This window comes from Aeromonas sobria (assembly GCF_000820145.1).
In the GTDB taxonomy this organism is placed as follows: domain Bacteria; phylum Pseudomonadota; class Gammaproteobacteria; order Enterobacterales; family Aeromonadaceae; genus Aeromonas; species Aeromonas sobria.
On the sequence record NZ_CDBW01000006.1, the window covers coordinates 230,687 to 346,029 of the forward strand.

Here is a 115,343-nt window from a genome sequence, read left to right on the forward strand (position 1 = left end):
GTTCCCTCCTGCAGCCGCAAGATAAGATCCTGCACATCCTTGGTGGCGGTCTGGGTGCGTACCGCCAGCTGACGCACCTCGTCGGCGACGACCGCAAAGCCGCGTCCCATCTCCCCCGCCCGGGCCGCCTCTATGGCCGCATTGAGGGCCAGCAGGTTGGTCTGGTTCGAGACATCGCGGATGAGATTCATGATCTGGGTGATGTTGTTGCTGTCCTTGACCACCTCTTCGAGCAGAGTAGAGGAGCTGCCGATGCTGCTGCGCAAGGAGTCGAGCTGAACGGCACTCTGGGTCACATCCTGTTCGATGCTGAGCATATGGTCGGCGATGCGCCGGGTCACCTCGTTGACCCCTTCAGAACGGCTGGCGATCTGCTCTGCATTGCTGCCGATGGTGGTGACCACATTGGTCAGCTCCTGAATGCTCTGGGCCTGCTGGCACGCTTCCCCCGCCAGTGCCTGCGCCTGATGGAGGGATTGCGAGGATTGGGCCGAGAGGGCGCTACCCGACTGCTGAAAGCGGGAGAAGCTCTGGTTCAGGCTCTGGATCAGCCGGTTGAAGCTCTGGGCCATCAGCCCCAGTTCCGACTCGTCGGAGAAGTCGAGGCGGGTCGCCAGATCCCGATCGGCGGTGATGTGGTGCATGCCATCCGCGGCTTGCCGGATGGGGCGACTGATGGAGTGGGCCAGCCAGGCAGACGCCAGCATCGCCAGTCCACCAATAGCCAGCGATACCATGATAATGAGCTTGCGGGAGGCGAGCAGCCCCTCTTCCAGCTCGGCGCCATTTATCTCGCCGATCAGCAGCCGGTTGAGGGTGGGGATGTAACGCACCGCGATGAGGTAGGTTTGCCCCTCCAGCGTCAGTGCTTGCACGGCCACTTGATCCCGGGCGTTGGGGGTGAGCCGTTTGACGGTATCGAGGAAGGATTGCTGGTGGTGGGCGGCCCCTTCCTGCTCTTGCTCGGGGTGGATTTCGATCTTGCCGTCCATATCCGCCAGATAGACTTGCCCGCTCTTGCCAATCCGGTAGCTGCTGATGAGCTTGCTCAGGGCGCTCATGTCGATGGAGGTGCCCGCCACCGCCAGGGTCTTGCCCTCGTGGGTGACGGCGGTGTTGATATAGAGGGAGGCACGCTTGTCAAAATCGGAGATGTCGAGGTTCAGCTCATAGGGTTTGCTGCGTTTGAGAAAGCCGTAAAACCACTCATCTTTCGGGTCTGATCCGTTCAGCGCTTTCTGGGCGGTGGGGCCGCCGCTGAAGTTGAGCAGGGTATTGGTCTGGCGAGGAGCGATAAAGACGTTGCCGCCGATCCGCCGCTGCAGATCCTGAAAGTAGCGCTCCATCTCGGGCCACTGCGCTTCGGGCATCCCTTGGGCCAGCCAGTCGATGACGAAGCTGTTGCTGGCCAGCGCCTGCGCCTCGGTCAGGTGCTGGATCAGCTGGGCGGTCAGCTGGTTGGCAATCCGATCCACACTGCTTGGCAGCTCATAACGCTCCACCCGCTGCTGGGCTTGCGTGTGGGAGATCTGCTCGAGGATCAAGGTGATGCAGCTGATGGCGATGACCATCAGAATGGCTACGCCGGAGAGGATCCGTGTGCGGATCCCGAGCCCCGACCAGAGTGAGTGCAGTGTAAAACGGTGTATCGCCCTCTCCATATCCCTCTCCTGTCATAAATTAGGTCGCATATGCGACCCAGAAGATGATTATAGATAGATAAGTCAATTGTGTTGCGCTGGGGGTTGGTAACTGGTCGCAGCCGCAACATGTGGCGGTATCAACACGAGGGAAGGGGAGTGACAACATCCAGGGCGCAGGCAAAAAGAGAGGCCGACATTGCGGTCGGCCTCATTAGTTATGTATGTCAAAGGGGAGTCGGTTGCCCGATTAATCCTCTTCAGCCCAGCGGCGTGAACGCTCAACCGCTTTTTGCCAGCCACGGTAGCGCTTGGCGCGATCTTCTTTGTCCATCTGCGGGATGAACTCGCGATCCACGCTGAACTTGTCTTCCAGCTCGTCGGAGCTCTTCCAGAAGCCGACAGCCAGACCCGCCAGGAAGGCGGCGCCCATGGCAGTGGTCTCGATGCGGGTCGGACGTACCACTGGGGTGTGCATCATGTCAGCCTGGAACTGCATCAGGAAGTCGTTGGCCACGGCGCCGCCGTCTACCTTCAATGCTGCCAGCTTGATGCCGGAGTCCTGCTGCATCGCATCCAGCACATCGCGGCTCTGATAGGCGATGGATTCCAGCGCGGCACGGATGATGTGGTTGCGGTTGGCGCCACGGGTCAGACCGACCATGGTGCCGCGAGCGTACGGATCCCAGTAGGGGGCACCCAGACCGACGAAGGCCGGTACCAGATAGACGCCGTTGGTGTCACCCACCTTGGAGGCGAAGTAGTCGGTATCGCGAGCATCGTGAATGATCTTCAGCTCGTCACGCAGCCACTGGATGGTGGCGCCGCCCATAAACACGGCACCTTCCAGCGCGTAGTTCACTTCCCCTTTCGGGCCGATGGCGACTGTGGTGAGCAGACCGTGGTTGGAGCGAACCGGGGCTGTGCCGGTGTTCATCAACAGGAAGCAGCCGGTGCCGTAGGTATTCTTGGCCATCCCTTTTTCGAAGCAGAGCTGGCCGAACAGGGCAGACTGCTGGTCACCGGCAATACCGGCGATGGGGATGCGGGAGCCGCCGCCACGGGTGGTGTAGCCGTACACTTCGGAAGAAGGTTTGACCTCTGGCAGCATGGACATGGGGATGCCCAGCTCGTCCAGCATCTTCTCGTCCCACTTCAGGTCGCGGATGTTGTAGAGCATGGTACGGGAGGCGTTGGTCGGATCGGTGACGTGCACCTCGCCGTTGGTCATCTTCCACACCAGCCAGGTGTCTATGGTGCCGAACAGCAGCTCGCCGTTCATCGCCTTCTCGCGGGCACCTTCGACGTTGTCGAGGATCCACTTCACCTTGGTACCGGAGAAGTAGGCGTCCAGCACCAGACCGGTATTGTCGCGCACGTACTCTTCCAGACCGCGGGCCTTGAGCTCTTCGCAGATGGCCGCGGTGCGGCGGCACTGCCAGACGATGGCATTGTAGATGGGCTTGCCGGTGGCTTTTTCCCATACCACTGTGGTTTCACGCTGGTTGGTGATACCGATGGCGGCGATCTCTTCGCTGCGCAGGCCGGTCTTGGCCAGCACTTCGGTAAAGACGGAAGATTGGGTCGCCCAGATCTCCATCGGGTCGTGCTCTACCCAGCCCGCTTTCGGGTAGTGCTGGGTGAATTCGCGCTGGGAGGTGCCGACTATGTTGGCATCCTGATCAAACACGATGGCGCGGGAAGAGGTGGTTCCCTGGTCCAGAGCGACGATATATTTTTTTTCAGCAGACATGATGTTCTCCACGTTTCTATTTTCCACGTTGTTACACGTTGGAGGGGCCGCTCTTATGCGGCAGCCTCTTCTTTGGCGGTTTGGGTAGCAGCTTGCTCGGCGGCGGCAACACGGTTGCCCGGCACGCAGGGAGCCAGCACTTTGACATACAGAGCGGTACCAAGCTGGGCGCCAACAATGGGGCCAAGGATCGGAACCCAGAAGTAGGGGTTGTCACGGCCACCGGTCAGGGCAACATCACCCCAGCCAGCAAAGAACGCGAACAGTTTCGGACCAAAGTCACGGGCCGGGTTCATGGCGAAACCGGTTAACGGGCCGAGGGAGGCACCGATCACCGCGATCAGGATCCCGATCAGCAGGGCGGCAGCGAAACCTTTGGGTGCGCCGTTGTTGTTGTCACCCAGCGCCATGATGCCCAGCATCAGGACGGCAGTGATCACCAGCTCAACCGCGAAGGCTTGCATGTTGTTCAGTAGAGGATTGGGGTAGGTGGAGAAGATCCCGGCGGTGCCAAGGCTCTCGACGCTGCCGCGCACCACGTTGTGGGTCACTTCCCACTGGGTGAAAAGGTTACCATACAAGAAGTAGACAAGGGCCGCGAAGCAGAAGGCACCGGCAATCTGGGCGATGATGTAGGGCACTACCTTGCGCTTGTCAAAGCCGGCGAAGGTCATCAGCGCCAGGGTCACGGCCGGGTTCAGGTGGGCACCTGAAATACCGCCGGTCACATAGATGGCGATGGCGACACCCAGACCCCAGGTAATGGAGATTTCCCACTGCCCGAAGTTGGCGCCTGCCAGCACCAGTGCGGCCACACACCCGACGCCGAAGAATATCAGCAGGCCGGTTCCGATAAACTCGGCGATGCATTCGCCAAGCAGGGTATTGGGTCTTTGTATGCTCATATCTTTATTCCTTATATCCACCCGTAGAGGCCATAGAGGTTTAATGTTCCGTTTTTCATTTTTGTGTCTATCCGTTGCGGCCGAAAACGTTTCCTTGTTGTTTTTGCGTCTTGCGCAAACGTTATGCTCGTTTGCGCTCGTTATCGGACGAGAGAGAAAATAAACCTTCCCGCGAAATTCACCATCCCCCTGCCATGGGAAATGTGGACAAGATCCCACTCATTGCTAAGAAAATGTGACGTGTAGCAACTTGATGGCGGCGAGGTACCACTAAGGGGGTGCTCTCTATCCCTTGTCCAGCAAGGGTTTGAGGCAGATGAGTAACTGCTCATTTGGAACTTTTATTTGTAATAAAAATGAAATATTTGAGCATGCATCACAGATTAAATGAGCGCATATGAGCACAATGGGCTCGCTTACGAATCAGTGGACTCACATGGTTCGTCGGAATGGTCAGGGCATCCTCAACCGCCCATAACAACAATAAGGAAGCAGAACATGCTTAGTCTCTTCAGGCCTGCGGCGCACATCGACAGGCTCCCGGCTGACAAGGTCGATCCCTTCTACAAGCGCATGCGTTGGCAGGTGTTTTTCGGGATCTTCTTCGGTTATGCCGGTTACTACCTGGTACGGAAAAACTTCAGTCTGGCGATGCCTTACCTGATCGAGCAGGGATTCTCTCGCGGTGATTTGGGCCTGGCCCTCTCCGGGGTGTCCATTGCTTACGGCTTGTCCAAGTTTCTGATGGGGAACGTCTCTGACCGTTCCAACGCCCGTTACTTCCTCTCTGCCGGTCTGCTGTTGTCGGCCGGTATCATGTTCATGATGGGTACCATGCACTGGGCAACCTCCAGCATCGCCATCATGTTTGTGCTGTTGTTCCTCAACGGTTGGGCACAGGGCATGGGCTGGCCGCCTTGCGGTCGCACCATGGTGCACTGGTGGTCACAGAAAGAGCGTGGCGAAGTGGTTGCGGTCTGGAACGTGGCGCACAACGTGGGTGGCGGCATGATTGGTCCGCTGTTTATCCTCGGGATGGGCTGGTTCAATGATTGGCGCAGTGCCTTCTATGTGCCGGCTGCTGCTGCGGCTGCCATCGCAGTGATCGCCTTCTTCGTGATGCGTGATACCCCGCAATCTGTCGGTCTGCCGCCTATTGAAGAGTACAAGGACGACTATCCGAAGGATTACAACGCGAGCCACGAACAGGAGTTTTCCGCCAAGGAGATCTTCGTCAAGTACGTGCTGCACAACAAACTGCTGTGGTACATCGCCATTGCCAACGCCTTCGTTTACCTCATTCGTTACGGTGTGCTGGACTGGGCGCCGACCTACCTGAAAGAGGCCAAGCACTTCACTGTTGATAACTCCTCCTGGGCTTACTTCCTCTACGAGTGGGCCGGTATTCCGGGCACCCTGCTGTGTGGCTGGATCTCTGACAAGATGTTCCAGGGCCGCCGTGCCCCGGCCGGTATCCTGTTTATGGTACTGGTGACTGTGGCCGTGCTGGTCTACTGGCTCAACCCGGCCGGCAACCCCACTGTGGATATGTTGGCGCTGGTTGCCATCGGCTTCCTGATCTATGGCCCGGTCATGCTGATTGGTCTGTATGCCCTTGAGCTGGCACCGAAGAAAGCAGCCGGTACTGCGGCAGGTTTCACCGGTCTGTTCGGTTATCTGGGGGGCGCTGTGGCAGCCAACGCCATGCTGGGCTATACCGTTGACCATTTCGGCTGGGACGGTGGCTTCATGGTATTGACCGCCTCTTGCGTGGTTTCCATCATCCTGCTCGCGATGACCCTCAAGCACGAGAATATTGCCGTTGCGGCCAAGAAAGCGGCTGCCGGTAAGGCATAAAACGTGATCCTCAGCTTATTGATCCCAAAGGGGATCAGGTAAACTGCCAAAAGGCCCCGCACCTGCCGGGGCCTTTTTTCGTTTCATCATCGGAGTGCAAGCGTGAAGCAAACCCAACGACATCTGGAGATCCTGGACGTCCTGACGCGGCAGGGATTTGTCTCGACCGACGATCTGGTGACCCACTTTGACGTCAGCCCCCAGACCATTCGCCGGGATCTGAACGATCTCGCCGAACAGAACAAGATCCGGCGCCATCATGGCGGTGCCTCCCTGCATTCGAGTACCGTCAATACCGCCTACAGCGCCCGCAAAGTGATGCAACTCAAGGAGAAAGAGCGCATTGCCCGTGAGGTGGCGGCCAATATTCCCGACGGTTCATCGCTCTTTATCGACATTGGCACTACCACAGAAGCCATTGCCCGGGCTCTGCTCGATCACCGGGAATTGCGGGTGGTGACCAACAACCTCAACGTGGCCAGCATTCTGACGGCCAAGGATGACTTCACCGTGATCATCGCCGGTGGCGAGATCCGCAACCGCGATGGCGGCATCGTGGGGGAGGCGACCCGTGACTTTATCGGTCAGTTTCGCATGGACTATGGCGTCATCGGGATTTCGGGCATCGACAACGACGGCTCCCTGCTCGATTTCGATTACCACGAGGTGAAGATCGCCCAGGCCATCATTGCCCACTCCCGTCAGGTGTTTCTGGCTGCCGACCACACCAAGTTTGGTCGTAACGCCATGGTCAATCTGGGTAATCTCAACCAGATCCACGCCCTCTTTACCGATCAGGAGCCACCGGAAAGCCTGACGCGATTGATGGAGCAACACCAGATCGCCTGTCACATCTGCTGAGCGCGGTGTGAACCAGTGCTGTGCCGGTCGCCCGTTCGGGCGGCCTCCTTTTTTTATTGTTTATCTCATTACATCCCTTTCTGGGTATTGCTAAAACCCGTATTCAATCTGGTTTTTTTGGCTATTAACTCACCGATTTCAGCCCGCCACCTGTTGTTCACCTGATGAGCCCTCCTTGTTCCCTCCTTGTTCCCTCCTGCGGGCTGTGGCGATCACACTTTCGTTAAAAAATGTTCGTTTGTTGTATTTTCATGTTCTAAAATGAGCGAAATCAAACATTGCTGTTATAGCAATCATAAAAATGAAAGTAGGTGAACATGAGCGAACATTATGATCTGGTTGTCGTCGGTGGCGGCATCAATGGGGTCGGCATCGCAGCCGATGCGGCAGGACGGGGCCTGAAGGTTGCCCTGTTTGAGGCGCAAGATCTCGCCTCTGCCACCTCGTCCAACTCCAGCAAGCTGATCCACGGTGGTTTGCGCTATCTCGAACATTACGAATTCCGGCTGGTGAAAGAGGCGCTGGCGGAGCGTGAGGTGCTGCTCGGCATGGCCCCCCATATTGCCCGCCCCATGCGTTTTCGGCTGCCGCACCGCCCGCATCTGCGTCCAGCCTGGATGATCCGCGCCGGCCTGTTCCTGTATGACAATCTGGCCAAGCGCGACAAGCTCAAGGGGAGCTGTGGTGTGCGCTTGCTGCCGCAAGATGGCTTGATTGCGGGGATCAACAAGGGGTTTGAATACTCCGACGCCTGGGTCGACGACGCCCGGCTGGTGGTGCTCAATGCCATGATGGCCCGTGACAAGGGTGCCGATGTGCAGACCCGCACCCGCTGTATCAAGGCGGTGCGCGGTTCCAAACACTGGACCCTGACTCTGGAGCGGGAAGGGGGCGAGCAGTTCACCGTCACCTGCCGTGGTCTGGTCAATGCGGCCGGCCCCTGGGTCAAGACCTTCTACGACGAGAGTCTGCAAGAGAAATCCCCCCGTGGCATTCGCCTGATCAAGGGCAGCCACATCATAGTGCCGCGCATCCATGAGCGCGAAGAGGCCTATATCCTGCAAAACGAGGACAACCGCATCGTCTTCGTCATCCCCTATCAGCAGGACTATTCCCTCATCGGCACCACCGATGTGGAGCATCACGGCAGCCCACGGGAAGCGAAGATCAGCGAGGCCGAGATCACCTACCTGTGCAAGGTGGTCAACGCCCACTTCACTCGCCAGATCGCCCCGAAAGATGTGATCTGGACCTATGCCGGGGTGCGTCCACTGTGCGATGACGAGTCAGATTCACCGCAGGCGGTGACTCGCGACTACACCCTTGAACTGTCGGGTGAATCGGACGGCGCACCGCTGCTCTCGGTGTTTGGCGGCAAGCTCACCACCTATCGCAAGCTGGCTCAGGCCGCCTGCAACAAGCTCAAACCCTGGTTTAGCCAGATGGGGGATGACTGGACCGCTGCCAGCCGTCTGCCCGGCGGCGAGTTTGACTGCTCGGTGCGCGAGCTGGCCCGCGCCTTCGCGCTGGAGTTTGACTGGCTCGACGATCGCAGCGCCCTGCGCATTGCCGAAGCCTATGGCGCCCATGCCCGTCTCTGGCTGAAAGAAGATCGCGGTATTCACTTTGGTGGCGGTCTCTACGAGTCGGAAGTGCGTTATCTCATCGAGCGGGAGTGGGCCTGTTCACTGGACGATATCCTGTGGCGCCGCAGCAAGCTGGGGCTGCGCCTGAACGAGTCAGAGCAGCAGATGCTGAACATCTGGCTTGACCAATATCATCACGCCCTGCGCAAGGCGAGCTGATGAGTGACGGTGGGCAGCGCGCTGCTGCCCACCGCTATCCACCGAAAATATGCAATAAACCTCTGATAGAACAATTCCCTACACACAATAATAACGAGCATCACCTATGAAAAAACTCGCCGTTTCCCTCATCGCCTTGAGCCTTGGGGCATCCCTCTCATTACCCGTATTTGCTGCCGATGAAGGCAAGGTGGTGATCGCCCACCGTGGTGCTTCCGGCTACCTGCCCGAGCATACCCTGGAGTCCAAGGCGCTGGCCTATGGCATGGGGGCCGACTATCTGGAGCAGGATCTGGTGATGACCAAGGATGACCAGTTGGTGGTAATGCACGATCACTTCCTCGATGGCATCACCGATGTGGCCGAACGTTTCCCCGGTCGTGCCCGTCCGGACGGCCGTTACTATGTGGTGGATTTCACCCTGGCCGAGGTGCGCTCCCTGCGTATGACCGAGCCGTTCCAACTGGTGGATGGCAAGCAGGTGCCGGTCTATCCGGCCCGCTTCCCGCTCTGGAAGTCGGACTTCAAGATCCACACCTTCCAGCAGGAGATCGAGATGATCCAGGGGCTCAACAAAAGCACCGGCAAGAACATCGGCATCTATCCCGAAATCAAGGCCCCCTGGTTGTTCCGTCACGAGGGCAAGGATATTTCCAAGGCGGTGCTGAAGGTGCTCAAGGAGTACGGCTACACAGGGAAGGATGACAAGGTCTATCTGCAGTGCTTCGATGCCGATGAACTCAAGCGCATCAACAGTGAGCTGATGCCTGCCATGGGCATGGATCTGAAACTGGTGCAGCTAATGGCCGAGACCGACTGGAACGAGACTATGGTCTATGACGCCAAGGGCAAGGCGACCCCCTACAACTACGACTGGATGTTCAAGCCGGGTGCCATGAAAACCATCGCCAGCTATGCCGAAGGGATAGGCCCCTGGAAGCCAATGATCGTTACCGAACCGGGCACTTTGGGCAAACCGGTCTTCACCGGCATGGTAAAAGAGGCCCACGCGGCGGGTCTGAAAGTTCACCCCTATACCTTCCGTCAGGATGAGGGGCAGATCCCGGCCTATGCCAGGGACTTCACCGACCTGCTCAATATTTTCCTTTATCAGGCCGATGTGGACGGGGTGTTCAGTGACTTCCCCGACAAGGCGGTGGCCGTCATCAAGGCCCATGAAGGGGCGGCTAAATAACCGCCAGGCGCCATTTGAATGCAAAGCGAGGCCCATGGGTCTCGCTTTTGTCTTTCATACCGGTTATTGAAGTGTGCGCCTTGTCAGAAAATAGCCAGATCACGTCATGGTGTGCCGGATCTGCATCATTTTACGCACTTTTTACGTAGCAGACCGCTGGCATGAAATCGGCAGAGCGGTTAGTCTAGCGGCGTTGAAGCAACCCCAAGAGGTACAGATGAAAACCGTATTGCGTTTTAGCCTGCTGGGCGCCTTGTTGTTGGGTGGCCATGCCTTCGCCGCCGAGCCGAAAAAATTTGATATCAGCATGTTCCCAGCCGCTGACGTGAATCAGGAACGTGTGGTGATCCGCCTGCCTGAAGTCGAGAAAGAAGCCGACATGATGGTCGAGCTGCAGGTTGGCAAAAAGATGATGGTTGATTGCAACGTCCCCCGTTTTGCGGGCAACCTTGAACAGCACAGCGTGAAAGGCTGGGGCTACAACTACCTGAAACTGGGTAAGATCTCTGATCCCATCAGCACCCTGATGATGTGCCCGGAAAATCAGCAGAAAGAGACCTTCGTCCAGATTTATGGTCAGGGTTTCTTTGTGAACTACAACTCCAAACTGCCGTTCGTGATCTATGTGCCGCAGGAGTATGACGTGCGTTACCGTTTGTGGCGTGCCGACAACCTGGCACAACCGGCCATGATTGAATAAGTGCAGGTGAACCTGAAATGACATTGGCATCGTTGATGTGATAAATAAAGCGCCGTATGGCGCTTTATTTATACCTGAAAATCCAGAAAGTGGCCGTGTCGGATGGCGATGAACTTACATAAGCCTGTTATTTATCAACGATTTTTGTGTGTTCTGCCACAAAATCGGCGCAAGCTATGGGGCAAATGGACTTCGATAAAAGATATTTATTAATATAGTGAGAAAATTGATTTTGCACTCGGCGATGGCCTGATGATACTTGCCCGCAAAGGTCAAACTAACCAGAAAAAGAGCACTATGAGCTTCGAATCAGACAAGCGTTTCAATGACTTCAAACATTTTCCCCGTGGCCTGCGTCGCAGTGGTGAATTCACTGTGGCCGAAGCGGACAGTCTGGAAAAATATGGTTCAGCCATGCTGGCACTCTATCAGGGCACGCAGATCGCCCGTGACGATGTCGAGACGGCTTTCGTCGAGCAGGTCAAATCCGGCGCAGCAGGCACTAATCCCCACGCCAAGGTATGGTTCAAATACCTCAAGGTGATCGGTCCCAAGCGGGTGCATCGCCTCTGTACCGTGGTCGGCGGTGCCAACGAAGAGAGCAGTGGCGGCGCCAGTTTTGATGTCGGTGGCGGCAGTGGCAGTGGCAGTGGCCGCAGCAGTGACGAGTCCATGGATTAATGGATACCGAGCTGCTTCGGACTTTTATCGAGGTCAGCAAGACCCGGCACTTTGGCAGGGCGGCAGAAAATCTCTACCTGACCCAGTCGGCGGTCAGTTTCAGGATCCGCCAGCTCGAGCAGCAATTGGGTGTCAGTCTGTTTGCCCGTCATCGCAACAACATTCGCCTGACCGCTTCCGGCGAGCGTTTGTTGCCTTATGCGGATGCCATCTTGCACACCCTTGGCCGTGCCAAGCAGGATGTGGCGCTCTCGCCAGGGTTCAGCCAGCAGTTGGCCATCGGTGCTCCCGCGGTGTTCTGGGAGCTCGATTTCAACGACTGGCTCAATCACATCTATGCGCTGGCGCCCGGGTTGGCGGTGCGGCTAGAGACAGCCTCTCGCGAACACCTCTGCCGCCAGTTGCTGGAGCGCTCCCTCGATCTGGCCCTGCTCTCCGAGCCCACCAAAATTGACGAGATTGCCCTGCATCCTATTGGTGAGCTGGTGTTCGAGCTGGTGAGCCGTGATCCGGCCGCCACTGCCGATAACCTGATGCAGATGCCTCATATCCACCTCGATTGGGGCACCAGCTTCGAGCCACAGCCGAGTCGCCTGCAGAGTCTGCAAAAGACCCCAGTGCTGCACTCCAGCTCCGCCAGCATGGCATTGCAGTTCGTGCTGGCCAACGGTGGCGCCGCCTATCTGCCCCGGCGGATGGTCAGTCCCTTCCTCGAACAGGGGGCGCTTCATCTGGTTGAGGGTGGCCACGCCTTGAGTCGTCCGCTCTATCTCGCCTATCTGGAAAAATCCGATCGGCGGGAGCTGATTGATCAGTTGCTGACTCTGCCACTGGGTTGGCACGATGCCGAGCTGCGGCTCAATATCGAGTAAGCGTCGCACCGTTATCAAACAAGAGCCCACCACCATGGTGGGCTCTTCTGTTAGGAAACAATTGCAGGGAGCAAGGTCACGTAATTGGCGCGGAAGGCTTGGCGTCATCAGCGGGTAACGGTACCTTTTCAGGCTGTTTATCCGATTGGCTGTTTACAGGGATGGATTGCAATTGATCGACTTTAGTCACCCCGAATGGCGGGCGTTGGCGCAGCAGTTGCTGGAACACGCGCCAGCAGTGATCCGCGGCCGTCAGTGGCAGCCGCTGGTGGGCTTGCTCAGGGACAACCAGCTGCTGCTGGCGGTGGGCCAGCATCGCTATGAGCTGACCCCGGCCGGTCGGCGCTATCTCACCCGCGAGCTGATGCTGGCCGAGATAGCCATCGCCCCCCCTGAGCCCGAGGAGTGGCTGCATGCTCAGGGCTGGCAGCTAGGGGAGCAGGTTAACGAGCGGGTGCTGGCTGCGCTCTATCGCAAGTCAGAGGTGAACTTCTCCCCCAATGAGCAGATCGACTTTGAGGATAAAGGTATTCGGCTCTGTGCCGATCAGCTGTTGCGCTTGCGCGCCGCCCAGCCGTTCAGCCTCTTTTTCAGCGGCGGCACCCTGATCGATGCTGCCCCCTGGCTGCAGGCGCTTGGGGAGGTGGCCCTGCCGGAACGCACTCTGGCGGGCCTTGGCAAGATCCTGTGGGGGGAGGGGAATATCGAGCGGGTGATCACCACCGACAGCGTCGGCGCCTTTGCCGAGCTGCCCGTTGATGCCGGCACCTTGCTGGTGTGGGCCCCGCCATCGGCCCCCCTTGCCCTGCAACAGGTGGTGGCGGCTTTGCCGCCCAATGTGCTGTGGAGTCATCTCACCGCCCTCGACCCTGCCGGGGTGGATCGACTGCAGGCGCTGGCCCAGCGGCTCGGCCGCCCGGCCAGCTGGTGGTTGCCCCGTGATCTGGCACCTATCCTCAGCGCGTATGCCCAACCCTTGACGGATCCTCGGCCTTGGGAACCGAGCCGGATCCCCAAGTCATTGTTAGCAGTTTGTAGCGGTTTGGTTGAGTCCAATGGTGGCTTGTCGGCCGAGGTGTGCGCATTGGCGCCAGCCTGGCATGCAGTTGGTTGAAATTGGCCTGTAAGCGAGCCAAAAAGCGGTTTTCCCCCATTGAACGCGATGATATAAAGAGTTGACGAAGCGCTTGCCATTGGCCGAATCGTGCTTCGCTTGCCAACATGTTCAGTCATCCAACGCACTCAACGGAATACAGGGAATACCATGTTTGAAAAGGTTGTTGCCGCCCCAGCGGATCCGATCCTGGGCCTGACCGAAGCCTTCCGCGCTGACTCTCGCAGCCACAAGATCAATCTGGGGGTCGGGATCTACAAGGATGAGACCGGTGCCACCCCAATCCTTCACTGTGTCAAGAAAGCCGAGCAGAAGCTGCTGACTGACGAGAAGACCAAGAATTACCTCGGTATTGAAGGCAATATCGAATATGGCCGCATCGTGCAGCAACTGCTGTTCGGCCGTGACGCGGCACTGGTTGCCAGCGGTCGTGCCAAAACAGCTCAAGCGCCGGGCGGCACCGGCGCCCTGCGTATCGCCGCCGAATTCGTGGTACGCAATGGTCTGGCCAAGACCATCTGGATCTCCGATCCCACTTGGGCCAACCACGTCAGCGTATTCCAGGCCGCAGGTCTGACCGTCAAGTGGTACAAGTACTACGATGCGGCCACCAAGGCGCTCGACTTCGCCGCCATGCAGGCCTCGCTGGCTGAAGTGCAGCCGGGTGAGCTGGTGCTGCTGCACGGCTGCTGCCACAACCCGACCGGTATTGACCCCACCAGCGATCAGTGGCGCGCACTGGCCAAGCAGAGTGCTGCCGCTGGCTGGCTGCCGCTGTTTGACTTTGCCTATCAGGGTTTTGCCCGTGGTATCGAAGAGGATGCCGAAGGTCTGCGGATCTTCGCCGAGTGCCATGACGAGCTGCTGGTGGCGAGCTCTTTCTCCAAGAACTTCGGCCTCTACAACGAACGGGTCGGTGCCTTCACTCTGGTGAGCGCGACCAAAGAGATCGCCGACGTGGCCTTCACTCAGGTCAAGACCGTTATCCGTGCCAACTACTCCAACCCGCCGTCACACGGTGCCGCTGTGGTCACCGCCGTGGTGAGCGATCCGGCTCTCTATGCCGAATGGGTAGAAGAGGTGGCCGCGATGCGGGTGCGTATTCGCGAGATGCGTGAGCTACTGGTAGAGAAGCTGGCAGCCCTCGGTGTGAGCCAGGATTTCAGCTTTATCCGCGAGCAGAACGGTATGTTCTCCTTCTCTGGTCTCTCCAAGGATCAGGTTGCGCGCCTCAACAGCGAGTTTGCCATCTACATCGTCGGTTCCGGCCGGATCAGCGTGGCCGGTATTACTCGCGCCAATATCGATCCCCTGTGCGAGGCGATCGCCAAGGTGCTGTAACCGCATTGCCTTGTGCTTTGGCACTATGCGGCTCTTTGCGGCACTATGCCATGAACAAGCCCGTCACCTTGGTGACGGGCTTTTTTGATCGCCAAGAGCTGATCGCCAAACAATGGGAAGGATGACTCAGTGGTGGCGGGCGCCTTGCCACAGTTTGCGCAACTGCAGTAGCAGAGCGGTCAGGGCGCCGCCGCTCAGGGCGGTCAACACCGCCAGCAGCAGGCTGCCGAGCAGGAATGGAGGCACCAGGGTCACCGCCTCCTGCTCCAGCCAGTGGAGGGTCCAGCTAAGGTGGAAAGGCTCCGGCGTCTGGTGCAGCACCAGACAACCGGTGCGATAGGCATAGAGATACATAAACGGCAAAGTCAGCGGATTGTTGAACCAGACCGCCAGCAGGGCCAGCGGCAGGTTGAGGCTGAATGCCAGCGCCAGTCCGACGGCGATGAGCGAATGCATCGGGATGGGGATCCAGCAGGCGAAAATCCCGGCCGCTACCGCGCCACTGAGCGCTCGGGAGCCCCCTTGCCACAGCGCGGGTGCCAGCAACCGCTCACCAAACAACGCAAACCATTTTTGCTGGCGCAGGGTGTCGGGGTCTATTTTGAAGCGGGCAAACCAACGACTCAGCATGCGCGGGCCATCTTGCGCTTTTGCCACTGGCGCACCGTGCTGATCCGCCAGAAGGTGCGGATCAGGGTGTAGCCGATGAGGGAACTCAGCAGGGCCAGGATCAGCGATCCCATCAACAGCGGCGGTGCTATCGTCCCCAGCACCGAGACCAGCCAATCCCAGGTGAACTCAATCTCGATCTGCTGCGCTGAATGTCCCAGCAGCTGGCAACCGACCAGATAGGCGCCGTAGAGCAGGGGCGGCATGGTGAAGGGGTTGGAGAGCCAGACCAGCGCCACTGACAGTGGTAAGTTGACCCGAAACAGGATGGCACCCCCGGCGGCCAGCAACATCTGGCAGGGCAGTGGCACCCAGGCCATGAAAAGGCCCACGGCAAATGCCCCTGCGGCAGAGCGTCGATTGAGATGCCAGAGATTGGCGTCGAGCAGCAGTTTACCGAACAGTCGCAAGTGCTTGTGTTCTTTCAGGGTTTGTTGATCGGGCATCCAGCGTTTTATGAGTCGTTTGGGCATATTGAAACCTTGCTAAATACTTATCCCATGGATCTGCGTCTATTGTCGTTTGCCCTGGGGGCAAGCTCCTCACTGCTCTGGCCATGGTTACCTTCACTCGCATGGGGGGGCCTGTTGCTGTCCCTGCTGGTTCCCCTTGCATATTACCGCGCCTGGCGGCTGCTGTTTCTCCTGCTTGGTATCCTCTGGATGCAAGCCAACCTTGCCTATCGGCTGACGTGGTTGAACCAGCTTGGAGAGCAAACAAGCCACATCATAACCGCGCAGCTGCAAAGTGCAGAGCCCGAGGGGGATAAATTTGTCCGGCTGCTGCTGCAGGTGAGCACCCTCGACGAACAACCGCTGACACCTGAGCCCCTGATCCGGGTCAATGCTTATCAGGCACTGCCAGCCATGACAGTGGGCAGCCGGATCACCCTGGTCACCTCGCTGAAACCGGCCCACGGTCTTGCCAACGAGGCGGGGCTGGATGGGCGGCGTCTGCTGCTGGGCAAGGGGATCACAGCGACCGGCAATCTGCGCCGGATGATCGCCATTGAGCCAGTGGCCGCGGGCTGGCGTGAACGCTGGTTGGGATCGGCGACCGAGAGTTGGCGCTCGCTTAACCATGCGCCCTTGCTGGCGGCCCTCACCTTTGGCGAACAGAGTGGTATCACGGATGCCCAGTGGGAGCTGTTTCGTGGCAGCGGTCTGACTCATATCATCGCTATTTCAGGGCAACACATTGCGATGGTGGCGGTGCTCGGGTGGTGGCTGGGGCGCTTGTTTGGCCTGCGTGGCGCCATTGTCACGTCTCTGCTGTTTGCCGCCGTCTATAGCGCACTGGCAGGATTTGCGGTGGCCACTGAGCGGGCCTTGATCATGGTGCTGGTGTGGAGTGTGCTGCGCTGGAGCCGGCGGGAGTGGCCTACCTATCGCATCTGGTTGTGGGCCTTTGTGGTGCTGACCCTCTGGGATCCCTTCGCCCTCTATTCGGCCGGGTTCTGGCTCTCGTTTCTGGCGGTGGCTATTTTGCTGCTGGTGGGATATTTCCACCACAAGCCCGGGCTGTGGCAGATCCAGCTCTGGTTGCTGCTCGGCCTGTTGCCACTGCAGTTGGCGCTATTTGAGGGGATAGCGCCGTTGGCCATGGTGATCAACCTGCTGGCGGTGCCGCTCTTTTGTATTGCCATCATACCGCTGGCGTTGATTGGGGTGCTGCTGGCACCGCTCTCGACCTCACTTGCTTATGGCCTGTTCTGGTTGGCGGATCTGGGGCTGGGGTGGGTGCTGGCCACCTTGAGCTGGCTGGCCGGGCAGTTGCAACTGTGGTGGCCACTGCCCGGCTGGTGGCTGCCGCTCTGTGCCCTGCTGTTGCTGCTCTGGTTCGGTTGGCAGTGGCGCCCCGCACGCTGGCTGTGGTTGCCGGGCGCCCTTGCGCTGGTGTTGGCGTGCTGGCCTGCACCGACCCGCTGGCAACTGCGGGTGCTGGATGTAGGGCAGGGGCTGGCGGTGCTGATCAGCAAGGGCGATCGCGCCATCCTCTATGACACCGGTGATCGCTATCCCGGGGGCTACAACATGGCGGATGCGGTGATCTTGCCCCAGTTGAGCCGTCTGGGCATCAGAGTGATCGATCGTCTCATCATCAGCCACAAAGATCGGGATCATGCCGGTAATCGCAGGCGGCTGCTCAGCGCCATGCCGGTGCGCCATGAGACCTCATCTTATCCCTTCAGCGAGGGAACCACCCTCTGCCAGCGGGGTCAGCAGTGGCACTGGCAGGGGCTCGCGTTTGCGGTGCTCTGGCCCGAACACCCCGGCGGTGGGCGTAACAACGATGGCTGCGTGGTACGGATCAGCGATGGCGAGCGCAGCATATTGCTGAGCGCCGATATCGAACGGCAGGCCGAGCAGCGACTGGTGGCGCTGGAGGGGGAGGGTTTGGCCAGCACCTTGCTGGTGAGCCCCCATCATGGCAGCCGCAGCTCTTCCACCCCACCGTTTGTGGCGGCGGTGGGGGCGCAGGATGTTATCCATAGCGCCGGTTTCAGGAACCAGTGGAACTTTCCCCGTCCTGAGGTGGTGGCTCGTTATCAGGATGCTCGCCAGTGGATCACCGGTCAGCAGGGGGCGATATTGGTTGAACCAATAGCCGAAGGCTTGCGTGTCACGGCCGAGCGTGATGGTGGCCCCTGGTATCGGCGCAGTGGCGACTGGTGGCGACCGAAGCGGTGGTTTGACCAATAAATAGTCACTTTCGGTGTGGATGGCGGTCATATCCAAGGCGGCACTTGGTGGAAACCCAAGCTTTGGCTAGAATGGCGCGTCATTTCCATTACTAACGGCTATTCATGCAACAAGAAACCTCACAAGAGAGCTGGCCAGTATTCAAACGCCTGCTCGGCTATGTCCGGGACCGCAAGCTGGGCCTGGTTGGTGGCATCATCGGGATGCTGGGCTACGCCGCCGTGGATACCACCTTCGTCTACTCCATCAAACCGTTGATCGATCAGGGCCTCAATGGCAATGACAGCAGCGTCTTGAAATGGATGCCTTTCTTCGTTCTCGGCATTGTGGCCCTGCGCGGTTGTGCCGCTTTCCTCTCCAACTATTGCATGGCCTGGGTCGGCAACCATGTGGTGATGCGGCTGCAGCAGCAGGTTTTTAGCCACCTGATGGCGATGCCCATGAGCTTCTTTGACCGCCAGAATACCGGCAACTTGCTCTCCAAAGTGACCTATGACGCGGGCCAGGTATCCTCTGCTGCCAGCTCAACTCTGGTGTCGCTGGTGCGAGAGGGTGCCACAGTGGTGGGTCTGCTGGGGCTGATGTTCTGGCACTCTTGGCAGTTGTCCGTGATCTTCCTGGTGGTGGGCCCTGTGGTGGGGATCCTGATTGGCCTGATCAGCCGACGCTTTCGCCAGATCAGCCGCCATATTCAGCAAGCGGTGGGAGACATCACTACCTCCACCGAGCAGATGCTGAAAGGTCATAAAGAGGTGCTGATGTTTGGTGGCCAGCAGGTGGAAGACAAGCGCTTCTTCACGGTCAGCAACCGGATGCGTCAGCAGACCATGAAGATGGTCGCGGCCGATGCTATCGGCAGTCCTATCGTCCAGATGGTGGCCTCGGTCGCGCTGGCGACATTCCTCTATGTGGCGACCATCGACAGCGTCAAGGCGACCCTGACCGCCGGTACCTTTACCGTCATGGTCACCTCCATGATGATGCTGCTCAAGCCGCTGAAAAGTCTGACTGACGTCAATAACCAGTTCCAGCGCGGTATCACCGCCTGTCAGAGCCTGTTCGGCCTGCTCGATTCCACTCCGGAAGAAGATTCAGGGACCCGTACTCTGGCGCGCGCCCGTGGCGAAATCGAGTTTCGCAACGTCACCTTTAGCTACCCGACCAAAGAGACACCGGCGCTGCACAATGTCAGCTTCAAGGTCGAGGCGGGTAAATCGGTGGCGCTGGTGGGCCGCTCCGGCTCCGGCAAGAGCACCATCGCCAGCCTGTTGACCCGTTTCTACGATATCGAGCAGGGCGAGATCTTGCTCGATGGCATCAACATCCGCGAATACAAGTTGAGCGAGCTGCGCAAGCAGTACGCGCTGGTCTCCCAGCATGTGCACCTGTTCAACGACTCGGTGGCCAATAACATTGCCTATGCCGCCGAAGAGCGCTACAGCCTGGACGAGATCCAGCAGGCTGCCCGCATTGCACATGCCGATGAGTTTGTCCGCAAGATGCCGGAAGGTTACGACACCGTGGTGGGCGAGAACGGGGCATCGCTGTCTGGTGGCCAGCGCCAGCGTATCGCCATCGCCCGCGCCCTGCTGCGCGATGCACCTGTGCTGCTGCTTGATGAGGCGACCTCTGCCCTCGATACCGAGTCAGAGCGCCACATTCAGGCTGCCATCGACGAGCTGTGCAAGGCGCGCACCTCGCTGATGATCGCCCACCGTCTCTCTACCATCGAGAAGGCGGACGAGATCCTGGTGATCGACGAGGGTCATATTGTTGAGCGCGGCAACCATGAAACCTTGATGGCCATGCAGGGCACCTATGCCCAGCTGCGGGCCATCCAGTTTGGGAGCGCTTCACTGGGAACCAAGGCCTAATGCTGCAACAGCTCTGGTACGGCAAAAGTGGCTGGCGCTGGTTGCTGGTCCCCTTTGCCCTGCTGTTCGCCATCATCAGCGGCACCCGCCGCTACGCCTATCGCCACGGCTGGCGCAAGGGGTATCGTTCCTCCTTGCCGGTGATAGTGGTGGGCAATATTTCGGTGGGTGGCAACGGCAAGACCCCGGTAGTGGTCTGGCTGGTGGAGCAACTGCAAGTACGCGGTTTTCGTCCCGGGGTGGTGAGTCGGGGTTATGGTGGCAAGGCGCCCCATTACCCTTATCGGCTGGATGAGACCAGCACCACGGCGCAGGCGGGAGATGAGCCCGTGTTGATCGCCCGACGTTGCGGTTGCCCGGTGGTGGTCGCACCGAAACGGGCCGATGCGGTACGGCTGCTGGAGCAGAGTGGTGAGGTGGATATCATCATCACCGACGACGGCCTGCAGCACTATGCGCTGGCCCGGGACATCGAGCTGGTGGTGGTGGATGGCGCCCGGCGCTTTGGCAATGCCTGCCTGCTGCCGATGGGGCCACTGCGTGAGCCGGTCACCCGTTTAAAGCGGGTTGACGCCATCATCTGCAACGGTGGCGAGCCGGGCAAGGGTGAGTACCCCATGCAACTGGTGGCCGATGCTCCGCGCCGGGTGCGCGACGATGCACCGCTGGCGGTGCCACTGTCAGGCACGGTCGATGCACTGGCAGGTATTGGTCATCCCCCCCGTTTCTTTGCCACGCTGGAGGGATTGGGCTACGCACTGGATCAGCAGGTCGCTTATGGGGATCACCACCCCTTCGATCGCACCGAGCTGGTGGGTCGCTTTGCCGCCAAGCCGCTGCTGATGACCGAAAAGGATGCGGTCAAATGTCGCTCGTTTGCCCTCGATAACTGGTGGTATCTGCCGGTCAGCGCCCAATTGCCGGCCCCCCTGCTCGATACCCTGTTGCAGAAATTGAAATTGGTGAAAGCACCCAATGCGGGTGCCGGGATATAACATATCGGATTGCTCGACATCATAGCTGGCCGGGTTGTGTGGCTGGCTCGACATCGTTGAAGGAGTATCGTTTTGGCATTAGATATCAAGTTGCTCGACATCATCGCCTGCCCGGTCTGCAAGGGTAAGTTGCACTACAACAAAGCCGTTCATGAGCTGGTTTGCCGCTTCGACAAGCTGGCCTATCCGCTGGAAGAGGGGATCCCGGTGCTGTTGGAAAACCGCGCCCGCCTGCTCAATAGCGATGAGCTGCCATCATGAGTTTCGTGGTCGTCATTCCAGCCCGCTATGCGTCAACCCGTTTGCCGGGCAAGCCGCTGGCGGATATCCATGGCAAGCCTATGGTGCAGCATGTAGTTGAAAAAGCGCTGCAATCTGGTGCCGACCGGGTGATTGTCGCCACCGATGATCAGCGGGTCGCGCAGGCGTTGGCGGCGACCGGTGTCGAGGTGTGCATGACCTCACCGGATCACCAGTCCGGCACCGAGCGTCTGGCCGAAGTATGCCGTCACTACGGCTTTGCTGCCGATACCATCATCGTCAACGTGCAGGGGGATGAACCGCTTATTCCGCCCGCCATCATTCGTCAGGTGGCCGACAATCTGGCTGCTGCCACGGCGCCGATGGCCACCTTGTCTGTGCCGATCAAGGATGCCGAAGAGGCGTTCAATCCCAATGCGGTCAAGGTAGTGACTGACAAGGATGGCTACGCCCTCTATTTCAGCCGCGCCAGCATTCCCTGGGATCGGGACCGATTTGCCAAGAGTCACGAGCAGATTGGCGGCCACTATCAGCGCCACATCGGCATCTACGCCTATCGCGCCGGATTCATCCAGCGTTATGTGGACTGGACACCGAGTGTGTTGGAGCAGGTCGAGGCGCTGGAGCAGCTGCGGGTGCTCTGGTATGGCGAGAAGATCCACGTCGCCCAGGCCCTTGAAGCCCCGCCGGTCGGGGTAGATACCCAGGCCGATCTGGAGAAGGTACGCGCATTGTTGGCCAAGTGATGGCAACGACGTGCAGATAAGGAACAACGGTGTCGCCAGACACCGTTTTTTGTTTTTAATATTTATATAATTATTTGATTTTAAACATCAATAACGGGTTTTCTCAAACTTTTGGCGGACATGGTTTGCCAATGCGACGAGTTTGGTTATGATGCAAGACGCCCTGTTAACCCTAACCGGGCGGCAAAAACGAGATAAAAACGGGGTGTTTGGGTGATAAATGTATTCCTGGTCGATGATCATGAGCTGGTGCGTACAGGGATAAGACGCATTCTTGAAGACGTGCGCGGGATCAAGGTGGTGGGCGAGGCACAGAGCGGGGAAACCGCCGTTGCATTTTGTCGCCAACACCATCCGGATGTGATCCTGATGGACATGAACATGCCGGGCATTGGTGGTCTGGAGGCGACCCGCAAAATTCTGCGGATCCGCCCCGATGTACGCATCATTGTGCTGACCATTCACTGCGAAAATCCGTTCCCTACCAAGGTGATGCAGGCGGGTGCTGCGGGTTACCTGACCAAGGGCGCGGCTCCTGACGAGATGATCCAGGCGATCCGGCTGGTGCACTCCGGTCAGCGTTACATCTCCCCGGAGATCGCCCAGCAGATGGCCCTGAGCCAGTTTGCCTCGGCGGATGAGAATCCCTTCAAGTCCCTCTCCGAGCGCGAGCTGCAGATCATGATGATGATCACCAAGGGACAGAAGGTGACCGATATCTCCGAGCAGCTCAACCTGAGCCCGAAGACGGTCAACAGCTACCGCTATCGCCTGTTCAGCAAGCTGGACATCAGCGGTGACGTGGAGCTGACTCATCTGGCCATTCGCTATGGCATGCTGGATGCCGACACCCTCTAACCGGGTGGAGTGAGGTCTCAAAGGCGGCGGGTGCCGCCTTTTTGCTTTTCTGCCCCTTTGCTTTTCAGGCTGCAGGGGCAGTATGCTCTGCCCGTCTTTTTGCCTTTGTGTGAGCCGAGTAGCTGATGACCCTCTCTCCCGATCCCCTCTTCGACAGCAAAGCGTTTCTGAGCGCCGTGACCCATCAGAGTGGCGTCTACCGCATGTATGACAGCGGTGGCACCGTTATCTATGTGGGCAAGGCCAAGGATCTGAAAAAGCGGCTTGCCTCCTACTTTCGTACCAACGTCGACAGCATCAAGACCCGTACCCTGGTGCGCCAGATCGCCGATATCCAGGTCACCGTCACCCATACCGAGACCGAGGCGCTGATCCTCGAGCACAACCTGATCAAGCAGTACCAGCCCCGCTACAACGTGCTGCTGCGGGATGATAAATCCTACCCCTGGATCATCATCACCGCGCATCTGCATCCGCGCATCGGCGTCCATCGTGGGGCCCGCAAGGTGAAGGGGGAGTATTTCGGCCCGTATCCTTCCGGCGGCGCGGTGCGCGAGAGCCTGCACCTGATGCAGAAGATCTTTCCGGTGCGCCAGTGCGAGGATGCGGTCTACGCCAACCGCAGCCGTCCCTGCCTGCTCTATCAGCTCAAGCGCTGCGCCGGCCCCTGCGTGGCAGGGCTGGTGAGTGAAGCTGAATATGCCCAGCAGGTGGAGTTGGCCAAGCTGTTTCTGGCGGGCAAGAACCAGCAGGTGATTGGCGAGTTGGTGGGCAAGATGGAGTCCGCCAGCGGCGATCTGCGCTTTGAAGAGGCGGCCCGCTATCGGGATCAGATCCAGGCGCTACGCCGCGTCACCGAGCAGCAGTCGGTGAGCGGCAACGTGCTGGACGAGCTGGATGTGGTGGGTGTCGCCTTCGAGCAAGGGGCCGCCTGCATCCACGTACTGTTTATCCGGCAGGGCAAGGTGCTCGGTTCGCGCAGCTACTTCCCGAAAGTGCCGGCCGATACTCCGCAGGACGAGGTGGTGCAATCCTTCTTGCTGCAGTTCTATTTGTCGGGGCAGGGGGGTCGGCAGATCCCCAGTGAAGTGCTGCTCGATGTAGCCCTCGAGGATGAGAGCGTCATCGCCGAGACCCTGAGCCAGACCGCTGGCTACAAGGTGCGGGTGGTCAGCCGCACCCGCGCTGAGCGGGCTCGTTTTATCAAGCTCGCCTCCATCAACGCCGAGACCGCGCTGCGCTCCCGTCTGGCCCACAAGAGCACCCTCATCGCCCGCTACGACCAGCTGGAGGAGCTGTTGGAGCTGGAGCGTCCCATCGCCCGCATGGAGTGTTTCGATATCTCCCACACCATGGGGGAGCGCACGGTGGCCTCTTGCGTGGTGTTCAACCGCGAGGGGCCGCTCAGCTCCGAGTATCGTCGTTTCAATATCGACGGCATCACCGGTGGCGATGACTACGCGGCCATGGAGCAGGTGCTGGAGCGCCGTTTTGGCAAGCTGCAGGAGCCGGATAAGGTGCCGGACGTGCTGTTTATCGATGGCGGCCTTGGCCAATTGCGCCGCGCCGAAGAGATCCTGGCGCGCCAGCTGGAATTCCTGGGTGGCAAATACCCGCTGTTGGTAGGGATCGCCAAGGGGGTGACCCGCAAGGCGGGACTGGAGACGCTGATCATGGGGGAGAGCCACGAAGAGCTGCACTTGCCGGCAGATATGCCCGCTTTGCACCTTATTCAGCATATTCGCGATGAATCCCACCGTTTTGCCATTACCGGTCACCGGGCGCGGCGTGCCAAGGCCCGCACCAGCAGCAGTCTGGAGGATATCCCCGGGGTAGGCCCGAAGCGGCGTCAGGCGCTGCTCAAATACCTTGGCGGCCTGCAGGAGGTGAAAAAGGCGAGCGTGGACGAGTTGGCCAAGGTGCCCGGTATCAGTCAGGAGCTGGCTCAGACCATCCACGATGGCTTGCACAGTGCCTGACCCTCTGTTGGCCCCTCGTTGGCGCCAGAGGAGATCGCTAACTCCTTGATGCACAAGAGCCGTGACGCGGGGGGGCCGTAAATGCCATAATGGCCCCGCATCTTGAGAAGATTGATGGATTAACAAGACCGAGACGAGCGCCAGTGCGATTGCATCGCAAATCGGCTTTGGCGCACTGTGTAGCGACGTACAAGAAGTGGCTGAAAATAATGACAAACATACCTAACCTGTTGACGTTTTTCCGGATTTTGCTCATTCCCGTCTTCGTCATCCTGTTTTATCTGCCTTATCAGTGGTCCTATCTGGCGGCCGCCCTCGTCTTTATCTTGGCCGCTGCCACCGACTGGTTTGATGGCTACCTTGCACGCAAGCTGAACCAGTCCACCGCCTTTGGTGCCTTCCTTGACCCGGTTGCTGACAAGATCATGGTCGCCGCCGCGCTGGTGGTCATCGTCGAACACTACAACACCATCTGGGTCACCATCCCCGCCATGACCATGATTGGCCGCGAGATCATCATCTCTGCCCTGCGCGAATGGATGGCCGAGCTGGGCAAACGCTCCTCGGTGGCGGTCAGCTGGATTGGCAAGTGGAAGACCATGATCCAGATGGTGTCGCTCACCGGCCTTATCTGGCAATACAATGTCTGGATGGTGTGGCTCGCCTATGTGATGCTCTATGTCGCCACCGTGCTCACTTTCTGGTCGATGTTCCAGTACATGAAGGCCGCCTGGGGCGATTTGACCCACCACGCCAAGCTGTGAGTCACCGGTGCCACAAGGTGAGGTTTCCGCTGATTTGAAGCAGGAAACGGCCAAAGGCGCTAAAACTGTTCAAAAAGGGCAAAAAATGCCCGAACGATCAGGTAATTAAATATTTCTGGTTGACTGGGCGAGGAACATCGCTAGAATGCGTCCTCGTAGTCAGGCAGTCAGCCAGACCAATGCGGGAATAGCTCAGTTGGTAGAGCACGACCTTGCCAAGGTCGGGGTCGCGAGTTCGAGTCTCGTTTCCCGCTCCAAATTCAGACAATAGAGAGCCAACTCTCTTTTGCATGGCGCGTTAGCAAAGCGGTTATGCAGCGGATTGCAAATCCGTTTAGTCCGGTTCGACTCCGGAACGTGCCTCCATATTGACAAGCCCGCCACGCGGACTTGATACCGATTGCGGTGCCCGAGTGGTGAAATCGGTAGACACAAGGGATTTAAAATCCCTCGACGTTCGCGTCGTGCCGGTTCGATTCCGGCCTCGGGCACCAGTTATTAAGTAAAGCAATCAAAGAGTTACAAAGGCCACTAGAGATAGTGGCCTTTTTCTTTTTCCTCAGAGTCCACATTTGATCCACACAGGTTTAGTCCGGTAGAGCCTCCGGCTTTTACTTGCCAGCTCAGTATCAGGCTTGCCCAGCCCATGACTCAGTGAAATACAGGTCAAGTACCAGGGATACCGCGGTCAGTTTGAATTCTTCCTTGTCACGTTGCAGCTTGCTCATAATACCCCCTGAATGACCTCAGTTTTAGGCTCTTGAGGTGTCTGGGAAAGTGGGGCGATTCACGTCGATATCTTGGGCGTTTTTATCCCAATAGTGACAGATGGATTCGGTCTGTTAGAAAGGGCGAGATCGTTCAGATCTCGCCCTTGTTTATCAATAGACCCGTCATCTCTGTCTTATCGGGTCAGGATCCCTGCTCCGGGCGGGCGTCCGGGATCAGCGGATCGACTTTGCGGCGGCGCAGCAGGCGTACCAGCGGGGGCAGGATGATCACTGCAATGGCCAGTACTAGCAGGGTCTGGCTGATGCCGCTGCTCCACAGGATGGCGGTGTCACCATTGCTGATAGAGAGGGCGCGGCGCAGGTTCTGCTCCAGCATTTCACCTAGCACAAAGCCCAGAATGAGCGGTGACATGGGGAAGTGCATCTTGCGCAGCAGGTAGCCAAAGACCCCGAGGCCCACCATCAGCAGCAGGTCGAAGGTGGTGCTGTGCACTGCATAGACCCCCACTGCCGAGACACTGGCGATGGCGGGCACCAAAAACCAGAGTGGGATGGAGAGCATGCGGGTGAAAATGCCCACCATGGGGATGTTCATCACCAGCAGCATGACGTTGGCCACCAGGAGGGCGGCGATCAGTCCCCACACCACATCGGGCTGTTCGGTGAACATGGTGGGGCCCGGGGTGATGTTGTAGAGGGTCAGCGCCCCCATCATCACCGCCGTGGTGCCCGAACCCGGCACCCCCAGGGTCAGCATGGGGATAAAGGAGCCGCAGGCCGACGCGTTGTTGGCCGCCTCCGGTGCGGCCACGCCGCGAATGTCCCCCTCGCCGAATTTGGCATTGGGCCCCGCCAGGCGCTTCTCGGTCATATAGGTGATGGCACTGGCGATGGTGGCACCGGCGCCGGGCAGAATGCCGACGAAGAAGCCGATGGTGGAGGAGCGCAACATGGTGCCGGTGCAATGGACCAGCTCCTTGAAGTTGAACAGCATCCGCCCGGTGGTGCGCACCAGCTTGCCGCCGCCACTGGTGTGCTCCAGCATCAGCAGGATTTCGCTCACCGAGAAGAGGCCGATCACCACCACGATAAACTGCACCCCGTCCGAGAGGTGAACGCTGTCGAAGGTGAAGCGATAGACGCCGGTGTTGGCATCCACCCCGACGGTGGCGAGCCCCAGCCCAATCAGTGCCGCCATAAAGGACTTGAGCGGATTCTGGCTCATCATGCTGCCGAGGCAGGCGATGGCGAACACCATCAGGGCGAAATACTCCGCTGGGCCGAAGGCGAGGGACCAGCGCGCCAGCGCCGGGGCGAACAGGATGATCCCCCCGATGGCGAGCATGGAGCCGACAAAGGAGCTGACCGCCGAGATGGAGAGGGCCACCCCCGCCTTGCCCTGCTGGGCCATGGGGTAGCCATCCAGCGCGGTCATGATGGCGGCGGCATCCCCCGGCACGTTGAGCAGGATCGAGGAGATCCGCCCGCCATACTCGCAACCGATATAGACGGTAGCGAGCAGAATGAGCGCCGATTCGGGGGGGAGCTTGAGGGCAAAGGCCAGCGGCAACAGGATAGCGACCCCGTTGATGGGGCCAAGGCCCGGCAGCAGGCCGACCACGGTGCCGACAAAGCAGCCGATCAGGGCGATCACCAGATTCTCCGGGGTGAGTGCCACCGCAAAGCCCTGGGATAGGTACATCCAGGTATCCATATTGACTCCTTAAGAGAACCAGACGCCGAGGGGCAGGGTGACATCCAGCAGCCGGTCGAAGGCGAGATAGAGCACCAGCCCGCCGACGACGCCGGAGAGCAGGGCGGCTTTGGCAGAGGCGCCAAACAGGCGCCCCAGCACAAAGGTGAGCAGGGTGGTGGCCAGGGGAAAGCCCAGCCACTCGAAGCTGGCACCGTACCCGGCCAGCGCCACCACCATAATGGCGAGGTGGCGCAGGGTACGCAGCGGCGGCCAGGTGACGGTGTCCGGCTGGCGGCGCAGCAGCAACAGGGCGCACAGCGCCATCAGGCCGATGATGCTGAGCGGGAAGGGGCGCGGCCCCAGCGGCTCATAGCTGTATTCGCTCTGGATCTGCCAGGCGATGGCGGCGCCTGCCAGACAGAGCAGCAGCCAGATGGCGGCAAAGATGCGATCGCTCATGGCTGCGGCTCCTATTTGGCCAGACCGAAGGCTTTGGCCTGCTCGCGATATTGCGCTACCTGCTCCTTGACGTAGCTGTCGAGCGCATCCCCAGTGAGGTCAAACTCGAACAGGCCGCGCAGGTCTCGCTGCGCCTTGAAGGTGTCGGTTTTCACCAGCTGGTCGAAGGTCTGCTTCCACCACTGGTATTCGCTGTCGCTCACCTTGGGGCCGACATAGAAGCCACGGATCACCGGCCACACCAGGTCATAACCCTGCTCCTTGGCGGTGGGGATGGTGGCCAGCTTGCCGGGTAGCCGCTCGGCAGAGAACACCGCCAGCACCCGCAGCTTGTCGCCGCCGATATAGGGCACCATCTCGCTCAGATCGCCGGAGACCGCCTGCACATGGTTGCCGAGCAGCGCAGTAACCGGCTCGCCACCCCCTTCAAAGGCGACGTAGCGCATCTTATGGGGGTCAACCCCGGCCTGCTTGGCCAGCAGCGCCGTCTTCATCCAGTCCTGACTGCCGATGGAGGCGCCCGCCCCGATCACCACGCTGTTGGGATCGCGCTCCATGGCGCTCACCAGCTCCTTGAGGTTCTGATAGGGGGAATCGTGGCGCACCGCGATCATGCCGTAATCGGTGCCCACCGCCGCCAGCCAGCGCACATCGTCCACCCCGTAACGGCCAAATTTGCCCTGGGAGAGGTTGAGCAGGGAGCCGCCGGAGAAGGCGACCACGGTACCCGCCTCGGCAGGACGCTGGGCCACGATGGCGTTGTAGGCAACGGCGCCGACCCCGCCCGGCATATAGGTGACCCGCATCGGTTTGTCGATGGTGCCGGTCTCCTGCAGGCTCACCTGCAGCAGCTTGCAGGTGAGATCGAAACCACCGCCCGGTTTGGCCGGGGCGATGCATTCGGTACGGTTCGGGGTCGCGGCACTCTCGGCCGCCTGCAGCGGCAGGGTGCCGAGCAGGGTCAGCAGGGCGAGGGCATGACGTGTGCGTTGCTTCATGGTTGTGTGCTCCATCTTGTCGTTGTTTTTTCTTGGTGTGACTCCGTCGATAGACGAAGTGATGCGCAATTGTTAAAACAACAACCTTTCATTCACCTTTCAATCGCTGACCAAGAGGCGGGAGTGTGACCCTGATCGCACCTTGTCCCGCTCAGTCGGTGGTGAAGGGATGCAGTTGAAGCACTGCGGTTGAATGCTGTGGTTAAGAACAAGGGGAAAGGGATGCGCTTGCTGTTGGCAGAAGACAATCACGAACTGGCCCACTGGCTATCGCGGGCACTCACCACCGCCGGTTTCGCGGTGGATTGGGTGGCTGACGGCGCTCAGGCTGACCACCTGCTGCGTCACGAACAATACGCGCTGGCGGTGCTCGATATCGAGATGCCCAAGCTCGACGGGCTGGCGGTACTCGGCCGGTTGCGCAGCCGGGGGCAGGGGCTGCCGGTGCTGCTGCTCACCGCCCGCGGCGCGGTGGAGGAGCTGATCTGCGGCCTCAATGCCGGGGCCGATGACTATCTCGCCAAGCCGTTCGATCTGGGGGAGCTGGATGCCCGGCTGCGGGCCTTGCTGCGGCGCAGCGAAAGCGGCGGTGCCGAGCTGCGGCTGGGGCACCTGACCCTGCACCCCGACGGCTATTTTCTGCTGGCCGATGCCCGACTGGCCTTGACCCCGCGGGAGCAGGCGTTGCTGACGGCGCTGATGTACCGCCACGGGCGGCCGGTCGCCAAGGGGCAGCTGTTCGAGCAGGTGTTCAACCTCGATGACGAGGCGGGGCTCGACAGCATCGATCTCTATATCCACCGGCTGCGCAAAAAGCTGGTGGGCAGCGGGGTGGTAATCACCACCCTGCGCGGGCTGGGCTATTTGCTGGAAGCGGCGCCGGAGGCCTCCCATTAGTCGCTCCCTGCTCCATCAACTGCTGCTGTTTCTGGGGGGCCCCTTGCTGATCCTCTGGGCCGCCTCGGCCTGGTACAGCTACTACGGCGCGCTGGCGGCGGCTACCTCGGCCTATGATCGCACCCTGCTCGCCTCGGCCCGCACCGTCGCCGAGCGGCTGACGGCAGCCGAGGGCAGCCTCAGGGTGGATGTGCCCTACGTGGTGCTCGACAGCTTCGAGCGCAACATGCGTGATCGCCTCTTCTATCAGGTGCGCGGCATCGACGATAGGGTCATCTCCGGCTTTGACGATTTGCCCCCTGTGCCGGTCGACACGCCGCTGACCGACCGCTATCCGGCGCTCGCCTACTTCTACGATGGGCTTTATCAGGAGGCGCCGATCCGCGCCGTGATGCTGCTGCAACCGGTGGGCGAGGGGGGCGTCAACGGCATGGCCCGCATCACGGTGGCGGAAACCCTGCTCGGCCGCCAGCAACTGGCGGAGCAACTGCTCTGGTCGGCCCTGCTGACTGAGGGGGCGCTGGTGGTGCTCACCCTGCTGCTCGCTTATCTGTTGCTCAAGGGGCTGCTCACCCCGATGCGCCGCCTGTCGCGGGAGATCTTGCGCCGCGATGCCGCCAATCTCGCCCCCTTGCCCGACCTGCTTCCGTGGCAGGAGACCCGACCGCTGGTGCAGGCGTTCAATCGCCAGCTGGCCCGATTGCGTCAACTGGTGGCCCGGCAGGAGCGCTTCAGTGCCGATGCCGCCCATCAGCTGCGCACTCCGCTCACCATCCTGAAAACCCAAGTTGAGGTGGCCCGCAGCAGCGGCGATCCGGCGCTGATGAGCGAGAGCCTTGATGCCATGGCAGTGCGGCTCGATCACACCATTGCCCTGACCGAGCGGCTCCTGCTGCTGGCGCGACTCAAATCGGACGAGTGCTCGGGGCTGCGTCAGCGTGAGCTGACCCCGCTGGTGGCGCTGGTGCAGCAGGCCTGTCTGTCACGGCTGGCGCAGGCCCGCAGCAAGGGGATCGATCTCGGTTACGAGGGGGAGGAATCGGTAGTCATGGTGGCAGGGGAGCCGCTGCTGCTGGGGGAGCTGTGCGCCAACCTGCTCGACAACGCCATCAAATATACCCCGCCCCACGGCACTGTGACGGCGCGGGTGGTGCGCGGTCACAAGCAGATCTGGCTGGAAGTGGAGGATAGCGGCCCCGGCATCGCCCCCGAACTGGCGGAGCGGGTCTGGCAGCCGTTCCAGCGCCTCGAGCAGGGTAGCGAACAGCCGGGGGCCGGGCTTGGTCTGGCGCTGGTGCGCGACATCGCGAATTACCACCACGGCGAGGTGGTGCTGCTGCCAGCCACCCAGCTGGGGGGCTTGCTGGTCAGGCTGATCTTGCCGCAGGTAAAATCGTGAGGGTGATGAAAAAACCGAGGGCACCTCGCGGTGCCCTGTTTATCTACACATAGCTGGCGTTGGGGGTCAACTGCAGATCTTGTTGAAGACAAACAGGACGATAAGGGCACCCACGGTAGCCAGCGCGATGCTCGGGATATTGAAGCCGGTCACCGAGCCCAGCCCCAGCAATGTACCCACATAGCCGCCAACCATGGCACCGACAATCCCCAGCAGGGCAGTCATAAAGAAGCCACCACCGTCGCGACCCGGCATGATCCACTTCGCCAGAATACCCACTAACAGTCCCAATACGATCCAGCTGATAAAGCCCATGGATTAATCCTCTCTTTGTGTTTGAGCCCGCATTATAGGCAGGGATGCCCGGATGCGAAGGGCTGGACGGCGCTGGCTGGTCACAAGCTGTCGGACGGCGGCCACCGCGAGCCTTGCTTATCCGGGCTCTGCTGCCGGTTGTGAGTGGTTTAAAGGCGGCATGTGTGCGGCCAAACTGGAGTCGGTGGCAGGCCAGCGCAAAGCCAAAAAACAAAAGCCCCGCGAGCGGGGCCTGGTCAGTGGCGGGGTGATGCTGTTACTTCTTGAGGTGTTTTCTGATGGCCTTGCCAGTGGTGCCGACCGCTTTCACTGCCCGTTTCAACTGGACCTCGGTGCACTCGAAGGTCTTGATCCACAGCTTCATCTCATAGGGGTCGTTGATGTTGAGCTTCTTGGCATCAAGGGGATGAGCGATGGCGTTAGTGTCAGGCATGCAAACCTCAACTTATTGAAATAGTTGGCGAGAAAGAAGTTTCTGCCTGGGCGCATCATCCTCTATATCGGCAAGGCGCAGGGTGACGGGGGTCACACAACCCTTGCCCGGCTGCGGATAAGGGGCCGCTACTTGCGGTTATGTGAGCGGCTACGGCTAATTGCAGCCAGGGTTCGCGCCTGATATGGCGCGAACCGTGGGTTGTGAACACTACCTTGTGAACCGCGAGGTGTGAACGGCAGGGCGCAGCCGTGAGTTGCTCGCCCGTGTGATCGGGCAAGGCGGGGCAGAGGCGGTATCAGCCCTCTGGCAGCGCCCGCACTTCGAGGTGCTGCTCACCGGGGTGGCAGACCAGTACCGAGCCTTGTTCAAACCAGTCCCCCAGCACGATGCGGCGGGCAGGTTGACCGTCGAGGGTGAAGTCGTGGATGGCGGGTCTGTGGGTATGGCCGTGGATCATCACCCGGCAGTGGTGGGCGCGCAGCATCTCGTCGACGGCGGCCGGGGTGACATCCATGATGGTCTGGCGTTTGACGGTTTTCTCCATCCGGCTTTGGCCACGGATCTTGTGGGCGATGGCCTGACGGCGGGTCAGTGGCAACCGCAAGAACAGCCAGCGCAGCCACTTGAGCTGAGTGATACGGCGATACTTTTGATATCCCTCATCCCGGGTGCAGAGCAGATCGCCGTGACTGAGCAGTACCCGTTCGCCATAGAGGTCGATGATGCAAGGGTCCCCCAGCAGTGTCATGCCCGCCTGCTTGGCAAACTGCTGGCCCAGCATAAAGTCGCGATTACCGTGGATAAAATAGATGGGCACATTCTGCTGGCTCAGTGCCAACAAGGCTGCCGCTACCTGGTGATGCAGCGCATTGGGATCATCATCGCCAATCCAGAATTCGAACAGATCCCCCAGCACATAGAGGGCATCGGCGCCAACGGCGTCGTGCTCAAGAAAGCGCACCAGTGCGGCGGTCATATCGGGCCGCTGGGCACACAGATGAATGTCACTGATAAAAAGAGTGCTCATGATAGGGGATTAGGGTTCTCTGTAGTGGTCGGTTGAGGGCAACCGGTGGCGAAGTAGGGTGCGGTGCGTGGGCGGGCCGCCGGGTCGAGTTGAGCCACCGGTGGGCTCACAGGCGCGCTAGCCTGCCGGGCCACGGGCAGTGAACACACGGGGGTAGTTTGCCAGATCACGGTCGCCAGGTCTTTTCCTTCAAGGGTCAGCAACGCCTGATAGGGGTCGCCAGCAAGACCGAGCAAGGTGCACATCGCCGCTTCCCCTTTTAATCCGTCATCAAGACGAAGGCGCCGCACCTCCTGATAGAAAGGCTCGCCAAAGCGTTGCAGCAGGGCAGCCATCAGGGTGAGGTGGCGCCAGCCGTTCAGCGTCTCGATGGGGGCGGGGGTGACGTACAGCTCCACCGGCCAGCTGGCGCTGTTCTTGCCAGTAGCGCGCTTGTCGCAACCGGGAAAGGTGCGCTCCAGCAGCCAGACATTGTCGCCCTTGGCGCTCGCTTGCCAGCGCTCCTTATTCAGGAGTGCGGCGTTTAGATGCAGGGAGTTCGGAAGCGCGGCAAGGCTTGCCGCAAAGGCTGCCGGATCAGGATGCTGGCAGAGAATATCGAGATCGCTGCCCGGCCGATCCAGCCCGATGGCCAGGGTGCTCACCAGCGCCATATCGGTGCAGTGCGCCGCAAGCTCATCCCACAAACCCGCTGTCAGCAGGGCATGGGCTGCCCGTTGGCGCGGGTTGCCGTGGGCCAGATAGTCGAGGCGGCGCCAGTTCGGGCTGGCAGTTGGGGACGCAGATGGAAAAACTGCGGCCGGGGCCGCAGTTTCATCCGTGCCGAGTTGGCAAAGATCAGTCAGCAAGGGTCACCTTGGTGATCACTACATCTTCACTCGGGACGTCTTGATGCATACGGCCGTAGTTGCCGGTCTTGACGCCCTTGATCTTGTTGACCACGTCCATACCAGCGGTCACTTCACCGAATACGCAGTAGCCGAAGCCCTGAGTGGTGGCAGATTTGAAATCGAGGAAGTCGTTGTTGTTCACGTTGATGAAGAACTGGGCGCTGGCAGAGTGCGGCTCGCTGGTGCGGGCCATGGCGATGGTGCCAACCTTGTTGGAGAGGCCATTGGCCGCTTCGTTCTTGATCGATGGGCGGGTATCTTTCTCATCAAAGCCAGGAGCATAGCCGCCGCCCTGGATCATGAAGCCGTCGATGACGCGGTGGAAGATGGTGTTGTCGTAGTGACCGTCACGGCAGTATTGCAGGAAGTTGGCCACGGTTTCCGGGGCTTTTTCAGCATTCAGGGTCAGAGTGATGTCGCCGTGATTGGTGTGCAGAGTAACCATGAGTTGTCCTTTGATTCTTTTGCGCAAAAAATGCGCGAGCAGGGGGTATGGCATAAAGTGGTGGCAATTCTAGCCCATCAGCGGCGGCGGGCATAGCCCTTCACAGTCCTTCACTTACTCCTTCCCATCGCCATGCAGATACCCCGGCGAGGAGCCCTGTAAAGAGCATGTTTGGCGCCAGCACAGTGATAGCAGGCGGGATCTGGCTCGTTTTCTGCCATTGAACGGGGTATTATGACCAACCATTTTACTCACAGGCAGTGGCTAGAAGATGCTGAAGATATACAACACACTCACTCGTCAAAAAGAACAATTCAAACCTATCCACCCGGGCAAGGTGGGCATGTATGTGTGTGGCGTCACCATCTACGATCACTGTCATATCGGCCATGGCCGCACCTTCGTCTCCTTTGATGTGGTCGCGCGTTACCTGCGTTATAGCGGCTACCAGCTCAACTACGTGCGCAACATCACCGACGTGGATGACAAGATCATCAAGCGCGCAGCTGAAACCCGCGTCACCTGTGACGACCTGACCGAGCGTTTGATCGGCGACATGCACGCCGACTTCGACGCCCTCGGCATGGTGCGCCCGGATATCGAACCGCGCGCCACCCAGCACATCGAAGAGATCATCGAACTGGTGGAGAGCCTGCTCGCCAAGGATCACGCCTACGTGGCCGATAACGGCGACGTGATGTTTATCGTCGAATCCTACGCCGACTACGGCAAGCTCTCCGGGCAGGATCTGGAGCAGCTGCAAGCCGGTGCCCGCGTTGACGTGGTGGATGCCAAGCGCAACCCGCTGGACTTCGTGCTGTGGAAGATGTCCAAGCCCGGCGAGCCGACCTGGGAAAGCCCCTGGGGCCCGGGCCGTCCTGGCTGGCACATCGAGTGCTCCGCCATGAACTCCAAGCACCTTGGCAACCACTTCGACATCCACGGCGGCGGCTCCGATCTGCAGTTCCCGCACCACGAGAACGAGATCGCCCAGTCCTGCTGCGCCCACGGTGGCGACTACGTCAACACCTGGATGCACAGCGGCATGGTGATGGTGGATAAAGAGAAGATGTCCAAATCCCTTGGCAACTTCTTCACCATCCGTGACGTGCTGGCCCACTATGACGCCGAAACCGTCCGTTACTTCCTGATGTCTGGCCACTACCGCAGCCAGCTCAACTACTCGGAAGATAACCTCAAGCAAGCCCGCGCCGCGCTGGAGCGGATGTACACTGCCCTGCGCGACCTGCCGCTGGCCGCTGCTGCCGGTGGTGACGAGCAGGTGGCTCGCTTTAAAGAGGCGATGGACGACGACTTCAACACTCCGGAAGCCTACTCCGCCCTGTTCGATCTGGTGCGCGAGATCAACCGCCAGAAAGCGGAAGACATGGCCGTTGCCGCTGGCCTCGGTGCCCGTCTGCGCGAACTGGGCGCCGTGCTCGGCATCCTGCAACAGGATCCGGACGCCTTCCTCAAGGGTGACGAAGCGGACGACGAAGTGGCCGAGATCGAGCAACTGATCGCCCAGCGCAATCAGGCCCGTGCCGACAAGAACTGGGCCGCCGCCGACGCCGCCCGCAACCGTCTCACCGAGATGGGTATCGTGCTGGAAGACAGCGCCGGCAAAACCAGCTGGCGCCGCGCCTAAGGCCGGTTGTCCTGTTGCTGCCAACAGGTTGACCCAATAAAAAAACCGCAGCCCTTGGGCTGCGGTTTTTGTTTGTGCCTTTTCCTTCGACACCTCTTAAGCCTCGGTGGTCTGCGCTCTGATCCCCTCTCCCCTTGCGGGAGAGGGCCAGGGTGAGGGGTGCTAACGTCATTCTCCGGCTGAATGCCGTCCAACGCCTGGAATAACCTGCTGGGCTCGGAGCGCTTGTCGTGCGCCATCCTGGCAGCCTGCGCGCCGCCCTCTATGAGACGCTCACCGCCTATTCCGCCGCAGGGGGCGAGCAGTGCAAGGGGTTGGGGAAATAGCGTTTGGGTTTGATCAAAGCGTGTTTGGGGAATAGAAATAAAAACCGCAGCTCAAGGCTGCGGTTTTTTATTGGAAGAATTTTTTTATTTCTTTAACCCATCCAGGAGTAACATCAACATCATCGTAATCCTCTTCATAGTTTGCAGATGCTTCAATATATTTTTCTGCAAAGAGAATTTTATTTTCCCCATCATTTTCATTGAAAAAATCTTCAAGTTGAAGATTTCTAAAGTTCTTTATAAAGTCTGTGTTGCCATTGATGTTAGATGCTGTTATATCTTTTAAATGCTCTGAACTCTGTATTGTCTTTAAAGTAATCGTAAAAATAGTAGGATTAAGAGCTTGCTCTATATCCGTCTTATGCGTATCTGAATTTGTTAAGGTTAACAAATGAGTTTTATCTGCTTCCCCCTTGTTGCTTAGGCGTCGAATTTGCAAACTCTTAATGCCGACATTTATTTCTTCACATCTAGTATGGTCTGTATCAATTAAACAATAAACTTTTCCATTTGTACTTTCCTCTCCCATTGGGGTTTCTAAGTATTTATACAGGCGAATTACTTTTGACTGCCCACCCATTGGTAATATTCGGAGGTTTTTATTTTCAATTTCCTCTTTGAAAAAATATTCAAAGTAAATCTTTTCACTCACACCTTCACAGACAATCCAGTTGTATGGTGACGACATTTTCAATGAGTAAAATATGGATTGAACTAAATCATATGTACTTTTAAGCGTGCAATGTTTGGGAAGCGCATTTTTAGAAGCTTCAATTTCTTTTTTTAATTGAGACCTGTAGTCATATAAGTCAAAACTTTCAAAAACAATCTTTCTTTCTACCTGAGTAAGAAAATGACTATGTCCTTTACTTATAATTGGTAGAAAACCGTACCAATGAGTCGTCACTAAAATTTGATTGCTGGAAGATATTTCTTTTAATTTTTCGAACTGCTCATAGCATAATGATGTATGCAGTGAGTTTTCGGGTTCATCTATACCTATTATTACCATTTTATCTCTTTCAGAATTTCTTTTGAGAAAAGCATAAACTAAATTGATCAGTGCTTGTCTTTTTTCACCAGCACTTAGTTCATTAACTTTTGTTAATGAGTCTCCATTTCTTCTATGCAGTACTCTTTTCTGAAAGTAGACTTCTAAAATTTTATTTACTAGATCCGCTTTGGTTACTGAATTATTTCTATCTTGCCCTGTATGATAACAGTATTCTTTCTCTAGTATTACTTCAATTTCAGATACAAAATTACCTAACGTCTTGTTAATTCCACCTTGATTGTTGAAATTAACTGTGTTTAATGATTTTTCTATTTCAGTCTTTAACTGCTTGTCAAAAACTTTCTGCATTTCTGTGGTTTCGATTTTTGTAAAACTTTCAACCTCTATTTCTACAGGGAAATATATAAAGGAGTAAAGGCCTTTTAGTTCAGCATGGAATTTTTTCCAATCAGAGTTAGAAAGTAACTTGGATAGTCTTTCTTTTCTGTTGCTTGTCGTTTCACGTTTATCCTGAGGATCACCATTAACTTTTTCTTCATCCAACATATATGAAAGAAAACTTTCCTCACCATGAAAGCTAGCAAAGTATAGTCGTGGTACGTTTGACTGTATCTCTGATTCTCCAGCTACTATTAGATAATGAGAGTCAATCGATATTCCTTTCTGGCTTGATAACTGGCTCCTAATTTCAAAGAAGTCATTCATTGATCCTCTAACACCGCTATGCAATGTATTCTTTTGTACCTCCCAAAAATACTTGCTTATTTTCTCAAATTCCTTTTTTGCCTAGGAACTTTAGATTTCTTAATTAAGAAGATAGGTGATATGAATGGTTCATTTCCTATTGTGGTTAATCCATCTCGTTTCCCATCTTTATTTATAGGATATGGTTTGTCGTTGAAAAATGAGTTTAGTGCTTCTAATATGGAGCTTTTACCAACACCATTCTCACCAACATATGAAACAAAACCATATTTTGAACCTACCGGAATGAATGAAATTCCTTTGTAGGCCTTAATATGTTTTAGAAAAACACCAATAATCATTTATTAAATCTCTTAACTGAAAACAATTTATAAGTAGCTTAGAGTCGATTAGCGAAGCGTAATCAGACGTTCGAGTCATAAGGAATTATTACAGCCTAATGGTTTTACTGTCTGATCTTCTATATAAAACCAGTCTCCGATAGGGATATGTGCCGCTTGCTGTTGTACTCACAATGATTTTTTTCACCTATGCAACTATCTAGATGATATATGTTTTATTGGTGCAACAATCAGCTCTCACCATGGGGGTGGGAGAGTGGATGGTTACTGCAACGACTTGTTAGATTTATTCTGCTTAATCATTGCTGATCACCAGTCATTAAACCCCCCGTGACTACTAAACGAATCATCGAAACTACTACCAAAACTATCATTGATACCGCTGCTGAAGCTGTCATGGCTAACGTTAGAGCCGAATGCATTGCCTGCAATATCAACCCCACATTCACCGTCAACCATAGGTAGACCACTAGCAGGGTTAATTGCACTATCATCAACACCGCTACTGACAGAGTGGTTATCAATGCCGGTAATATTTTCATGTCTAGCCGAAGTATCAGAAAGCAATCCTGTAAACCAATTAAAAATACTCATGAATTTTCCTTGCAAAATCTAACGCCCGGTTAAGGGGCTGACAGGGCCGTAGGTTCGATTAGCGAAGCGTAATCGGACGTTCGAGAAATAAGGGCATTATTACTTCAAAGCATTCACTATCGGGCCTTAAATATAAAACCATTCCCCGATAGGGATATGTGCCGCTTGTTGTACGCTCAATGATTTTCTCCTCTATGCACTATGTCTATGAGACCTGTTGAATAGGTGCGACAGTCTCGTCTCAGATGGGGGCGAGGGGGGGGCTCTGAGATAACAACCCGCCCGATCTTTGCACCGAAAAGGTTGGGGACTGTTACCGCGGTGCAATGCGCTTCGCTTATTGGCACCCTACCTTTCTCCCGCCAGGGGAGAGGGGATCGTTGCCCGGTGCATATTGCCCCCAAGGTCTCTCCCGAATGGAGGGGGCGACCCCTCCCGTTGCTTGGTGCCCATCCCCCTGGATGCTAGGATGCCCAACCGATTTCTTATCCAACCCTTATCCGCTATGGCAAACCGGCTCATCGACAGTAAAAACAGCATCACTCGGGCAGGGCGCTGGCTCGCGACTCGCGGGGCCGCGCTCTTTGCCGAACTCTCGGAGTTTCAGCAGCGCATCTGGGTGGTCAGCATAGTGAACGACACCTACACGGATACCTTTATCGTCAATGAGGGCAGCTTCGAGGAGCCCATGCAGTGGATGCGGCGCAAGCAGTACGACCCCGATATGCTGCAGCGGGTAGATGCCATGCAGCGATCTCAGGTGATCCAGTTCGAGCTGGGTGACATCCGCCATCGCCTGATGCGGGTCAAATAACCCTGAGCATGCCCAGTGGCGACGGGCGTTGAGCCAAACGGCATCGACATCCGGCCAGCCAGTGACGAGTAACGTAGGGTGCAATGAACGAAGTGAATTGCACCGCTATTCGACGTGGGTTTGATTGCGGCGCAACAGGCTGTGCGGATTTCGTCATGCGCCTCTCCCGCAAGGGGAGAGGGGATGGTTACCGCGGTGCAATGCGCTGCGCTTATTGCACCCTACCCGCTTGCCGCAGGGGCGGGAGTTCGGCTGGACGCCGTTAAAGTTGCTACCGCCCCTGACTGTCGCTGCCACATTGCGCCGTTGACCATTAATCACGAGAAGGGGGCCAACAGGCGCCGCGGGATATCTTACGGATTCATTGAGCGCTTAACTATGGCGGCCATCACGCAACTATCAGAAACCAGAAGTTTTTTTGCGCTGACACAAGCTTTGGTTAATTACCTGGTGATTCATTGCGGTGCAAACCTTGAGCGGCTTGCGGTGCCGGGCAATTCGTCCCTATCACCTTGATTTAAAACGAGGCTCACAGATTTTTCGCCGCCGCTGGGTAGACTGGGGCCACTGCGGCGCTGCGCCGCCTCTGGATCAGCAGACAGGGTATAACTGAGCTGGCTCACCCTTATGTCGCACTGAATGTTGCACTGATGGAGGCGCCGGCCATGTCCGCTACCCGTATCTGGATCAAAAACCCCCTTGCCACCTTTACCCCCGAGGCCGTCGATGGTCGCGGCGGGCTGGTGATTGAAAACGGCCTGATAAGCGAGGTGCTGGCGGCAGGCCAGCAGCCTGCCCGGCCATGCGATCAGCTGTTTGATGCCCGCGACCATGTGGTGCTGCCGGGCCTTATCAATACCCACCACCACTTCTACCAGACCCTGACCCGCGCCTGGGGGCCTGTGGTCAATCAGCCGCTCTTCCCCTGGCTCAAGACCCTTTATCCGGTGTGGGCCAGATTGACACCGAACGCATTGGCGCTGGCAAGCAAGGTGGCGATGGCGGAGCTGCTGCTGTCGGGCTGCACCCTGGCTGCGGATCATCACTACCTCTTCCCGCGCGGGATGGAGGAGTCCATCGATATTCAGGTCGAGGCGGTGCGTGAGTTAGGGATGCGCGCCATGCTGACCCGTGGCTCCATGAGCCTTGGCGAAGATGAGGGTGGCCTGCCGCCGCGCCACACGGTGCAGGGGCAGCAGCAGATCCTCGATGACAGCTTGCGGCTGGTGCGCCAGTACCACCAGCGGGGTGCCGGGGCGCAGATCCAGATTGCGCTGGCTCCTTGCTCCCCTTTCTCGGTGACTGAGGAGATCATGGTGGAGAGCGCCAAACTCGCCGCCGAGCTCGATGTGCGGCTGCACACCCATCTGGCGGAGACGCTGGATGAGGAGGCGTTCTGCCTCGAGCGATTTGGTCTGCGCACCGTCGATTATCTCGAAAAAGTAGGCTGGCTCGGCGATCGCACCTGGCTGGCCCATGGCATCCACTTCAATCCGGACGAGATTGCGCGGCTGGGGGCGGCGGGCACCGGGGTGTGCCACTGCCCGGTCTCCAATATGCGGCTCGCCTCCGGCATCTGCCCGACCCTGGATCTGGAAGCGGCCGGTGCGCCGGTGGGGCTGGGGGTGGATGGGTCGGCCTCCAACGATGCCTCGAACCTGATACAAGAAGCCCGTCAGGCGCTCTATCTGCAGCGGCTGCGTTATGGCGCCGAGCGCATTACCCCGCGCAAGGTGCTGGAGTGGGCGACCCGTGGTTCGGCCAAGCTGCTGGGGCGCGGCGATCTCGGCGAGCTGCTGCCCGGCAAGCAGGCGGATCTGGCGCTGTTCAAGCTCGACGATCTGCGCTTTAGCGGCAGTCACGATCCTATCGCGGCGCTGATTTTGTGCGGCGCCGAGCGGGCCGATCGGGTGATGGTGGGCGGCAAGTGGCGAGTGGTGGATGGCGCCATCGAGGGGCTGGATATCGAACAGCTTATCGCCCGCCACAAGCTGGCTGCGGCGGCGCTTGTCCGTGGGTGAACGTGAATGACTGGAAGAGCTAAATCGGTAAGAACGCGCAGGCCGTGCGCGATTGAGTGCGGCGAGCCACAAAACCAGAGGGGCCCATATCGGGCCCCTCAGCATTGGCGGTCTGGGAAAGGTGAGGGCGGTTAGTTGGTCGCTCCGGTGCTGGCGGGCTCACTTTTAGCTGGCGAAGTATTGGTCGGTGCCGTGCTGGCTGCCTCACTTTTGGCTGGCGAAGTATTGGCTGGTGCAGGAGCAGGTGCCGGGAAGTATTTGCTGTGCAGCAGCGGGTATTCGCCGCTGGCCAGCACCTGGGTCAAGCCGGTCTGGAACTCTCTGACCAGCTCGTCGCTCACCGGATGGCTAAAGGCGAAGCAGAACTGCTCTGAGCTCAGTACCCACTGCTCCTTGAAGCGGGCAGGGTCGAGTTTTTGCTCGACGATCAGCTGCTCCATGGTGGTCTTGTTGGTGGAGACCAGATCGACCCGGCCGGAGGTGAGCATCTTCAGCGCCTGTGCCAGCCGGTTGGCGGCCATCAGCTTGGTCTCGTCAAAGCCGTTGTTGAGCAGCAGTTGCTCGCCCACATCGGCCCGCACCGCCCCGATATTGAACGCCTTGGCATCGTCGAGTTTGGTGATGGTGATATTGCGCTCGGCCAACCCCACCAGCACGATCTCGGCATATCCGATGGGACAGGCCCACTTGAACAGGGGGTCCCGCGCCTGGGTGCGGGCGGTGGAGAAGAGCACCGCATTGGGCTTTTGGGTCAGCAGGTAGTAACCGCGCGCCCAGGGCATGATGGTGACCGGCTGCGACGGGGTGTTGGTCTTCTGCCACACCAGTTGCAGCAGCTCGACCGCGAAGCCGGTGGGGGTGCCGCTGGCATCGGCGTAGTTGTAGGGTTTGTACTCTTCGGTGATGTAGTGCAGTTTGCCTAGCTCAGGACTCGCTTGTGCGAGGGTGGCCAGCAGCGCTCCGGCTAATCCAATCCATGCTTTCATGTTTGCCATCCTGCTCAACGGAATTCTTATGCTCAAGTGTGACCATGCTGGCCGATTTCGCCACGGTGGCGGGAGATGTTGCCAAAACAGCTGCGGGATGTCAGTGACATCCCGCAGGGCAAGAACTAAGGGTTAGCGCACCGGCAGGTATTTGGCCTGCAGTTTCCGATACGCCTCCGAGGCGAGGGCGCGGGTCAGAGCCTGTTGGAAGAGCGTGATCTCGCTGTCGGGCATCTGACGGCTGAAAGCATAACAGAGCTGTTCGGCACTCAGTACCATGGCCACATTGAAGTCGTCGCTGTTGAGCTTCAGCTCGCGGATGGCGTCATATCCGGCCAGCTTGCTGGTGGCGAGCAGATCGGCGCGGCCGGAGAGCAGCATCTTCAACCCCTGGGAGAGGCGGTTGGCCGGGATGATGTTGTTGTCATCCATGCCGTTGTTGAGCAGCAGCTGCTCGGCAGCATCGGCGCGCACTGCGCTGATCTTGTACTGGCTCATCTGCTCGAAGGCGGTCAGCTTGATGTTCTGCACCTTGCGGCCCAGCAGTATGTACTCCGAGTAGCCGATGGGGCACACCCACTTGAAGAGATCTTCCCGCGCCTGGGTGCGGGCGGTGGAGAAGAGCACCACATTGGGTTTCTGGGTTAGCAAGTAATAACCTCGCGCCCACGGCAGGATGCGCACCGGCTGAGGCGCCACGCCGCTGTTTTGCCAGATCATCTGCAGCAGCTCGACCGCAAGGCCGGTGGGCTGGCCTTGCGGGTCGCTGAAGTTGTAGGGTGGGTATTCTTCGGTGAGGTACTCAAGTTTGCCAAGATCGGCCCGGGCCGTTGAGGCCCAGCAGAGCAGTACAAGATGACAGATCAACCATATCCTCATTGGGAACTTCCTTAGCGATCAACCTTGTTTTGAGTGTGACCACTAATAACCCAAATCGCCACTCGCCGCTGGTAACGGGAGCCGGGCTATCCCGTTACCAGCGGGCGCGAGGCGTGCTTATGGGCTGATACGCCTCATCCCGCAATCCCACCAGCAGCGTCTTGCCATTGGCCTGTAGCCGGAACTCGCCGTAGCGGGCCGCTTCGTACTGCTCCCCCGTGCCCTCTTCAAAGAAGTAGGCATCGGGGCCGATCTGCCACTGCCGTTCGCTTTGATGCACCTGCAATAGCCGCTCATTGCTGGCGAGCTGATCCGGTTTGCCCTCGGCCACCAGGCTTGCCACCTGATGGGCATCGAGGCGGATCACCAAGGTGTCGCTGCCGTTGTCTTGAGTAGCACGGGCATCGCGGCTGGCCAGCTCGCGGGCGATCTCATAGTTCAGCCGCATGTAATCCCCCTGCATCAGGGAGCGGGGATCGACCGGGGCGAGCCGCAACAGCACCACCTCGCCGCTGCTCATGGCGCGCTCATAGCGCCAGACGGTGGCATTGATACCCGCCAGGATGGCGAGGCCGCTCAGCAACAGGGCGAGTTGTCGGGTGGCGGGCTTCATGAGTCGCTCCTTGCCGCGAAGGTGTTGAGCAGCTGGCGGGCACCCAGCAGCAGGATGCCGGAGCCCAGCAGCAGCCAGGATTTGGTCATCAGGGTGAGCCCCAGATCGTAGTAGTAGAGGGAGCCATAACCGAGCAGCAGCAGGACAGAGAGGGTCATCAGGCCAAGGCTGCCGGCATAAAACCCGAGGATCAGCACCAGTGCGCCAGCCCCCATACCGGGGATGATGGCGCTGATCAGCACCAGCGGCAGGCCAAACAGCAGAGGGAGCTTGAGCTTCACCATCACCGCTTGCAGCAGGGCGGCGCAGATCAGCGGATTGAGCCAGAGCGGCAGGCGCGATAGCCCCAGCTCGTCCAGCACGCTGCTGCCGCCATCCCACAGCGGGTGGTGCAGACGGCCCAGCACCAGCAGCGAGAGGGCTAGCCCCAGGGTGATGGAGTGGTAGAGCTGGTGGCGCTCTGGATCCCTATCTGCCCGCAGCCAGCAGAAGGTGATGGCCGCCATCACCAGTGGCAGCGCCAGCAGTTGCAGCCCGAGGCAGGCGAGACCAAGGGTGAGCAGCAGGGCTGCCGCCACGCTGTGAAACAGCCGTACCAGCCAGTGATCGAACAGCACGGCGATGGCGAGGGACAGCAGGGCAAGACCAAACCAGAGCAGGGCGTGATGGAGATCCAGCTGATCGAGCAGGCCATAGAGCAGCCAGGCATCGGCCGCCAGGGTGAGTGCCAGCACGAATTGATCCCAGAGATCGCCGCGCTGGCTGCGATTGAGGGCATACGCACCCGCCAGCAGCACGGCTCCCAGCAGCAGGGCGCTGTTGGCCTCGCGGGTCAGCTGCTCGAAGGTGAGAAACAGGAAAAAGAGCAGGAACAGGGCGGCAATCCAGCCCACCAGTCCCAGCATAAAACGGCTCGACCAGTGAGGTTGGGTGTCACGGGGCATCTCCCCGTCCACCAGATTGGCCTGTTGCAGCGCTTGCCAAAGGGTCAGATCACTCATGAGACCTCCGTTGTTGTTGCAGCCAGCGTGCAGCGCTGACCGAGAGGCCGATGGCGATAAGGCTCAGCAGCAAGAAGCCGTTGATGTCGGGCTCCATCCACTTGCCCAGCGCCGCGAGGATGATGGCAATCAGGCTGAGGCACCCCATGGCGAGTCCGGCGATAAATCTGTGGTGCCAGAGGGCATAGGCGGCTGCCAGCCAACCAAGCCAGAGCGGCCACACTAGCGGGGAGGCGGCATCAAACAGCGCCAGCAGGGTGAGCAGGGTGGTGCCCAGACCCGCAGCCAGACCCGCCAGCCAGCTCGGCATCAGCCGCCAGCGGGCCGGTGCCAGCAGAAGCAGGCCCCAGAGGGCGGCGTTGAGCAGGGTCAGGCACCAGCCCAATCCCTCCTCATCGAAGGTAAAGAAGAGAGCGAACAGGCCGAGCCGCCAGTAGAGCACCAGCGCCAGCTGGCCGAGTAGCCAGCTTAAGGTCCAGAGCAGGGGGCTTTGGCCAAATGCCGCCAGCGGCACCAGCATCAGCGCCCAGGTGGCGAACAGCTGCCAGGGATCGGCGCCGGTCTGGTAGGTCTGGCCCACCAGCGCCAGCAGGGCGCCGATATTGAGGGCGATAGCCAGCAGCAGCGCCTGACGGGGGGTATTCCCCAGTGGTTTGCGCCACAGCAGAAGCAGCATGGCGAGCAGTGGTGCCTCCAGCAGGGCGAGGCGGGACACCCGGCCCAACTCCTGCCAGTTGAAGGCGACGAAGAAGATAAGGCCAACCCCGATGCAAAGGGCGCCGAGCCACAGCAGCAGCCGGTCAAACAGCCACTGCCAGCGCGCCGGATGGGGGGGAAGATCGGCGAGGGTCAGGGCGTCCGCCAGCTTCTCTGGCGCCAGCCGTCCTTGTTTGACCCATTCGAGTAGCGTCTCTCTTGATACGTTGTGCATGGGGGGACTCCACGAGATTTGCCCCATTATGGCATGAGGCACCCGCAACCGTGCACAGCCCCTTGGCTCTACGGCAGGGGTTGCGACAGCGGGTTACGCAACAAACAAAGCAACAAACAAAGCCGCAAACAAAAAAGCCCTCCGAAGTGGAGGGCTTGGTCACCGGAAAAGGCGATCAGGCAAAGATCAGGGTGCTTACCCCGAGGCCGACGAAGAGGATGGCGCAGGCGATGCGGATCCCCTTGAGTGGCAGCTTGTCTGCCCCCAGCTTGCCGATCAGCACCACTGGCACGTTGGCCAGCATCATGCCGAGGGTGGTCCCGGTAATGACCTGCACCAGCGAGTCATACTTGGCGGCCAGCAGCACGGTGGCGATCTGGGTCTTGTCACCGATCTCGGCGATGAAGAAGAGCACGAAGGTGGCCATAAAGGGGCCGTATTTATCCAGCGAGCTCTCCTCGTCATCCATCTTGTCCGGCACCAAAATCCAGATCGCCATGGCGATAAAGGCCACCGCTATCAGATAGACCATGATTTTGGGATCAAGCCAGCGGCTGATGAACTCGCCAATCCAGGCGGCGCCCGCATGGTTGAGCAGGGTAGCGGCAAACATGCCCGCGATGATGGGCCAGGGCTTGCGAAAACGACAGATGAGCAGTAACGCCAACAGCTGGGTTTTATCGCCGATTTCGGCAATGGCGACGCTGAGGGTTGAGGTTAACAAGGCTTCCATAAATATGACCGGGGGACGGAATTGTTATAAACCAGAGACAAGCCTGCGCCATCCGTCCCCGGTATTGGCACTGGCCCGTCAAAGGTCTTGTCAAATCCATGACTGGCATGGATCACCCTGACCATGGTGAGTTGGCACCAAGTATGTTGATCAGGGTCACAGCGCGGTATTCATGCAATGCATGGAACCGGCATGCGAGACTACTCCCCCTCGATGGGAGCGGGCATTCTAGGGAAAAACTGCAGGGGTGACAAGGGGATCAGCCACCCACCAGCTTGACGCTGAAACCGGCTTTTTCCAGTTCGGCCTTGATCAGGTCCCGTTTATCCCCCTGGATCTCGATGATCCCCTCTTTGAGCCCACCACCGGTACCGCATTTTTTCTTCAGCAAGGTGGCCATGGCTTTCTGCTGTTCGGCAGGTACGCCATGAATGGTGATCACCCCGGCGCCCTTGCGCCCCTTGGTCTCGCGGCGAATACGCACGGTGCCATCGGCAGGGAAGGGGGAGGCGGATTGCGGAGCGCTCTGCTCCTTGATCATGCCGCCATCTGTGCTGTAAACGAGGCGGCTGTTGTTGTCGTGACTCATGGCAATACTTTATCGGTTAGCTAAGCGGAGTTTGATTTTACTCAAATAAAAGTTGAAGACACAGCATATAATGCCTCGAGTAAAAGCGAATTATTATTGTTTAACTTCAGGAGTCAGTCATGGTACTCACGCAGTTGTCACCGGGACAGAGTGCTCGCATCAAGAATATGAACCAGTTGTCCCGGCCGCTGCGCCGCAAACTGATGGTGATGGGCCTGTTGCCTCAAACTGAAGTCATCTATCTGCGGTCTGCCCCCTTGGGGGATCCGCTCCAGATCCAGTGCCAGGGGATCTGTCTCTCCATGCAAAAGAGCCTTGCCGAGCAAATTGAGGTCGAGCCAGTATGAATTATTCCCTAGTCACGGTCGGTAACCCCAATAGCGGCAAGACCTCCCTGTTTAACGCCCTGACCGGTGCCCGCCAGCAAGTGGGTAACTGGAGTGGCGTCACCGTTGACAAGAAGATGGGGGAGTTCAGCGCGGGTGAGCACCACTTCAAGCTGATGGATTTGCCCGGCATCTATAGCCTGGCCAGCCAGGACGGCAGTCTGGACGAGCAGATCGCCAGCCGCTTTGCCCAGAGCCAGCAGCCGGATCTGCTGCTCAACGTCATCGATGCTGCCAATCTGGAGCGCTCCCTTTACCTCACGCTGCAACTGCGCGAGCTGGGGCTGCCCATGGTGGTGGTGCTCAACAAGCTGGATATTCTGCACAAGCGCCGCATCGTCATCGACGAGGAGATGCTCGGTAAATCCCTTGGTTGCCCGGTGGTGGCCCTCTCTGCCCACAACAGCAAGCAGGTTGCTGCCTTCAAGCAGCAGATCCAGCAGTTTATCGGTCAGCCACAAGCGGCCTTGCAGCTCGATTACGGTCACGACCTTGAAAAAGATCTGGCGGAGCTGGAGACCCTGCTCGCCCCGCACCACCTCACCAGCCGTGGCCGCGCCCTGCGCCTGCTGGAAGAGGATGCGGTGATGCAGGAGACCCTGCTGCCCGGTCAACACGCGGCGGCCAGCAATGTGGTGACCCGTGCCCATCAGGGGCAGGATATTGACCTGCAACTGGCCGATATCCGCTACGGCCACATTCATCTGTGGGCCAGTCAGGCGAGCCAGCAGAAGGGCAAGCTGACCGTGGCCCAGAGCGAGTGGCTGGATCGGCTGCTGCTCAATCGCTGGATTGGCATTCCCTTCTTCCTGTTTGTCATGTACCTGATGTTCATGTTCGCCATCAAGGTCGGCAGCGCCTTTATCGACTTCTTCGACATCATGGGCGGCGCCCTGTTTGTCGATGGGGTTCACCACCTGCTGGGGCTGATCAATGCCCCCGAGTGGCTGGGCGCCATTGTGGCTGATGGCTTTGGCGTTGGCTTGCAGACGGTTGCCACCTTTATTCCGGTAATTGGCTGCCTCTATCTGTTCCTGGCAGTGCTGGAGAGCTCCGGCTATCTGGCGCGGGCCGCCTTCGTGGTCGATGCCCTGATGCGCCGCCTCGGCCTGCCGGGCAAGGCGTTCGTGCCGATGTTGATGGGCTTTGGTTGTACCGTGCCGTCGGTGATGGCGACCCGCACCCTCAACTCCGAGCGGGAGCGGCTGATGACCTCGGCCATGGCCCCCTTCATGTCGTGCGGTGCCCGTCTGCCGGTTTACGCCCTGTTTGCGGTGGCCTTCTTCCCTGAATCGGGTCAGAACCTGGTGTTCGGTCTCTACCTCATCGGTATTGTGGTTGCGGTGCTGACCGGCCTGTTGCTGCGCAGCACCCTGCTGCCGGGCAAGAGCGACTCCATGCTGATGGAGATGCCGGACTACGAGTGGCCGCGTCCGGTTAACGTCGGTATCAAGACCTGGCAGAAGCTCAAATCCTTCGTTTTTGGCGCTGGTAAAACTATCGTGCTGGTAGTCGCCGTGCTGAGCGTGCTCAACTCCCTCGGTACCGATGGCAGCTTCGGCCATCAGGATCAGGAGAGCTCGGTGCTGAGCAAGGTCAGCCAAATGGTCACCCCTGTGTTGCACCCCATCGGTGTGCGCGATGACAACTGGCAGGCCACGGTCGGCATTGTCACCGGCATCTTCGCCAAAGAGGCGGTAGTGGGTACTCTTAACAGCCTCTACGCGGGCAAGAGCGGCGACGAGGAGGCGAGCGAGTTTTCACTGGTGGCCAGCTTCCACGAGGCCATCGAGGCAGTCGCTACCAATCTGGCGGAGATCAACCCGAGCGACCCCATGGGGCTGGCTGTCGGTGAGCTGGATGATCAGCAGGCCGCTGCCGACGCGCAGGAGGTCGATGTCTCCACTTACGGCAACATGCAGACCCACTTTGACGGTGCCGCCGGTGCCTTTGCCTATCTGCTGTTCGTGCTGCTCTACATGCCTTGCGCCGCCGCCATGGGTGCGCTGGTGCGGGAAACCGGTCGTCAGTGGGCGCTCTTTACCGCCGCATGGTGCAACTACATGGCCTTTATGTGCGCCACTGTCTTCTATCAGGTCGCCACCTTTGCCGCTCACCCCGAGCAGAGCCTGTTCTGGATCGTCAGCTACGGCCTCTCTCTGGTACTGCTCTGGTGGGCCGGTCGCCGTCACGGTGACATCGTCGCCCGCAAGGTGGTGACCTTATGATCCTGCGCGAGCTGGGGGATTACCTCGCCGCGCAGCAAAAGGTGAGCCGGCGCGATCTGGCTCGCCACTTCCACACCTCGGAAGATGCGGTGGAGGCCATGCTCGGCGTCTGGATGCGCAAGGGGCGGGTCATCAAGCGCGAGAGCCGGGTCTGTGGCGGCAGTTGTTGTGGCAAGAGCGAGGAGGTGATGTTCGAGTGGTGTGACGCGGGTCAGATTGGGTTCAAGATCCGCTAAACAGCCGCTACACCTCATCGGGTGATGACGGAGCATCAGATATTGAACAATAAAAAACGGCAGATCCCTTATTCAGGTTCTGCCGTTTTTATTGCTGCAAACTGGCGGGATCAGGCGTGCTGGCGAGCCTGCGCCAACAGCGCCAGCGCCGGTTGGGCGTTGTCCGGCATCAGTCGGTAGGCCTTGTGATGCTTGACCAGAGTGGTCTTCTTGTTGCCCTGGCTCAGCAGCAGCCCGTTAGCAAAAGCGGCCTCGGCCAGCACCTTCTCATCACCACGCACATAGAGGGTGAGGGGTTTGAGCAGTTCACCCGCCTCGATATAGCCCTGATACTCGCTGGCACTGATCACTACGCTCGGCTGGCCATCTGATTGCAGCCGCAGCTTGGCGTTGATCTCGCTCTCGGTCAGCACCTGCCAACCCGCCTCTTCCAGGGTGGCCAGCAGGGCGACCAGCTTGGCCCCCAGTTGCTGCGGCGTCGCCATGGCGCACTGGTACTGGAAGGCGATGCGCTCCAGCAGCCCCTTGAGATCGGCACCGGCACCCAACGTGCGGCCAAGCTGTACCCACTCTTTCAGATCATCCATCACCAGACGGGAGAAGCGCTTCTCCTTGAGGGAGTCAGCCATCCAGGTGCAGAGAAAGTGGCTCTCTTGCGCCGGAGTGCGCTTGCCCGCTTTCTGCTCGGCGGTGCGCGCCAGTTCCGCCAGGCTCTGGCTGGCCATCTCGAGCAGGGCCTGATTGTAGCAAGGAGGGGTCATCATGGATCCTCGGGAAATAACAGAGATAGCAAAGGCGCCAGTGGCGCCTTTGCGGTTCAATAGATTAGCCAGCGCGCCTTATTTCGGCTGACGGGGCTTCTTGGCACTCGCCAGACGCTTGAGGCGTTGGCCTTGCAGCTTGCTCTCGGCCATTACCTGTGCCACGGCGTTATCTTCACGCTGCGGGCGCTTGCCGAAGCGGCGGCGCTCTTGCAGCTGCTTGATCAGCTCGTCGCGGTTGCTCACTTCATAACCCGGTACCATGATGCGGCGGATCTTCTGGCCGATCAGGGCCTCGATTTCCAGCAGAGTACGCTCCTCTTCGCGGCTGACGAAGGAGATGGCCATGCCATTCTTGCCAGCACGACCGGTACGGCCGATGCGGTGAACGTAATCCTCTGCCAGGAACGGCAGATCGTAGTTGACCACATACTCCAGATCAGGAATGTCCAGACCACGGGCGGCCACTTCGGTGGCAACCAGAACCCGAACCTTGCCTTCCATGAACTCGCGCAGGGCGCGGCGACGGTTGCCCTGGGCTTTCTCGCCATGGACCACGGCGGACTTGATGCCGTCGAGGTTCAGCTCATCGATCAGCACATCGCAGCTCTCGCGGGTACTGGCGAACACCAGCACCTGCTGCCAGTTCTGCTTGCCAATCAGCTCGGAGAGCAGCTCGCGCTTGCGCTTCTGCTCGACCGGATAGACGGTGTGGCTGACGGTATCGGCGGTGGAGTTCTGCTTGTTGACGCTGACGATCTGCGGGCGATCCAGCATCAGGTTGGCCAGCTTTTTCACCGCATCGGAGAAGGTGGCGGAGAACAGCAGGTTCTGACGGGTCTTGTTGACCGCTTGCAGGATCTTCTGCACATCGGCACTGAAGCCCATGTCGAGGATGCGATCCGCTTCGTCCATCACCAGACACTCAACGCCGGAGAGGCTGAGGTTACAGGCGGTGAGGTGCTCCAGCAGACGGCCCGGGGTGGCCACAATGATGTGGGCGCCCGCTTTCAGCTTCTTGGCCTGCACATCCTGCTTGCCACCACCCACGATGGTGATGGTGGTGATATCGAGATACTTGGCGAAGTCATTGATGTTGCTCGCCACCTGAGCCGCCAGTTCGCGGGTCGGGGTCAGGATCAGCACCCGGGCATTGGAAGGTTGGGCCGGGGCCGGGTTATCGACCAGACGCTGCAAAATGGGCAGAGCGAAGGCGGCGGTCTTGCCGGTACCGGTCTGGGCGCTGGCCAGCACATCGCGGCCACGGCGAATGGCCGGGATCGCCTGTTGCTGCACAGGGGTCATCTCCTGATAACCGCAATCTGAGACAGCACGCAAAATCTCGGGGGCAAAATCGAACGATTCAAATCTCATAATGGGTTCCTGTGTTCCAGCTGGGCTGTGTTTGGCTTGGTTAGCTCGGCATGAGCGAGACGGAGGTTGTAACCACCGACGGCTGCGCCTGACATCAAGTCAGAGAGAGAGCCGGAAAATGGCGGGCGCGAAGTGTAACAGATAGACGGCATAATTTCTGCCTCAAATGGTTGGAGTTTTTATCCCGCCGCACGGGCTTTATTGTTGCAGGCCAAAGTTCTCGCCAACCCGTATTCTCGCCACTGTGTGTGCCGTATGTGTTATCCGCTGGTGCCCAGATAAAATCAGCCCCGCATTGGCGGGGCTGATTTTGAGAGAGCATTATAGCCGTGGCCGGTCAGATCAGACCGCCAGATAGTCCATGATCCCTTCGGCTGCTTTGCGGCCTTCGTAGATAGCGGTCACCACCAGATCGGAGCCGCGCACCGCATCGCCACCGGCGAACACCTTGGGGTTGCTGGTCTGGAACGGGAAGTCCGCTTGCTCACTGGCTTTGATCCGATCCCGGCTGTCGATTTCGATATCAAACTCGGCCATCCAGGGCTGCGGATTGGGTTGGAAGCCAAACGCCATCACCACAGCATCAGCATTTAGCACCTGCTCTGAGCCCTCAATCAACACCGCATTGCGGCGGCCATTGGCATCGGGTTCGCCCAACTCGGTGCTCACCACCTTGATACCAACGGTGCGGCCGCTGGCATCCAGCTCGACCGCCACCGGCTGCAGGTTGAACATAAATTCGACCCCCTCTTCGCGGGCGTTCTTCACCTCCCGCTTGGAGCCCGGCATGTTCTCCTCGTCCCGGCGATAGGCACAGATCACCTTGTCGGCACCCTGTCGGATGGCGGTTCGTACGCAGTCCATGGCGGTATCGCCACCGCCGAGTACCACTACCTGCTTGCCAGCGAAGTCGATGTAATCTGCCTGGGCCTTTTCAAAGCCCAGCAGCCGGTTGGCGTTGGCGATGAGGTAGGGCAGGGCATCATAGACTCCCGGCGCCTCTTCGTTGGCAAAGCCACCTTTCATGTACTTGTAAGTGCCGACCCCGAGGAAGACCGCATCGAACTCGCCGAGCAGGTCGGCGAAGGTGACATCTTTGCCCACTTCGGTTTCGAGACGAAATTCGATACCCATCCCCTGGAAGATCTCGCGCCGACGTTGCATCACCTCTTTTTCCAGCTTGAAGGAGGGGATACCAAAGGTGAGCAGGCCACCGATCTCCGGGTACTTGTCAAACACCACAGGGGTGACGCCGCCCCGCGCCAGCACATCCGCGCAGGCAAGGCCTGCGGGGCCGGCACCGATCACCGCGACCCGCTTGCCGGTCTTGACCACCTTGGAGAGATCGGGCTGCCAGCCCATCTCGAACGCCTTGTCGGTGATGTATTTTTCGATGTTGCCGATGGTCACTGCGCCGAAGCGATCATTGAGGGTGCAAGCCCCTTCACACAACCTGTCTTGCGGACAGACTCGGCCACACACTTCCGGCAGGCTGTTGGTCTGGTGGGCGAGCTCCACGGCTTCCAGAATACGTCCCTCTTTGGCCAGTTTCAGCCAGTTGGGAATGTAGTTGTGGACCGGACACTTCCACTCGCAATAGGGGTTGCCGCACTCCAGGCAACGGTCAGATTGCATTTGCACCTGGGCCTGGTTGAAGGGTTCGTAGATCTCGACAAACTGGATCTTGCGGATCTTGAGCGGCTTCTTGGGCGGGTCGACCCGCTGGACATCGATAAACTGAAATACGTTCTGGCTCATAGGGTTCCCTCCTTATTGCGCCTGGATTCTGAGTTCTGCACTGGAACGGCTGGTGTGGCCCAACAGGGACTTCACGTCGCTGGATTTGGGCTTGATCAGCTTGAACATGGGCACAAAGGCATCGAAGTTGGCCAGGATCTCTTCGGCGCGCGAACTGCCGGTTTCATTGAGGTGCTCGGTGATGATGCCGCGCAGGTGCTCCTGATGAATGGCGAGACTCGCCACATCCAGCAACTCTACCAGCTCGGGGTTAGTGCGTTTGGCGAAGTTGCCGCACTCATCGAGCACGTAGGCAAAACCACCGGTCATGCCTGCCGCGAAGTTGACGCCGGTCGTGCCGAGAATGGTGACTATGCCACCGGTCATGTATTCACAACCGTTGTCGCCAATCCCCTCGACCACGGCCAGCGCGCCGGAGTTACGCACCGCAAAACGCTCGCCAGCGGTACCTGCTGCATAGAGCTTGCCGCCGGTGGCGCCGTAGAGGCAGGTGTTGCCGATGATGGCCGCTTCGTGGGATTTGAAGGCAACGCCGACATGGGGTTTGACCACCAGCTTGCCGCCGGTCATCCCTTTGCCGACGTAGTCGTTGGCGTCACCGGTGAGGATCATCTCGAGGCCACCCGCATTCCAGACGCCAAAGCTCTGGCCTGCGGTACCGTTGAAGTGCACCTTGACCGGATCTGCAGCCATCCCCTGATTACCGTGACGCTTGACGATCTCGCCCGACAGACGGGCCCCCACAGAGCGGTCGGTGTTGCGGATGTCGTAACGGAACTCGCCGCCGCTTGAGGTTTCCACCGCTGCTAGCAGATCGTCCACCATCTGCAGGTTGAGCGGCCCCTTGTCGAAAGTGGGGTTGTGCTGCTGGCTGAACAGGCTGGAGCCCGCCGGTGCGATTGGTCTGGCCAGAATGCCCCCGAGGTCCAGCTTGGCCTGACGGGCGGTGAGGCCGGGCAGGGCCTCAAGCAGATCGGTACGGCCAATCAGGTCGGTCAGCTGGGTGACGCCCAGCTGGGCCATCAGTTCGCGGGTCTCTTGTGCGATGAACTTGAAGTAGTTCATCACCATCTCCGGCAGGCCGGTGAAGTGTTCGCGGCGCAGCTTCTCATCCTGGGTGGCAACGCCGGTGGCGCAGTTGTTGAGGTGGCAGATCCGCAAGTATTTGCAGCCGAGTGCCACCATGGGGCCGGTGCCAAAGCCGAAGCTCTCGGCGCCGAGAATTGCCGCCTTAATGATATCGAGACCGGTCTTGAGACCGCCATCCACTTGCAACCGCACCTTGTGGCGCAGGCCGTTGGCGACCAGTGCCTGCTGGGTTTCAGCCAGACCCAGTTCCCACGGGGAACCGGCATACTTGACCGAGGTGAGGGGGCTCGCGCCAGTGCCGCCGTCATAACCGGAGATGGTGATGAAGTCGGCATAGGCTTTGGCGACGCCGCAGGCGATGGTGCCCACACCGGGCTCGGAGACCAGCTTGACCGACACCAGACAGCTCGGGTTGATCTGCTTGATGTCAAAAATAAGCTGGGCCAGATCCTCGATGGAGTAGATATCGTGGTGCGGCGGCGGGGAGATCAGGGTCACGCCGGGCACGGAATAGCGCAGCTTGGCGATCTGGGCGGTTACCTTGTCGCCGGGCAGCTGGCCACCTTCGCCGGGCTTGGCACCCTGAGCCACTTTGATCTGCACCACATCGGCGTTCATCAGGTAGTGAGGGGTGACGCCAAAGCGACCGGATGCTACCTGCTTGATGCGCGAGTTCTTCTCGGTGCCAAAGCGCTTGGGATCTTCGCCACCTTCACCTGAGTTGCTCTTGCCGCCGAGGCGGTTCATGGCAATGGCCAGCGCTTCGTGCGCCTCTGGCCCCAAGGCGCCGATTGACATGGCGGCGGAGTCGAAGCGGGGGAAGAGGGCCTCGGCAGATTCCACTGCACTCACCTCCACCGGATGGTCGACTTTTTTCAACGCCAGCAGATCACGCAAGGTCGAGATCGGGCGTTCATTGACCAGCCGGGCGTACTCCAGGTAATCGGCGTAGTTGCCAGATCGCACTGCGACTTGCAGGGTTTGCACCACATCTGGGTTGTAGGTGTGGTACTCGCCGCCGTGGACAAACTTGAGCAGGCCGCCGTGACTGAGGGGCTTGCGTTGCAACCAGGCCTGACGGGCCAGATTGTGCTGATCTTGCTGGATATCGCTAAAATCGGCCCCTTGAATACGGCTCGATACCCCACGGAAACAGATCTCAACCACCGACTGGGCAAGCCCCACCGCTTCAAACAGCTGGGAGCAGCGATAGCTGGCCACGGTACTGATGCCCATTTTGGACATCACCTTGTAGAGGCCTTTATTGATGCCGTTACGGTAGTTGACCATCGCTTGACGCAAGGTCATCTTCAGCACCCCTTCTTCAACCTGCTTGGCCAGAGTTTCATAGGCCAGATAGGGGTAGACGGCAGTGGCGCCAAAGCCCAGCAGTACCGAGAAGTGGTGCGGGTCGCGGCAACTGGCGGTCTCTACCAGAATGTTGGCGTCGCAGCGCAGGTTGTTGTCTACCAGGGTACGTTGCACCGCGCCCACCGCCATGGCGGCCGGGATCGGCAGGGTGTCTGCGCTGATATCGCGATCTGACAATACCAGCAGCACGGTGCCACTCTTGGCGGCGGTTTTAGCCAGCTCGCAGATGCGAATGATGGCCGCTTCCAACCCCTCTTCGGGCTTGAAGTTGAGACTGATCACCTGGTGGCGATAGTGTTCCCCTTCCAGCGCCAGCAGCTGGTGGAAGTCGGAGTAGAGCAGGATCGGCGACTGGAACAGTACCCGGTGAGCGTGACCGAAGGTCTCGTTGAAGACGTTCTGCTCGCGACCGATACAGGTGGCCAGCGACATCACATGGTTCTCCCGCAGCGGATCGATAGGCGGGTTGGTCACCTGGGCGAACATCTGGCGGAAGTAGTCATACAGGGTCCGTTGACCGGACGAGAGCACCGCCATCGGGGTGTCATCCCCCATGGATCCGACCGCTTCCTGACCGTTCTCAGCTAAGACCCGAATGATCTGATCCAGCTCTTCAAAGGAGTAGCCGAACAGCTTCTGATAGGTTTTCAGCTGGTCATCGGCAAACTCGCGGCTGCCGGTCTGGTTGTCATCCATCTGCTCGAATGGCACCAGTCGTGTGCAGTGCTTGTCCATCCACTGCTTGTAGGTGTGGCGGCTCTTGAGATCGTCGTCAATCTCGAAGCTGGTCCACACCTTGCCGTTGTGGGTATCCACCACGAACAGCTCGCCCGGGCCGACCCGGCCCTTCTCCAGCACTTCGTCCGGGGTGTAGTCCCAGGTGCCGACCTCAGACGCGAGCGTGATGAACTTGTCCTTGGTGATGACGTAGCGGGCCGGACGCAGGCCATTGCGATCCAGCGCGCAGGTGGCGTAGCGACCGTCGGTCATCACGATACCGGCAGGGCCGTCCCACGGCTCCATGTGCATGGAGTTGAAGTCATAGAAGGCGCGCAGGTCGTCGTCCATGTTCGGGTGCTTTTGCCATGCAGGCGGGATCAACAGACGCATGGCACGGAACAGGTCCATGCCACCGGCGAGGAAGAGATCCAGCATGTTGTCGAGGCTGGATGAATCCGAGCCCGTGGTGTTGACGAAGGGGGCCGCTTCCTGCAAATCGGGGATCAGCGGTGTCGCAAACTTGTAGCTGCGCGCCTTGGCCCACTGGCGGTTACCGGCGATGGTGTTGATCTCGCCGTTGTGAGCGAGATAGCGGAACGGCTGGGCCAGTGGCCAGCGCGGACTGGTGTTGGTGGAGAAGCGCTGGTGGAACACGCAGATCGCTGCTTGCATGCGAATGTCGGCGAGATCCAGATAGAAGCGCGGCAAGTCCACCGGCATGCACAGTCCTTTATAGACGGTGACCAGATTGGAGAGACTGACCACATAGAAGTAGTCATCGTTGATGCGCTTCTCGATACGGCGACGCACGATATAGAGGCGACGCTCCAGATCCTGTTCAACCCAGCCGGGAGGTGCGTTGACAAAGACCTGTTCAATACTGGGCAGGGAGGCTTTGGCGATAGGGCCGAGCACATTGGTATCGACGGGCACTTTGCGCCAGCCGACCAGACTCAGGGTCTCTTTTTCCAGCTCTTCGTCGATGATGTCGCGAGTTTGCTGGGCCAGGACCGGATCGGGGTTGAGAAACAGCATACCAACCGCGTATTTGCGGCCAAGGTGCCATCCCTTCTCCTCGGCAACAGCTCTATAAAAGCTGTCGGGTTTTTGCAGCAGCAGGCCGCAACCATCGCCGGTCTTGCCATCAGCGGAGATCCCGCCGCGGTGTTGCATGCGAGCCAATGCTGACATCGCGAGACGAACAAGCTTGTGGCTGGCTTCCCCTTCCATGTGGGCCAACAGGCCGAAGCCACAGTTATCCCTCTCCAGCTTTGGATCATATAGTGACATTGCATTTCTCCCTTGCTCGGCCTTCCATCGCACAGTCATCAACTGACTGCATAAATTGCGATTGGCTCTTGTGGTTCCGTCTGCCTGACGTGGCGAATCTCCAAACTAATGGGATTTTTTGACGAGGTCAATCGCAGGTCAGGTTTGCCTCGGTGGTTACATTCCCATAACAAAATGTCGAAGCAGAGGGGGTAATTGGTTGTAATGGTGCGATTGTTCTGCTCAATATTGTTTTTGTGGTGAAATATATTGCCATTGAGGGGTTCAATGGTGCGCTTATCGACCGAGGGTGAATGTAGTAATTTTACCAACCCGGCTTGGTCGACAGCGGAGGTGATCACATTTTCAATATTGCAGGCTTGCAATTGTGTCTTGTCGGGTCTCTTTGAATTTTTCATTGTTCAACAGTGAGTTATCAGGTCTCATTTTCATATGGATGTTTACTGTTGGAATAGTCAACGAGCTGCCAAAATCTGTTTTTTGCGATTTTTCTCTATATTTATTCAAAATAGACCGGATATTTATATGTTTTACCTCCTCCGCTAGCTTGATCCAGCTCAGCCCCTGTTTTGCGCAAGCTCGTACAATGACGCTCCTTTAGCGGAGGTGCCATGCAGTTACACGAACTCGTCAATACATTCGGTCAAGATCTCAAGCAGCGTCACGGTCAGAAGATCCACAAACTCTCCATCCATGGTGCCTTCACCTGCCCAAATCGGGACGGCACCCTGGGCCGCGGTGGCTGCACCTTCTGTAATGTCTCCTCTTTTGCTGACGAGTCGGCCCAGCAGCTCTCCGTGGTGCAACAACTGCTGGCTCGCCGCGATGAAGTGACCCGCGCCAAGCGCTATCTCGCCTACTTTCAGGCCTATACCAGCACCTATGCCGAGGTCGAATATCTGCAGCGTATGTACGAAGAGGCACTGTCAGTGAGCGATATGGTGGGGCTCTGTGTGGGCACCCGTCCCGATTGCGTGCCGGATGCGGTGCTGGATCTGCTGGCGGGCTATCAGGAGCGGGGTTACGAGGTGTGGCTGGAGCTCGGGCTGCAGAGCGCCAATGACAAAACCTTGCAGCGGATCAATCGCGGACACGGTTATGCCGCCTATGAGGATGCGGTGAAGCGGGCCCATCAGCGCGGCATCAAGGTATGTGCTCATCTGATCGTTGGCCTGCCGGGCGAGGTGCCGATGGATAGCCTGGATACTCTGCATCGCATCGTGGAAACCGGTGTCGAGGGGATCAAGCTCCATCCGCTTCATGTGGTGGAGGGCAGCATCCTTGGCAAGGCGTGGCAGGCGGGGCGGCTTGAGGTTTTGACGCTGGAGCAGTATGTGGAGGCGGCGGTCGCCATGATCCAGCACACGCCGCCCGAGGTGGTTTATCACCGCATATCGGCATCGGCGCGTCGACCAACACTGCTGGCGCCCGTGTGGTGTGAAAATCGCTGGACTGCGATGGCGGATATTGCCAAAGCGTTGGCCTTGAGCGGCCCACAAGGGCATGCGCTGGGCAGACCCTTCATACTTCCTGACCTATAATTGAGTGCGACGTTATTATTTTCACCTAAAACATAGGGTTATATAAAAAAGTACATACCATAAACTATAGTTTTGGGGTGTTCCGGTTGATATAGTAATGCACACTTAATGGCCATCTAGTTGACATTGTTATCCATTAAGTTCGACACGCCCTAGCAAGGCAGTGATAGCATGGAGTCAGTCAGGCCATGTTTATCGGGATTCGGCCATGTCGTTACCAGCGCCCTGCAGTAACTTATGGATGAATGTTTGCTGACAGGTTGATGCCCTGTGCCCGCACATCAGGAGATGTGTGATTTGGTGTGTTAGTCGCGCGAGCAGGAAAATACGTGCGGTTCATTTTCGTCTTGATCCCATTTATGCAGTGACAGGATGCTATGCAAGCAGAAACAAGTCGTATCGATGAACTATTAGAGTGCCTGGTCTTCTTGACCCGCTTTTATGGTGTGCCCAACAGTCAGGATGCCCTGACGACCGGGTTGCCTCTGGTCTCTGGCCGTCTGACGACGGCGCTGTTTTGCCGCGCGGCTGAACGGGGCGGCTTATCTGCCCGTGAAGTGATCCAGCCGTTGGCTGATATATCACCCTTGTTGCTGCCCTGCGTATTGCAGATGCGCAGCGGTGGTGCCTGTATTCTGCTGGAGTGGAACGAGGATCGCAGCCAGGGGAAAGTGATTTTTCCGCAGGCTGGTGATGCAGCCCAATGGCTATCTACGGCTCAGCTCGGTGATGAGTATCTGGGTCGCCTCTTCTATGTGAAGAAGCAGTTCAAATTTGACGAACGCTCACCCAAGGTGCTGGAAACCCGTGATGGTCACTGGTTCTGGAGCACCCTGTTCGAATCACGGGGTATTTATCGCGATGTGCTGATTGCCTCGATCCTCATTAATCTGTTTGCGGTCGCCAGCCCCCTCTTCACCATGAACGTCTATGACAAGATCGTGCCCAATCTGGCGTTTGAGTCGCTGTGGGTGCTGGCTGCGGGGGCCATGGTTGTTTTTACCTTCGATTTTGTGATGCGTCAGCTACGCAGTTACTTCATCGATATTGCCGGCAAAAAATCCGATGTGCTGCTGTCGGCCAAGATCTTTGCCAAGGTTATGGGCATGCGCATGGAGTCGCGCCCTGCCTCCACCGGTGCTTTCGCCAAACACTTACAAGAGTTTGAGTCGGTGCGGGAGTTTTTCACTTCCGCCACCGTATCTACCCTTATCGATCTGCCCTTCGCGGTGTTCTTCCTCTTTATTATCTGGTTGTTTGCCGGCGTGATGGTGGTGGTGCCCATTGTGGCCATGCTGATCCTGGTTGCCTACAGCTTTTATATTCAAGGGTCGCTCAAGCAATCCATTGAAGAGGGCTCGCGCCTTGCCTCCCAGAAAAACGCCAACCTGATTGAAAGTATTTCCGGGTTGGAAACCGTCAAAATATTCGGTGCCGAAAGCATGTTCCAGCATCGCTGGGAGCAGGCGGTATCCCATATTTCCACTTGGGGTGTACAGACTCGTCGCATTACCAACTCCATGTCTTCACTGGCCAGCTATATCCAGCAGGTAGTGACCGTTGGGCTGGTCATTGTAGGGGTCTACCAGATATCTGAAGGTTTGGTCACCATGGGCGGCATGATTGCAGCCGTGATGCTGGCGAGCCGGGCAATTGCGCCTATGGTGCAACTCTCGGTGCTGTCGACACGCTATAACCAGGCCAAGTCTGCGCTGGATATTCTGGAGAAGATCATGCAAACCCCGGGTGAGCAGGAAGAGGGCAAGCAATATATCCATCATCCGGTGATTGCCGGTCGGATCGAATTCGAGAATGTCTCGTTTAAATACCCGGGCATGGAAACCAGCTCGCTGCACAATATCAATTTACGCATTCAGCCAGGTGAGAAGGTGGCCATTATTGGCCGGATCGGGGCAGGTAAAACCACCCTTGAGAAACTGCTGATGGGCTTGTATCGACCCACCGATGGTTCGGTCCGTATCGATGGATTTGAGCTGGATCAGCTGCCCTCGTCGGTGATCCGTCGCAATATCGGCTGTGTCCCTCAGGATGTCATCCTGTTCTTCGGCTCGGTGCGGGACAACATTATGTTGGGTAACCCGCTGGTGGATGATGCTCGGGTCTTGCGCGCCGCCAAACGGGCCGGTGTGACCAACTTTACCAACCGGGATCCCAATGGCCTTGATCGGCAGATTGGCGAAGGCGGGCGTCAGCTTTCCGGTGGTCAGCGTCAGGCGATCCTGCTGGCGCGTGCGCTGCTCAATGATCCTCCCATTCTGGTGATGGATGAACCCACCTCCAACATGGACAACCAGTCCGAGATGCAGGTCAAACAGGAGCTGGCCAGACTTGGCCCGGAAACCACCCTGATCCTGATCACTCACAAGACCTCCATGCTGGATGTGGCATCCCGGGTGATTGTTATCGAGCAAGGTCAGATAGTTGCAGATGGCCCTAAAGATGTGGTGTTGCAACAGTTGAAAGAAGGCAAAGTACGAGTGCAGGAGGTATCCCATGGTTAAGGGACTTTCCGGCTGGTTCAACCGGTCTAGGAAGGCGCAGTCTGACGACGTCTTACCCGCACCTGAGCACTTGGAGTTTGTGGATGACGGAGCCGCCGCTGTGTTGCTCAGTACACCGACCAGTGCCCGTATCTTGTTGTGGTGTTGTTTCTTGTTTTTTGTGAGTGCCATTGTCTGGGCTGCATGGGCAGAGCTGGATGAAGTCACCGTGGGGCAAGGCAAGGTAATGCCTTCCCGGCAATTACAGGTAATCCAGAACCTGGAAGGGGGGATAGTCAAAGAGATCTTTGTCAAAGAGGGTGACATCGTAGAAAAAGGGCAGGCATTGCTGCGTATCGATGATACCCGTTTTCGCTCCGATTTTCGGGAACGGGAGCAGGAGCTGGTGACCCTGAAAGGCGATATCGCCCGGCTGCGGGCCGAGATGGCCAGTGTTGAGGTAAAAAATGAGCCGGCACTCGGTTGGCGTGAGCAAGTGGTCATCTCTGAGGCTCCCATCCAGTTTCCTGATGGTTATGAAACGATTTTCGCTGAATATGCCAACCGTGAGCGTTCAGTCCAAAAAGATCGCCTCAATAACTTGAAGAACCAGCTCTATATATTAGGGCAGCAAATCGAACAGAAAGAGCAGGAACTGATAGAGTTGAACGCCAAAATACGCACCGTGAACCGCAGCGTGGATTTGGCCAGACAAGAGCTCAATATCAGTCGTCCGCTGGCTAAAGAAGGAATTGTGCCACAGGTTGAATTGATCAAACTGGAGCGTCAGGTCAACGAGATGCAAGGGGAGCTGGAGAGTAACCGGTTGATTATTCCAAAACTCAACTCGGTATTGCGGGAGTCTATATCAAAGCGTAATGACATCGCGTTAACCTTCCGGGCTGATTCACAAACCGAGCTTAATGAGAAGCAGGGACGACTTGGTCAGCTGTCCGAAGGGCAGGTCGGCTTGCAAGACCGGGTTGATCGTACCAGTGTGATTGCGCCGCTCAAAGGCACTATCAAAAAGCTCAAGATCAATACCCTGGGCGGTGTAGTGCAACCGGGTATGGATTTGATGGAGATAGTGCCGCTGGAAGATACCTTGCTGGTGGAAGCTAAAGTGTCGCCAAAAGATATCGCCTTCCTGCGACCCGGGCTGGACGCCATCGTCAAGATTACTGCCTATGACTTTACAATCTATGGAGGATTGCATGGCAAGGTTGAACAGATAAGTGCGGACTCGATCCAGGATGAGGAGGGGAATTCCTTTTATCTGGTTCGAGTACGTACCGACAAGAGTTACTTGGGCGATGAGCTTAACGCACTTCCCATCATCCCCGGTATGTTAGCCAGTGCGGATATTATTACTGGTAAAAAAAGTGTCCTAGACTATTTGCTGAAACCCATATTAAGGGCAAAGCAGTCGGCACTGAGAGAACGATAAGCCAACAATCTAAAACAATACATGACTGGAGATAACATGAAAAAAACGATTGTTGCCATGCTGGTCAGTGGCATCACCCTACTCCCTGGTTTGGGGCAAGCCCAGACGCTGGAGGAGTCGGTAGGACATACGCTTGCGACACATCCCAAGATCAAGGAAGCGTTCGATTTGTATCAGGCACGCCTCTATCAGCATGATGGTGCCAAGGGTGGTTACTATCCCACCATCGATCTGCGTGGTGGCGTAGGCTATGAAAAGACTGACAGCCCTTCTACCCGAGCTGCCAGTGCCAACAGCAATATTGATGACTCCATGACTCGTAAAGAGGCCGGGCTCAGTCTGCGCCAAATGTTGTTTGATGGCTTTGATGTCAGCAACAACGTATCCAGAACAGAAGCAGAAGCCAATGCCCAGCGTCTGGCGATGATCTCTGAAGCGGAAAACACCGCGCTGCGGGTCTCTGAGGTGTACCTCAACATGCTGCGTCAGCAGGAGATCCTGGAGCTATCCAAGCAGAATCTGGAAACCCACGAGCAGATCCGCAGTGACATTCGCAAGCGGACCGACTCAGGTCTGGGATCGACGGCTGACCAGACCCAGATCGATGGTCGTGTTGCCCGAGCCTATTCGAACCAGGCTGCAGCGGAGAACAACTATCGCGATGCAGAAAGTGAATTTATCCGTGTCGTGAATGAGGTGCCCAAAGATTTGGTACAGCCGGTTCCTAACGCCGAGGTCATTCCGGCCAGTCTGGAGACAGCGCTGAAAACCGCGACCGAAGTTCATCCAACCCTGCTCTCTTCACTGCAGGATATTGAAGCGGCCAAATATCAGCATGAAGGTTCCAAGTCCGGTTTCTACCCCAATGTGACATTTGAGGTGGATCAGAACTGGAATGAGGATATCGATGCGGTTAAAGGGCGTAACGATGACCTGACCGCCATGGTGCGGATGCGTTACAACCTGTTCCGCGGTGGTTCTGACGTGGCAGAGAGCAACGCTACATCGGCGCTCTATTCCCAGGCGAAAGACATTCATCTGAATGCGTTCCGCCAAGTGGAAGAGGGCACGCGTCTGGCATGGAACGCCAAAGAGTCGCTGACCAAGCAGAAGACCTTCTTGAAAGAGCACGTCGACGCCAGCTATGACACCGTGCAGGCCTATAAAAAGCAATTTGGTTTGGGCCAACGGACTTTGCTGGATGTGTTGAACACCGAGAACGAACTGTTTGAAGCGCGTCGTAGCTATATTACTGCCGAATATGACGCGCTGCTGGCGGACTATCGCATTCTCAATGCGACAGGTAGCCTGCTCAATGCCTTTAGCGTCAAGCAACCCGCTGAATGGCAAGCCAAGAAGTAACGGTTCGCTATTGATCCCGCAGGGATGATGACCGCACCAAGGTGACTGCGTATTGCAGTCACCTTGTTTGGTAAATGTAAGTGGTTGTCCGGTTTCAGGAGTGCGCAGCAACAATGCAGCAGGCAACGGATGTGACACTTCAGCCTGGAGAGGGTTACCGGTTTCCTTTTATTTTCAGTAGATGGAAACTGTTATGCCTGCGCGTTTTGCGCCACTCGTTATGGGTTTTGCTGCTACCTGTTTCGCTGTTGCTCTGTGCCAGTCAACCTTTGCCACCGGAAGATCTCAATTTGATCAAACGGGCTGAGCAGACCTATGGTGCACGAGCAGGCAAGCGGGTAACCAGTTGGCGGATGCTGGTCATGGAGACGAAGGGAAGGGCTCTTAGCGAGGCGAAAAAACTCGAGCGAGTGAATAACTTTTTTAATCGGATGCGCTTTATTGATGACATCAAGTTGTGGCGCAAGAAGGATTATTGGGCCACGCCACTTGAGTTTCTGGGGGCGGCCGGGGGAGATTGCGAGGATTTTAGTATTGCTAAATATTCCACGCTGCTTGAACTTGGGATCCCGGATGAAAAAATGCGGATGGTGTATGTCAAGGCGCTTGATTACAACCAGTTTCACATGGTGGTTGCCTATTACGAGACGCCATCTTCCGTTCCGGTTATTTTGGATAATTTGATTGGCTCGATTAGACCCGCCACACAACGACGGGATCTGTTACCTATTTATAGCTTTAACGGTAGTCACTTGTGGTTGATGAAGGCGAAAGGCCAAGGGGAACTGGCTGGTCAATCATCTCGCTTGGGATTATGGAATGATTTACGCAATCGCATGACCTCGGGGCGATTGGCTCGGCCAGCGGTGAATTTGGATGATTAACCTATGACGCTCTATCGACAGTTATTAGCCACCATGCTGCTGTTGTTTGGATTGCTCTTTGCGGCCACATACTGGGTGCAATTCAATTCAACCCGCACGTATCTGGCACAGCAACAGCAAACAACGGTCATCAACACTGCCACCTCGCTGGGGCTGGCACTGACTCCCTACCTGGAAAATGGTGACAAGGTTGCTGCCGAATCAGTGATCCAGGCCATTTTTGATGGTGGTTATTACCGACAGGTTCGCCTTGACCTGCTCGCCTCCAAAGATGTCATCGAGTTGGAAAACACCAATAATATTCAGGGTGTACCGCAGTGGTTTATCAATTTGGGGTTGTTTCCTGAGGTATCCAATGAGTCAATTCTGACATCTGGCTGGTTGCAGCTTGGCAAATTAAAGGTGGTTGGCCACCCTGGCCAAGCTTATTACGAGTTATGGCGCGGAATGAGCGAACTGGCGAGCTGGTTTCTGGTCGGTTTTTTGATCACCACCATTCTATTGATGAGAGCACTCAACTATTTGCTTAAACCGCTGAAACACATCTGCCAGCAAGCGGTCGAGATCGAGTTGCATCATTTTGGTCATGCCATTCCTGAGCCGAAAACCCATGAATTGAAACAGGTGGTTCAGGCTATAAATACCCTATCAAGCAAGTTGGCATTGCAGTTCAAAGAGCAAGCCGATGAGGCTGAAAAATTGCGTGAGCGGGTGTATGTAGATGCGGTATCTGGTCTTGGCAATCGCGCCTATTTTGTCGGTCAGGTCAATGCCTGGATTGCAGAGGCAGGACAAGGGGGCGTCATGCTGATTGCGGTAGACATGCTTGATGACATCTACCGTGATGAGGGCTTTGCTGCCCGTGACAATATGGTTAAATCCATCGCGCAAGCCTTGAAAGAACAACTGCAAGGGTGGGATGGCGCTGCGTTGGCCCGGATTTCGGCAACGGAATATGCACTGCTCTGCCCAACTGATGACCTCACTCAACTCAAAGACTTGGCTGAGGTGATTAATAGCCGCATCGCCGATCTGGTGGTGAATCCAATGGGCGAAGGCGATGCACTCTCAGTCATCGGTATTGCCGGTCGTGATGGCCACGATGATCTCTCAGCCTTGTTGACCAAGGCCGATAATGCGCTTGGCAAAGCGCGCAATGAACGCCGTGGTGCTGTCGTGATGGAAGGGGGCGCCGAACAAGGGTTGATGGGACGTTTGGCCTGGCGAGATCTGGTGCAAGATGCCATCTCACGGCAACTGTGGCGCTTCAAAGCCCAACCTGCTTGCCGATTTGATAATGGCGCCAGGTTGCATGCCGAGTTGTTTGCCTCGATTTCTCGTGATGGCACCGATTATTTTGCCGGTCAGTTCTTGCCTGCAATTGAGCAGTTCAAACTGGGTGGCGAGTTTGACCAGGCGGTCCTCGATGCTTGCGTTCCATTACTGCAAAAGCAGTCTGATCTGGTGCTGGCGATCAATATCACGGCTGGCTCGCTCTGTTCAGATGAGTTTTTAACCTGGCTGACTCGCTATTTGGCCGAGCATGCCGAGTTGAAAGAGCGGCTGCTATTTGAAATACCTGAAGCTGCCATCATGAAGCATAAAGAGAATGTGACCGCGTTGGTGCACGCCTTGCAGGCGCATGGCTTCCAGTGGGGTGTTGATCACTTCGGCCGTCACTTCCACTCTTTGGGTTATCTGGAGGAGCTGGCACCGGCGTATGTCAAAGTTGACCACGGTTATACCAGTCAGGTTATGGAGCCGGGGGCAGATACCTCATTCCTGGCCGCAGTGTGCCGTGCCGCACATAATGCTGGTGTGACCACGATTGCGACCCGTGTGGAGGACCAACGCCAAGTAGAGCTGCTCTCGAAGTTGCATATTGATGGTTATCAGGGGTTTGTTCATCCAGCTTTTCCCTTGTCTTGAATAATACAATGTTAAAAATGGCCCCGAATGGGGTCATTTTTATATCTAAAAATTCTCTTTTCCCTCTTTCAATATAATGGAATTATGGCGAGCCTCTAATGGCGCTCAGTAAATAGTGTTGATTTTTATATTAAAAAAGCAACCCTTCTATTTTTTTCCCTCGTTCTATTGAATACCTACCGAATTGATACATTTTTGCAACGGATAAGCATGTCATCTCCTCCTACGGTTTAGGAATCAAGATCCGTCACGTTGGAGCAATGGATATGCGTACCCAAATCATCGACAAGTCAGTGGTTGTCTCAGCTATCGAAGGCAATGTGGAAATTGTGCTGGCTGATGGAAGCAGCCGCCCTCTGCAAAAAGGTGAAATCCTCCAACCCGGAGCCAAGTTGACCATAGCGGATGATGCCAAGCTGGCACTTTCCCCTTATGACGACACACCTGCACAGAATTCCCCTACGGGTTCCGAGTCGGTTGAACCAGGTCAACCACAAGCGGGGGCCAGTCCGGAAGGGGCTCCTTCAGATATTGCTGCATTGCAAGAATCGATTCTGCAGGGCGTTGACCCGACTCAAAACTTTGAAGCCTCTGCTGCCGGTGGTGCCCCTGCGGCCGGTGGTGGTGGCGGTATTGGTGGGGTTGCCGGAGCCAGTGGTAATGGTGGTTTCGTCACCATTGATCGAACCGGCGATGCCACGATAGCGGCTGCAGGGTTTGATACAACCTACGATACGGCCGCCGTAATCAATGCAAATCAGGCAGAAGATTTAATTCTTGAGAATCAGCTTGATGATTTGGGCGAAGCCGTCGTGACCCTGGAAGACACTCAGGTCAGCGGTAATCTGCTGGACAACAGTACCAACCCTGATGGACCCGCTGCTGCCTCTGTCGTTTCATTTGACTGGGGTATCAACATCGGTGTGCCTGCCGGTGTTGCCGCCACCATTACCGGTGTGGGCACGTTGATCATCAACCCAGACGGGAGTTACACCTTCACGCCAGCGCCTAACTATGATGGCGCCGTTCCCTCAATAAATTATCAGGTGACTGACGGCCAGGACACAGTGACTTCAACACTCGTTATCTCCATTACTCCGGTAGATGAGGAGGTGGGCATTGAGGGGCTTGCTCTGGAAGGGGGCGAGGTGTTGGTCAGTGATGCCAACCTGGCGGATGGTTCAACCCCTGATACGGTAGCGTTGACTCAAGGTGGCGCGTTTACCTTCAATGCCCCGGACGGCGTCCAAACACTGGCGGTTGGTGCGATCCAGTTGATCAGCAATGGTACCGTTGCTGCGCTGCCTCTATCTATAGAGACGCCCCTTGGCAATTCATTGCAAATTACCGCAATTACCTACGATCCCGTCACTGGTAACGGCCGTGTCTCCTACAGCTATACCCTCGTTGATAACGAGGCCCATCAACAACCTGCTTTTGACCTGCAATTGGGTGAGAGTCTCACTGTGAGCTTGACCGATGATGACGGTGATACAACCAGCGCAACACTAGACATTGTTATTCAGGATGATGTACCCACCCAGAGTGTGGGCTTGGTCGAAGAGGCCAACTTTAGTGGGCTGTCGGTCAGTCTGGATGAGACGGTCGGCAAAGGGGATAGCTACAACGGCAGTGATGTGAATGATGGCTACATCAGCGATGACGTAGAAGGTGCTCTGGCCCAAGCCACAACGGCTATTACCGGTGGTCTGCTGTCACTTTTTACCAGCAGTGGCAGCTACGGCGCTGACGGCGAAGGCAGCACTAACGGTAGCTTCAGCTTTGTCGGGATTGGTGAGGAAGGGGTAGCCACCAACCTGTCTGCCACCAATGGAGGTGCGATTACCCTCAACGCGGTGAGTGCGACCGAGCTGCAAGGGGTTGATGGTGACGGCGATGTGGTGTTCAGCATCAAGATTGTGGCGGTGGACGGGGTCTCCCAACTGCAGACCACCCAGTTTGAAGCCTTGTCTCACGGCAACACCGGTCTGTTTGATGAATCACTGTCACTGCTGCTCAGTGGGCAGAACAGTCTGGGCCTGCAATACAGCGTGACCCGGGTGGATGGTGATGGCGACAGCGTGACCGACAGTGCCACCGTCAGTCTGGTGGCTGGCGAGCGTTCGGTGTTCAGCTTTGACGACGATGGCCCGAGTGCTTCGGCTAACGTTGAGGCGAATGCCCGCGTGCTGCTGGATGAAACCGGTGGGTTTGATGCGGTGGAAATCACCAGCAGCGCCATCAGCGGGCTGTTCAATACGCCGGTATATGGCACTGACGGGGCAGGCAGTGTGCAGTACAGCCTGAGCGCCACGGCAGGTGCAGGGACCGGGTTGTGGTTGGCGGGTGAAAGTGGTGACGCCAGCGAGATCAAACTGGTGGCGGTTGCGGGAGGATATGAAGGGTGGACAGGCGGTAGCAGCAGTGGCACCAAGGCGTTCAGCGTGCTGATGGACGGCAGCGGCAAAGTCACGGTGACCCAGTATGTGGCACTGGAGCACGGGGTGGATGGCGGCAGTACGAGTGACCATGACGACAGCGTGTCGCTGGCAGCTGCGGCTGCCATTAAGGTGGTGCAGACTGTGACCGACCGTGATGGAGACAGCAGCACAGCGACCAGTGTGAGTGGGNNGCTTCGGCTAACGTTGAGGCGAATGCCCGCGTGCTGCTGGATGAAACCGGTGGGTTTGATGCGGTGGAAATCACCAGCAGCGCCATTAGCGGTCTGTTTAATTCTCCGGTGTATGGCACTGACGGCGCCGGCAGCGTGCAGTACAGCCTGAGTGCCACCGCGGGTGCCCGCACCGGCCTGTGGCTGGAGGGTCAAAGTGGCAGCGCCAGCGAAATCAAACTGGTGGCCGTGGCCAACGGTTATGAAGGATGGACCGGCGGTAGCACCAGTGGCACCAAGGCATTCAGTGTGCTGATGGACAGCAGCGGCAAGGTTACTGTGACCCAATATGCGGCGCTGGAGCACGGGGTGGATGGCAGCAGTGCAAGTGATCATGACGACAGCGCGTCGCTTGCGGCCGAGGTCAAGGTGGTGCAGACCGTGACAGACCGTGATGGAGACCGCAGCACAGCGACCAGTGTGAACGGGTTGAACATCGTCTTCAAAGACGACGGTCCGAGTGCTGTGGCTGATACCATTACCAGCGGCACTAATGGCACTGTCAACCTGGTGTTGGTTCTCGATAGCTCAGGCAGTATTGGTAATACCAATATGCAGGTTATCAAGGATGCTGTAACGAATCTGATGAACAGCTATGGCAACTCGCTGGTCAAGGTGATGCTGGTTGATTTTGATAGCTCGGCCACTGTCAAGAGTGTCGGTAGTCAGGTATGGCTGACCAAGGATCAGGTAACTGGTCAGCTGACTAGCATCTCTTCTGGCGGTTCTACTGACTACGATGATGCTTTGCAAGCGGTTCGGAACAATTATGGGACACCGCCTTCCGCCGATAACACCTTTGTATTTTTCATTTCGGATGGAGTGCCCAGTTCTGCTGATGAGGCAATTAACGCCACAGAGCGCAATGACTGGACGAACTTCCTGACGCAAAAAGGCATTGATGGTGCATATGCCGTGGGGATTGGCTCAACCAGCGTACTTGATGCCGACCTGCAAAGTGTCGCGTGGTCACCGAGTGGCGCTCACAACAGCAATGTGGTGGTGATCAATACAGCGGGTCAGCTGTCGGGAACCCTGACCAACCTGACACAGGTAATTGATGGTAATGTGACAACCAATGACAGTGCTGGTGCCGACGGTTTTGGTACGCCCAAACTGGTTTCTGTGGAGTACAACGGAACAACCTACTCCTTCAATAACAGCAATACCTCTTTCACTATTGCATTGGGGACCAACAAGGGCTCCCTCTACATTGAAAATGATGGTGACTACCGATTCACCCCCCCAGCAGGGGGGGCAGAGGGGGCGCCTGTCGAGGTCACTTACAAGATTAAAGATGGCGATGGAGATACCAGCAGTGCCAAGTTGACCATTATCAATCCGGTCCTGGTGGTTGGTAGCAATGCCAATGACACAGGTTCCGGAGCCAGCACTGCCATTGACGATCACGTTCGTCCCAACCCTCTTCTTGCTCCGGATGTGGATGGAGCAATTGTGGGTGGAGTCGGGGCTGATGTGTTGATCGGTGATGTTGGCGGGGTGACTTCGGGTAGTTACAACCTGACATTTATGGTCGATATGTCGGGGAGTATCAGCAACTCGGAATTCCAGTTGATGAAAGATGCCATCAACAACTTGCTGGCCAAGTTCAGTGGCATTGCGCAACTGCAAGTCGAGATAGGTACGTTTGCAGATAGCAGCAAATATGTTGGTACCTACTCCTCTGTTTCTGCCGCTCAGCAGGCTGTCAGCAATCTAGTGCAGTCAGGTGGAGGCACTAATTACGAAGCTGCCTTGAAACAGCTCAATACCATGATGACCGGGGATCCGGCTGCGAATCATAAATATGTCTACTTCCTCACCGATGGGGAGCCGACCGCAGGAGGCTGGACCAATTCTGCGCAGATTGCGACCGGTATAGCTGCCCTGAGTGCACTGTCTGCCTCGGATGTGGTGATTAATGCGGTCGGGATTGGGGTGCCATCGGGAGCGTCATTTGGCAATAACCTCAATGCGATCGACAACACTGTAGACAACTACCTCGCCGTAGACAGCTTTGATGACCTGTCTAGTGGCTTGGGTTCGCTGTTTACCGCCGTCAGTGTCGGCTCTGACCTGTTGCAAGGAGGTGCAGGCAACGACGTGATTTTTGGTGACAGTATTCATGCAGACAATACGGATGGCGGCTGGTTCGAGTTTGTAGCAGACAATCCGGGCAAGAGTGGTGGGCAATTGCTCAACGAACTTTACAGCCAGCATGCAGAGTATGGTAAGGAAGGTGCGGTTGGTGGTGATGATACCCTTGAAGGTGGTGATGGGAATGATGTGCTTTATGGCCAAAAAGGCAATGATATCCTGATTGGCGGTGACGGTATCGACATTCTGATTGGCGGGACCGGGTCTGACACCCTCACAGGCGGTGCCGGCAAGGATACCTTCAAGTGGAGCGCTGCAGATGCGGGTGGTACCGATGTGATCAAGGACTTCACCACCGGCACCGGCGGGGATGTGCTGGATATTAGCGAGTTGCTCAATGGCGAGCATGCCAACAAGACATCGCTCGATGCCTATCTCACTTTCACAAGTGGTCCGGGTATCGGCAAATCGACTCTCACCATCGATCTTGATGGTTCGGGGGGCAGCAGTGCGACTCATGTCATCCAGTTTGACAGCATCGATCTGACACTGGGAGGTTCGCGTAACGACCAAACCATCATTGAAGATCTGTTGAATCAGGGAAATCTGAAGGTTGATCCGTAACCTTGTCTCGGGGCCAGGCTTGTCTGGCCCCTGTTTTTTCCCCTAGGGGATGGATAAGATACAGGCAGTAGATGAGAGGGGTAATCATGCAGTCATTCAACTGGGTCGACATTGATGGCATCCGTTATAGCTGGGATGGGCAGGGGAACATTACCTGTGCCGGCCAGTTTGGCTATCATGCCTCGATCGCGGGTGATCGGCTGGATGGGATGGAGATAGAGAATGAGGCTGGTGATGTAGCGGGGTCGCTCTATGTTGACTTTGCAGCGGCCTCTATTACCTATGTGCCAGTCATGGATACCGAGTCTGCCCATAACATGATTCTGGTTGGCCATGATCAGGGGCAGCAGGAGTATCCGCTGGCCAGTTTTCACTCCCCGTTGTTGCAAGATTTGCTGGGGCCGTCTGATACCATCGCCTGGTCTGCGATGGAGGAGGAGAGTGCTGGCACCGATATCGGACCGGCGGTGCAAGGACATGTTCTGTCGTGGGACTCATTCCATTTCGATGATGAGGTGCTGGTCTGTGGCGCTGCACCGGCGCTGGATATGGCAAACCAGAGCCAGGAGCCCGGCAGCATGGTCACCATCAGCCTCGATCTGACCAATCAGATACTGGATCAGATCCCCCCCTTGCACGATATATGAATCCCGTAGCTGCACTGGCATAATCACCTCAATCTTTCCGATTGAGGTTTTTTCTATGTGGCGTCCCCTTCTTACTCTTTCCGCTCTGGTTGTCAGTGCTCCGCTGCTGGCGATTGAAGTGCCGCAAGCGCCCCATCTGGTGGTGAGCGGTTATGCCGAGCAGAAGACCGAACCCGATATGCTTACCCTCAATGTCGCGGTGAGTGCACTGGATAAGCAGGGTCTCAAGGCCAAGCAGCAGGTCGATACCAAGGTCGCAGCCTTTTTTAGCCAGCTGGAAGGGCTGGGGATCACGCGCAGCGATGTCGAGGCTGGCAATCTGATGGTCTCTCCGGAATATCAGTATGGCGAGAACAAGAAGCCGGTATTGCTGGGATACCGTGCCCAGCGGCAATTGGCGGTCAAACTCTATCAACTGGATAAATTGAGCCCCTTGATGGATACCGCCCTCAAAGCCGGGCTGGAGTCCGTATCCCAGATTGAATATGGCTTGAAATCTCCTCAAGTCATCAAGGAGCAGGCCCGTCTGAATGCCGTCGAGGATGCCAAAACCAAGGCTGAATCTCTGGCCAAGGCGTTCGGGATGAAGCTTGGCAAGGTGTACAGTGTGGAGTACCGCAATGCTTCGCCCATTACCGCCTATAGCCGCAACCTGAAGGTGGTGCAGGCCATGGCGATGGCTGCTCCCGCGCCGGATATGGCGGATAACAGCTATCAGCAACAGCAGATCACGGTAAGCGATAATATCGAGGCTGTTTTCTTGCTGGAGTGATGCCAGTCGTTTAAGCCCTGTCATGAACAACCCCGCCGTTTGCTGCGGGGTTTTTATTTTGTGTAGATGCAGATGTAAAAAAACCGACTCTCGTGTTTACTTCATCGGGCGTCGGCTTTTTGTTAAGCGGGGTTTATCAGGCGGTCACTGCGTCAGCCTTGGTCACTTCCGGCGCCGGGTTGCGGATCAGGTAATCAAACGCCCCCAGTGCGGCGGTGGCACCGGCACCCATGGAGATAATGATCTGCTTGAACGGTACCGTGGTGGCATCCCCTGCGGCGTAGACACCTGGCAGGGAGGTCGCGCCCTTGGTATCGATCTCAATTTCGCCAAAGCGGGTCAGGGCAATCTCGCCCCCTTTCAGGAACTCGGTGTTCGGCACCAGTCCAATCTGGACGAAGATGCCTGCCACCGTCAGGTGTTTGATCTCGCCGGTAGTGCGATCTTCGTAATCCATACCGACCACCTTGCTGCCATCACCGATCACTTCGGTAGTGCGAGCGCTCATGATGATGTCGATATTGCCCATGGAGCGGGCCTTCTTCTGCAGTACCTCATCGGCACGCAGGGTATCGGCAAATTCGACTACGGTCACATGCTCGACGATGCCAGCCAGATCGATGGCAGCCTCGATGCCGGAGTTACCGCCACCGATCACCGCCACTCGCTTGCCCTTGAAGAAGGGACCATCGCAGTGCGGGCAGTAGGCCACGCCCTTGGTGCGGTACTCGACTTCGCCCGGTACGTTCAGATCGCGCCAGCGGGCACCGGTCGCCAGGATCACGGAGCGGCTCTTCAAGGTGGCACCGGAGGCGAGATCCACGTTCACATAACCATCTTTGCTGATGGCGGCGGCACGCTGCTCGGTGATCACTTCCACACCGTACTGCTTGACGTGCTGCTCCAGACTGGCTGCCAGCTTGGGGCCTTCGGTGTAGGTCACGGAGATAAAGTTCTCGATGCCAACGGTATCCATCACCTGGCCACCGAAACGCTCGGCGACGATGGCGGTGCGAATGCCTTTGCGAGCGGCATAGATGGCAGCCGCTGCGCCAGCCGGGCCACCGCCTACCACCAACACGTCGTAGGGCGCTTTTTCATTGAGTTCAGCCGCTTTGCGCTCACTGGCACCGGTATCGAGCTTGGCGACGATCTCTTCCAGCGAGATGCGGCCCTGGCTGAACGGTTGGCCGTTCAGGTAGACGTTCGGTACAGCCATGATCTGGCGCTCGGCGACTTCTTCCTGAAACAGGGCGCCATCGATCATGGTGTGAGTGATGCCGGGGTTCAGGGTCGCCATCAGGTTCAGCGCCTGCACCACGTCCGGGCAGTTGTGGCAGGAGAGGGAGATATAAGTCTCGAAGTGGAACTCGCCCTTGAGATGGCGGATCTGCTCCTGCACGGCCGCATCGGCCTTGGAGGGGTGGCCGCCGCTTTGCAGCAGGGCGAGCACCAAAGAGGTAAATTCATGACCCATGGGAATGCCGGCAAAGTGAACGCGCGGGGCTTGGCCCTGTGCTGCGACACTCATGGAAGGCTTGCGCGCGGCAGTGCCATCGGTCATGGAAATTTTGGGTGACATCTCGCTGATCTCGCTGGCCAGTGCCAGCAGCTCTGCAGATTTGTCGCTGTCATTGCCGGACACGCTGATCTCGATGGGATTGACGATGTACTGCAGATAGGTGTTCAGCTGTTGTTTGAGGTTGGTATCCAACATCTTCGAATTCCTTCTTGTGATTGCGGGTCGGCGTGATATTTGAGCCGGAAAGCTGACCGGCACATTTAACGCAGGCCGGAAAGCAGACCGCGCGTTTTCTGAGGGCCGGAAACAAAACCGGCCCTTGTGCGGGCCGGTCTTGGAAGCGGGAGGCTTAGATCTTGCCTACCAGGTCCAGGGACGGGGCCAGAGTGGCTTCGCCTTCTTTCCATTTAGCCGGGCACACTTCACCCGGGTGGGATGCCACGTACTGGGCCGCTTTGACTTTGCGCAGCAGTTCCAGTGCGTCACGGCCGATGCCGCCAGCGTTGATTTCAACGATCTGGATGATGCCCTGTGGGTCGATGACGAAGGTGCCGCGGTCAGCCAGACCGGCTTCTTCGATCATTACGCCGAAGTTGCGGGTGATGGTACCAGTCGGGTCACCAATCATCGGGTACTGCAGCTTGCTGATGGTGTCAGAGGTGTCGTGCCACGCTTTGTGAGTGAAGTGGGTGTCGGTAGAGACAGAGTAGATCTCGACGCCCATCTTTTGGAATTCAGCGTAGTTGTCAGCCAGATCGCCCAGTTCAGTCGGGCAAACGAAGGTGAAGTCAGCCGGGTAGAAGAACACCACGGACCACTTGCCTTTCAGGTCAGCGTCAGACACCTGAACGAATTTGCCATTGTGATAAGCGGTAGCGTTGAACGGCTTGATTTCAGTGTTGATATAGGTAGACATCTATTAGCTCCTTGGTGATATACATATGCCGGTCTGGTGTTGCAAAGGTTGGCCAGACGAGGCGTTTAACTTTCGATGGATTCATCATAGGGACTTTCGCTAATCGATAAAAGCCGCAATTTTGAATCGCTTAAATCTACTTATTAGATAACTCACTATGGCTGTACCTAACATGAATATCTCTGGCGTACAGAGATAACTCCTTGTCGTGGTTCAATATCTGTGCGGCACATCGCCTTTTCAAGGCTCGGTCAGCCGAGTGCCGCCGCGATGAGATGAACGGTGGAGCAAGCTGGTGGCGCAGGAGGTTGAGGCAACTGGTCGCGGCGATGGGGGATGTGTTGGCAATCGAGGGAGGCAGAAAAGCGCGGATAAAAAAATCCCGGCGCTATCGCAACGATAGGGCCGGGTCATCAAACAAGGAATGGCGATATAAACAAATGCTTTACAGCAAAGACTAACTACGGGGTGTGCAAACTTGCAGACATATGAAAGGAAGAGTGTGGGTGCACAATCCCTCGTCTCCCTCTCGGCAACTATTGCATGAGCTGATAATAGTGTGACGAAGATCACAAAGCAACCATATGGTGTAATTTTTCAATCAAAATGAAAGACTTTCAGCATTTTTGCCGATTAGGTATGCTGAAAACGCTTTTATTGTAATTTTATTACATTTATTCCGTCAGAAATCGGTGGGTGGCTCCTGCTCTTCCATCAACTCCAGCAGGTTGATGGCAACCGCAATGAAATCAGACTCGGTGACGATACCGATCAGCTTGCGTCCTTTTAGTACCGGCAGGCAGCCATATTTGTGGCGCTGCAGGTAGAGTGCCGCCTCCTTGATGCCAGCGTGGGGGTCCACGCTTGCCACTTGCCGTGTCATGATCTCGTCGAGTTGCACGCTGTCGGTAAATTCGGCTTCCCGCTCCGGGCTGATGAGCAGCAGTTTGGATTCCCGAGTGGCCAGGATATCGGTGAGGGTCACCAACCCCAGCAGGTGGTGCTGCTCGTCAACGATGGGAATGTGGCGGATCCGCTCCTGCTGCATCAGCACCATCGCCTGTTTGGCACTGTTTTCCGGACCCAGGGTGAAGGGATGTTCGGTCATGATTTCGGATAAGGTCATCATGGTGAGCCTCCTTGTGTATCTCCCTTCACCCTAGCCCACCCCTCTCTGGCAAAACATGATCAGGGTCAATACAGATCATTAAAGAATCATTAACCGGATGGGTGTATCAATATTGCTCGCTATCCCTTGTCTCTCTTGGGTTTTTGGTCTTTTGGGTTGCCTTGGAAGATGGGGATAACTAGACTAGCCGCCGATTCCCTTCGAGGTGAAAGATGCAAGTATCCGATTTTCATTTTGATCTGCCCAACGAGCTGATTGCCCGCTATCCGATGGCAGAGCGTACCGCCAGCCGCTTGTTGCAGCTCGATGGTCAAACCGGCGCCCTGCGCCATGGTCAATTTGTCGATGTGCTGGATCAGCTCAATCCGGGCGACCTGTTGGTATTTAACAATACCCGTGTCATTCCGGCGCGCATGTTTGGCCAGAAGGCCAGCGGCGGCAAGCTGGAGGTACTGGTTGAGCGTATTCTGGACGAGCACAGCGTGCTGGCCCATGTCCGTGCCTCCAAGGCGCCCAAACCGGGCACCCGTTTGATCATGGATGCAGGTCAGGACGGCAAGAGTGTCGAGGCCGAGATGCGTGCCCGTCACGATGCGCTGTTCGAGATCCATTTCCTCGACCCGCGCCCGGTGCTGGAGATCTTGGAAGCGATCGGTCACATGCCGCTGCCGCCTTATATCGACCGTCCCGACGAGGATGCCGATAAGGAGCGCTACCAGACGGTGTATAACCAAAAGCCGGGTGCGGTGGCAGCCCCGACCGCCGGTCTTCACTTTGATGAGGCGCTACTTGAGAAAATTCGTGCCAAAGGGGTTGAAACTGCTTTCGTGACCCTGCATGTAGGGGCGGGGACCTTTCAGCCGGTGCGAGTGGACAAGATTGAAGATCACCACATGCATTCGGAATATGCCGAAGTGCCGCAAGAGGTGGTGGATGCCATCGCGGCGACCCGTGCCCGCGGTGGCAGGGTCATCGCGGTGGGCACCACCTCGGTACGTTCGCTGGAGAGCGCCGCCAAGGTCACCCTGGCTCAGGGAAAACCTCTGGCGCCCTTTTTCAGCGACACCGACATCTTCATCTTCCCGGGTTACCAGTTCCAGATTGTCGATGCCATGGTCACCAACTTCCATCTGCCGGAGTCGACCCTGATCATGCTGGTCAGCGCCTTTGCCGGCTATGACAACGTGATGGCGGCCTATCAGGCTGCGGTGGCCGGACAGTACCGTTTCTTCAGCTACGGGGACGCCATGTTTGTCACCCGTCGCCGGGGCGAGGCGTAAGTTTCGCCTTTATATCGGGCCGGATGGCCCTCCATTGTCAGACTGTTTCTCTGACTGAATCGAGGTAGTAATGAAATTTGAACTGAAAACCACCGACGGCCGTGCCCGTCGCGGTCAACTGGTGTTCGAACGTGGCACTGTCCAGACTCCGGCCTTTATGCCGGTCGGTACTTACGGCACCGTCAAGGGAATGACCCCTGAAGAAGTGCGTGAAACCGGCGCCGAGATCCTGCTGGGCAACACCTTCCACCTCTGGCTGCGCCCGGGTCAGGAAGTGATGCGCGCCCACGGCGATCTGCACGATTTCATGAACTGGCAGGGCCCGATCCTGACCGATTCCGGTGGTTTCCAGGTGTTCAGCCTGGGCGACATTCGCAAGATCACCGAAGCGGGCGTCCACTTCCGTCATCCAATCAATGGTGAGAAGATCTTCCTCGACCCCGAGAAGTCCATGGAGATCCAGTACGATCTGGGCTCCGACATCGTGATGATCTTCGACGAGTGCACCCCCTATCCGGTCAGCTACGAAGATGCCCGCAAGTCGATGGAGATGTCCCTGCGTTGGGGCAAGCGCTCCCGTGACAAGTTTGATGCGCTGGGCAACAAGAATGCCCTGTTTGGTATCATCCAGGGCTCGGTCTATGAAGAGCTGCGGGATGTCTCCCTCAATGGCCTGCTGGAGATCGGTTTCGACGGCTATGCGGTCGGCGGCCTGGCAGTGGGTGAGCCCAAAGAGGATATGCACCGCATCCTCGAGCACGTTTGCCCGAAAATTCCGGCCGACAAACCCCGTTACCTGATGGGTGTAGGCAAGCCAGAAGATCTGGTGGAAGGGGTGCGCCGTGGGGTCGATATGTTCGACTGTGTGATGCCGACTCGCAATGCCCGTAACGGCCATCTGTTCACCACCGATGGGGTGGTCAAGATCCGTAACGCCAAGTATCGCACCGACACCAGCACCCTGGATGCGGATTGCGATTGCTACACCTGCAAAAATTACACTCGTAGCTACCTGTATCATCTGGACAAGTGCAACGAGATCTTGGGTGCCCGTCTGAACACCATTCACAACCTGCGTTATTACCAGCGAGTGATGCAAGGTTTGCGGGACGCGATCGAGCAGGGTAAATTAGACGACTTTGTAACTGAGTTTTACCGTCGGCAAGGGAAGCCTGTGCCTCCGTTAGCTGAAAATGACGTGAAATAACAACAGCGTATCAGCTCGTTATCTTTGTATATCTACATCAACAAGAGGTTGTTAAATGAGCATTATCTCCAAGGCATATGCAGAAGGCGCAGTTCCGGGTGCACAGGGTGGTGGTATGGAAATGATCATCATGCTGGCCGTATTTGGCCTGATCTTCTACTTCATGATCTATCGTCCCCAGGCCAAGCGTGCCAAAGATCACCGCAATCTGATGAGCTCCTTGTCCAAGGGTGATGAAGTGCTCACCTCCGGTGGCCTGGTTGGCAAGATTGCCAAAGTGGCTGCAGATAGCGATTACTTGGTGATCGCCCTGAACGACCAGACTCAAGTCACCATCAAAAAGGACTTCGTCTCTGCCGTTCTGCCCAAGGGTTCTATCCAGTCCCTTTAATCTCCCAAGGAGCACAGCGTGTTGAATCGCTATCCGCTGTGGAAATACCTGATGGTGGTCGTGGTGATCGCCATCGGTTTTCTATATGCAGCCCCCAATCTTTACGGCGAAGACCCGGCCTTGCAGGTATCTGCCAGCCGTGGTGCCGAAGTCAAGCTAGATACCCTTGACCTAGTGAAAGAGACCCTTGAAGCGGCCAATATCCCGGTCAAACATGCTGCGTTCGAGCACGGTTTAATCCTGATCCGTTTCAAGAACACTGAAGAGCAGCTCAAGGCGCGCGATGTTGTTGCCAACAAGCTGGGCGATAACTTCATCACTGCACTCAACTTGGCTCCTTCTACCCCCGCCTGGCTCGAAGCCATCGGTGCTGCGCCGCTCAAGCTCGGCCTGGACCTGCGCGGTGGTGTGCACTTCCTGATGGAAGTGGACATGGCCGAAGCGCTGACCAAGCAGCAAGAGCAGATGGTGCAGGATTTTCGCACCGAACTGCGCACCCAGAAGATCCGTTACTCAGGCGTTCGCCGGGCCGGTGATCAGGTGCAGGTGCTGTTTCGCGATGAGGCGGATCAAGAGCGTGCCGCCTCCCATCTGCGTCGTCAGAACCCGGATTTGACCTTCACCACCGAGCAGAAAGGGGATGAGTTCATCCTCAAGGCTGCATTGAGTGAAGCGAAGATCAAGGAAGTGAAAAAGTATGCCCTCGAGCAGAACATCACCATCATCCGGAACCGGGTCAATGAGCTGGGTGTAGCCGAGCCGTTGGTGCAACAACAAGGCGCCGAGCGCATTGTGGTTGAACTGCCAGGTATTCAGGATACCGCCCGTGCCAAGGAGATCCTGGGTGCAACCGCGACCCTGGAATTCCATATGGTCGATGAGACTGCCGACATCCAGGCTGCTGCCGACGGTCGTGTCCCGCCGAGCTCCAAGGTCTACAACGATCGCAACGGTCGTCCTGTGGTGCTGCAAAAGCGGGTGATCCTGACCGGTGACCATATCGTCGGTGCCCAGTCCGGTTTTGACGAGTACAGCCGTCCCCAGGTCAACATCAAGCTGGATGGCCAGGGTGGCAACAAGATGGCCAACTTTACCAAGGACAACGTTGGTAAAGGGATGGCGACCGTGTTCATCGAGTACAAGCCGGTCGGTCAGCCTGGTCCGGATGGCAAGCGCAAGTTCCGCAAGCAGGAGGAGGTGATCAACGTCGCCACTATCCAGTCGCGTCTTGGCAGCCAGTTCCGTATCACAGGTATCGATAACGCCAACGAAGCCCACAACCTGGCGCTGCTGCTGCGTGCCGGTGCCCTGATCGCCCCGATCCAGATCGTGGAAGAGCGCACCATTGGCCCGAGCCTGGGTCAACAGAACATCGACAGCGGTATGGAAGCCATTGGCTGGGCCATGCTGGTGATCGTGCTGTTCATGGGGATCTACTACCGTGCCTTTGGTTGGGTAGCCAACCTGGCGGTCTGTATGAACCTGGTGCTGATTGTCGGTATCATGTCGATGATCCCGGGTGCCACCATGACCTTGCCGGGAATTGCCGGTATCGTGTTGACGCTGGGTATGGCGGTGGATGCCAACGTGCTGATCTACGAGCGTATTCGTGAAGAGATCCGCAATGGTCGTGGTGTTCAGCAAGCCATTCATCTGGGCTTTGATCGGGCATTCTCCACCATCGCCGACTCGAACGTTACCTCGCTGATTACTTGCGTGATCCTGTTCGGTATCGGTACTGGCGCCATCAAGGGCTTTGCCCTGACGCTGGGCATTGGTCTGACCGCTTCCATGTTTACTGCCATCACAGTTTCCCGTGCCATTATCAACCTGGCTTGGGGTGGACGGCGCATCGACAAGCTGCCCATCTGAGGATAGAGAAATGTTTCAGATTCTACATTTTGAAAAACCGATCCCGTTTATGCGCTATGCCAAGCCGGGTGTGGTTTTCTCTTCCGTGCTGATGGTGATTGCCCTGTTCTTCCTGTTTGATCGGGGTTTGAACTGGGGTCTGGACTTTACCGGTGGTACTACCATCGAGGTGGGGTTCCAGCAGTCGGTGAGCCTGGACAAGGTCCACGACGCACTGGAAGAGCAGAAGATTGAAGGGGCAACCCTGCAACACTTTGGCTCCAGCCGTGACGTATTGTTCCGCCTGACCCCGAAAGAGGGGGTTAAGGTAGAACAACAGGGTAACGAAGTGCTGGCGGCAGCCAAGTTGCTCGACGAGGGCGCAGTGCTGAAACGGGTTGAGTTTGTCGGCCCTTCTGTGGGTGATGAACTGGCAACAGACGGTGCGCTGGCGATGCTAGCCTCCATCCTTTGCATCATGGCTTATGTGGCGGTGCGTTTCGAATGGCGTCTGGCGTTGGGGGGCATTCTCTCTCTGGTGCACGACGTGGTGATCACCCTGGGCGTGTTCGCTTACTTCCAGTACGAGTTCGACCTGACCGTACTGGCGGCGCTGATGACCCTGGTGGGTTACTCCCTGAACGATACCATAGTGGTGTTCGACCGCTTGCGGGAGAACTTCCGCAAGGTGCGTAAAGGGGATACCGAGTACATTCTGGATCTCTCCATGACCGAGACCCTGAGTCGTACCATCATTACCTCCGGCCTCACCTTTGTGGTGGTGCTGGCGCTGCTGCTCAAGGGCGGTGCGCTGATACACGGTTTTGCCGTGGCCATGGTGATCGGTGTGGCGTTCGGTACCTACTCCTCCATCTATGTGGCGAGTGCATTTGCCATGTTCCTCGGCGTCAAGCGCGAGCACATGCTGCCAACCCAGGTAGAGAAAGAGGGTGCGGAACAACAGGAAATCCTGCCGTAACAGTGAAGGGCGCCGTAAGGCGCTCTTTTCTTATCTCCGTATGCCGCTTGCGGATGCAGAGGTTCCAAGCAACAGGAGTTTATGATGCAACACAATCCCCGTTTTTTGGCGCTGGTTGACGGGATCCGCTCCCGCGTTACCGAGACTGACGTTCACCAGATCAAGCGCTGGCAGGATGAAGGGCGCACTTTTCATCTGATCGATGTGAGAGAAGAGAGCGAGTGGGCCAAGGGGCATTTGCCAAACGCCCTTTACCTCGGGCGTGGGGTGATTGAGCGGGATATCGAGACCCGTTTCCCTGATCCCGAGACCGAACTCTACCTCTATTGTGGTGGTGGTTTTCGCTCCATTCTGGCGGCGGATAATCTGCAACAGATGGGTTATCGCCGGCTAGTCAGCGTAGATGGTGGTTTTCGGGGTTGGCTGGAAGCCGGATACCCTGTCGAATCCTGATTTATTTGAGGCAGAGGGACACAGCTACATGACAAAGTGGCAGTTGACCTTTACCATATGCGGGGTCAAGCGTAAGCGTCGGAGTGTTCATTGAACGTCAGGAAAGGGATTGGATACCTCCTTGGTATCCTGTTGTTGCTCCCCATGTGGGGTTGCAGCAGTAGCAGTCAAGTTAACACCCCCAAGGTTCCCAAGCAGCAGCCTGCTTCACTGGTTTTGGCGACCCCCCTGCAGGTCTCCTACCAAAGTGAGTTGGCGCTGGCGCGACTCGGGCAGATGCTCGGTGAAATGGAATTGACCACCGAGCAACGGGCCGAGCTGTTCTATGAACGGGCAGTGGTATTTGACCGGGTTGGCCTTCGTTCCCTCGCGCGGCTCGACTTTAACCGAGCCCTGCGTGAAAAACCGGATTTTGCCGAAGCCTATAACTTCATCGGCGTTTATCTGGTACAGCAGCAAAATTATGACGAAGCCTATGAGGCGTTCGACTCTGCCCTCGAGCTGGCACCTGATTATGACTATGCCTATCTCAATCGTGGTATAGCGCTCTATTATGGTAACCGTCCCGAGCTTGCCAGCGCGGACATGAAGCGCTTCTATGAAGCGCAGCCAGAAGACCCCTATCGGGTGATTTGGCTCTATCTGGCCGAGCAAAAACTCGACGCCCCTGCGGCCATGAGCCGGATGCGCGAACGGCTTAACAAATACGATGACGATGCCTGGAACTGGGATCTGGTTCGCCTCTATATCGGCGAGATCAATGCCTCCCAGTTGATGGGAAATGTAGTGAAAGGGGTTAAGGATAACCGGGAGCTCGCCGAGCGCTTGTGTGAAACCTACTTCTATCTGGGCAAGTTCGAGTTGGCCAGAGGCAACCGCAAGGAAGCCATTAGCTACTTCAAGTTGGCGCTTTCCAACAATGTCTATGACTTTATCGAGCACCGCTATGCGTTGCTGGAGCTGGAGCTGATGGCGCGTAAACCCTTGCCACCGGGTGCTCAGAGTGCCCGCAGCAAGAGCGATAAGCCCTCCTGATCCACACGACAGCTGTTAAAAAGGCCTCGCGATGAGGCCTTTTTGTTGGGCGAATGGCGGGCTTATTCCACCAGGCTCATGCCGGGGATCTGGCGCCAGTAGCCGTTGCAGTCGCTCCCTTGCTGCAGGGGCAGGGGGACCTGGCCCTGTTGGTTCGCTTTGAAGCGGGCCAGCATCTCCAGCGTCTCCATCCCTTGCGGCGAGAGCCTGACTACATCCACCAGACCCTCCATGCCTGCCAGCTCGTTCCCGAGGTTATAGCAGTAACCAGACTGGGTCTGGATCCCGTTGAGGTTGAACACTCGCTGCCCTTCGCGGCTGTTGGCCAGTCGTCCGGTCGGATAGTGGATACAGGCGAGTTCACAGTTGTCTTTTGGCTTGTCGAGGGAGCGGGCGGTGAAGCAGCGCGCCGAGTAGGCGAGCGGCAGATGGCCGTAGGCAAACACCTCCACCTCGAACCGGTCGCGCAGTGGGCCCAGATCCTGATTGAGCTGGATCAGCCAGTCACGGGAGAGCTCCACCGGCATCACCCAGCGTTTCATCCCCTGTTTGAGCAGCATTCGCAGCACATCGGCGTTGTAGGCGTTGATGGCAGGGCCGCAGACAAACGGGATCCCCGCTTCCCAGGCGAGTTGCACCGTACCGAGATCGTTGGCTTCGACCATCAGATCGCCATTATCGACCAGCCGCTTCACCTCTTTAAGCTCGGAGGGGGCAGAGATGAGGGCGAGGGTAGAGAGCACCACCTGCTTGCCGGAGCTGGCTACCTGACGGGCCAGTGCAATCCAGTCATCGACTTTGAGTTCACGCCGCTTGCTGCAGACGGTCTCCCCCAGATAGATGATGTCGGCCTGGCTGTTGGCCGCGGCATGGTAAAAAGCGTCGGTATCCGCTTTGGGCCAGTAAAAGAGCACAGGCCCGAGAGAAAATTGCATGCTGTGGGCTCCTTATTGCCACTGACGATGATAGGCGCCGAGGGTGGTCTGGCTACCTTCGGAGACGCGGGCGAGCTGGGCATCCCACTCAGGCTTGACCTGATAGGCCTCGGGATTGGCTTGATAGGCATCGATGGCCGCACGCCAGACCCGGGTCACCTGCTCCACATAGGCGGGGCTGCGCTGGCGTCCTTCGATCTTGACCGACTGGACCCCAGTCTGGAACAGCTCCGGCAACAGACCAAGGGTGTTGAGGCTGGTCGGCTCTTCCAGTGCGTGGTAGGTCTGGCCATCCACCTCGAAGCGTCCCTTGCACAGGGTCGGATAGCCGGCGTTTTCACCGGGGCCATAGCGGTCGATCAGCACTTCGTTGAGTCGTGACTCGAGGCCGCTCGGGGTCTCTTCCCAGCGCACGAACTTGGCCGGTGAGCAGGCGCCGACGGTGTTGGGGCTCTCGCCAGTCATGTAGGAGGAGAGATAGCAGCGCCCCTCGGCCATGATGCAGAGGCTGCCAAAGGCAAAGACCTCCAGGCCCACATCGGTTTCGCGGGCCAGCTGTTTGACCTGATGCATGGAGAGCACCCGCGGCAGCACTACCCGTTTGACATTGAATTGCTGCTGATAGAAGCGAATGGCGGCGGCATTGGTGGCACTGGCTTGTACCGAGACATGGAGCTCCATCTCCGGATAGTGGCTGCTGGCATATTCCAGCACCGCCAGATCGGCGATGATCAGCGCATCGGCGCCGAGGGCCACCCCGCGATCAACAGCCTGTTTCCATCTGGTATCGGCCCCCGGGTGGGCGAAGGTATTAATAGCAATATGCAGTTTGCGACCATGTTGATGCACATAATCCACCGCCTTTTCCAGTTTGCTGTCGGTAAAGTTGAGACCGGCAAAGTGGCGGGCATTGGTGTCATCCTTGAAGCCGATGTAAACCGCATCGGCCCCGTTATCCACGGCGGTTTTCAGTGCCGGCAAACTGCCTGCCGGACAGAGTAATTCCATTGGTACGCTCCGAGAGTGCATATGAAGGGCAAACGAGCCCTGATTGTATGCAGGCATGCACTCCCGCTTTTTGACCTGAGGCAGCTTTGTGTGGCTTTGTCCATCTTGAGGTAACCCTGCATAAGTTTGATTTCCAACAGGATCTTTGCAGTGGCCCTGTGTTTGAATGCGAAAAAAGGGAGTCTATTGTGTTTCAACAACTGCAACATCGCCTGGTCGAACAGGCTCCGCGCTTCTTGCGCCATCCCCTCAAGCTGGTCCCCTTCAATCTGCAAAAACAGTTGATGGAGAGCCTGTTGGCCCGGGTATTCAAGGAGGCCATCGAAGATGGCGATTTCGAGTTTCTGGCAGATAAGTGGCTGAAAGTAGAAGTCTCTGATCTGGAGCTGTGCTGGTTTATCAGTGAGCAGAATGGTCAGCTGGTGGTGGCTCGCGAGTGTGCCAAGGCGGATGTCTGTTTCAGCGGTACGGTCAACGATCTGATCCTGATTGCCGGTCGTAAAGAGGATCCTGATTCGCTATTTTTTCAGCGCAAGCTGAAGATTGAAGGGGATACCGAGCTGGGTCTGGAGGTAAAAAACCTGATGGACAGTCTAGATCTCGATGGCTTGCCGAGCCTGATGAAGTATCCCCTGATGGACTTGGCGACCTTTATCGATCGCGCCCGCGCCGAGTCAGCGCAGGCTCCGGTGCATGCGGCGCCGAGCCGGCTCCCGCTTTAAGTGATTGCTTACCACATGGGCATGGTGGCGATAACGGTGCCGTGCCCAGAGGCAACGACATGCCCACAAGCAGGGCACAAACGCTGCGAGCGCTATCGGGGCAGCCAGTTGCGATATGACCAACCCCAGCGCAAGCAACACAAAGGGCTGGGCTTCATAAAGCCACTCGGGTTGCAGCCAGCGTTTCGCAGGAAAGATGATGAGATCGGTACGACGATAGCTGGAACGCATCATCCAGGTCACTGCGCCCACGATAAATAGCAGGGCGCCAGCAAACCAGAGTAGTCGTTGCTCATTGAGCATAATCAGGGCAACGGCTGCCAGCAGATAGAGGCTGGGTAATCTCTCGTAGATAAATGGAGGGAGCATGGCTTGATTTCTCCGATCTCATAGAACAGGTATCCTTCAAGTTTAGTGTCCCACCTCGATTGCCTCATGCTTGTTTGTTATACAAATCGCCGCTTTTGTTCTGAAATGGCGCACCTTTTACGGTGCCAAAATAGCGATTGGTTATGTTACTATTACGCGCCATTTTTGACTGTAGATTGACAGGGCATGCTGGATCAAATTCGTATTATTTTGGTAAACACTTCCCATCCCGGCAACATGGGGTCTGCGGCGCGGGCCATGAAGACCATGGGGCTGACTCAGATAGTGCTGGTTGATCCACAAGCTTTGCCGGATGACAATGCCTTCGCCCTGGCGGCAGGGGCCAGCGATGTACTTGCTAATGCGCGCATTGTGTCGACGCTCGATGAAGCGATTGCTGACTGTGGTCTGGTCATTGGCACCAGTGCGCGTTCCCGAACCCTGAGCTGGCCGATGCTCGATCCTCGTGAAGCGGGCGAGAAGTTGGTGCTTGAGGGGATGACGCATCCGGTCGCGCTGGTATTTGGTCGCGAACGTACCGGTCTCACCAATGATGAGCTGCAAAAGTGCCACTACCATGTGGCTATCCCGGCCAATCCGGAATACAGCTCCCTCAATCTGGCCATGGCGGTCCAGACCCTCTGTTACGAAATACGGGTGCACTGGCTGCAAGAGCAGGCGGTCGAACCCGAAGAGGAGATGGCCTATCCGAGTACTGCCCAACTGGAAGGGTTTTATCAGCACCTGGAACAAACACTGCTAAAGACCGGTTTCATTGCCGATGATCACCCGGGTCATGTGATGAGCAAATTGCGCCGGCTGTTCAATCGTGCACGACCGGAAGCATCTGAACTCAATATCTTGCGCGGCATTTTGACCTCGGTTCAGAAAGTGAAAACACCGGATTAACCGACTATTTTACTCAACCATAATACTTGACTGTTTTTGTCGGGTATGTGACCATGTGCCACATCAAATTGCTTCGCAAGACGGTAAGGCTCATGAGACTGACTTCTAAAGGACGTTACGCTGTAACCGCCATGCTCGACGTGGCACTGCATGCAGAGCAGGGGCCTGTACCCCTTGCCGATATTTCCGAGCGTCAGGGCATCTCCTTGTCCTACCTCGAACAGCTGTTTGCCCGCCTGCGCAAGCATGGCTTGGTGAGCAGCGTACGTGGTCCGGGTGGTGGTTATCGCTTGGGACTGGCTCCCGACGAGATATCTGTTGGCCAGGTGATCACCGCAGTCGATGAGTCGGTTGATGCCACCAAGTGTCTCGGTAAGGGTGGCTGCCATGGCGGCACCCAGTGTCTGACCCACTCTTTGTGGCGTGATCTCAGTGAGCGAATTTCCAGTTTTCTCGGCGATATCACCCTGGCAGAACTGGTTCGCCAGGCAGATGTACGCCGGATTGCCGGCAAGCAAGATGAACAGATGAAAACTGCGTTGTCCCTGGTTGAACGGACAGAACGCGGCAATGTGAGCTTGAAAGTCCAACTATAAACAAACGTGCTTTCCACAGTCGTTCGATGTGCGAACAAGGCTGTAACGGAGAAATACATGAAACTGCCTATTTACCTTGATTATTCGGCAACCTGTCCGGTGGACCCGCGTGTCGCAGAAAAAATGATGCAGTGTCTCACCATGGATGGCCTGTTCGGCAATCCGGCTTCCCGTTCCCACCGCTTTGGCTGGCAAGCCGAAGAAGCGGTTGATCTGGCCCGTAATCAAGTGGCAGAGCTGATCGGTGCAGACCCGCGCGAAATCGTGTTTACCTCAGGTGCTACTGAATCCAACAACCTGGCCATCAAGGGCGTTGCACATTTTTACGCCGGCAAAGGCAAGCACATCATCACCTCCAAGACCGAACATAAGGCCGTGCTTGATACTTGCCGCCAGCTGGAGCGTGAAGGGTACGAGGTGACCTACCTTGAACCGATGCCAAACGGTCTGTTTACCATCGAACAAATCAATGCGGCTTTGCGTAATGACACCATTCTGGTGAGCATCATGCATGTCAACAACGAGATTGGCGTGGTGCAAGACATCGCTGCCATCGGTGAGCTTTGTCGCTCCCGCAAGATCTTGCTGCACGTGGACGCAGTCCAGAGCGTGGGTAAAATCCCGGTAGACGTCGAGGCACTGAAAGTCGACCTGCTCTCCGTCTCTGCGCACAAGGTATATGGTCCCAAGGGGATCGGTGCCCTGTATGTCCGTCGCAAGCCCCGTGTTCGTCTGGAAGCCCAGATGCATGGCGGTGGTCACGAGCGTGGTATGCGTTCTGGCACGTTGCCAACTCATCAGATCGTCGGCATGGGCGAAGCATTCCGTATCGCCAAGGAAGAGATGGCCAACGAAGCGCCGCATATCATGGCACTGCGTCAGCGTCTGTGGGATGGCATCAAAGATATTGAAGCTGTCTATATCAACGGTGATCTGGAGCAGCGTGTGCCGGGTAACCTCAATGTCAGCTTTGCCTATGTGGAAGGGGAATCCCTGATCATGGCGCTGAAGGATCTGGCGGTTTCTTCCGGTTCAGCCTGTACCTCTGCCAGCCTGGAACCTTCCTATGTGTTGCGTGCGCTGGGTCTTAATGACGAGCTGGCACACAGTTCCATTCGCTTCAGCATGGGTCGCTTTACCACCGAAGAAGAGATTGATTACGCAGTCAAGCTTATTCGTGACTCCATTGGCCGTCTGCGCGAGATGTCTCCACTGTGGGAGATGTATAAAGATGGCGTCGATCTGAACACGGTCGAGTGGGCTCATCACTGATCCAACAGGGTCAGTGAACAACGGAATTAGCAGGAGTGAGATATGGCTTACAGTGAAAAAGTAATCGACCACTATGAAAATCCCCGTAACGTCGGTGGTTTTGACAAGAATGATCCCAGCATCGCAACCGGCATGGTTGGTGCTCCGGCTTGTGGCGACGTGATGAAGCTGCAGCTGAAGATCAGCGACGATGGCATCATCGAAGATGCCAAGTTCAAGACTTACGGCTGTGGCTCCGCCATTGCCTCCAGCTCCCTGGTGACCGAATGGGTCAAGGGCAAGACCCTGGACGAAGCGGCTGGCATCAAGAACACCGATATTGCCGAAGAGCTGGCACTGCCACCGGTAAAGATCCACTGCTCCATTCTGGCTGAGGATGCCATCAAGGCTGCTATCGCCGATTACAAGCAGAAGAAAGGTCTCTAAGCGCCGGAGAGCAGTATGGCTATTACCATGACAGATGCCGCAGCGGCACGGGTGTCTTCTTTTCTGACTAACCGGGGCAAGGGCATTGGCCTGCGCCTCGGCGTTAAGACCACTGGCTGCTCTGGCTTGGCTTATGTGCTCGAGTTTGTTGATGAGCTGGCCGAGGAAGACCAGGTATTCGAGCAGCAGGGTGTGAAAATTATTGTCGATGCCAAGAGTCTGATCCACCTGGACGGAACTCAACTGGATTTCGTCAAGGAGGGCCTCAATGAGGGCTTCCAGTTTAATAATCCCAATGCCAAAGGCGAATGTGGTTGCGGCGAGAGCTTTAATGTCTGACAGGGGTGACCTGACGGATGTGACGGTTGAACTGGCATCTGACCGCCAGTTCAACCGTGCTATTTCTGCCGCTATATCGAGAGTGGTTATGACGACCGTTGCCAAGAGGTTTGTATGAACCATTTCGAGCTGTTTGGGCTGGTTGAAGGCTTCGAACTAGACACCCGGCAGTTAGCGGATACCTACCGACAACTGCAAACCCGCTTCCACCCCGATCGTTTTGCCACGGCCCCCGAGCGGGAGCAGCTGGCATCAGTGCAGCATGCAGCTCAAATCAACGAGGCGTTCACCACTCTCAAAGCCCCGCTGCGCCGTGCGGAATATCTGCTCTCCTTACGCGGTACGGATATTCGTGGTGAGCAGCAAACACTGCAAGATACCGCATTTCTGATGCAGCAACTGGAGTGGCGTGAACGTCTGGCTGATTTGAAAGACGACGCTGACCCTGAGCGTGCCATCAAGGATTTTCGCTCTGAAATCAGGCATGATCATCAGCTGCTGATGCAGCAGTTGACCGCGTATCTCGCCGCAGGCGAAGATTTGGGCGCGGCTGACTGCGTCCGCAAACTCAAGTTTGTCGACAAGCTCCTCGAAGAGCTGGAACGATTCGAAGACTCGCTCCTCGAGTCTTGATCCTTTAACGCTGGAAGTTTGATTACCCATGGCATTACTGCAAATAGCCGAGCCCGGCCAGAGCGCTGTACCTCATCAGCACAAACGTGCCGTCGGCATCGATCTCGGCACCACCAACTCTCTCGTTGCTGCGGTTCGCAGCGGTCACGCCGATACCCTTTGCGATGAGCAAGGGCGCGATCTTCTCCCGTCGGTGGTGCATTATCAGACCGATGCTATTCGAGTGGGTATTGATGCCAAGCGCGAAGCTGCCCTTGATCCGCACAACACTATCGTCTCGGCCAAACGGATGATGGGCAAGGCGCTGGCCGATATTGACACCCGTCAGCAACCTTACCTGTTTGTGGCCGCCGAGAACGGTATGCCCCAGCTACAAACCTGCCAGGGCTTGGTCAATCCGGTACAGGTATCGGCCGAAATTTTGAAAACACTGGCCGAGCGTGGCTCCGCCTCGCTGGGTGGTGAACTCGACGGCGTGGTCATTACCGTCCCTGCTTATTTCGATGATGCCCAGCGTCAGGGCACCAAGGATGCGGCCCGTCTGGCCGGTCTGCACGTGCTGCGGCTGCTCAACGAACCTACCGCCGCAGCGATTGCCTATGGCCTCGACTCGGGTCAGGAAGGGGTGATTGCCGTTTACGATCTGGGCGGTGGCACCTTCGATATTTCGATTCTTCGTTTGCATCGCGGCGTGTTTGAAGTGATGGCCACTGGCGGCGATTCGGCCCTCGGTGGTGATGATTTCGATCACCTGCTGGCTGACTGGATCAAGGAGCAGGCTGGCCTCTCCGGCGATCTGGATGCTCATCTGCAGCGCGAGCTGCTGGACGTAGCGGCACAGATCAAACACGGCCTGACCGATGCCGAGCAGGTGGCTTGCACCTTCGCCGGCTGGCAGGGCAGCGTGACCCGCAGCCAGTTTGAACAACTCATCACACCGCTGGTGAAGCGCACCCTGCTGGCTTGCCGTCGCGCCCTGCGCGATGCGGATCTTGAGCAGGTGGAAGTGCTGGAAGTGGTGATGGTCGGTGGCTCCACCCGGGTGCCCTTGGTGCGCGAACTGGTAGGGGATTTCTTCCAGCGTACGCCGCTGACCAGCATTGATCCGGACAAGGTGGTTGCCATCGGCGCCGCCATCCAGGCTGACATTCTGGTGGGCAACAAGCCCGATGCCGAGATGCTGCTGCTGGATGTGATCCCGCTCTCATTGGGTCTAGAGACCATGGGTGGCCTCGCCGAGAAGGTGATCCCGCGCAACACTACTATTCCGGTAGCCCGAGCCCAGGAGTTCACCACCTTCAAGGATGGTCAGACTGCCATGGCTATCCATGTGGTGCAGGGAGAGCGTGAGCTGGTCGCCGACTGCCGCTCACTGGCCCGCTTTACCCTGACCGGTATTCCACCCATGGTGGCGGGCGCGGCCCATATTCGTGTCACTTTCCAGGTGGATGCGGATGGTTTGCTGTCGGTCAGTGCCATGGAGAAATCCTCCGGCGTGCAGGCCGAGATCCAGGTCAAGCCATCTTACGGTCTGGCGGAGCAGGACATTCTTACCATGTTGAGCGCGTCCATTGAGCACGCCCAGCAAGATATGGATGCCCGCATGCTGGCAGAGCAGCAGGTAGAAGCTGATCGGGTTGCCCTGAGCCTCAACGTTGCCTTGGCCGCCGATGGTGAGTCACTGCTAAGTGCTGCCGAGCGCGCCGAGATCGATGCCGCCATCGCCCACCTGCTGATCATGCGCAGCACGGGCACCACCAATCAAATCAAAGATGCCATTGAGGCGGCAGATGCTGTCAGTGGTGAATTTGCAGCACGTCGGATGGATGCGTCCATCCGCAAGGTGCTGACCGGACAAAACGTCAACAAGGTGTAATATGCCAAAACTGATCATTCTTCCTCATCCTGTACTCTGTCCGGATGGTGTCGCCCTTGAGGGGCAACGTGGTGAGACCATTCTCGACGTGGCGCTGCGTAATGGGATCGAGATTGAACATGCCTGCGAGAAGTCCTGTGCCTGCACCACCTGTCATTGCGTGGTGCGGGAGGGATTTGACTCTCTCGAGCCAAGCGACGAGCTGGAAGACGACATGCTGGACAAGGCGTGGGGCCTGGAACCGGAATCACGGCTGAGTTGCCAAGCCAGGCTTGAGGACGAGGATCTGGTGGTCGAGCTGCCCAAGTACACCCTGAACCTTGCATCTGAACGCCATTAATTACCCATGAGTGCATTGCACGTGCAGCATCCCGTGGTGCTTCAGTGATATGGTGAAGGCCGTGCCCCTTAAAGGGCACGGCCTTTTTTGTATTCGTTATTCCCTCTTTGCCTATGAAGAGTGCTTATAAATCGTGCCAGTAAAAAAGGAAGCAAACACGATGGCTAACATGATGAACGTAGCGTTATCTACCCAGGCTGCTGCCGCCCATTGGGGCGAGGGTGCGCTACTCAGTTTTAATGGTGACAGAGCTGACATCCATCTGGGGTCGGTTGGTCAGGAAAAAGATGCACTGCGCGCCATCCAGCGTGCGGCCCGCCGCTTTGAGTCCACCGGGATCAAGCGGGTCAAGCTGGTCGGAGATGGTTGGGATCTGGAACGCCGTTTTGCCTTCGCCCAGGGCTTTTATGCCGCTAAAGGAGTGCGTGAACTGGACTTTGGCCAGCAGAGTGAGGCGGATAGCTGCGAGCTGGATGCCTTGATCAAGGCGAGCTGCTGGGCTCGTGACATCACCAATGGCTGCCCGGAAGAGATCTACCCCATGAGTCTGGCGGAATCGGCCCTGCTGCTCATTCGTGGTCTGGCCGGTGATCTGGTGACCGCCCGTATCACTGCCGGCGAAGCGTTGCGCGAATCGGGCCACATCGGGATCTGGTCGGTCGGTCGTGGCAGCGAGCGCGAGCCGGTGTTGCTGGAGCTCGATTACAATCCGACCGGGGATCGCAACGCCCCAGTGGTCGCTGCCCTGGTGGGCAAGGGCATCACCTTCGACTCCGGTGGCTACTCCATGAAGTCCTCTGACAACATGCTGCCGATGAAGTCCGATATGGGCGGCGCTGCCATGGTCACCGGCGCGCTGGCGCTGGCCATCAGCCGTGGCCTGAACAAGCGGGTGAAGCTCATTCTCTGTTGCGCCGAGAATCTGGTCTCCGGCCATGCCTTCAAACTGGGTGACATCCTTACCTACAAAAATGGTATCTCGGTTGAAATCCAGAATACCGATGCGGAAGGCCGCTTGGTGCTGGCCGATGGTCTGATGGCCGCTTCCGACAGTGGCGCGACCTACATCCTGGATGCCGCGACCCTGACCGGCGCCGCCAAGATGGCGTTGGGCCGCGACTACAACGCAGTGTTTGCCCTCGACGAGACCGAACAACAGCGCGCGCTGGCCGCTGCCAAGGCCGAAAATGAGCAGGCGTGGGCGCTGCCGCTGGAACCCTGGCATGCCAGCCAGCTCACCTCTGCCTTTGCCGAACTGGGTAACGTGGCTTCCGCCGAAGGCACGGCCGGCGCCACCACTGCGGCCGCCTTCCTGTCCCGTTTTGTGCCCAATGAAGGAAAGGGGTGGGTGCACCTGGATCTGGCGGCGGCGTATCAGAAGTCGGGCAACGAGCTTTGGGCTACCGGTGCTAAAGGCCACGGCGTGCGTACTATCGCGCGCTGGTTACAGGAGGTAACTGCATGAATGTCTGGTTAAGTCGTGATTTTGCCCCGGCGGAATGGGGGGACGGGGCCCTGCTCTCATACCGTGCCGACGGTGTGGTGATCCACCTGATCACCGCTTCCCCACTGCTCGATATTCAGCAGGCGGCGCGCCGCCTCTGTCAGCAGGGGATCCAGAAAGTAGCGCTTGCAGGGCATTGGGATCGCGAGCAGCAGTGGGCCTTTGCCCAGGGGTTACAAACCCCCAAGGTGGAGGTGCAATTGCAATGGGCCATGTCCTCGGAAGAGGACAGAGAAGAGCTGGAAGCGCGTTGGTTATGTGGGCGCTGGGTGCGTGAGATGACCAATGCCACACCAGAGCAATTGGGGCCGCTGGAGCTGGCGGTCGAAGCCGCTGCTTTTATTACCGAGCTGGCGCCAGACAAGGTGAGTCACCGTATTTTGAAAGGTGAAGCGCTGCAACAGGCAGGCTGGGTCGGCCTCTATCAGGTGGGCCGTGGCAGTGAGCGCGAGCCAGTGCTGCTTGAGCTGGATTTTAATCCGGCGCGCGATCCCAGAGCGCCGGTAGCTGCAGCTCTGGTGGGCAAGGGGATCACCTTTGACTCTGGCGGCTACTCCATGAAGAGCTCCGAGGGGATGCTCACCATGAAGTGCGACATGGGGGGCGCGGCAATTGTGACCGGTGCGCTGGCGCTGGCCATGCTGCGCGGCCTCGACAAGCGGGTGAAGTTGATCCTCTGCTGCGCCGAGAATCTGGTCTCCGGCCATGCCTACAAGTTGGGGGATATCCTCACTTACAAGAACGGCACCACGGTGGAGATTGTGAATACCGACGCCGAGGGGCGGTTGGTGCTGGCCGATGGCCTGCAACTGGCCAGTGACAGCGGCGCACCGCTGATCATCGACGCCGCCACCCTGACCGGCGCCGCCGTGATGGCGCTGGGTGGTCGCTACAATGCCCTGTTTGGCCTCGACAAGGGGCTGGTGAGCCGTGCCATGACCTATGCCGATGCCGAGCAGGAGCCTGCCTGGCCGCTGCCGCTGGAGCCCTGGCACCGTCAGCAGTGCCCCTCCAATTATGCCGACACGGCCAACAGCCGTCCGGTGAAGGGGGGCGGGCCAGGCGGCGCCTCCAACGCGGCGGGTTTCCTCTCCCGTTTCGTTGCCAACGAAGGGATGGGCTGGCTGCATATCGATCTGGCCGCCTGCTTTAGCGATAACGGTGATAGTTTGTGGGCGCCGGGGGCCAATACCCTGGGGATGCGCACCATAGCGCGCGCCCTGCTGGCGGAAGCCAAATAAGCGAGACAAGGCACCTTCGGGTGCCTTTTTCATGTTGTTCGAATAGTGAGCAAAAGATGTCTTTTTGGCAGCTTAAAAGGACTATCGTGCGCAAGCGCACATATTTTCCCGCACTGCTCAGCGAAGATGAGTGCTGATGTTGATTGCAAGGAGGTTATGTTTAATAAAAAGTTGCTTTTTTGTGTGTTTATCCGCTTTTTGTTTACGTATAATCGCCAGCGAACATGGATACTAACAATAAGACCCTGTAATTAAGGAAAGATACCAATGGCCATCGAACGTACCTTCTCTATCGTCAAACCGGATGCTGTCAGCAAGAACCTGATCGGTGAGATCTACCACCGCATGGAAAGTGCCGGGCTGACTATCGTCGCCGCCAAAATGCTGCGTCTGACCAGTGACCAGGCCGCCGGCTTCTACGCTGAACATCAAGGCCGTCCTTTCTATGATGCGCTGGTGACCTTCATGACCTCTGGCCCTGTGATGGTGCAGGTGCTGGAAGGGGAAAATGCCGTACAGCGTTATCGCGATCTGATGGGGCTGACCAATCCCGAGCAAGCGCTGGCCGGTACTCTTCGCGCCTGCTACGGCGAGAGCATCGATCGCAACGCAGTGCACGGTGCCGACAGCTTTGCCTCTGCCCAGCGTGAAATTGCCTACTTCTTTAACGAAGAAGAGCTCCACACCCGCGCCTGAGGTGTGGCTTGATAGACGCAAGGGAGCCTCGGCTCCCTTTGTTGTTTTGCAGGCGTCACTCTTTTTTGCGCAATATCCCTCTATTCTCCAGGTGGAAAGCCAGCCCCATTATTTGTACAATGCCGCCCCCTGACATCGTCAGCCAATAATTGATGAAGTGTTTGAACTGAGGCCATTGATGAGCGAAACAAAAATCAACCTGCTGGATCTTGATCGGGATGCCATGCGTGCCTTCTTCGTCGAACTGGGCGAGAAGCCATTCCGGGCAGATCAGATAATGAAGTGGATCTATCACTTCGGTTGTGATGATTTCGATCAGATGACCAACGTCAACAAGGTGCTCAAGGATCGCCTCAAGGCGATGGCAGAGATCAAAGCGCCGGAGATCAGCCGGGAACAGCGCTCTTCTGATGGCACCATCAAGTGGGCCTTGCAGGTGGGTGATCAGGAAGTCGAGACGGTCTACATTCCCGAAGGCGATCGGGCCACCCTGTGTGTTTCTTCTCAGGTCGGCTGTGCGCTGGCGTGCAAGTTCTGCTCCACTGCCCAGCAAGGCTTTAACCGTAACCTGAAAGTGTCCGAGATCATCGGTCAGGTATGGCGTGCCGCCCGCGTGGTCGGTGGCAAGCGTCCCATCACCAACGTGGTGATGATGGGGATGGGCGAGCCGCTGCTCAACCTCGCCAACGTGGTGCCTGCCATGCGTCTGATGATGGATGATTACGGTTATGGTATCTCCAAGCGTCGTGTGACTATCTCGACCTCAGGGGTGGTACCGGCACTGGACATGCTGGGCGACCAGATCGATGTGGCATTGGCTATCTCCCTGCATGCGCCGAATGACAAGTTGCGCTCCGAGATCATGCCGATTAACGACAAGTACAACATTGAGGATTTCCTCGCTGGTGTCCGTCGTTATCTCGAAAAGTCCAATGCCAATGGTGGCCGGGTCACCGTGGAATATGTGCTGCTCGATCATATCAATGACGACATGCAACATGCCCACGAACTGGCCAAAGTGCTCAAGGATACGCCGAGCAAGATCAACCTGATCCCGTTCAATCCCTTCCCGGGCAATCCTTATGGCAAGCCGAGCAACAGCCGTATCGATCGCTTCTCCAAGGTACTGATGGAGTACGGTTATACCGTGATTGTGCGCAAGACCCGTGGTGACGACATCGACGCCGCATGTGGTCAGCTGGTGGGGGACGTAATTGACCGTACCAAGCGAACTATCAAAAATCGGATGCAACAGGATGGGATTTCCGTCAAAATGGTTTAAATGCTAAGCCATTGTATAGAAAGGGAATGGATACACGTACATTGATCGTAGTGGCAGCGCTCTGCGCGCTGCCCGGCTGTGTGACCGAGACCACTTACGCTGGCCAGAATTCTACCCAGCGTGAAGTGGGTCCCGACCTTAAGGCGGCTGCCCAAACTCGCCTCGACCTGGGGATCCAGTACCTGCGTCAGGGCAATGCCGAGCAGGCCAAGTTCAATCTTGACCGCGCCCTCCAGTATGACCCCTCCAACTCTCAAATCCAGATTGGTTTCGCCTACTTCTATCAAACCGTAGGGGATTTCATTGCCGCTGAAAATCATTACAAGAATGCCCTTGCCATGGATCCGTCCAATGCTGACGCAATGAACAACTATGGTGCCTTTTTGTGTGATCGTGGCCGTTATGAGGAGGCGGATAAGGCCTTTAATCAGGCGGTGCAGCAGCCTGGCTACGTGAAAATCTCCGATACCTATGAAAATGCAGCGTTTTGCGCCCAGCAAAATCGCAGAAATGATAAAGCAAGCGAGTACTATCGCTTGGCCTTGGGGTATAATCCCCGCAACCCAAGGTTATTGCTGGACTTGGCCGAGCTTTCCATGAAAGATGGCAAGCTGCCTGATGTGCAGTCCTACCTCGCTCGTTTTGCCGATGCGTCAGACGAGAACGAGGACAGTCTCTGGTTGAGATTGCGGCTGGCACAGGCGATGGACAAACCGGCATTAATTCACCAATTCGGGACTGAGCTGGTAAGGCAATATCCCACTTCGCAACAAGCCAAGCGTTATTTATCCAATGACTACTGAACAGCCACACGATTTTCAAGACGACTCCCAGGCAGCAGGCCCAGGCCAATTGCTGCGCAACGCCCGTGAACAGCTTGGCTGGACACGAGAACAGGTTGCATCCCGCATTCACCTTCGTCTGACCCTGATTGCTGCTATTGAATCGGATACTTACGACAAGAACACCTCCCATACGTTTATCCGCGGCTATTTGCGCTCCTATGCCAAGCTGGTCGGGATCCCGGATGAGACTATTCTTGCCGCTTACGACAAGCTGGGTCTGACGCCACCTGATAATATCGACATGCAAAGTTTCTCCCGCCGTTCCCGCCAGCAAGCCAATGACAGTCGGCTCAAGATGGTGACCTGGCTGGTGATCCTGGTGTTGATTGCGCTCTCCGTCGCCTGGTGGTGGCAGAGTACCGCCCGCCGTTCTGCCGGTGACGAAGCCCTTGCCGCAACCGAAATGAGCGCAACCGTCTCTGAGCCTGCAGCCGATCCGCAGCCCGAGATCATCAGCCCTGTCCTTATTGAGGGGACTGAGCCATCTGCTGCCGTTGGCACTGATGTGGCTGCACCTGTCTCCGCGGCAACTGGCACTCAAGCTGCAGCCCCTGTGGCTCCGGTGAATGGTGCCGTGGCTGATACCTCGGTGCCGAGTGCCGTGGTAGAACCAACAGCAGAGGCGGCTCAAGGTGAGTCAGCCAAGACGCCACAACTCAAGATGAGCTTCACCGCCGATTGCTGGCTGGATGTGAAAGATGGCAACGGCAAGACACTGTTCAGCGGTCTGAAAAAAGCCAATGACGAGTTGGTGCTGGAAGGTGCCGAGCCCCTCAAGTTCACCATTGGTGCGCCGATGGCGGTCAAGCTTGACTACAAGGGCACTTCGTTTGATATGAGTCGTTATAACAACGGCCGTACTGCTCGCTTCTCATTGCCGCAGGAGTAACCTGTTTCCCATGTCTGTTCACGAAAAATCCGCTCACGAATCTCCCATCATTCGTCGTAAATCCAGGCAGATCATGGTTGGTAATGTACCGGTCGGGGGCGATGCCCCCATTACGGTGCAAACCATGACCAACACCAAGACCACCGATGTGGCGGCGACCGTCGAGCAGATCCAGCGGATCGAGCGAGTTGGTGCCGATATTGTCCGTGTCTCTGTGCCGACCATGGAAGCGGCGGAAGCCTTCAAATTCATCAAGCAACAGACCCGTATCCCTATCGTTGCCGATATCCACTTTGACTATCGCATAGCGTTGAAAGTGGCGGAGTATGGTGCTGATTGCCTGCGTATCAACCCGGGTAACATCGGCAACGAGCAGCGGGTACGTTCGGTGGTCGATTGTGCGCGCGATCTGAACATTCCGATCCGCATCGGCGTCAACGGCGGATCGCTGGAAAAAGATATCCAGGAGAAGTACGGCGAGCCGACCCCCGAGGCACTGGTGGAATCCGCCATGCGTCACGTCGAGTATCTGGATCGCCTTGATTTCCAGAACTTCAAGGTGAGTGTGAAAGCCTCCGATGTGTTCCTGGCAGTGGGAGCTTATCGCCTGCTGGCCAGACAGATTGAGCAGCCACTCCATTTGGGGATCACCGAGGCCGGTGGTTTTCGGGCTGGCGCGGTGAAATCGGCGGTCGGTCTTGGCATGCTGCTGGCGGATGGGATCGGCGATACCATTCGTATCTCCCTTGCCGCAGACCCGGTTGAAGAGATCAAAGTCGGGTTTGATATTCTCAAATCCCTGCGGATCCGCTCCCGTGGTATCAACTTTATTGCTTGTCCCTCCTGCTCCCGTCAGGAGTTCGATGTGATCGCTACCGTCAATGCGCTGGAAGAGCGGCTCGAAGACATCATCACCCCGATGGATGTCTCCATCATCGGCTGTGTGGTCAATGGTCCGGGCGAAGCCTTGGTGTCCGATCTGGGATTGGCTGGCGCGGCCAACAAGAGCGCCTTCTACGAAGGGGGCCTGCGGGTCGATCGGCTCGATAACAAGGATCTGATCCCGATCCTGGAGCGGCGCATTCGTGCCAGAGCCGCCATGCTGGACCCCGCCAACCAGATCCTGGTGGGCAAGGATTGAACAAATAGGGGCCACCTTGGGTGGCCCTCGTTCCAGGTGACTGATTTTACATCCCGCATACGGATTCTCTGATTTTACCTCGGGGGTGAAAATCCCTATAATGCGGCCAAATTTTACCTCTTTTTCTCGAGTATCAACGTGGCAAAACAGATCCAAGCTATTCGCGGTATGAATGATTGCCTGCCGGAGCAGAGCCCGGTATGGCAGAAGGTTGAACAGATCCTGCGCCAGGTCGTTGCCAGCTATGGCTACAGCGAAGTGCGCATGCCGATTGTCGAGCAGACCCACCTGTTCAAGCGCGCCATCGGTGAAGTGACCGACGTGGTCGAAAAAGAGATGTACTCCTTTGATGACCGCAACGGCGACAGCCTGAGCCTGCGTCCAGAAGGAACTGCCAGCTGCGTCCGCGCCGGTATCGAGCATGGCCTGCTTTATAACCAGGAACGCCGGATGTGGTACATGGGCCCCATGTTCCGTCACGAGCGTCCCCAGAAGGGCCGTTATCGCCAGTTCCACCAATTCGGTGTCGAGCTGTTTGGCATCAACGGGCCGGATATTGACGCCGAGCTTATCATGCTGACCCACCGCCTGTGGCGCCTGTTTGGCATCAGCGATAATGTCACCCTGCAGCTCAATACTTTGGGTCAGAGCGCCGAACGTGCCGCTTATCGCGATGCACTGGTGGCCTATCTGGAGCAGTACAAGGATCAGCTGGACGAAGAGAGCCAGCGCCGTATGTACAGCAACCCGCTGCGGGTGCTCGACTCCAAAGACCAAAAAGTGCAGGCCATTTTGGTTAATGCTCCCCGTCTGTTCGACCACTTGGGCGAAGAGAGTCTGGCTCACTTCGAGGGGCTCAAGCGCCTGCTCACCTCTGCCGGTATCGCGTTTGAAGTGAACGAACGCCTGGTGCGCGGCCTTGACTACTACAACCTGACCGTGTTCGAGTGGGTCACTACCAGCCTGGGTGCCCAGGGCACCGTCTGTGCCGGTGGTCGCTACGATGGTCTGGTTGAGCAGCTCGGTGGTCAGGCGACCCCGGCAGTTGGCTTTGCCATGGGCATGGAGCGTCTGGTATTGATGCTGGAGACCCTCGAGCTCAATGGTGATATCCGTCCTGCGGTGGATGTTTATCTGGCCATGGTGGGTGAGGGGACCGAGCAGGCTGGCTTCCAACTGGCCGAGCGGTTGCGCGATGCGCTGCCTGATTTGCGCCTGATGAGCCACTGCGGTGGCGGCAACTTCAAGAAACAACTCAAACGTGCCGACAAGAGCGGCGCGTCTATCGCCCTGATCCTTGGTGAAACCGAGGTGCAAAACGGGGAGATCACTATCAAATACCTGCGTGGTCAGGCTGAGCAACAGACCGTCAAGGTTGACGCCGCCATCGCCCTGCTGGCAGCCAAAGGAGAGTAAGCTGTGGAAGTTTATACCACCGAAGAACAACAGGTTGAGGTTATCAAGGAGTGGTGGAAAGAGAACGGGACCTCGGTGATCGCCGGGACCGTGATCGGCTTGGTCGGCCTGTTCGGCTGGCGCTACTACAACCAGCATCAACAAGAGTCCATGGAAGCTTCCTCCCAAGCTTACAACCAGGCAATTGAACAACTGGTCAAAGCTGACGCTGCCGGTTTCGAGCAGGCACAACAGTTTGTCACTGCCAACAAGGGTGACTCCTACGGTGAGCTGGCCGCCCTGCAACTGGCGGCGGCTGCCGTCAAAGCGGGCAAGCTGGATCTGGCTGCCGAGCAGCTGACCCTGGTGGCCACCAGTGGTGACGAGAGCATTCGCCCCATCGCTGCTCTGCGCCTGGCCCGGGTGCTGAATGATCAGGGCAAGGCCGATGAGGCGTTGGCCAAGCTTGGCACTATTACCAGTGATGCCTTCAAAGCCCAAGTCGCGGAAGTGCGTGGCGATATCCTGCAAAAGCAGGGCAAGAGCGAAGAAGCCCGTGATGCTTATCAGGCTGCCGCAGATGCTGGCGGCCTGCAAAGCAGCCAGGAACTCAAACTGAAGATGGACGACCTGGCCTTGCCGGCCGTGGTAATGGGTGAGGCACCGGATGCGTAATCTATTCAAGATGGTAGCGCTGGGGGCTGCGGTCTCCTTCGCCCTGCAGGGATGCTCTCTGTTCAGTTCGGAAGAAGATCTCAACCCGATGGCACCGCTGCCCCAGGTTGAATCTGCCTTCAGTGCTGACACGGACTGGTCTGCGACGGTCGGTGACGGGATCGGTAACTTCTACTCCCAGCTCAAGCCGGTGGTGGAAGAGGAGCATATCTATGCTGCTGCCCGTGGTGGTGATGTCACCGCCTTCGATCGTGTCAGTGGCGATCGTCTGTGGACCGTTGACCTGGCGGATCTGCCGGTCAATGCCGACAAGCGCAGCGCTCGCCTTTCCGGTGGTCTGGTCTCCCGTTACGGCAAGCTGTTCCTCGGTTCCGAAAATGGCGTTGTCTATGCCCTGAACGCAGACAACGGCGAGGTGCTGTGGCAGACCAATGTGCCCGGTGAAGTGGTTGCCAGCCCGGCGGTGGAAGATGGCCGGGTGGTGGTGCTGACCACCTCTGGCCGCCTGATTGCGCTCGATACCGATGAGGGCAAGCTGCAATGGTCGCTCTCCGAAGAGCAGCCCCCGCTGACCCTGCGCAGTGCTGGTGCGCCGGTGATTACCAATGGTGCGGTGATTTACGGTCGTGCCGATGGCAAAGTGGGCATTGCCCTGCTGGCCAACGGTCAGCCGGTTCGTCAATCCAAGGTGGCGGATCCCCGTGGTGCCACTGAGCTTGACCGTATGGTCGACGTCGATGCCAGCCCGCTGATCGCCGGCGATGAGCTCTATGCCATTGCCTACAATGGTCAGCTGATGGCACGCAAGCTGATGACCGGTGACGAGGTGTGGAAGCGCAAGTATTCCGGCTATCGCGATCTGGCGATGACCGGTAATGCCATCGTGCTGACCGACAGCCGCAGCCACCTGTTTGCAGTCGATCGTCGCAATGGCCTGGAGTTGTGGTCTAATACCAAGCTGGAGAATCGTACCGTCACTGCACCAGTCATCTTTGGTGACTATGTGGTGGTGGGTGATGTGGAAGGATACCTGTATTGGCTGGATCGTACCGACGGTACCATCAAGGCGATGCAGCAGCTCGATAGCAGTGGTCTCTACGCCGCCCCGCTGGTGGATGGTGACACCCTGTATGTGCAGAGCCGTGACGGCAAGTTGTACGCCCTCAAGCGTCCTTGATCGTCCGTTAATGTGAATATCCGGCTCCTGGCTTTTTGGCCAGGAGCCTTTGTCGTCTTGAGAATGAGGCTTTTATGACTCCTGTAGTAGCCCTGGTGGGCCGCCCCAATGTGGGGAAATCCACCCTGTTTAACCGCTTGACCCGTACTCGGGATGCCTTGGTCGCCGATTTTCCCGGTCTGACCCGGGACCGTAAATACGGTCAGGCGAAGTTGGGCGAGCTGGAATTTATCGTGGTCGATACCGGTGGTATCGATGGCTCCGAAGAGGGGATCGAGCTGAAGATGGCCGAGCAATCCCTGCTGGCCATCGAAGAAGCCGATGTGGTGCTGTTTATGGTGGATGCCCGTGCCGGTATGACTGCGGCGGATCAAGCCATCGCTGAACACCTGCGCAAGACCCACAAAAAGGTGTTTCTGGTTGCTAACAAAACCGATGGCATCGACGGTGATTCCGCAGTGTCCGAGTTTTACGCCCTGGCGCTGGGTGATGTCTATCAAATCGCCGCTGCCCACGGTCGTGGTGTGCTGAGCCTGTTCGAACTGGCGCTGGCTCCCCACCTGGAAACCCTGGTCGACGCCGTTACCGATGAAGATGCGCAGGAAGAAGAGGAGGACTTCGACGAAGAAGCCCTGCTGCGCATGGTAGCTGCTGGTGATCTGGATACCCGGGAAGATACCAAAGAGACCCCGTTTGCCGACCTGCCCATCAAGTTTGCCATCGTCGGTCGTCCTAACGTCGGTAAATCGACCCTGACCAACCGTATGCTCGGCGAAGATCGGGTCATCGTTTATGACATGCCCGGCACCACCCGTGACTCCGTCTATATCCCGATGGAGCGTGACGAGCAGAAGTACGTCATTATCGACACCGCCGGTGTGCGTCGTCGTGGCAAGGTGCACGAGACGGTGGAGAAGTTCTCCGTCATCAAGACCCTCAAGGCCATTGAAGATGCCAACGTCTGCCTGCTGGTGATCGATGCCCAGGAGACCATCACCGATCAGGATCTCAGCATCCTTGGCTTTGTGCTCCACTCCGGCCGCTCAGTGGTATTGGTAGTCAACAAGTGGGACGGTCTGGATCAGAAAGTAAAAGAAGATGTAAAGAACGAGCTGGAACGTCGCTTGGGCTTTATCGACTTTGCCCGCGTCCACTTCATCTCCGCTCTGCATGGCAGTGGGGTCGGCCACCTGTTTGAGTCGATTCAGGAGGCGTACCAGTCGGCGACCCGTCGTACCAGTACCGCCATGTTGACCCGCATCATGCAGATGGCGCAGGAAGATCACCAGCCGCCGATGGTTAACGGTCGCCGCGTCAAGCTCAAGTATGCCCATGCCGGTGGTTACAACCCGCCGCGTATCGTGATCCACGGTAACCAGCTGAACGACTTGCCCGATTCCTACAAGCGTTACCTGATCAACTACTTCCGCAAGTCCCTCAAGATCATGGGTACTCCGATCCGGGTTGAATTCCAGGAATCGGCCAACCCGTTTGAAGGCAGAAAAAATACCATGACCCTGAGTCAGGAACGGCAGCGTAAACGTCTGCTGAAGATGAAGAAATAAGCCCTGGCGGCTGCCCTCACCGGCAGCCGCTTTGTTATTCCCCCTGCAGTGGCGTTAGGTCCGGCGGGGAGGGGAACCCGCCATGGGCAAGCCCATCGCAGGTTCACTTTATGAGGAGTCGACAATGGAAGCCCTGCTTTGCCCATCATGCCAGGCTGAACTGGATGCCCGTAGCAAGGAGCAAACCTGTGGCCAGTGCCAGGCCCATGTTCGCGTCACGGCCATCTGCCCCACCTGCCAGCAGGAGCTGGAGCGTCTCCAGGCATGCGGAGCGGTGGATTACTTCTGCAACCACTGCAACTCGCTGGTATCCAAGCGGACGGTACAGTTCAAGGCTGCGCTGGCGTAAGACGTTAGTCAGGTGAGAATGAAGATAAAAAAACCCGGCTAATGCCGGGTTTATGCTGTTGGTTCTGCAATAAGCAAGGTATATGAACGATTTCTGCGCCACAGGTTGCGCTTGATGTCATTAAGCTTGAGTTTACGTCTGGGGCTCCAGCCGCTCTTTGCTTTTCTGACCAGACTGATTTTTCTACGTTTTTGCATCTTGGTCTCCTCCCAATCGGGTGGCCATCCTGGCCATCCTGGCCATGGGTCATTGATGGAGCCCATCAGAAATTGCTGTTATTGAAAATATCAAGATGATGAAAACAATGCGATTTCGGATAGGCTCCGATGTAATCAGATGGTAACAGAGAAGTTTGCCTGAAAATAGCCGAATAATGGCTTGTTAGCTCATGGTGATCTGGCGCACCACCTCGGCGATGACGGTGGGGCGCTCGGCAATTTCCGGCTCACTGTCGTTGTCGAGACGTTCACGCTGATGGGCTTTCTGCTGTTCGTTATCGAGCCACAGCAGGCTCTGGTAGTACTGGCGCACGTTATTGACATAGTTGCGCGCCTCGCTGCCACGGGCGTAGCCATAACGCACCTTGCGATGCCAGCGTGCTTGTTGCAGCAGCGGCAGCACCTCTTTTACATCGCTCCAGGCATCGGGATTCTTGCCCAGCTCTTTGGTCAGGCGGCGAGCATCCATCATGTGGCCGTAACCTATGTTGTAGGCGGTGAGAGCAAACCACACCTTCTCGTCATCGGGCACTGAATCGGGCACCTTCTCCATCATCTGTTGCAGATAGAGGGAACCCCCCTTGATGCTCTGTTCCGGATGAAGTCGGTTATTGACCCCCATCGCTTTGGCTGTCGGTTCGGTCAGCATCATCATGCCGCGCACGCCGGTGTAGGAGCGGGCCTGCGGGTCCCAGTGGGACTCCTGATAGCTGATGGCGGCGAGCAGACGCCAGTCGATATTCTTGGCGTGGGTCTGGAACAGCGACTGGTACTTGGGCAGCAGGCTCTTGGCGCGCTGCAAGAAGGTGCGGGTATCGACAAAGTCGAAGTTCTGCACGTGGCCGAAGTACTTCTCGTCCAGCTTGGCGATGGCACCATCCATGAAGCGCTGACCGAAGAAGTCGATGACGCTGGCATAGAGGCTGTCATCGGGCAGCTTGCTCATGGCCCAGGCGACGGTCTGCTGCTGGGCCAGGGTCAGCCCCTCGGTGAGTTCTGGGTAGTAGCGCTGGGTACGGGCCAGCACGGTATCCTGCACCACCGTGTAGTCAATCTTGCCATCCACCACCTGCTTGAGCAGCTCCTCCACATCGGCGTTGTGGCTGGTGCTCCACGTCAGTTTGGGATTCTCCTTGCTCATCTCCTTGAGCAGGTCTTCACCGGTGGAGCCGGCGGCCACTACCAGCTTGCCTTTGATGTCGTTCAACGAGGCAGGCTTGGGTTTGCCATTGCGATAGACCAGCTTGGGGGAGACTTGATAGAAGCCTGGGCCGAAGCGAAACAGCTCGCGCCGCTCGGGGGTGACCATGATGGCGGCAGCCGCCAGATCGAGTTTGCCCTTTTTCAGCAGGGCGACCAGTTCGTCAGTGGTGTCGACCGGGATGATGGTGAGCTTCACCCCCAACCAGTCGGCATAACTTTGCGCCAGCTCGTAATCGAACCCCTGGGCGAGGTCATCACGCTGGTAATAAGAGGTGGGGCCATAGATGGTGCCAACCCGGATCTCGCCGCGCTGGCGGATCTGCTCCAGCTGGCTGGAGGGGCTATAGAAATCGCAGCCGACTAGCGTCAGCGTCAACAACAACCCGATAAACAGTCGAAAAATGCATCGCAAGTAGGTGAGTACCTTTGTTGAAAAAATCGGCATTTGTCAAAAAAGAGGCACCTTTATACCAGAGAGTGTGCGCCGAGTCACACAGCATGAAATGAGAAAAACGTTTGTCCGCTGTGAGCCAGATCCCTATAATACGCGCGTCTCAATTCCCCCCCACTTTAAAACTAGGTGAGAAAGGTTATATGGATATCTTGCGTGGTGCCCCAGCGCTGTCTGATTTTCGTGTCCAAAAACTGCTGCAGCGCTTAGCGCAGATTGCGGCAAAAAGTGAACTGGAAAGTGGAAAAGAGAGTGGATTAGAGATAGAGGATGTCTATGCCGAATATGTGCACTTTGCCGAGCTGACGAGCCCCCTGTCGCCCCCTGAGCGAGCGAGGCTGGGCCAGCTCCTGCACTCTGGTGCACAACATGGCCCGACTATCCCCGCACATACCCCCAGCGGTCAGCTGTTTCTTGTTACCCCCCGTCCCGGCACTATCTCCCCCTGGTCTTCCAAAGCAACCGACATCGCCCACAACTGCGGCATGACCAAGGTCAAGCGGCTGGAGCGAGGTATTGCCTATTACCTGACAATCAAAGGCGGTCAGGGTGAGCTGAGTGCAGCCCAGCGCAGCGCCATTGCCGCAGAGCTCCATGACCGGATGATGGAAGTGGTGTTTGCCGACATGGCAGCGGCGAGCGCCCTGTTTGCTCACCACGAGCCGCGTCCCTTCACCCAGGTGGATGTACTGGGTGGTGGTCGCGCCGCGCTGGCCGAAGCCAACGTGTCGTTGGGTCTGGCACTGGCCGATGACGAAATCGACTATCTGGTGGAGAATTTCACCCGGCTTGGTCGCAACCCCAACGACATTGAGCTTTACATGTTTGCCCAGGCAAACTCCGAGCACTGTCGTCACAAGATTTTCAACGCCGACTGGACCATCGACGGCGAGCAGCAGCCCAAGTCGCTGTTCAAGATGATCAAGAACACCTTCGAACAGACGCCGGATCATGTCCTCTCTGCTTATAAAGACAACGCCGCCGTGATGGAAGGGAGCCAGGGTGGCCGCTTCTTCCCGAGTCCGGCCAATGGTGAGTATCAATACCACCAGGAGCGGGTCGACATCCTGATGAAGGTGGAGACCCATAACCACCCGACCGCCATCTCGCCGTTCCCGGGGGCGGCCACCGGCTCCGGCGGCGAAATCCGCGACGAGGGTGCCACCGGCCGTGGTGCCAAGCCCAAAGCGGGTCTGGTGGGTTTTTCCGTCTCCAACCTGCGCATCCCCGGCTTCGAGCAGCCCTGGGAGCAGGATTTCGGCAAGCCGAGCCGCATCGTCAGCGCCTTTGACATCATGCAGGAAGGTCCCCTCGGCGGCGCGGCGTTTAACAACGAGTTCGGCCGTCCGGCGATTCTCGGCTACTTCCGTACCTTCGAAGAGGAGGTGCCAAGCCACAATGGCGTCGAGGTGCGTGGTTACCACAAACCCATCATGCTGGCGGGCGGCATTGGCAACATCCGCAGCGAACACGTGCAGAAAGGGGAGATCCCGATCGGCGCAGCCCTGATTGTGTTGGGCGGCCCGGCGATGAACATCGGTCTGGGCGGCGGTGCGGCATCAAGCATGGCCTCCGGTCAGTCGGCCGAAGATCTCGATTTTGCCTCGGTACAGCGTGACAACCCCGAGATGGAGCGCCGTTGCCAGGAGGTGATCGATCGCTGCTGGCAGATGGGGGAGGCGAACCCTATCGTCTTCATTCATGACGTCGGTGCGGGCGGTCTTTCCAACGCCATGCCGGAGCTGGTCAACGACGGCGAGCGTGGCGGCCGCTTTGATTTGCGCGCCATCCAGAGCGACGAGCCGGGCATGAGCCCGCTGGAGATCTGGTGCAACGAATCCCAGGAGCGTTACGTGCTGGCGGTGGCGCAGGAGCAGTTACCCCTGTTCAAGGCACTGTGCGAGCGCGAGCGCGCCCCTTATGCAGTGATCGGTACCGCTACCGAAGAGAAGCATCTGACGCTGTCGGATGCACACTTTGACAACCAGCCCATCGACTTGCCGCTTGACGTGTTGCTGGGCAAGGCGCCCAAGATGCACCGCGACGTGGAGACCCTGCCCGCCCAAGGCAAGGCGCTCCAGCTCGATGGCATCACTTTGAGTGACGCGGCCGAGCGGGTCTTGCGCCTGCCGACCGTGGCAGAAAAATCCTTCCTTATCACCATTGGCGATCGCAGCGTCACCGGTCTGGTTAACCGCGACCAGATGGTTGGCCCCTGGCAGATCCCGGTGGCTGACTGCGCCGTCACCGCCGCCACCTACGACAGCTATCACGGTGAAGCCATGTCGATGGGTGAGCGCACCCCGGTAGCGCTGCTCTCCCACGCTGCATCCGCCCGTATGGCGGTGGCGGAAGCGCTCACCAACCTGGCACCGGCTCATATCGGTTCCCTTAAACGGGTCAAGCTCTCTGCCAACTGGATGTCCGCTGCCGGTCACCCGGGGGAAGATGCCGGTCTCTATGAGGCGGTCAAAGCGGTGGGTGAAGAGCTCTGTCCGGCCCTTGGTATCACCATTCCGGTCGGTAAGGACTCCATGTCCATGAAGACCCGCTGGCAGCAAGATGGCAAGGAGCAAAGCGTCACCTCGCCGCTCTCCCTGCTGATCACTGCCTTTGCCCGGGTTGAGGATGTGCGCAGCACAGTGACCCCACAGCTGCGAACCGATCTCGGTGAAACTGACCTTATCCTGATTGATCTTGGCAACGGCAAGCAGCGTCTCGGTGCTTCCGCCTTGGCGCAGGTCTATCGCCAGTTGGGTGACAAGGCGCCGGATCTCGACAATCCGGTTCAGCTCAAGGGCTTCTTCAACGCCATTCAGGCGCTGGTGGCCGATCGCAAACTGATCGCCTATCACGACCGCTCCGATGGTGGCCTGTTCGTTACCCTGACCGAGATGGCGTTTGCTGGTCACTGCGGCCTCGACATCCAGCTCGATCGCATCGGCGGCGAGCTGTTGCCAGCGCTGTTCAACGAAGAGCTGGGCGCCGTCATTCAGGTACGCCGCGAAGATAAAGAGGCGGTGATGACCCTGCTGGCCGGTCACGGTCTGGCGGCTTGCTCCCACGTGCTTGGCACAGTGCGCGAGGGGGATCTCATCACCTTGCAGCGTGCGGGTCAGGAGCTCTATCGCGCCAGCCGCACCGCGCTGCGCACTCTCTGGGGTGAGACCAGCTGGCAGATGCAGCGTCTGCGTGACAACCCGGCGTGCGCGGATCAAGAGCACGCCGCCCGTCAGGACGCCACCGATCCGGGTCTGCATGCCAAGCTCAGCTACAACCCGTCTGAGGATGTGGCTGCGCCCTATATTGCCCGTGGTGTCTCCCCCCGTCTGGCGGTGCTGCGCGAGCAGGGGGTCAACTCCCACGTGGAGATGGCTGCGGCGTTCGATCGTGCCGGCTTTGCGGCAGTGGACGTCCACATGAGCGACATTCTCTCTGGCCGCATCAAGCTGGAGGAGTTCCAGACCCTGGTGGCCTGTGGCGGCTTCTCCTACGGTGACGTGCTGGGCGCCGGTGAAGGCTGGGCCAAGTCCATCCTGTTCAACGACAACGCCCGCGCGCAGTTCCAGCGCTTCTTCGAGCGTGGCGATACCCTCTCCCTTGGGGTGTGCAACGGTTGCCAGATGATGTCCAACCTGCGGGATCTCATCCCGGGCGCCGATCTGTGGCCGCGCTTTGTTCGTAACCACTCCGAGCGCTTCGAAGCGCGCTTCAGCCTGGTGCAGGTGCAGGAATCGCCCTCCGCCTTCTTCGCCGGGATGGCAGGCTCTGTGATGCCCATTGCCGTCTCCCACGGGGAAGGGCGCGTGGAGGTGCGCGATGCCGCTCACCTGAGCGCGTTGCAAGCCAGCGGTCTGGTGGGTCTGCGTTTTGTTGATAACCGCGGTCAGGTGACCGAGCAATACCCGGCCAACCCGAACGGCTCGCCGGACGGTATCACCGCCGTGACCACCATCGATGGCCGCGCCACCATCATGATGCCGCACCCGGAGCGGGTGTTCCGCACCGTGGCCAACTCCTGGCACCCGGACAACTGGGGAGAGGATGGCGCCTGGATGCGGATGTTCCGCAACGCCCGGGTCCGTCTGGGTTAATACTGACGGCGCAAGCGCATAAAAACAGAAACCGGCCAATTGGCCGGTTTTTTTATCCGTCGCGTTACGGTTTGCCGAGCGGTTGGGGGATAAAGTCCCCCCGGTCGAGGATCCGCAGACAGGCATCCACCACATCCGCATCGAGCTGGTGGCCGCACATCTGGATGATCTGCTCACGGGCCTGGGGAATGCCAAGGGCGGCGCGGTAGGGGCGATCCGATGACATGGATTCGACGATATCGGCGACGGTGAGGATGCGGGCCTCCAGCAGGATCTCATCCCCCTTGAGCCCCTGCGGATAGCCGGAGCCATCGAGATACTCATGGTGTTGGTGGATCATTTGGGCGATGGGCCAGGGGAAGTCGATATCCTTGAGCACCAGATAGCCGATGGCCGGGTGCTCCTTGACCAGCTCGAACTCGAGCGGCGTGAGGCGATCCGGTTTGGTGAGGATCTCGGCGGGCACCTGGATCTTGCCGATATCGTGCACCATGGCCCCCAGATAGAGTCCCCGCAGCTGCCTTTCTGCCAGCCGAAGCTCCCTGCCGATTGCCTGGGCCAGCCGGGCCACATGTTTCTGATGACCCGCCGTGTAGGGATCGCGCTGCTCCAGCACGGCGGCGATGGCGCCCAGCGCATCTTCCAGTGCCAGTTCCAGCTGGCGGGCGTGGAGGATCTTCT

The 115,343-nt window shown here is 57.5% G+C and carries 100 protein-coding genes and 3 tRNA genes (2 of these 103 running past the window's edge); 67 read left to right on the top strand and 36 right to left on the bottom strand.

Annotation, left to right across the window (positions count from 1 at the left end):
* From BN1135_RS03545 to BN1135_RS03555, 3 genes are all read right to left on the bottom strand, one after another.
* On the bottom strand, positions 1–1,661 hold the 5' portion of the coding sequence (locus tag BN1135_RS03545; protein WP_042018910.1) for a methyl-accepting chemotaxis protein. The gene continues 316 nt to the left of window position 1, outside the view; the window shows 1,661 of its 1,977 coding nt (coding positions 1–1,661); it begins with the start codon at positions 1,659–1,661; its stop codon lies beyond the left edge, outside the window.
* A gap of 229 nt (positions 1,662–1,890) precedes the next feature.
* On the bottom strand, positions 1,891–3,393 hold the full coding sequence (glpK, locus tag BN1135_RS03550; protein WP_042018911.1) for a glycerol kinase GlpK: 1,503 nt from the start codon (positions 3,391–3,393) through the stop codon (positions 1,891–1,893).
* Between the two features lie 53 nt (positions 3,394–3,446).
* Positions 3,447–4,298, bottom strand: a complete 852-nt coding sequence (locus tag BN1135_RS03555) for an MIP/aquaporin family protein (RefSeq protein ID WP_042018913.1) — start codon at positions 4,296–4,298, stop codon at positions 3,447–3,449.
* Between the two features lie 498 nt (positions 4,299–4,796).
* Between BN1135_RS03555 and glpT the strand changes: the two genes are divergently transcribed.
* The 9 genes from glpT (at position 4,797) to BN1135_RS03600 (ending at position 14,724) form a co-directional block, all read left to right on the top strand.
* On the top strand, positions 4,797–6,155 hold the full coding sequence (gene glpT / locus BN1135_RS03560; protein WP_042018914.1) for a glycerol-3-phosphate transporter: 1,359 nt from the start codon (positions 4,797–4,799) through the stop codon (positions 6,153–6,155).
* A 102-nt stretch (positions 6,156–6,257) separates the two neighbouring features.
* Positions 6,258–7,016, top strand: a complete 759-nt coding sequence (locus BN1135_RS03565; RefSeq protein ID WP_042018915.1) for a DeoR/GlpR family transcriptional regulator — start codon at positions 6,258–6,260, stop codon at positions 7,014–7,016.
* Positions 7,017–7,333: 317 nt separating this feature from the next.
* Positions 7,334–8,821, top strand: coding sequence for a glycerol-3-phosphate dehydrogenase (gene glpD / locus BN1135_RS03570; RefSeq protein WP_042018916.1), 1,488 nt, complete (start codon positions 7,334–7,336; stop codon positions 8,819–8,821).
* A gap of 106 nt (positions 8,822–8,927) precedes the next feature.
* Positions 8,928–10,016: a glycerophosphodiester phosphodiesterase gene (glpQ, locus tag BN1135_RS03575; RefSeq protein WP_042018917.1), complete on the top strand. Its 1,089-nt coding sequence runs from the start codon at positions 8,928–8,930 to the stop codon at positions 10,014–10,016.
* A 217-nt stretch (positions 10,017–10,233) separates the two neighbouring features.
* Positions 10,234–10,716: a serine protease inhibitor ecotin gene (gene eco, locus BN1135_RS03580; protein WP_042018918.1), complete on the top strand. Its 483-nt coding sequence runs from the start codon at positions 10,234–10,236 to the stop codon at positions 10,714–10,716.
* A gap of 297 nt (positions 10,717–11,013) precedes the next feature.
* Positions 11,014–11,397, top strand: coding sequence for a MaoP family protein (locus BN1135_RS03585; protein ID WP_042018919.1), 384 nt, complete (start codon positions 11,014–11,016; stop codon positions 11,395–11,397).
* Positions 11,397–12,269, top strand: coding sequence for an HTH-type transcriptional regulator HdfR (gene hdfR, locus BN1135_RS03590; protein ID WP_042018920.1), 873 nt, complete (start codon positions 11,397–11,399; stop codon positions 12,267–12,269). The genes BN1135_RS03585 and hdfR overlap by 1 nt, the downstream gene beginning before the upstream one ends.
* 172 nt (positions 12,270–12,441) lie before the next feature.
* Positions 12,442–13,383, top strand: a complete 942-nt coding sequence (locus BN1135_RS03595) for a hypothetical protein (protein ID WP_042018921.1) — start codon at positions 12,442–12,444, stop codon at positions 13,381–13,383.
* 150 nt (positions 13,384–13,533) lie between these two features.
* On the top strand, positions 13,534–14,724 hold the full coding sequence (locus BN1135_RS03600) for an amino acid aminotransferase (protein ID WP_042018922.1): 1,191 nt from the start codon (positions 13,534–13,536) through the stop codon (positions 14,722–14,724).
* 126 nt (positions 14,725–14,850) lie between these two features.
* On the opposite strand, the gene BN1135_RS03605 is transcribed toward BN1135_RS03600, so the two are convergent.
* Positions 14,851–15,354: a DUF2062 domain-containing protein gene (locus tag BN1135_RS03605; RefSeq protein ID WP_042018923.1), complete on the bottom strand. Its 504-nt coding sequence runs from the start codon at positions 15,352–15,354 to the stop codon at positions 14,851–14,853.
* Positions 15,348–15,866: a DUF2062 domain-containing protein gene (locus BN1135_RS03610; protein ID WP_042018924.1), complete on the bottom strand. Its 519-nt coding sequence runs from the start codon at positions 15,864–15,866 to the stop codon at positions 15,348–15,350. Before BN1135_RS03610 ends, BN1135_RS03605 begins: the two co-directional genes overlap by 7 nt.
* 27 nt (positions 15,867–15,893) lie before the next feature.
* On the opposite strand from BN1135_RS03610, the gene BN1135_RS03615 reads away from it, so the two are divergent.
* The 11 genes from BN1135_RS03615 to BN1135_RS03665 all read left to right on the top strand — a co-directional run bounded on the left by BN1135_RS03615 (position 15,894) and on the right by BN1135_RS03665 (position 26,066).
* Entirely contained in the window at positions 15,894–18,095 is a 2,202-nt protein-coding gene (locus BN1135_RS03615) for a DNA internalization-related competence protein ComEC/Rec2 (RefSeq protein WP_042018925.1), read from the top strand.
* A 104-nt stretch (positions 18,096–18,199) separates the two neighbouring features.
* Complete coding sequence (gene msbA, locus BN1135_RS03620; protein ID WP_042018926.1) at positions 18,200–19,969, top strand: lipid A ABC transporter ATP-binding protein/permease MsbA; 1,770 nt, start codon at positions 18,200–18,202, stop codon at positions 19,967–19,969.
* Positions 19,969–20,964 carry a tetraacyldisaccharide 4'-kinase gene (gene lpxK, locus BN1135_RS03625; RefSeq protein ID WP_042018927.1) on the top strand — a complete coding sequence of 332 codons (996 nt, stop codon included), beginning with the start codon at positions 19,969–19,971 and terminating at the stop codon, positions 20,962–20,964. The genes msbA and lpxK overlap by 1 nt, the downstream gene beginning before the upstream one ends.
* Positions 20,965–21,036: 72 nt before the next feature.
* Positions 21,037–21,225, top strand: a complete 189-nt coding sequence (locus tag BN1135_RS03630; protein ID WP_042018929.1) for a Trm112 family protein — start codon at positions 21,037–21,039, stop codon at positions 21,223–21,225.
* A complete protein-coding gene (kdsB, locus tag BN1135_RS03635; protein WP_042018931.1) occupies positions 21,222–21,971 on the top strand; it encodes a 3-deoxy-manno-octulosonate cytidylyltransferase in 750 nt (249 codons plus the stop codon). The genes BN1135_RS03630 and kdsB overlap by 4 nt, the downstream gene beginning before the upstream one ends.
* A 213-nt stretch (positions 21,972–22,184) precedes the next feature.
* Entirely contained in the window at positions 22,185–22,829 is a 645-nt protein-coding gene (gene uvrY / locus BN1135_RS03640; protein WP_042018933.1) for a UvrY/SirA/GacA family response regulator transcription factor, read from the top strand.
* A 125-nt stretch (positions 22,830–22,954) separates the two neighbouring features.
* Positions 22,955–24,808: an excinuclease ABC subunit UvrC gene (gene uvrC, locus BN1135_RS03645; protein WP_042018934.1), complete on the top strand. Its 1,854-nt coding sequence runs from the start codon at positions 22,955–22,957 to the stop codon at positions 24,806–24,808.
* A gap of 209 nt (positions 24,809–25,017) precedes the next feature.
* Complete coding sequence (gene pgsA, locus BN1135_RS03650) at positions 25,018–25,572, top strand: CDP-diacylglycerol--glycerol-3-phosphate 3-phosphatidyltransferase (protein ID WP_042018936.1); 555 nt, start codon at positions 25,018–25,020, stop codon at positions 25,570–25,572.
* 181 nt (positions 25,573–25,753) lie between these two features.
* Positions 25,754–25,829: transfer RNA gene (locus BN1135_RS03655), tRNA-Gly, on the top strand.
* 35 nt (positions 25,830–25,864) lie between these two features.
* A tRNA-Cys gene (locus BN1135_RS03660) sits at positions 25,865–25,938 on the top strand.
* A gap of 41 nt (positions 25,939–25,979) precedes the next feature.
* Positions 25,980–26,066, top strand: a tRNA-Leu gene (locus tag BN1135_RS03665).
* A 418-nt stretch (positions 26,067–26,484) separates the two neighbouring features.
* Here the strand turns inward: BN1135_RS03665 and BN1135_RS03670 are convergent.
* From BN1135_RS03670 to BN1135_RS03680, 3 genes are read right to left on the bottom strand one after another with little or no spacing between them, the layout of a single operon-like run.
* On the bottom strand, positions 26,485–28,017 hold the full coding sequence (locus BN1135_RS03670; RefSeq protein WP_042018938.1) for a tripartite tricarboxylate transporter permease: 1,533 nt from the start codon (positions 28,015–28,017) through the stop codon (positions 26,485–26,487).
* Between the two features lie 9 nt (positions 28,018–28,026).
* Positions 28,027–28,458 (bottom strand): tripartite tricarboxylate transporter TctB family protein, encoded by a 432-nt coding sequence (locus BN1135_RS03675; RefSeq protein WP_042018939.1) that lies wholly within the window; start codon positions 28,456–28,458, stop codon positions 28,027–28,029.
* 11 nt (positions 28,459–28,469) lie between these two features.
* Entirely contained in the window at positions 28,470–29,456 is a 987-nt protein-coding gene (locus BN1135_RS03680) for a Bug family tripartite tricarboxylate transporter substrate binding protein (RefSeq protein ID WP_042018940.1), read from the bottom strand.
* Between the two features lie 222 nt (positions 29,457–29,678).
* On the opposite strand from BN1135_RS03680, the gene tctD reads away from it, so the two are divergent.
* A complete protein-coding gene (gene tctD, locus BN1135_RS03685; RefSeq protein ID WP_042018942.1) occupies positions 29,679–30,353 on the top strand; it encodes a transcriptional regulator TctD in 675 nt (224 codons plus the stop codon).
* A gap of 43 nt (positions 30,354–30,396) precedes the next feature.
* Entirely contained in the window at positions 30,397–31,752 is a 1,356-nt protein-coding gene (locus tag BN1135_RS03690; RefSeq protein ID WP_082186712.1) for a sensor histidine kinase, read from the top strand.
* A gap of 66 nt (positions 31,753–31,818) precedes the next feature.
* Here BN1135_RS03690 and BN1135_RS03695 read toward each other — a convergent pair whose 3' ends face one another.
* The 5 genes from BN1135_RS03695 to BN1135_RS03710 all read right to left on the bottom strand — a co-directional run bounded on the left by BN1135_RS03695 (position 31,819) and on the right by BN1135_RS03710 (position 34,865).
* Positions 31,819–32,067, bottom strand: coding sequence for a GlsB/YeaQ/YmgE family stress response membrane protein (locus tag BN1135_RS03695; RefSeq protein ID WP_042018945.1), 249 nt, complete (start codon positions 32,065–32,067; stop codon positions 31,819–31,821).
* A gap of 256 nt (positions 32,068–32,323) precedes the next feature.
* Positions 32,324–32,500 (bottom strand): DUF3606 domain-containing protein, encoded by a 177-nt coding sequence (locus BN1135_RS21315; protein ID WP_082186713.1) that lies wholly within the window; start codon positions 32,498–32,500, stop codon positions 32,324–32,326.
* 298 nt (positions 32,501–32,798) lie between these two features.
* Positions 32,799–33,530: a UDP-2,3-diacylglucosamine diphosphatase gene (gene lpxH / locus BN1135_RS03700; RefSeq protein ID WP_042018947.1), complete on the bottom strand. Its 732-nt coding sequence runs from the start codon at positions 33,528–33,530 to the stop codon at positions 32,799–32,801.
* The gene (locus BN1135_RS03705; RefSeq protein WP_082186714.1) at positions 33,527–34,378 is read right to left on the bottom strand and encodes a DUF4269 domain-containing protein; all 852 of its coding nucleotides are present in this window, start codon (positions 34,376–34,378) and stop codon (positions 33,527–33,529) included. The genes lpxH and BN1135_RS03705 overlap by 4 nt, the downstream gene beginning before the upstream one ends.
* Positions 34,368–34,865, bottom strand: coding sequence for a peptidylprolyl isomerase (locus tag BN1135_RS03710; protein ID WP_042018948.1), 498 nt, complete (start codon positions 34,863–34,865; stop codon positions 34,368–34,370). The genes BN1135_RS03705 and BN1135_RS03710 overlap by 11 nt, the downstream gene beginning before the upstream one ends.
* A gap of 271 nt (positions 34,866–35,136) precedes the next feature.
* On the opposite strand from BN1135_RS03710, the gene cysS reads away from it, so the two are divergent.
* Positions 35,137–36,513, top strand: a complete 1,377-nt coding sequence (gene cysS, locus BN1135_RS03715; RefSeq protein WP_042018949.1) for a cysteine--tRNA ligase — start codon at positions 35,137–35,139, stop codon at positions 36,511–36,513.
* A gap of 393 nt (positions 36,514–36,906) precedes the next feature.
* On the opposite strand, the gene BN1135_RS03720 is transcribed toward cysS, so the two are convergent.
* The 3 genes from BN1135_RS03720 to BN1135_RS03725 form a co-directional block, all read right to left on the bottom strand.
* Positions 36,907–38,559, bottom strand: a complete 1,653-nt coding sequence (locus tag BN1135_RS03720) for an ATP-dependent nuclease (RefSeq protein WP_042018951.1) — start codon at positions 38,557–38,559, stop codon at positions 36,907–36,909.
* A 56-nt stretch (positions 38,560–38,615) separates the two neighbouring features.
* Positions 38,616–38,900 (bottom strand): ATP-binding protein, encoded by a 285-nt coding sequence (locus BN1135_RS21960; RefSeq protein WP_139245024.1) that lies wholly within the window; start codon positions 38,898–38,900, stop codon positions 38,616–38,618.
* 309 nt (positions 38,901–39,209) lie between these two features.
* Positions 39,210–39,494, bottom strand: coding sequence for a hypothetical protein (locus BN1135_RS03725; RefSeq protein ID WP_082186715.1), 285 nt, complete (start codon positions 39,492–39,494; stop codon positions 39,210–39,212).
* Between the two features lie 469 nt (positions 39,495–39,963).
* Between BN1135_RS03725 and BN1135_RS03730 the strand changes: the two genes are divergently transcribed.
* On the top strand, positions 39,964–40,308 hold the full coding sequence (locus BN1135_RS03730) for a hypothetical protein (RefSeq protein WP_223290091.1): 345 nt from the start codon (positions 39,964–39,966) through the stop codon (positions 40,306–40,308).
* Between the two features lie 665 nt (positions 40,309–40,973).
* A complete protein-coding gene (locus BN1135_RS03740) occupies positions 40,974–42,329 on the top strand; it encodes an 8-oxoguanine deaminase (protein WP_042018957.1) in 1,356 nt (451 codons plus the stop codon).
* Between the two features lie 131 nt (positions 42,330–42,460).
* Here the strand turns inward: BN1135_RS03740 and BN1135_RS03745 are convergent, their stop codons facing one another.
* The 7 genes from BN1135_RS03745 to BN1135_RS03775 all read right to left on the bottom strand — a co-directional run bounded on the left by BN1135_RS03745 (position 42,461) and on the right by BN1135_RS03775 (position 48,061).
* Positions 42,461–43,315, bottom strand: coding sequence for a substrate-binding periplasmic protein (locus BN1135_RS03745; RefSeq protein ID WP_042018958.1), 855 nt, complete (start codon positions 43,313–43,315; stop codon positions 42,461–42,463).
* Between the two features lie 132 nt (positions 43,316–43,447).
* Positions 43,448–44,194: a substrate-binding periplasmic protein gene (locus BN1135_RS03750; RefSeq protein WP_042018959.1), complete on the bottom strand. Its 747-nt coding sequence runs from the start codon at positions 44,192–44,194 to the stop codon at positions 43,448–43,450.
* 94 nt (positions 44,195–44,288) lie between these two features.
* The gene (locus BN1135_RS03755) at positions 44,289–44,807 is read right to left on the bottom strand and encodes a GDYXXLXY domain-containing protein (protein ID WP_042018960.1); all 519 of its coding nucleotides are present in this window, start codon (positions 44,805–44,807) and stop codon (positions 44,289–44,291) included.
* Positions 44,804–45,808: a DUF4401 domain-containing protein gene (locus BN1135_RS03760; protein ID WP_042018961.1), complete on the bottom strand. Its 1,005-nt coding sequence runs from the start codon at positions 45,806–45,808 to the stop codon at positions 44,804–44,806. The genes BN1135_RS03755 and BN1135_RS03760 overlap by 4 nt, the downstream gene beginning before the upstream one ends.
* Positions 45,801–46,739, bottom strand: coding sequence for a DUF2157 domain-containing protein (locus BN1135_RS03765; RefSeq protein WP_042018962.1), 939 nt, complete (start codon positions 46,737–46,739; stop codon positions 45,801–45,803). The genes BN1135_RS03760 and BN1135_RS03765 overlap by 8 nt, the downstream gene beginning before the upstream one ends.
* A gap of 175 nt (positions 46,740–46,914) precedes the next feature.
* On the bottom strand, positions 46,915–47,472 hold the full coding sequence (locus BN1135_RS03770; protein ID WP_042018963.1) for a TMEM165/GDT1 family protein: 558 nt from the start codon (positions 47,470–47,472) through the stop codon (positions 46,915–46,917).
* A 259-nt stretch (positions 47,473–47,731) separates the two neighbouring features.
* A complete protein-coding gene (locus BN1135_RS03775) occupies positions 47,732–48,061 on the bottom strand; it encodes a translation initiation factor (RefSeq protein ID WP_042018964.1) in 330 nt (109 codons plus the stop codon).
* Positions 48,062–48,180: 119 nt separating this feature from the next.
* Here BN1135_RS03775 and BN1135_RS03780 point away from each other — a divergent pair, with 119 nt between their 5' ends.
* From BN1135_RS03780 to BN1135_RS03790, 3 genes are read left to right on the top strand one after another with little or no spacing between them, the layout of a single operon-like run.
* Complete coding sequence (locus BN1135_RS03780; protein ID WP_042018966.1) at positions 48,181–48,408, top strand: FeoA family protein; 228 nt, start codon at positions 48,181–48,183, stop codon at positions 48,406–48,408.
* Positions 48,405–50,675 carry a Fe(2+) transporter permease subunit FeoB gene (feoB, locus tag BN1135_RS03785; RefSeq protein WP_042018967.1) on the top strand — a complete coding sequence of 757 codons (2,271 nt, stop codon included), beginning with the start codon at positions 48,405–48,407 and terminating at the stop codon, positions 50,673–50,675. The genes BN1135_RS03780 and feoB overlap by 4 nt, the downstream gene beginning before the upstream one ends.
* Complete coding sequence (locus BN1135_RS03790) at positions 50,672–50,911, top strand: FeoC-like transcriptional regulator (protein WP_005346763.1); 240 nt, start codon at positions 50,672–50,674, stop codon at positions 50,909–50,911. Before feoB ends, BN1135_RS03790 begins: the two co-directional genes overlap by 4 nt.
* 110 nt (positions 50,912–51,021) lie before the next feature.
* On the opposite strand, the gene BN1135_RS03795 is transcribed toward BN1135_RS03790, so the two are convergent.
* The 4 genes from BN1135_RS03795 to gltB all read right to left on the bottom strand — a co-directional run bounded on the left by BN1135_RS03795 (position 51,022) and on the right by gltB (position 59,274).
* Positions 51,022–51,672: a DUF2913 family protein gene (locus tag BN1135_RS03795; protein WP_042018968.1), complete on the bottom strand. Its 651-nt coding sequence runs from the start codon at positions 51,670–51,672 to the stop codon at positions 51,022–51,024.
* A 78-nt stretch (positions 51,673–51,750) separates the two neighbouring features.
* A complete protein-coding gene (locus BN1135_RS03800; protein ID WP_042018970.1) occupies positions 51,751–53,046 on the bottom strand; it encodes a DEAD/DEAH box helicase in 1,296 nt (431 codons plus the stop codon).
* Between the two features lie 342 nt (positions 53,047–53,388).
* Complete coding sequence (locus BN1135_RS03805; RefSeq protein ID WP_042018971.1) at positions 53,389–54,804, bottom strand: FAD-dependent oxidoreductase; 1,416 nt, start codon at positions 54,802–54,804, stop codon at positions 53,389–53,391.
* Positions 54,805–54,816: 12 nt separating this feature from the next.
* The gene (gene gltB, locus BN1135_RS03810; protein ID WP_042018972.1) at positions 54,817–59,274 is read right to left on the bottom strand and encodes a glutamate synthase large subunit; all 4,458 of its coding nucleotides are present in this window, start codon (positions 59,272–59,274) and stop codon (positions 54,817–54,819) included.
* Positions 59,275–59,885: 611 nt separating this feature from the next.
* Here gltB and BN1135_RS03820 point away from each other — a divergent pair.
* The 10 genes from BN1135_RS03820 to BN1135_RS03865 all read left to right on the top strand — a co-directional run bounded on the left by BN1135_RS03820 (position 59,886) and on the right by BN1135_RS03865 (position 75,749).
* Entirely contained in the window at positions 59,886–60,815 is a 930-nt protein-coding gene (locus BN1135_RS03820; RefSeq protein ID WP_042018975.1) for a tRNA modification radical SAM protein MnmL/YtqA, read from the top strand.
* Between the two features lie 377 nt (positions 60,816–61,192).
* Entirely contained in the window at positions 61,193–63,337 is a 2,145-nt protein-coding gene (locus BN1135_RS03825; RefSeq protein WP_042018976.1) for a type I secretion system permease/ATPase, read from the top strand.
* A complete protein-coding gene (locus tag BN1135_RS03830) occupies positions 63,330–64,763 on the top strand; it encodes an HlyD family type I secretion periplasmic adaptor subunit (RefSeq protein WP_042018977.1) in 1,434 nt (477 codons plus the stop codon). The genes BN1135_RS03825 and BN1135_RS03830 overlap by 8 nt, the downstream gene beginning before the upstream one ends.
* A 36-nt stretch (positions 64,764–64,799) precedes the next feature.
* Positions 64,800–66,125, top strand: a complete 1,326-nt coding sequence (locus tag BN1135_RS03835; RefSeq protein WP_042018978.1) for a TolC family outer membrane protein — start codon at positions 64,800–64,802, stop codon at positions 66,123–66,125.
* A 131-nt stretch (positions 66,126–66,256) separates the two neighbouring features.
* Positions 66,257–67,009 (top strand): transglutaminase-like cysteine peptidase, encoded by a 753-nt coding sequence (locus BN1135_RS03840; RefSeq protein WP_082186734.1) that lies wholly within the window; start codon positions 66,257–66,259, stop codon positions 67,007–67,009.
* 3 nt (positions 67,010–67,012) lie between these two features.
* A complete protein-coding gene (locus tag BN1135_RS03845; RefSeq protein ID WP_042018979.1) occupies positions 67,013–68,938 on the top strand; it encodes an EAL domain-containing protein in 1,926 nt (641 codons plus the stop codon).
* A 266-nt stretch (positions 68,939–69,204) separates the two neighbouring features.
* A complete protein-coding gene (locus BN1135_RS22335; RefSeq protein WP_223290092.1) occupies positions 69,205–71,721 on the top strand; it encodes a retention module-containing protein in 2,517 nt (838 codons plus the stop codon).
* Positions 71,604–74,330, top strand: a complete 2,727-nt coding sequence (locus BN1135_RS03855) for a VWA domain-containing protein (RefSeq protein ID WP_223290099.1) — start codon at positions 71,604–71,606, stop codon at positions 74,328–74,330. The genes BN1135_RS22335 and BN1135_RS03855 overlap by 118 nt, the downstream gene beginning before the upstream one ends.
* A gap of 86 nt (positions 74,331–74,416) precedes the next feature.
* On the top strand, positions 74,417–74,977 hold the full coding sequence (locus BN1135_RS03860) for a hypothetical protein (RefSeq protein ID WP_042018982.1): 561 nt from the start codon (positions 74,417–74,419) through the stop codon (positions 74,975–74,977).
* A gap of 55 nt (positions 74,978–75,032) precedes the next feature.
* Positions 75,033–75,749 (top strand): SIMPL domain-containing protein, encoded by a 717-nt coding sequence (locus BN1135_RS03865; RefSeq protein WP_042018984.1) that lies wholly within the window; start codon positions 75,033–75,035, stop codon positions 75,747–75,749.
* 136 nt (positions 75,750–75,885) lie between these two features.
* Here BN1135_RS03865 and ahpF read toward each other — a convergent pair whose 3' ends face one another.
* From ahpF to BN1135_RS03880, 3 genes are all read right to left on the bottom strand, one after another.
* Positions 75,886–77,466 carry an alkyl hydroperoxide reductase subunit F gene (ahpF, locus tag BN1135_RS03870; RefSeq protein WP_042018985.1) on the bottom strand — a complete coding sequence of 527 codons (1,581 nt, stop codon included), beginning with the start codon at positions 77,464–77,466 and terminating at the stop codon, positions 75,886–75,888.
* Positions 77,467–77,620: 154 nt separating this feature from the next.
* Positions 77,621–78,187, bottom strand: a complete 567-nt coding sequence (gene ahpC, locus BN1135_RS03875) for an alkyl hydroperoxide reductase subunit C (RefSeq protein WP_042018986.1) — start codon at positions 78,185–78,187, stop codon at positions 77,621–77,623.
* 682 nt (positions 78,188–78,869) lie between these two features.
* The gene (locus BN1135_RS03880) at positions 78,870–79,316 is read right to left on the bottom strand and encodes a CBS domain-containing protein (protein WP_042018988.1); all 447 of its coding nucleotides are present in this window, start codon (positions 79,314–79,316) and stop codon (positions 78,870–78,872) included.
* Between the two features lie 212 nt (positions 79,317–79,528).
* Here BN1135_RS03880 and queA point away from each other — a divergent pair, with 212 nt between their 5' ends.
* From queA to nlpI, 7 genes are all read left to right on the top strand, one after another.
* Entirely contained in the window at positions 79,529–80,596 is a 1,068-nt protein-coding gene (gene queA / locus BN1135_RS03885; protein WP_042018990.1) for a tRNA preQ1(34) S-adenosylmethionine ribosyltransferase-isomerase QueA, read from the top strand.
* A 70-nt stretch (positions 80,597–80,666) separates the two neighbouring features.
* A complete protein-coding gene (gene tgt / locus BN1135_RS03890) occupies positions 80,667–81,803 on the top strand; it encodes a tRNA guanosine(34) transglycosylase Tgt (protein ID WP_042018992.1) in 1,137 nt (378 codons plus the stop codon).
* Between the two features lie 55 nt (positions 81,804–81,858).
* Positions 81,859–82,194 carry a preprotein translocase subunit YajC gene (gene yajC, locus BN1135_RS03895; protein WP_042018994.1) on the top strand — a complete coding sequence of 112 codons (336 nt, stop codon included), beginning with the start codon at positions 81,859–81,861 and terminating at the stop codon, positions 82,192–82,194.
* A gap of 18 nt (positions 82,195–82,212) precedes the next feature.
* Positions 82,213–84,066: a protein translocase subunit SecD gene (secD, locus tag BN1135_RS03900; RefSeq protein ID WP_042018995.1), complete on the top strand. Its 1,854-nt coding sequence runs from the start codon at positions 82,213–82,215 to the stop codon at positions 84,064–84,066.
* 10 nt (positions 84,067–84,076) lie between these two features.
* Positions 84,077–85,024 carry a protein translocase subunit SecF gene (gene secF, locus BN1135_RS03905; RefSeq protein WP_042018996.1) on the top strand — a complete coding sequence of 316 codons (948 nt, stop codon included), beginning with the start codon at positions 84,077–84,079 and terminating at the stop codon, positions 85,022–85,024.
* 84 nt (positions 85,025–85,108) lie between these two features.
* Positions 85,109–85,477 carry a rhodanese-like domain-containing protein gene (locus BN1135_RS03910; RefSeq protein WP_042018997.1) on the top strand — a complete coding sequence of 123 codons (369 nt, stop codon included), beginning with the start codon at positions 85,109–85,111 and terminating at the stop codon, positions 85,475–85,477.
* A 90-nt stretch (positions 85,478–85,567) separates the two neighbouring features.
* A complete protein-coding gene (nlpI, locus tag BN1135_RS03915) occupies positions 85,568–86,512 on the top strand; it encodes a lipoprotein NlpI (protein WP_280529033.1) in 945 nt (314 codons plus the stop codon).
* Positions 86,513–86,574: 62 nt separating this feature from the next.
* Here the strand turns inward: nlpI and BN1135_RS03920 are convergent, their stop codons facing one another.
* Both BN1135_RS03920 and ubiU read right to left on the bottom strand, forming a co-directional pair.
* Positions 86,575–87,447, bottom strand: a complete 873-nt coding sequence (locus BN1135_RS03920; RefSeq protein WP_042019001.1) for a U32 family peptidase — start codon at positions 87,445–87,447, stop codon at positions 86,575–86,577.
* 12 nt (positions 87,448–87,459) lie between these two features.
* The gene (gene ubiU / locus BN1135_RS03925; RefSeq protein WP_042019002.1) at positions 87,460–88,455 is read right to left on the bottom strand and encodes a ubiquinone anaerobic biosynthesis protein UbiU; all 996 of its coding nucleotides are present in this window, start codon (positions 88,453–88,455) and stop codon (positions 87,460–87,462) included.
* Positions 88,456–88,643: 188 nt separating this feature from the next.
* Here ubiU and ubiT point away from each other — a divergent pair, with 188 nt between their 5' ends.
* Positions 88,644–89,177 (top strand): ubiquinone anaerobic biosynthesis accessory factor UbiT, encoded by a 534-nt coding sequence (gene ubiT, locus BN1135_RS03930; protein ID WP_042019003.1) that lies wholly within the window; start codon positions 88,644–88,646, stop codon positions 89,175–89,177.
* Here the strand turns inward: ubiT and BN1135_RS03935 are convergent.
* Positions 89,130–89,546, bottom strand: coding sequence for a hypothetical protein (locus BN1135_RS03935; protein ID WP_042019004.1), 417 nt, complete (start codon positions 89,544–89,546; stop codon positions 89,130–89,132). The genes ubiT and BN1135_RS03935 overlap by 48 nt on opposite strands.
* Before the next feature lie 186 nt (positions 89,547–89,732).
* Here BN1135_RS03935 and trmJ point away from each other — a divergent pair, with 186 nt between their 5' ends.
* From trmJ to BN1135_RS04035, 20 genes are all read left to right on the top strand, one after another.
* Entirely contained in the window at positions 89,733–90,455 is a 723-nt protein-coding gene (trmJ, locus tag BN1135_RS03940; RefSeq protein WP_042019005.1) for a tRNA (cytosine(32)/uridine(32)-2'-O)-methyltransferase TrmJ, read from the top strand.
* A gap of 92 nt (positions 90,456–90,547) precedes the next feature.
* On the top strand, positions 90,548–91,051 hold the full coding sequence (iscR, locus tag BN1135_RS03945) for a Fe-S cluster assembly transcriptional regulator IscR (protein WP_042019006.1): 504 nt from the start codon (positions 90,548–90,550) through the stop codon (positions 91,049–91,051).
* A 57-nt stretch (positions 91,052–91,108) separates the two neighbouring features.
* On the top strand, positions 91,109–92,323 hold the full coding sequence (locus BN1135_RS03950) for an IscS subfamily cysteine desulfurase (RefSeq protein ID WP_042019008.1): 1,215 nt from the start codon (positions 91,109–91,111) through the stop codon (positions 92,321–92,323).
* 42 nt (positions 92,324–92,365) lie between these two features.
* Positions 92,366–92,749: a Fe-S cluster assembly scaffold IscU gene (gene iscU / locus BN1135_RS03955; RefSeq protein WP_005299770.1), complete on the top strand. Its 384-nt coding sequence runs from the start codon at positions 92,366–92,368 to the stop codon at positions 92,747–92,749.
* 15 nt (positions 92,750–92,764) lie between these two features.
* On the top strand, positions 92,765–93,088 hold the full coding sequence (gene iscA / locus BN1135_RS03960) for an iron-sulfur cluster assembly protein IscA (protein ID WP_042019010.1): 324 nt from the start codon (positions 92,765–92,767) through the stop codon (positions 93,086–93,088).
* Positions 93,089–93,202: 114 nt separating this feature from the next.
* Positions 93,203–93,721 carry a co-chaperone HscB gene (gene hscB / locus BN1135_RS03965; RefSeq protein ID WP_042019011.1) on the top strand — a complete coding sequence of 173 codons (519 nt, stop codon included), beginning with the start codon at positions 93,203–93,205 and terminating at the stop codon, positions 93,719–93,721.
* A 28-nt stretch (positions 93,722–93,749) separates the two neighbouring features.
* Positions 93,750–95,597, top strand: a complete 1,848-nt coding sequence (gene hscA, locus BN1135_RS03970) for a Fe-S protein assembly chaperone HscA (RefSeq protein ID WP_042019012.1) — start codon at positions 93,750–93,752, stop codon at positions 95,595–95,597.
* 1 nt (position 95,598) lies between these two features.
* Entirely contained in the window at positions 95,599–95,937 is a 339-nt protein-coding gene (gene fdx / locus BN1135_RS03975; protein ID WP_042019013.1) for an ISC system 2Fe-2S type ferredoxin, read from the top strand.
* A gap of 160 nt (positions 95,938–96,097) precedes the next feature.
* Positions 96,098–97,402: an aminopeptidase PepB gene (gene pepB, locus BN1135_RS03980; protein ID WP_042019014.1), complete on the top strand. Its 1,305-nt coding sequence runs from the start codon at positions 96,098–96,100 to the stop codon at positions 97,400–97,402.
* On the top strand, positions 97,399–98,682 hold the full coding sequence (pepB, locus tag BN1135_RS03985; RefSeq protein ID WP_042019016.1) for an aminopeptidase PepB: 1,284 nt from the start codon (positions 97,399–97,401) through the stop codon (positions 98,680–98,682). Before pepB (BN1135_RS03980) ends, pepB (BN1135_RS03985) begins: the two co-directional genes overlap by 4 nt.
* 267 nt (positions 98,683–98,949) lie before the next feature.
* Complete coding sequence (gene ndk, locus BN1135_RS03990) at positions 98,950–99,378, top strand: nucleoside-diphosphate kinase (protein WP_042019017.1); 429 nt, start codon at positions 98,950–98,952, stop codon at positions 99,376–99,378.
* 178 nt (positions 99,379–99,556) lie between these two features.
* Positions 99,557–100,660, top strand: coding sequence for a dual-specificity RNA methyltransferase RlmN (locus BN1135_RS03995; RefSeq protein ID WP_042019018.1), 1,104 nt, complete (start codon positions 99,557–99,559; stop codon positions 100,658–100,660).
* Between the two features lie 11 nt (positions 100,661–100,671).
* Positions 100,672–101,463 carry a PilW family type IVa pilus biogenesis/stability lipoprotein TapF gene (gene tapF, locus BN1135_RS04000; protein ID WP_098969695.1) on the top strand — a complete coding sequence of 264 codons (792 nt, stop codon included), beginning with the start codon at positions 100,672–100,674 and terminating at the stop codon, positions 101,461–101,463.
* Positions 101,453–102,394 carry a cytoskeleton protein RodZ gene (gene rodZ / locus BN1135_RS04005; protein ID WP_042019022.1) on the top strand — a complete coding sequence of 314 codons (942 nt, stop codon included), beginning with the start codon at positions 101,453–101,455 and terminating at the stop codon, positions 102,392–102,394. Before tapF ends, rodZ begins: the two co-directional genes overlap by 11 nt.
* A gap of 10 nt (positions 102,395–102,404) precedes the next feature.
* Positions 102,405–103,535 carry a flavodoxin-dependent (E)-4-hydroxy-3-methylbut-2-enyl-diphosphate synthase gene (gene ispG, locus BN1135_RS04010; protein ID WP_042019023.1) on the top strand — a complete coding sequence of 377 codons (1,131 nt, stop codon included), beginning with the start codon at positions 102,405–102,407 and terminating at the stop codon, positions 103,533–103,535.
* A 138-nt stretch (positions 103,536–103,673) separates the two neighbouring features.
* Positions 103,674–104,951, top strand: a complete 1,278-nt coding sequence (gene hisS / locus BN1135_RS04015) for a histidine--tRNA ligase (protein ID WP_042019024.1) — start codon at positions 103,674–103,676, stop codon at positions 104,949–104,951.
* Between the two features lie 3 nt (positions 104,952–104,954).
* Complete coding sequence (locus tag BN1135_RS04020) at positions 104,955–105,605, top strand: YfgM family protein (RefSeq protein ID WP_042019025.1); 651 nt, start codon at positions 104,955–104,957, stop codon at positions 105,603–105,605.
* Entirely contained in the window at positions 105,598–106,782 is a 1,185-nt protein-coding gene (gene bamB, locus BN1135_RS04025; protein WP_042019026.1) for an outer membrane protein assembly factor BamB, read from the top strand. Before BN1135_RS04020 ends, bamB begins: the two co-directional genes overlap by 8 nt.
* Before the next feature lie 74 nt (positions 106,783–106,856).
* On the top strand, positions 106,857–108,347 hold the full coding sequence (gene der / locus BN1135_RS04030) for a ribosome biogenesis GTPase Der (RefSeq protein ID WP_042019028.1): 1,491 nt from the start codon (positions 106,857–106,859) through the stop codon (positions 108,345–108,347).
* Between the two features lie 124 nt (positions 108,348–108,471).
* Entirely contained in the window at positions 108,472–108,696 is a 225-nt protein-coding gene (locus BN1135_RS04035; protein ID WP_042019030.1) for a zinc ribbon domain-containing protein, read from the top strand.
* 50 nt (positions 108,697–108,746) lie between these two features.
* On the opposite strand, the gene BN1135_RS21965 is transcribed toward BN1135_RS04035, so the two are convergent.
* On the bottom strand, positions 108,747–108,893 hold the full coding sequence (locus BN1135_RS21965) for a hypothetical protein (RefSeq protein WP_162850107.1): 147 nt from the start codon (positions 108,891–108,893) through the stop codon (positions 108,747–108,749).
* Positions 108,894–109,077: 184 nt separating this feature from the next.
* Entirely contained in the window at positions 109,078–110,562 is a 1,485-nt protein-coding gene (gene mltF / locus BN1135_RS04040; protein WP_042019032.1) for a membrane-bound lytic murein transglycosylase MltF, read from the bottom strand.
* Between the two features lie 149 nt (positions 110,563–110,711).
* On the opposite strand from mltF, the gene purL reads away from it, so the two are divergent.
* Entirely contained in the window at positions 110,712–114,662 is a 3,951-nt protein-coding gene (purL, locus tag BN1135_RS04045) for a phosphoribosylformylglycinamidine synthase (RefSeq protein WP_042019033.1), read from the top strand.
* A gap of 64 nt (positions 114,663–114,726) precedes the next feature.
* Here the strand turns inward: purL and BN1135_RS04050 are convergent, their stop codons facing one another.
* Positions 114,727–115,343, bottom strand: the 3' portion of a protein-coding gene (locus tag BN1135_RS04050) for an HD domain-containing phosphohydrolase (RefSeq protein WP_042019035.1). Its footprint extends 928 nt past the window's final position; 617 of the gene's 1,545 nt are visible here — the last part of the coding sequence; the start codon falls outside the window, past its right edge — the gene reads right to left on this strand; it ends in the stop codon at positions 114,727–114,729.

What these genes read in the sequence shown, in the direction of transcription:
- BN1135_RS21315 (WP_082186713.1), bottom strand. Translation starts at nt 32,500, where the DNA reads ATGCCTGACACTAACGCCATCGCTCATCCCCTTGATGCCAAGAAGCTC.
- rodZ (WP_042019022.1), top strand. Translation starts at nt 101,453, where the DNA reads ATGACTACTGAACAGCCACACGATTTTCAAGACGACTCCCAGGCAGCA.
- BN1135_RS03775 (WP_042018964.1), bottom strand. Translation starts at nt 48,061, where the DNA reads ATGAGTCACGACAACAACAGCCGCCTCGTTTACAGCACAGATGGCGGC.
- bamB (WP_042019026.1), top strand. Translation starts at nt 105,598, where the DNA reads ATGCGTAATCTATTCAAGATGGTAGCGCTGGGGGCTGCGGTCTCCTTC.
- BN1135_RS03880 (WP_042018988.1), bottom strand. Translation starts at nt 79,316, where the DNA reads ATGATGACCTTATCCGAAATCATGACCGAACATCCCTTCACCCTGGGT.
- BN1135_RS03675 (WP_042018939.1), bottom strand. Translation starts at nt 28,458, where the DNA reads ATGAGCGATCGCATCTTTGCCGCCATCTGGCTGCTGCTCTGTCTGGCA.
- BN1135_RS03780 (WP_042018966.1), top strand. Translation starts at nt 48,181, where the DNA reads ATGGTACTCACGCAGTTGTCACCGGGACAGAGTGCTCGCATCAAGAAT.
- iscA (WP_042019010.1), top strand. Translation starts at nt 92,765, where the DNA reads ATGGCTATTACCATGACAGATGCCGCAGCGGCACGGGTGTCTTCTTTT.
- purL (WP_042019033.1), top strand. Translation starts at nt 110,712, where the DNA reads ATGGATATCTTGCGTGGTGCCCCAGCGCTGTCTGATTTTCGTGTCCAA.
- BN1135_RS03845 (WP_042018979.1), top strand. Translation starts at nt 67,013, where the DNA reads ATGACGCTCTATCGACAGTTATTAGCCACCATGCTGCTGTTGTTTGGA.
- BN1135_RS03860 (WP_042018982.1), top strand. Translation starts at nt 74,417, where the DNA reads ATGCAGTCATTCAACTGGGTCGACATTGATGGCATCCGTTATAGCTGG.
- BN1135_RS03745 (WP_042018958.1), bottom strand. Translation starts at nt 43,315, where the DNA reads ATGAAAGCATGGATTGGATTAGCCGGAGCGCTGCTGGCCACCCTCGCA.
- BN1135_RS03790 (WP_005346763.1), top strand. Translation starts at nt 50,672, where the DNA reads ATGATCCTGCGCGAGCTGGGGGATTACCTCGCCGCGCAGCAAAAGGTG.
- ispG (WP_042019023.1), top strand. Translation starts at nt 102,405, where the DNA reads ATGTCTGTTCACGAAAAATCCGCTCACGAATCTCCCATCATTCGTCGT.
- mltF (WP_042019032.1), bottom strand. Translation starts at nt 110,562, where the DNA reads ATGCCGATTTTTTCAACAAAGGTACTCACCTACTTGCGATGCATTTTT.
- BN1135_RS03755 (WP_042018960.1), bottom strand. Translation starts at nt 44,807, where the DNA reads ATGAAGCCCGCCACCCGACAACTCGCCCTGTTGCTGAGCGGCCTCGCC.
- ahpF (WP_042018985.1), bottom strand. Translation starts at nt 77,466, where the DNA reads ATGTTGGATACCAACCTCAAACAACAGCTGAACACCTATCTGCAGTAC.
- BN1135_RS04035 (WP_042019030.1), top strand. Translation starts at nt 108,472, where the DNA reads ATGGAAGCCCTGCTTTGCCCATCATGCCAGGCTGAACTGGATGCCCGT.
- pgsA (WP_042018936.1), top strand. Translation starts at nt 25,018, where the DNA reads ATGACAAACATACCTAACCTGTTGACGTTTTTCCGGATTTTGCTCATT.
- BN1135_RS03835 (WP_042018978.1), top strand. Translation starts at nt 64,800, where the DNA reads ATGAAAAAAACGATTGTTGCCATGCTGGTCAGTGGCATCACCCTACTC.
- der (WP_042019028.1), top strand. Translation starts at nt 106,857, where the DNA reads ATGACTCCTGTAGTAGCCCTGGTGGGCCGCCCCAATGTGGGGAAATCC.
- queA (WP_042018990.1), top strand. Translation starts at nt 79,529, where the DNA reads ATGCAAGTATCCGATTTTCATTTTGATCTGCCCAACGAGCTGATTGCC.
- BN1135_RS03555 (WP_042018913.1), bottom strand. Translation starts at nt 4,298, where the DNA reads ATGAGCATACAAAGACCCAATACCCTGCTTGGCGAATGCATCGCCGAG.
- BN1135_RS03995 (WP_042019018.1), top strand. Translation starts at nt 99,557, where the DNA reads ATGAGCGAAACAAAAATCAACCTGCTGGATCTTGATCGGGATGCCATG.
- BN1135_RS03695 (WP_042018945.1), bottom strand. Translation starts at nt 32,067, where the DNA reads ATGGGCTTTATCAGCTGGATCGTATTGGGACTGTTAGTGGGTATTCTG.
- BN1135_RS03605 (WP_042018923.1), bottom strand. Translation starts at nt 15,354, where the DNA reads ATGCTGAGTCGTTGGTTTGCCCGCTTCAAAATAGACCCCGACACCCTG.
- yajC (WP_042018994.1), top strand. Translation starts at nt 81,859, where the DNA reads ATGAGCATTATCTCCAAGGCATATGCAGAAGGCGCAGTTCCGGGTGCA.
- glpQ (WP_042018917.1), top strand. Translation starts at nt 8,928, where the DNA reads ATGAAAAAACTCGCCGTTTCCCTCATCGCCTTGAGCCTTGGGGCATCC.
- secF (WP_042018996.1), top strand. Translation starts at nt 84,077, where the DNA reads ATGTTTCAGATTCTACATTTTGAAAAACCGATCCCGTTTATGCGCTAT.
- hscB (WP_042019011.1), top strand. Translation starts at nt 93,203, where the DNA reads ATGAACCATTTCGAGCTGTTTGGGCTGGTTGAAGGCTTCGAACTAGAC.
- kdsB (WP_042018931.1), top strand. Translation starts at nt 21,222, where the DNA reads ATGAGTTTCGTGGTCGTCATTCCAGCCCGCTATGCGTCAACCCGTTTG.
- glpD (WP_042018916.1), top strand. Translation starts at nt 7,334, where the DNA reads ATGAGCGAACATTATGATCTGGTTGTCGTCGGTGGCGGCATCAATGGG.
- eco (WP_042018918.1), top strand. Translation starts at nt 10,234, where the DNA reads ATGAAAACCGTATTGCGTTTTAGCCTGCTGGGCGCCTTGTTGTTGGGT.
- BN1135_RS03800 (WP_042018970.1), bottom strand. Translation starts at nt 53,046, where the DNA reads ATGAGATTTGAATCGTTCGATTTTGCCCCCGAGATTTTGCGTGCTGTC.
- tgt (WP_042018992.1), top strand. Translation starts at nt 80,667, where the DNA reads ATGAAATTTGAACTGAAAACCACCGACGGCCGTGCCCGTCGCGGTCAA.
- BN1135_RS03950 (WP_042019008.1), top strand. Translation starts at nt 91,109, where the DNA reads ATGAAACTGCCTATTTACCTTGATTATTCGGCAACCTGTCCGGTGGAC.
- fdx (WP_042019013.1), top strand. Translation starts at nt 95,599, where the DNA reads ATGCCAAAACTGATCATTCTTCCTCATCCTGTACTCTGTCCGGATGGT.
- pepB (WP_042019016.1), top strand. Translation starts at nt 97,399, where the DNA reads ATGAATGTCTGGTTAAGTCGTGATTTTGCCCCGGCGGAATGGGGGGAC.
- BN1135_RS03740 (WP_042018957.1), top strand. Translation starts at nt 40,974, where the DNA reads ATGTCCGCTACCCGTATCTGGATCAAAAACCCCCTTGCCACCTTTACC.
- BN1135_RS21960 (WP_139245024.1), bottom strand. Translation starts at nt 38,900, where the DNA reads ATGATTATTGGTGTTTTTCTAAAACATATTAAGGCCTACAAAGGAATT.
- BN1135_RS03610 (WP_042018924.1), bottom strand. Translation starts at nt 15,866, where the DNA reads ATGCCCAAACGACTCATAAAACGCTGGATGCCCGATCAACAAACCCTG.
- BN1135_RS03935 (WP_042019004.1), bottom strand. Translation starts at nt 89,546, where the DNA reads ATGCTCCCTCCATTTATCTACGAGAGATTACCCAGCCTCTATCTGCTG.
- ndk (WP_042019017.1), top strand. Translation starts at nt 98,950, where the DNA reads ATGGCCATCGAACGTACCTTCTCTATCGTCAAACCGGATGCTGTCAGC.
- BN1135_RS03910 (WP_042018997.1), top strand. Translation starts at nt 85,109, where the DNA reads ATGCAACACAATCCCCGTTTTTTGGCGCTGGTTGACGGGATCCGCTCC.
- BN1135_RS03720 (WP_042018951.1), bottom strand. Translation starts at nt 38,559, where the DNA reads ATGAATGACTTCTTTGAAATTAGGAGCCAGTTATCAAGCCAGAAAGGA.
- BN1135_RS03710 (WP_042018948.1), bottom strand. Translation starts at nt 34,865, where the DNA reads ATGGTTACTCTGCACACCAATCACGGCGACATCACTCTGACCCTGAAT.
- BN1135_RS03805 (WP_042018971.1), bottom strand. Translation starts at nt 54,804, where the DNA reads ATGAGCCAGAACGTATTTCAGTTTATCGATGTCCAGCGGGTCGACCCG.
- BN1135_RS03920 (WP_042019001.1), bottom strand. Translation starts at nt 87,447, where the DNA reads ATGCAATTTTCTCTCGGGCCTGTGCTCTTTTACTGGCCCAAAGCGGAT.
- iscR (WP_042019006.1), top strand. Translation starts at nt 90,548, where the DNA reads ATGAGACTGACTTCTAAAGGACGTTACGCTGTAACCGCCATGCTCGAC.
- feoB (WP_042018967.1), top strand. Translation starts at nt 48,405, where the DNA reads ATGAATTATTCCCTAGTCACGGTCGGTAACCCCAATAGCGGCAAGACC.
- pepB (WP_042019014.1), top strand. Translation starts at nt 96,098, where the DNA reads ATGGCTAACATGATGAACGTAGCGTTATCTACCCAGGCTGCTGCCGCC.
- BN1135_RS03615 (WP_042018925.1), top strand. Translation starts at nt 15,894, where the DNA reads ATGGATCTGCGTCTATTGTCGTTTGCCCTGGGGGCAAGCTCCTCACTG.
- hscA (WP_042019012.1), top strand. Translation starts at nt 93,750, where the DNA reads ATGGCATTACTGCAAATAGCCGAGCCCGGCCAGAGCGCTGTACCTCAT.
- BN1135_RS03865 (WP_042018984.1), top strand. Translation starts at nt 75,033, where the DNA reads ATGTGGCGTCCCCTTCTTACTCTTTCCGCTCTGGTTGTCAGTGCTCCG.
- BN1135_RS03760 (WP_042018961.1), bottom strand. Translation starts at nt 45,808, where the DNA reads ATGAGTGATCTGACCCTTTGGCAAGCGCTGCAACAGGCCAATCTGGTG.
- tctD (WP_042018942.1), top strand. Translation starts at nt 29,679, where the DNA reads ATGCGCTTGCTGTTGGCAGAAGACAATCACGAACTGGCCCACTGGCTA.
- BN1135_RS03725 (WP_082186715.1), bottom strand. Translation starts at nt 39,494, where the DNA reads ATGAGTATTTTTAATTGGTTTACAGGATTGCTTTCTGATACTTCGGCT.
- BN1135_RS03585 (WP_042018919.1), top strand. Translation starts at nt 11,014, where the DNA reads ATGAGCTTCGAATCAGACAAGCGTTTCAATGACTTCAAACATTTTCCC.
- BN1135_RS03770 (WP_042018963.1), bottom strand. Translation starts at nt 47,472, where the DNA reads ATGGAAGCCTTGTTAACCTCAACCCTCAGCGTCGCCATTGCCGAAATC.
- trmJ (WP_042019005.1), top strand. Translation starts at nt 89,733, where the DNA reads ATGCTGGATCAAATTCGTATTATTTTGGTAAACACTTCCCATCCCGGC.
- msbA (WP_042018926.1), top strand. Translation starts at nt 18,200, where the DNA reads ATGCAACAAGAAACCTCACAAGAGAGCTGGCCAGTATTCAAACGCCTG.
- BN1135_RS03600 (WP_042018922.1), top strand. Translation starts at nt 13,534, where the DNA reads ATGTTTGAAAAGGTTGTTGCCGCCCCAGCGGATCCGATCCTGGGCCTG.
- BN1135_RS03750 (WP_042018959.1), bottom strand. Translation starts at nt 44,194, where the DNA reads ATGAGGATATGGTTGATCTGTCATCTTGTACTGCTCTGCTGGGCCTCA.
- lpxK (WP_042018927.1), top strand. Translation starts at nt 19,969, where the DNA reads ATGCTGCAACAGCTCTGGTACGGCAAAAGTGGCTGGCGCTGGTTGCTG.
- BN1135_RS03825 (WP_042018976.1), top strand. Translation starts at nt 61,193, where the DNA reads ATGCAAGCAGAAACAAGTCGTATCGATGAACTATTAGAGTGCCTGGTC.
- BN1135_RS21965 (WP_162850107.1), bottom strand. Translation starts at nt 108,893, where the DNA reads ATGCAAAAACGTAGAAAAATCAGTCTGGTCAGAAAAGCAAAGAGCGGC.
- gltB (WP_042018972.1), bottom strand. Translation starts at nt 59,274, where the DNA reads ATGTCACTATATGATCCAAAGCTGGAGAGGGATAACTGTGGCTTCGGC.
- glpK (WP_042018911.1), bottom strand. Translation starts at nt 3,393, where the DNA reads ATGTCTGCTGAAAAAAAATATATCGTCGCTCTGGACCAGGGAACCACC.
- BN1135_RS03765 (WP_042018962.1), bottom strand. Translation starts at nt 46,739, where the DNA reads ATGCACAACGTATCAAGAGAGACGCTACTCGAATGGGTCAAACAAGGA.
- ubiU (WP_042019002.1), bottom strand. Translation starts at nt 88,455, where the DNA reads ATGGAATTACTCTGTCCGGCAGGCAGTTTGCCGGCACTGAAAACCGCC.
- BN1135_RS03820 (WP_042018975.1), top strand. Translation starts at nt 59,886, where the DNA reads ATGCAGTTACACGAACTCGTCAATACATTCGGTCAAGATCTCAAGCAG.
- iscU (WP_005299770.1), top strand. Translation starts at nt 92,366, where the DNA reads ATGGCTTACAGTGAAAAAGTAATCGACCACTATGAAAATCCCCGTAAC.
- hdfR (WP_042018920.1), top strand. Translation starts at nt 11,397, where the DNA reads ATGGATACCGAGCTGCTTCGGACTTTTATCGAGGTCAGCAAGACCCGG.
- ahpC (WP_042018986.1), bottom strand. Translation starts at nt 78,187, where the DNA reads ATGTCTACCTATATCAACACTGAAATCAAGCCGTTCAACGCTACCGCT.
- BN1135_RS03670 (WP_042018938.1), bottom strand. Translation starts at nt 28,017, where the DNA reads ATGGATACCTGGATGTACCTATCCCAGGGCTTTGCGGTGGCACTCACC.
- BN1135_RS03730 (WP_223290091.1), top strand. Translation starts at nt 39,964, where the DNA reads ATGCCCAACCGATTTCTTATCCAACCCTTATCCGCTATGGCAAACCGG.
- BN1135_RS03680 (WP_042018940.1), bottom strand. Translation starts at nt 29,456, where the DNA reads ATGAAGCAACGCACACGTCATGCCCTCGCCCTGCTGACCCTGCTCGGC.
- glpT (WP_042018914.1), top strand. Translation starts at nt 4,797, where the DNA reads ATGCTTAGTCTCTTCAGGCCTGCGGCGCACATCGACAGGCTCCCGGCT.
- BN1135_RS03795 (WP_042018968.1), bottom strand. Translation starts at nt 51,672, where the DNA reads ATGACCCCTCCTTGCTACAATCAGGCCCTGCTCGAGATGGCCAGCCAG.
- uvrC (WP_042018934.1), top strand. Translation starts at nt 22,955, where the DNA reads ATGACCCTCTCTCCCGATCCCCTCTTCGACAGCAAAGCGTTTCTGAGC.
- BN1135_RS03830 (WP_042018977.1), top strand. Translation starts at nt 63,330, where the DNA reads ATGGTTAAGGGACTTTCCGGCTGGTTCAACCGGTCTAGGAAGGCGCAG.
- cysS (WP_042018949.1), top strand. Translation starts at nt 35,137, where the DNA reads ATGCTGAAGATATACAACACACTCACTCGTCAAAAAGAACAATTCAAA.
- lpxH (WP_042018947.1), bottom strand. Translation starts at nt 33,530, where the DNA reads ATGAGCACTCTTTTTATCAGTGACATTCATCTGTGTGCCCAGCGGCCC.